A 112,392-nucleotide genomic window follows, 5' to 3' on the forward strand; every position below is an offset into this window, starting at 1 on the left:
TGGGTGGGGCCTAGAGATGTGTTCCCTTTTTTATTCCCCCCCCTCCCCGGGGGGGGGGGGGGAGGGGGGGTTTTTCTCGTTCCCCCCCCCCCCCCCCCCCCCCCCCACGCCGACCAGGTGTTCGCATACTTAGTCCGCCGGGTGATCGGGGCAGTGTTCCTGCTCGTCATCGTCACGGCCGTCACGTTCTCGATCTTCTTCCTGGTGCCCCGGCTCGGTGGCGCGACCGCGGACGACCTGGCGTCGCGCTATGTCGGCAAGAGCGTCGGCGAGGCGCAGATCCACGACACGGCGGTCAAGCTCGGCTTCACCGACCCCATCTACGTACAGTACGGCCGCTTCCTCAAGGGCTTGGTCGCCGGCCAGGACTACAACACCGGTCCCTCCATCGAGCGCTGCCCGGCGCCGTGCTTCGGTTACTCGTTCCTCTCCCAGCAGCCGGTCTGGCCGGACCTTGTCGACCGAATACCGGTCACGATATCGCTGGCGGTCGGTGCTGCCGTGATCTGGCTGATCGCCGGTGTCGGCACCGGTGTCATCTCGGCGCTCAGACGTGGATCGGTGCTGGACCGATCGCTGATGTCGGTGGCGCTGGCCGGTGTCTCGCTACCGATCTTCTTCACCGGTCTGCTCGCGTTGTCGATCTTCAGCTACGGTCTTGGCTGGACTGCGCAGGGCGGGTCCAATCCGATGGACGCGTCCAATCCGCTCGAGTGGGCCTACGACCTGATCCTGCCCTGGACCACACTCGCGTTCCTGTATGCCGCGGCGTATGCACGACTCACCCGGGCGGGCATGCTGGAGACCATGAATGAGGACTACGTCCGGACCGCTCGGGCCAAGGGCCTGACCGAACGGACCGTGGTGACCCGCCACGGCCTGCGGGCGACACTGACCCCGATTCTGACCATCTTCGGCCTGGACGTTGGCCTCTTGCTGGGCGGTGCGATCCTGACCGAGACGACGTTCTCGCTGCCCGGCATCGGTCAGTACGCCGTCATTGCACTGCGGGCGAACGACCTGCCCAAGGTGCTCGGCGTGACTCTGGTCGCCGCGTTCTTCATCGTGCTGGCGAACCTGATCGTCGACCTCATGTACGCCGTCGTCGACCCGAGGGTGCGTATCTCGTGACCGAGCCGAAACAGGACACCGTGCAGCGGATCGAGCGAGGCGAAGCGTTCCTGGACGTCCGCGATCTGAAAGTGCACTTCCCGACCGACGACGGAGTGGTGAAGTCGGTCGACGGGATCTCGTTCAAGCTCGAGCGGGGGAAGACGCTCGGCATCGTGGGCGAGTCCGGCTCGGGCAAGAGTGTGACCAGCCTGTCGATCATGGGCCTGAACCCACGGGGTGCGGCCAAGATCAGCGGCGAGATCTTCCTCGACGGCCAGGACCTGGTCTCGTCGACGCCCGAGGAGGTTCGGCAGCTCCGCGGCAAGCGGATGGCGATGATCTTCCAGGACCCGCTCTCCGCGATGCATCCGTTCTACACCGTCGGGCACCAGATCATCGAGGCGTACCGGGTGCACAACCAGGTCAGCAAGCAGGTCGCGCGCAAGCACGCGATCGAGATGCTCGACCGGGTCGGCATCCCGCAGCCGGACAAGCGCGTGGACGCGTACCCGCACGAGTTCTCCGGCGGTATGCGGCAGCGCGCGATGATCGCGATGGCGCTGTCCTGCGACCCCGACCTGCTGATCGCGGACGAGCCAACCACCGCGCTCGACGTGACCGTGCAGGCGCAGATCCTGGACCTGATCCGGGACCTGCAGCGCGAGTTCAACTCCGCCGTCATCATCATCACCCACGACCTAGGCGTGGTCGCCGAACTGGCCGACGACATCCAGGTGATGTACGCCGGCCGCGCGATCGAGTACAGCACCGCGGAGGACATCTTCGACCGCCCGCAGCACCCGTACACCTGGGGTCTGCTCGGCTCGATGCCCCGCATCGACCGGGAGCGCAGCGAGCGACTGATCCCGATCAAGGGCACGCCGCCGAGCCTGATCAACGTGCCGAGCGGATGCCCCTTCAACCCGCGCTGCGACTACGCGCACCTGACCCGCGGCGCCAGCGAGACCGAGCGTCCCGAGCTGCTGGACATCGGCGACGGTCACATGGTCGCCTGCCATCTCACCCCGGAGCAGCGCAAGCAAGCCTGGGAGACCGACATCAAGCCGAAGCTGTGAACGGGACGACGACTGTGACGACTGCGAATACCGACCCAACCGCCGTCCCGGGCATTGTCGAGCCGAAGATCGGCGAGGAACTGCTGTCGGTCAGCGGCTTGGTGAAGCACTTCCCGATCCGCAAGGGCGTGCTGCAGCGCCAGGTCGGCGCCGTCCAGGCGGTCGACGGTCTGACGTTCAACGTCACCCGCGGCGAGACCCTGTCGCTGGTGGGGGAGTCCGGTTGTGGCAAGACCACCACCGGCCGGCTGCTGACCCGCCTTCTGGAGCCGACGTCGGGCACGATCACCCTCGAAGGCCGGGACATCAGCCACCTCCGCGAGGGCCAGATGCGGCCGCTGCGGCGAGACGTGCAGATGATCTTCCAGGACCCGTACGGCTCGCTGAACCCGCGACACACGGTCGGCAAGATCGTGGGCGCGCCGTTCAAGCTGCAGCACGTGAAGACCGAGCAGGGCGTGAAGAAGTCCGTGCAGGAACTGCTCGAACTGGTCGGTCTGAGCCCGGAGCATTACAACCGCTATCCGCACGAGTTCTCCGGCGGTCAACGTCAGCGGATCGGCATCGCCCGGACGCTCGCGCTCCGTCCGAAGCTGATCGTCGCCGACGAGCCGGTGTCCGCGCTGGACGTGTCGATCCAGGCCCAGGTGGTGAACCTGCTGGAGGACCTGCAGGACGAGTTCGATCTGACCTACGTGATGATCGCGCACGACCTGTCCGTCGTACGGCATGTGTCGGACCGGGTCGCGGTCATGTACCTCGGCAAGATCGTCGAGCTCGCCAACCGCGTCGACCTGTACGAGAAGCCGATGCATCCCTACACGGTCGCGCTGCTCTCGGCGGTCCCGGTGCCCGACACCAAGCGCAAGGCCAAGCAGGACCGGATCCGGCTCCAGGGCGACGTCCCCAGCCCGATCAACCCGCCGCCCGCCTGCCGCTTCCACACTCGCTGCTGGAAGGCCCAGGACATCTGCAAGACCACCGAGCCGCCGCTGCTCCAGCTGGCCCCCGGGCACCAGACCGCGTGCCACTTCCCGGAGAACCAGCCCAGCGACAAGCCGGTCGCGCCGGTCCCGAGCCCGGACACCGACGCCAGCTGACGTCAGTGGAAGGTTGCCCTGGGCAACCCGGTGTTCGCCAGGAGTTGGGCGATCAGGTGATGGCCGGCCGCGTTGGGATGGTCGCCGTCCGGGGCTAGCAGTGCGGTGACGTCCGTACCGGGTCGCTCGAAGGGTGCATAGAGGTCGACGTAGGTTGCACCGGTCGCGGCGGTGACGTTGGCGATGATCGCGTTGACGCGCAGGGTCAGGCCGGTGGTTGCGGCGCGGCCGGTGGCGGGGAAGGTGCGGCGGGCGACCTCGCCGTCCTCGAAGACGTTCCAGTAGCCGGTGACGAGGACGGTGGTCGCGCGGCCGGTGCGGAGGGCGCCGATCCGTTCGAGGATCCGGTGCAGGTTGGTGCTGAGTTGCTCGAGCTCGTCGGCGACGCAGTCGGTGTCGGTGCACCGGCCGGTGGTGATGTCGTCGTGGTGGTCGCCGAAGTCGTTGGCTCCGATGGTGACGAGTACGACGTCGGCCGTGGAGGTCGCTGCTTCGGTGGGGGAGTGGGGCTGGTCGAGCCGGCGGAGAAGGCCGGCGCTGTCGAGGCCACCGGCGCCCAGGTTGTCGACGGAGACTGCGGAGCCGGTGCGGGCGCGGAGCAGAGCGCCGTACATCGCGGGGAAGGCAGCACAGTTGCAGGCGGCGCCGGAAGTGACCGAGTCGCCGAGGGCAACAACCTCGAGCTGACCGGGGTGCGCGGTCGCCGTGCGGACGCCTGCCACCGCGCCGCCGCCGGCCGTCGTGGCGACGAGGGCGAGGAGGAGGAGCGCGGTGGTGAGACGCCGCAGTCTGGGGATCACGCCGGTTTGGTCGACCTCGCCGGTTTCGCAAGGAGCTGGTTCGCGAGCCAAGGGTAGGCAGTGGCGAACGCGGGACCGGCGAACTGCCAGACGTGAGTGCCAGGGGAGACCTGGACCCGGGACCAGATGCCCACCTTGGCGGCCGCCCGGGACAGCTCGGCGGCCTCGTGCTGATGCGTGAGTTCGGCGGTGCTGGTGAGGAACAGGCCGTTCACGCCCTGATAGGGGCCGTGGGCATGCATCACCAGGAGCGGTTCGTTCGCGTGTTCGGCCGCGACGTTTCCGCCGTACAGGTCGGACAGGGTCTGCGCCGGGTCGCCGGTGTACGGGGCCAGGTCGCCGGAGATGTCGACGAAGTGGGTGAAGGTCGACGGGTGCTCGACCACCAGGTCGAGGGCGCAGGTGCCGCCCATCGAGAAGCCGGCGACGGCCCACTGCCGGGGATCCTTCGAGGCGCCGAAGGTGTTCTCGACGAAGTGCGGGATGTCCTGGTCGAGGTGGTCGGCGGAGTTGCCGCGCGGGCCGTTCACGCACTCGGTGTCGTTGTCGAACCTGGCGATCGGATCGGTGAAGACGAGGATCGGCGCGAACCCGTGATGGCGGTGAGCGTACGCGTCCGAGACCTGTACCGCGTGGCCGAGCCGGACCCAGTCACCCGGGCCACCGCGCTCGCCGCCGATCATCTCCACCACGGGCAGCGCCGGCCGATGACGACCGCGGAACCAGATCGGCGGCAGGTAGACGAGCTCCTGCCGATGCCGGAAGCCGCTGTACGCCGGTGGGATGTTCACCGCGACCAACCGTCCGGCCGGCGGGAGCTTCGTCGTACCGGTGCCGTGAACCAGCCCGGACATCGACTCCTGACCGGGCAGCGGGGTGTTGGTCAAGTCGTTCACCGCGGCCGAGATGGTCGGGTAGTAGCCGGTGAACTGGTTGATCTGGTTCGCGAAGACCAGCGTGGCGAGCGCCATCGCGACGACCGCCGTGCCGCGCCGCCACCACCGCGCACTACGCCACCCGGCGGCCAAGACGATCAGCGCCGCCAGACCGAGCCCGAACCAGAGCCACACGCGGAACGGCAGCGGATCGGTGATCCCGAGCAGTCGCGCACCCGGGTACGCCGCAATCAGCGTTCCCAGCGCCGCGCCGCCCGCAACCAGCGGGACGGTCCGGCGGCGCCACTGCCCATCCCTCCAGCCCACCGCCGCCGGCACGGACGCAGCGGCCACGACATCCAGCAGCACCGGAAACCAGCCGCCGAGCAGCGACACACTCATTCCAACCCTCCAAAGCCGACAAGACCCAACTCCCAAGACGCCGAGCCCGGCCAAGCGGTTGGCAGGAGCGATCAGTTCGACGGGAAAGTGAGGTCCTGCGGGTTCGTAGCGATGGCGGACTTCGCGATGCCACAGCTCATGGTGAGGCCTGCGGGCACCCAGCATGTGAGCAAGTTGACGGGTTGGTCGCGTCCCGGCGCATCGGCGGCGGTGAAGGTGGTGTCGTTCAGCCATTGCCCGAACATCTTCGGCTGCGCGCCGGTGACGGTCACATATTGTCGGCCGTGGCCGTCGTACACCCGCAAGGTTCCGCCGGTCGCGATCACGTACTTTCCGGTACCCTCCGGAGGCTTGTCCAGGTAGGCGTACGTGCTGGAGTCCGCCGTGACGGACTTGACCACCACCGGGTACGACGGCCGGATCAGCTGTCCGAGGTGCGTGCGGACGTCCAGCCGGAACAGTCCGCCGGTCGTCGTGAAGTACGCCGAGTTGCCGTCGAGGGCGACCAGGCCGCCGGTGGGCCGGGCCGGTGGGGAACTGTGCGCCTCGCTCGGGCGGTTGATCTGGTACACCACGTCGTCGGTGCGGAGGTCCCGGATGATCGTGCGGGTGCCGCTGGTGGTCGGCTCCTCCCAACCGGCCAGCGCGCCGGATGCGACCACCGGGCTGTCGCTCGTGGCGTCGGCCAGCGTCCGGGTGGTCCGGCCGTCGGCCAGCTTGATCTGGTCGCGGTCGGCGAATACGAAGCCGACGTCGGTCTGGACGTAGCGCGCCAGGCGGGTGGTGCCGGTCGAGATCTCCGCGTCGCCGAAGTGGATCACGCCGTTCAGCGCGTACGTCGGACGCCGTTCGGTGAACGGGAGGGGTGGCTTGGCCGCCGGCTCCGCGTCGTCCCGGATGATCCGGACCGCGGTCAGCCCGGCCGCGACCACGACGAGCGCGACGAACGCCGTACCGAGAAGGGTGCCGGCCCGCCGACGGCGGATGCGGCGCTTGCCCTGCGTGATGACGGCGTCGAGGTCGAGCTCCGGCGGCTCGGCGCCGGCGGCCTGGGCGGTGAGAGTGTCCTTGAGCAGTTCGGTCATCGGGTGGCTCCCAGGGCGTCCAGAAGTACGACGTCGTCGCCGAGGCGGGCGCGCAGCTTCTTGAGCGCGGCGGAGACCTGGCTCTTCACGGTGCCGACGGAGCAGTTGAGGACTTCGGCGGTCTGCGGTTCGGTCAGGTCCTCGTAGTACCTGAGCACGATCGCGGCCCGCTGCCGCGGCGGGAGTTGCCGCAGCTCGTGCCAGAGCCAGACCCGTGCGGTGGTGTCCTCGTACGGCGCCAGTTGCTCCGGCAGATCGTCGTTCGGCCGCTCGGCATTCCACGATTTCCGCCGCCACCACGTGATCGCGGTTGTGGTGATCACGCGCCGCGTATAGGCCTCGGCGTTTGCGGTATCCCGCAGCCGACGCCAGGCGACGTACGTCTTCACCAGACCCTCCTGCACCAGGTCCTCGGCCAGCCCTCGCTCACCGGCCAGGAGATACGCATAGCGGTACAACGCGCCGTGCCGCCCCCGGGCAAACTCCGCGAACTCCCCGGCGTCGCCCATCCAGTCCCCTCCGTCGGACACATCCTCACCCGCCCTGACGTCCTGAGAGTCTCAAATGGTTGGTCCATCGGAAGTCGTACTGTCGGGGCATGCTGGATCACCTCGCGTTCGCCACCCCGGATCTCGCCGCGACCATCGCCTGGTTCGCCGAGGCGACCGGGGTCCAACCGGCCGAAGGTGGTCGCCACGACGGCCGTGGCACCCGGAACTACCTCGTCGGGCTCGGTCCCACGGCGTACCTCGAGATCATCGGGCCGGACCTGGAACGCCCGGCGACCGAGCCCGTGCCGTTCGGCATCGACACGCTCGAGGGCGAGCGGCTGGTCACCTGGGCGATCCACCCGGACGACATCGAGTCGGCAGCGGAGGCCGCGCGGCAGGCGGGCGCGGACCTCGGGTCGATCGTGTCGATGTCCCGGACCACCCCCGCCGGTGAGGTGCTGAGCTGGCGGCTGACCATCGCACAGCCCTCGCCGTACGACGGTGTCGTGCCCTTCCTGATCGACTGGGGCACGAGCCGCCATCCCGCCGCGTCCGGGCTACCGATGGCCGAGCTGGTCGAGTTCAGCGCCACACATCCACGGCCGGCCGAGGTGAGCGCCGTACTCGAGGTGCTCAGGGCGGGGCTGCCTGTCAGTGCCGGCGAGCCGGGGCTGCGGGCCGTGGTCGCCGGGCCGGGAGGTACCTGTTCGCTTCGGTGAGGTCACCGAGTGTCGCAGCGAGCGACCGGGGGGAGAGCGTTCGACAATGTCGAACGACGAGCGTTGTGCCGCCTCGCGAACGCTTCTACATTCCAGCCAGCCGTGGTCGTCACGGCGTGGAAGGGAGGTTCGGCATGGCTACGACCGAAGCGGTCAAGGCAAGAACCCTTCTGGGGGAGTGTTCCGCGGAGTTCGCCGGAACGTTCATCCTGATCCTGTTCGGTGTGGGCGTGGTGGCCCAAGTGGTGGCCGGTGGTATTGGGGATCACGACTCGATTGCATGGGCCTGGGGTATCGGCGTGACGATGGGCGTGTACGTGTCAGCCCGGATCAGCGGCGCCCACATCAATCCCGCGGTGACGATCGCCCTGGCGGCGTTCCGCGGCTTCGCCTGGCGGAAGGTGCTGCCGTACATCGGTGCACAGTTCCTCGGCGCGTTCGCGGCGGCTCTGGTGGTCCGCTGGAACTACGACAAGGTCCTGGAGAAGTTCGACCCCGGCCTGACGATCAAGAGTCAGGGTGTGTTCTCCACCCTGCCGGGCAACGGAAGCACGGAGCTCGGGGTCGGCATGTGGGGCGGCTTCCTCGACCAGATCATCGGTACCGGGATCCTGATGATGGTCATCCTGGCCATCGTCGACCTGCGCAACACCGCCCCCGCGGCGAATCTCGGTCCGTTCATCATCGGCCTGCTGGTCGTCGGCATCGGAATGGCCTGGGGCACGCTGGCGGGCTACGCGATCAACCCGGCACGTGACTTCGGGCCGCGGCTCGCCTCCTACCTGACTGGCTATGGAGGGGCGTTCAAGGACCAGTTCGGGGATCCCTATTTCTGGGTCCCGATCGTGGGACCGATCATCGGCGCGCTCATCGGCGCGCTCCTCTACGACCTGCTGGTCGGCCGGAACCTGCCGGTCGGCGAGGCCGACGAGGAGCCGGGCCGGGTACCCGACGAGGAGACCGCAGCATGACGCATCGCACCACAAAGCAGTGTGAGGAGAGGACTTTCCATGGCTGACTTCGTCGGTGCCGTCGATCAAGGCACCACGAGCACCCGTTTCATGATCTTCGACCACTCCGGCAACGAGAGGGGCATCCACCAGCTGGAGCACGACCAGATCCTGCCGCAGGCCGGCTGGGTCGAGCACAATCCGGTGGAGATCTGGGAGCGGACCAGCTCGGTCATCCGGACCGCGATGAACGCGCAGGGTCTGCAGGCCAGCGACCTGGCGGCGCTGGGCATCACCAACCAGCGCGAGACCGCGGTGGTCTGGAACCGCAAGACCGGGCGCCCCTACTACAACGCGATCGTCTGGCAGGACACCCGGACCGACCGGATCGCCTCCGCGCTGGAGCGCGAGGGCAAGGGCGACGTGATCCGGCAGAAGGCCGGCCTGCCGCCGGCGACGTACTTCTCAGCCGGCAAGGTGCAATGGATCCTCGAGAATGTCGACGGGGTCCGCGCGGCCGCGGAGGCCGGTGACGCCGTCTTCGGCAACACCGACACCTGGGTGCTGTGGAACCTCACCGGCGGCACCGAAGGCGGCGTCCACATCACCGATGTCACGAACGCCAGCCGCACGATGCTGATGAACCTGGAGACGCTCGACTGGGACGACGAGCTGATCTCGTTCTTCAACATCCCGCGCCAGATGCTGCCGGAGATCCGGCCGTCGTCGGACCCGAACAAGTACGGCGAGACCCTCGGAGGAGGCCCGCTGGGAGGCGTGGTTCCGCTGACCGGCGACCTCGGCGACCAGCAGGCGGCGACCGTGGGCCAGGTCTGCTTCAACCCGGGCGAGGCGAAGAACACCTACGGCACCGGCAACTTCATGCTGCTGAACACCGGCACCGAGCTGGTCCGGTCGAAGGCGGGCCTGCTCACCACGATGTGCTACAAGTTCGGCGACGAGGCGCCGGTCTACGCGCTGGAGGGCTCGATCGCGGTGACCGGGTCGGCCGTCCAGTGGCTGCGCGACCAGCTCGGCATCATCTCCGGCGCGGCGGAGACCGAGACGCTGGCCCGGCAGGTCGCGGACAACGGGGGCGTGTACTTCGTGCCCGCGTTCTCCGGCCTGTTCGCGCCGTACTGGCGGTCCGACGCCCGTGGTGCGATCGTCGGACTGTCGCGGTTCAACACCAACGCCCACCTGGCCCGAGCAACACTGGAAGCGATCTGCTACCAGAGCAAGGACGTCTCGGACGCGATGGAGAAGGACTCCGGCGTCAAGCTGGACGTGCTCAAGGTGGACGGTGGCATCACCGCCAACGAGCTCTGCATGCAGATGCAGGCCGACATCCTCGGCGTTGCGGTGAGCAAGCCGGTCGTCGCGGAGACCACGGCACTCGGGGCGGCGTACGCGGCCGGCTTGGCGGTCGGCTTCTGGAAGAACAAGGAAGAGCTGGTCCAGAACTGGAACGAGGACAAGCGGTGGGAGCCGCAGTGGAACGACGAGCAGCGCGCAGCCGGGTACGCCGGCTGGCAGAAGGCGGTCCAGCGGACCCTCGACTGGGTCGACGTCGACTGACCTGGCTGTCTCGGTAACAAGCAACGGAATCGGAAGGAACAGCACAGTGGGCGTAGTGGCTCTGTCACCGCAAGCGAGGGCCGAAGCGATCGACGCGATGGCCGACGGACGGGAACTGGACGTCCTGGTGATCGGTGGCGGGGTGGTCGGCACCGGGTCGGCCCTGGACGCCGCGACCCGGGGCCTGACCACCGGACTGCTGGAGGCGCGTGACTTCGCCAGCGGCACCTCCAGCCGGTCCAGCAAGCTGATGCACGGCGGTCTGCGCTACCTGGAGATGCTCGACTTCCGGCTGGTGCACGAGGCGTTGCAGGAGCGTGGGCTGCTGCTGCAACGCCTGGCACCGCACCTGGTCAAGCCGGTGCCGTTCCTGTACCCACTCCAGCACCGCTGGTGGGAGCGGTTCTATGCCGGTGCCGGCGTCGCCTTGTACGACGGGATGGCCGTCAGTTCGGGTCACGGCGCCGGCCTGCCGCTGCACCGGCACCTGACCCGAAGCGGTGCGATGCGGCTGGTGCCGAGCCTGAAGAAGTCGGCCCTGGTCGGCGCCATCCAGTACTACGACGCCCAGGTCGACGACGCCCGGCACACGATGGAACTCGCCCGGACGGCGGCGTCGTACGGCGCTCTTGTCGCGAACCGGGTCAAGGTCACCGGCTTCCTGCGCCAGGGCGAGCGGGTCACCGGGGTGCAGGCGAAGGACCTGGAGAGCGGCCGTGAGTTCGAGGTCCGGGCCAAGCAGGTCGTGAATGCGACCGGCGTGTGGACCGACGACACCCAGGCGATGGTGGGGGAGCGCGGTCAGTACCACGTGCGTGCCTCGAAGGGCATTCACCTCGTGGTCCCGAAGGACCGGATCCAGTCCAGCACCGGGATGATCCTGCGGACCGAGAAGTCCGTGCTGTTCATCATCCCGTGGGGCCGGCACTGGCTGATCGGCACCACCGACACGGACTGGCACCTGGACAAGGCCCACCCGGCCGCGACCAGCAAGGACATCGAGTACCTGCTCGACCACGTGAACGCCGTACTCACGACGCCGTTGACCCGCGAGGACGTCGAGGGCGTGTACGCCGGGCTGCGTCCGCTGCTCGCCGGCGAGTCGGAGAGTACGTCGAAGCTGTCTCGCGAACACGTGGTCGCGCACGCCGCGCCGGGTCTGGTAGTCGTTGCCGGTGGCAAGTACACGACGTACCGGGTGATGGCCAAGGACGCGATCGACGCGGCCGCGGCGGCACTCGACGGCCGGGTACCCCAGTCGGTCACCAAGACCACCCCGCTGGTCGGCGCCGACGGCTACCACGCGAAGTGGAACCAGCGGCACCTGATCGCGCAGCGATCCGGCCTCCACGTGGCCCGGATCGAGCACCTGCTCAACCGGTACGGCGCCCTGGTCGACGAAGTCCTCGCCCTTGTCGAGGAGGACCCGTCGCTCGGCGAGCAGCTGCCCGGCACCCAGGACTACCTGAAGGCCGAGATCGTGTACGGCGCCAAGGCCGAAGGCGCCCGGCACCTCGACGACATCCTGGCCCGCCGGACCCGGATCTCGATCGAGGCCTGGGACCGCGGTGTCGGCGCCGCCGAGGCCGCCGCCCGCCTGGTCGCCCCGATCCTCGGCTGGGACGAGGCGACGATCGAGCGCGAGGTGTCGGTCTACCTCCGCCGGGTCCAGTCCGAACGCGACTCCCAGGAGCAGCCCGACGACGAGTCGGCCGACAAGGTCCGCCTCGAAGCCCCCGACATCGTCTCGCCGGCCTGATCAGACCAATGGGGAGGGCTGCCTGAGACAGCCCTCCCGCTGCGGTCGAGCAACATCACGGCTGATGCTCTTCGAGGCTCGCCGAAAGGCTAGCTAAAGGTTCTGGTCCTCGGGGCGGATCCAGTTGAACGTGCGTTGCACGGCGGCCTTCCAGTTCGCGTACTCCGCCTCCCGGCGAGCCGGATCCATGTGCGGAATCCACTGACCGGCGCGATGCCAGTTGCTCCGCAGCCCTTCGAGATCGGGCCAGTAGCCGACGGCCAAACCGGCCGCGTACGCCGCCCCGAGCGAAACGGTCTCGGTCACCATCGGGCGCACCACCGGGACGTCGAGCAGATCGGCGAGGAACTGCATCAGCAGATTGTTCGCCGTCATCCCGCCGTCGACCTTCAGCGCCGTCAGCGCGATCCCGGAGTCGGCGTTCATCGCGTCGACCACTTCGAGGGTCTGGAACCCGGTCGCCTCCAGCACCGCACGGGCCAGGTGTCCCTTGGTGATGTAGCCGGTCAGCCCGGCGATCACCCCCCGCGCCTCGCTGCGCCAGTGCGGCGCGAACAGGCCGGAGAACGCCGGCACGATGTACGCGCCGCCGTTGTCCTCGACGGTCCGGGCCAGTGTCTCGATCTCGGCCGCGGTGTGGATCATCCCGAGCCCGTCCCGGAACCACTGCACCAGCGAGCCGGTCACCGCCATCGAGCCCTCCAGCGCGTACGACGCCGGCTGGTCACCGATCTGGTAGGCGACCGTGGTCAGCATGCCGTGCTTCGACCGGACGATCTCCTGCCCGGTGTGCAGCAGCAGGAACGAGCCCGTGCCGTACGTGCACTTCGCCTCGCCCGCGCTGAAGCAGGTCTGCCCGAACAGCGCGGCCTGCTGGTCGCCCAGCGCCGCTCCGATCCGGACACCGGGCAGCACCTCGGTCGCGGTCGCGAAGACCCCGGACGACGGCCGGATCTCCGGCAGGATCGCCCGCGGTACGTCGAACGCCTCCAGCAGCCTGTCGTCCCACTCCAGCGTCTCGATGTTCATCAGCATGGTCCGGCTGGCATTCGTCACATCGGTGACGTGCAGTCCGCCGGACGCGCCGCCGGTGAAGTTCCAGATCAGCCAGCTCTCCATGGTGCCGAAGTAGATCTCGCCGCGCTCGGCCCGCTGCCGCAGACCGGGCGTGTGGTCGAGCATCCACCGGATCCGCGGCGCGGAGAAGTACGTCGTCAACGGCAGGCCGCACAGGTCGGCGTACCGGTCCGGTCCCTCGTCCTCGGCCAGCTCGGTGACGAGCCGATCCGTCCGGGTGTCCTGCCAGACCACCGCGTGCCCGATCGGCTGACCGGTGAACCGGTCCCAGAGCAGGCTGGTCTCCCGCTGGTTGGCGATGCCGATGGCAACGATCTGGGACGGCACGGCGCCGATCTGCCGGATCGCCGCCGGGACCACCCGGGTCACGTTGTTCCAGATCTCCCCGGCGTCGTGCTCGACCCACCCCGGTCGCGGAAACAGCTGCGGGTGCTCGCGCTGCGCCACCGACACCAGTCGCCCGCGCCGATCGAAAAGGATGCATCGTGTCGAGTTCGTCCCCTGGTCGACGGCCGCCACGTACTGCTCAGCCATCGAGCCACCCCCGTCGAACCATCAGGTGTCCTCCCGCAGGTCTCGGCCGATCGCCTCGGCGGTGGCACGAACCATGGTGACCAGGTCGCCGCGGTGCCGCAGCCGGCTGTCGCAGATCCGTTCGATCCGGCCGACCAGTCCCACCCCGCCGACAACGAGACCGCCGAGTCCGCGGATCGGCGCGGCGATGCCGGCCACCTCGACCGTAAGCTCCTCGAACTCACTGGCCCAGCCGCGGGCGCGCACCGCGGCCAGCTCATCGGCCAGCCGGACCGGGTCGGTGATCGTCCGGGTGGTGAACGCCTCCAGCTTGCGCGGGCGGGCGGCGCCGCTGGTGTCGAACGCGAGTACGGCCTTGCCGAGAGCGGTCGCGTGCGGCGGGAGCGTCGTACCGACGTCGAGGTCCTGGTCGCTGTCGTCCGGGCGGAAGACGTGGTGGACGACCACGACCTTGCCTTCGAGCAGGCGGCCGACGCGGACCACTTCGCCGCTGCGGGAGGCGAGGGAGTCGGCCCAGTTGATCGCCCGGCTGCGCAGCTCGTTCGGATCGAGGTAGCTCTCGCCGAGCCGGCCGAAGGCGTCACTCAGGTGGTAATGCGCGCCACTGTGGTCCTGCTCGACGAAGCCGACCTGATGCAGCGTGCGCAGAATGCCGTGCACGGTCGTCTTGGCCAGCCCCAGTGCATTGCCGAGATCCGCGACCCCAAGTCCGTCGGGCGCGGCGGCTAGCAGTCGGAGCACAGCCGCAGCCCGCTCGATCGACTGCACAGTGCCCGGCACAACCGCAGGCTACCCGTGAAAACAGTGCCTGGCTTTACTTCGCGGTCACTCTGAGGCGATCGCGCGCAGGACGTCCAGGCGGGCTGCGCGCCGTGACGGCCAGACCGCAGCGAGTACGCCGACGATGCCGGCGGCCAGTACTGCGATCACCAGCTGAAGCACGGGGATGTCGCGGACGTTGAGCCCGTTGTCGACCATCGCGGCCTGGATCGACGCGCCGAACGCCACCCCGATCGCCAGCCCGAGCAGGGCTCCGAGCAGGGAGATCGCGATCGACTCGACCCGCAGCATCCGGTTCAGTTGCGGGCGGTCCATCCCGATGGCCCGCAGCAGGCCGATCTCGCGGGTCCGCTCGACCACGCCGAGTGCGAGCGTGTTCACGATGCCGAGGATCGCGATCAGGATCGCCAGCGCGAGCAGCATGCCGAGCGCCGCGAGGATGCCGTTGACCGGCCCGCGCGCGCCGGCCGCGTACCCCTGCTGATCGCGGACCTGGATCGACGGATAGTCCTTCAGTTGCCCGAGGATCGTGGCCCCGACCGGCCCCACTTCGGTGCCTTGGGCAACTTCGACGTACAGGACCGTGTCGCTCGGAGCGCCGCCGACCGCCTCGTACGCCGGGAGCGAGAGGACGACCGTGTTCAGCTGGCGGTTCGGGGCCAGGATGCCGCCGACGGTGAGGCGGTGCTTGCCCGTCGTCATGGCGAGATCGAACGTTCTACCCACGCTCAGGCCGAGGGTCTTCGCCAGGTTCCGGGGCAGGACGGCCTGGCCGTCACGCAGTACGGCCGCCGAGCCGGCGTCGAACTTCGTCACGATCGGCCCGTTGAGGGTGCCCTCGCTGACGCCGCTGACCTGCACCGCGGTGTCGCCGACCTGGCCCGCCTGCTGCCGGACCTGGTGGACCGAGCTGACGCCGGAAACCTTCCCGACCCGGTCGGCGACCTGCGTGCTGAAGCTGTCCGGACCATCGGAGGTGATGACCAGTTCGGAGCTGCCGAGGGCGTCCGCGATGTTCTGGACGATCGATGCCTTGGCCGACGCGGCGATGACGAGCAGCCCACTGACCAGCGCGACCGAGATCATCAGCGCGGAGGCCGTGGCCGACGTCCGCCGCGGATTGCGCTCGGCGTTGCGTCGGCCGAGCGTCACCGCGGCCTTGCGACCGAGCGGCCACATCAGCGCGCGAACGACGTACCTGCTGATCAGCGGGCTGATCATCACGACGGCGAGCACCGTCAGCCCGGCGCCGAGCCCGATCAGGACGGCGCCGGGGAGGTCGCCGGCGTTCAGGCCGATCAGGGCCGGCATCAAGGCCATCAGCAGCAGGAACCCGCCGATCAGGACACGGACGAGCAGCGAGCGTTCCGGCAGCGCCACGTCGTCGCGCATCGCCGCGACCGGCGGAAGCTTTCCTGCCCGGCGAGCCGCCGGGTACGCCGCCGCGATCGTCACGCCGACGCCGATCACGTAGCACGCGATCACGGTGGCGGGGCTGATCTGCAGCGCCGCGGTCGGGATCTGGAGGTCGAGGTGCTGGTAGAAGAACTGGATGCCCGCGGCCACACCGATGCCGATCAGCAGGCCGAGGGTCGAGCCGACGACACCGATGACGAGCGCCTCGGCGAGGACCGCGCCGGTGACCTGGCCGCGGGAGGCGCCGATCGCCCGGAGCATCGCCAGTTCGCGCGATCGCTGCGCGACGACCATCGCGAACGTGTTGACGATCAGGAACGTGCCGACGAACAGGGCCAGGCCGGCGAACATCACCAGCACGGTGCTGAAGCCGCCGAAGGTGTTGTCGAGGTCGTGCTCGCCGTCCGCCGCGACCTGCGGGGCGGTGCGAACCTTGACCGAGTCTCCGATGGTCTGGGCGATCGCGTTGCGCACGGTGCCGGGGTTGGATCCGGGGGCGACGGCCACGCTGATCGAGGTCCAGCCCGGTTTGCCGAGCAGGAGGAGTTGGGCGGTCGTGGCGTCGAAGGTGACCAGCGGGGCACCGGCCGAGACCCCGGACAGACCGGGCGTGGTGATCGCTGTGAGCTTGGCGGTGACGGATCTGGTCGGCGTGACGATCCGGACCTGGTCGCCGAGGTCGTAGCCCACCCGGGTCGCGGTGGACTGGTCGAGGCCGAGCTCTGCCACACCTGAGGGCGGTTCGCCGTCGACCACTTTGAACGGCGCGTTCCGGGAATCCCGGGTCCACGCGGCGCCGAAGCTGGTCAGGCCATAGGTCTCGATCGGCTTCCCGTCCGGGCTGAGGATCTGTACGTCGCTGACCAGGAGCTGCGGGTTCGCACTCGCGACACCGGGTACCGCGGCGACCCGCTCGACCACCTCGGACTGGAAGGTCGCGGGCCGGTTCGCGCCGGCCTCGATCGGGCTGGCCGGCGTCACGGTGATGTCCGCCGTACTGGTGCTGAAGTTCTTCTTCAGCGCGGTGGACAGCGTGTCGGTGAAGACCATCGCGCCGCCGGCGAACGCGACACCGAGCAGGACCGCGACCGTACACAGGACGAAGCGGAGCCGGTGCGCGAGGACCGAGCGGAGACCGAGCTTGAGCATCAGCCGGCCACGGCCGGGTCGAGCTGCTTCATGGTGTCGAGCACGGTCTCGGCCGTCGGGTCGAGCAGTTCGGACTGGAGCCTTCCGTCGGCCAGGAACAGGACCCGGTCGGCGTACGACGCCGCGGTCGGATCGTGGGTGACCATCACGACCGTCTGGCCGAAGTCACGGACCGAGCGGTGCAGGAACCCGAGTACGTCGGCCGACGAGCGCGAGTCGAGGTTGCCGGTCGGCTCGTCGGCGAACACCACGTCCGGCCGGGAGATCAGCGCGCGGGCACACGCAACCCGCTGCTGCTGGCCGCCGGACAGCTCCGACGGCTTGTGGCCGAGGCGGTCGGACAGGCCGATCGTGTCGATCACAGTGGTGAGCCAGTTCTGGTCGGGCTTGCGGCCGGCCAGGTCGACGGGAAGGGTGATGTTCTCCAGCGCGGTCAGCGTCGGGACCAGGTTGAACGCCTGGAACACGAATCCGATCCGGTCCCGGCGCAGGTGCGTGAGCTGCTTGTCGGGCAGCCGGGTGAGGTCGACATCGCCGAGGAAGACCTGCCCGTCGGTCGGCTTGTCCAGCCCGGCCAGGCAGTGCAGCAGGGTCGACTTGCCGGACCCCGACGGGCCCATGATCGCGGTGAACCGGCCCTTGCCGACGTCGGCAGTCACATCGGCGAGTGCGTCGACCTGTGTCTGGCCGCCGCCGTACCGCTTCCACACTCCAACAGCCCGCACCGCAGCCGTGTCGCCCACGCTCATGCGACGAACGCTATCCACCCAGGGTTCCTCCGCGGCCGGGTGGCTGCCCTCAGCCGTCGACGCCGACCAGATCCACCCCGGCGGATTCGGCCGCGACCTCCTCGACCGAGCGGGTGGGAAGTGGCGGGGGTGTGCCGCCCCAGGCCGGGCACAGAGGTTTGTGGTCGCACCAGTCGCAGAGTGGGCCGGGGCTGGGCCGCCAGTCGCCGGACTCGAGCGCCCGGGTGATTGCCGTCCACAACGCGGTGACCTTGCGTTCGCAGGCACGGAGATCGGCCTCGTCGGGCACGTACCGGACGATCTCGCCGTTGCCGAGGTAGACGAGCTGCAGCATCGCGGGCACCACGCCGCGCAGCCGCCAGAGCACGAGCGCGTAGAACTTCATCTGGAACAGTGCCTTGGCCTCGAAGAACTCCGACGGCGACCGTCCGGTCTTGTAGTCGACCACGCGGATCTCACCGGTCGGCGCGACATCCAGGCGGTCGACGTACCCCCGCAGGACCAGGCCCGACTCCAGTGCGGTCTCGACGTACAGCTCCCGCTCGGCCGGCTCGAGCGCGTTCGGGTCCTCGAGGGTGAAGTACTTCCCGAGCAGTTGGTGCGCCTCGGCCAGCCACTTCGCCAGCTCCTCGCCGCTCGCGTCCTCGGCGAACAGCTCGGCGACCTCCGGCTCCTCCTCCAGCACGTGCTGCCACTGCGGCTCGAGCATCTCGGCCGCGTGCTCCAGCGTCCGCTGACCACGCGGCAGGTCGAACAAACGCTCCAGCACGCCGTGCACCACCGTGCCGCGAACCGCGGCGGACGAGGGCTTCTCCGGCAGTCGATCGATGACACGGAAGCGATACTTCAGCGGGCAGCTCATGAAGTCCGCGGCCCGGGACGGCGACAACGCCCCACGCGGATGCCCATGCACATCGACTTCAGCTGCAACGCTCATACCCGAAACCCTAGGCCGTTGCGCCGACACTTCGCGCGCGCGCCACCCGAACCTGTGGAAAACCCTTCACAGCGAACTTCCAGCGGACTTTCGGCAGACCATCGGCTCCGGTTGTCACGCTGGTTGCATGAAGCCTCCACCGAAGCCACCTCGTGAACACGACCTGGGCCTGGAGTACGACCTGGGCACGCTGCACCGCCGCCGTTTCCTCGGCCTCTTCGCCGGCGCCGGCCTGGCCGCAGTGGCCGGTTGCTCGGCCGACGACACCGACTCGGTCACCGCCGATCCCACCACGACGTCGAGCTCGCCGACGGCGTCGGCCACCTCCAGCACGCCGACCACCTCCACGACCGCTGGTACGACGGACGTCGACGAGATCCCGCAGGAGACCGGCGGTCCCTATCCGGGTGACGGCTCGAACGGGCCGAACGTCCTGACCGAGTCCGGCATCGTCCGCAGCGACATCACCAAGTCCTTCGGATCCGCCTCCGGCGTGGCGACCGGCGTACCGCTGACCGTCGAGCTCACCGTCCTGGACGCCGGCAAGGACACGCCGCTGGCCGGCGCGGCCGTCTATCTGTGGCACTGCGACGCCGAGGGCCGGTACTCGCTGTATTCGGACGGCGCGACCGACGAGAACTATCTCCGCGGCGTCCAGGCGGCGGATGGGTCCGGAAAGGTCACGTTCACCACGATCTTCCCGGCCGCGTACATGGGCCGCTGGCCGCACATCCACTTCGAGGTCTACGCGAGCCTGGACGAGGCGACCGCGGCCGGGAAGATCACCCGCACCTCGCAACTCGCCCTGCCCAAGGACGCCTGCGACACCGTCTACGCGACCGATGGGTACGACGGCAGCGCACAAAATCTGGCCCAGACATCCCTGGAGAACGACAACGTGTTCGGCGACGACGACGGCGTACATCAGCTCGCGACGGTCACCGGAGACACGAGCAAGGGGTACGTCGCCACGCTGAACGTGGGCGTTTGAGGCGGGTATGTAGCACGGTGTTACCTCCGGGGAAGTAGCGTTGGGTCGATGCCAGAACCGCGTGATCCTCAGAGCCCCGCCCAGCCCGCCGGCCCACCGCCGGGGACCTGGGTTCTTGGTCGTATCCGCGGGATCCGGCTCACGATGCGGTTCACCTGGCTGCCGGTGGCGATGCTGCTGGCGATCGGGTTCGCCGCGATCATCGGCCAGCAGTTCCCGGACCTCGGTGGCTGGCGCTACCTGGCGGCGTTCGCGTTCGTGGTGGCGTTCACGCTGTCGATCCTGGTCCACGAGCTGGCCCACGCGCTGATGGCGATGCGGTTCGGCATCCCGGTCTCCGAGATCAACCTCGGGTTCTTCGCGGCCGGCACGCACATCGAGGGCGAGCGGAAGTCACCGCTCGAGGAATTCGCTGTCTCGGTGGTCGGCCCGCTCGCCTCGCTGGCCGTCGGCGGGCTCGCCTACCTCGGCTCCCGCGCGGTCGACGAGGGCGTCGGGTACGTCGCGCTCTGGGAGCTCGGGATCGCGAACCTGATCGTCGGCGTCACCAACCTGCTCCCGGGCCTGCCGCTGGACGGTGGCTGGGTGCTGCGGGCGGTGGTCTGGAAGATCACCGGCAACATGCACAAGGGCACCATCGTCGCCGCCTGGGCCGGCCGGGTGCTCGCGATGCTGGTGCTGGCGGCTCCCGTCCTGATCGAAGAGATCTGGAACCGGCAACCGAGCATCATCGACTTCGTCATCGCGGTGCTGGTCGGCTGGTTCCTCTGGATGGGTTCCACCGCGTCGCTGATGCAGGCCCGGCTGCGCCGCAAACTCCCCGCGCTACAGGTCCGCACCATGGCCCGCCGCGCGATCGCGGTCCACTCCGGTACGCCGATCTCCGAAGCGGTCCGGCTCGCCGGCGAGGCGCAGGCCGGCGCGGTCGTCGTCATCGACGGTGACGGCAAGCCGCACGCGCTGGTCTCCGAGTCGGCTGTCGCGGCCGTCGCGCCGAACCAGCGCCCGTGGACCACCGTGAGCGAGGTCGCGACCCGCATCGGCGCGGGCCACATCATCGGCATCAACGACACCGGCGAGGAGATCCTCGCCACCGTCCGCGAACACCCCGCCTCCGAGTACCTGGTCCTGGACGCCGCCGGCACGGTCTACGGCGTACTAGCCACCGCCGACATAGAACAAGCCTTCCGCAACCGCTAACCCTTCGACGCCGCCCCGGCCCGCCGTACCTCCGTCGCTCGGCCGTACATGGCAACCCTCCGTTTCAGGGGATGACCCCTCAACTGGAGGGTTGCCCGCTGAGATTCTGAGTGGGCAACCCTCCAACTCAGGGGTTATCCCCCCAGGTGGAGGGTTGTGCCGAAGGGAGGGGGCGGTGTGCCGGAGGGACGTGCGGATGGGGGTACGGCGGGGGCCTGGGGCGGCCGGGGATTCGGGGATCGGGTTTTGGGAAAGTTAAGGTGAGCGCCTTATGGCTGACTTGCGTGACTTTCCTGACCAGGCGTTCTCCGGGGTCCACCACGGCCCGTTGCAGGCGGGGGAGTGGATCACCCTGCAGGACTCCAAGGGCCGCCGGCACTCGGTGCTGCTCGAGCGCGGGAAGACTTTCCACACGACCAAGGGCGGCATCGCGCACGACGACCTGATCGACGGGCCGGACGCGGTGGTGATCAAGTCCAAGGGCGGCGTCGAGTACCTCGCCCTGCGACCCCTGATGGCTGACTACTCGGTTTCCATGCCCCGGGGCGCGGCGGTGATCTATCCGAAGGACACCGCGCAGATCGTCACGATGGCCGACATCTTCCCGGGCGCGAAGGTGGTCGAGGCCGGCGCCGGTTCCGGTGCGCTGACCACCGCGCTGCTGCGGGCGGTCGGGGTGCACGGGCAGGTCGTCTCGTTCGAGCGCCGGGAAGATTTCGCCGAAGTCGCGCGGAAGAACGTGACTGGTTTCTTCGGCGGCGAGCACCCGGCCTGGCGGCTCGAGGTGGGCGACCTGGTCGAGAAGCTGAACGAGCAGGACGTGGACCGCGTCGTCCTCGACATGCTCGCGCCCTGGGAGTGCGTTGACGCCGTCGCTGAGGCACTTTCGCCCGGTGGGGTGTTCTGTGCCTATGTCGCCACCACGACGCAGCTGAGCCGCTTTGTGGAGACGCTGAGGGCACACGGCGAGTTCACCGAGCCGCGCGCCTGGGAGTCGCTCGTGCGAGACTGGCATGTAGAGGGCCTGGCAGTGCGGCCGGGCCATCGGATGCAGGGTCATACCGCGTTTCTGGTCACGGCGCGCCGGATGGCGCACGGGGTGCAGGCACCCCGCAAGAAGCGCCGGCCCGCGCCAGGTGCGTACGGCGACGATTACCTGGGGCCTCGTCGTGCCGAAAAGTCCGAAGACATGCCGGGAGCAACGGATTCATCCGCAACCGACACGTGATGGGATTCAGCTTGCTCGGTGAGGTTTTCTGGGTAAGGTCCATAGGGTCGAGCCCCACATGGTGAGGTGATGATCGTGGCTGGAGACGAGAGTCCTACCGCGGCAGAGCTGCGTAACCAGGTCCGGTACCTGGAAGCCGAAGTCGCGGCGTTGCGACGTCGGCTGCTCGAGCACCCGGCTGACAGCCGGTCGCTCGAGAGCAGACTGTCCGAAACCCAGGCCTCCTTGGCGAGTGTCACCGCTCAGAACGAGCGGCTGGCCGACACGCTGCGGGAGGCGCGAGAGAAGATCATCGCCCTGAAGGAGGAAGTCGACCGGCTGGCCCAACCGCCGTCCGGATTCGGCACCTTCCTCGGACGGAACGAAGACGACACGCTGGACGTGTTCACCGGGGGCCGCAAGCTCCGGGTGGCGGCCAGTCCCTCGGTCGACCTGGACGCGCTCAAGCTCGGCCAGGAGCTGATGCTGAACGAGGCGCTCAACGTGGTCGAGGCCTGCGATTTCGAGGTCGTCGGCGACGTGGTGATGCTGAAGGAGCTGCTCGCCGACGGCGAGCGGGCGCTGGTGATCGCGCAGGCCGACGAGGAACGGGTCGTCCGGCTCGCCTCGCCGCTGCTCGACATCCCTCTGCGGGCCGGTGACTCGCTGTTGCTGGAGGCGCGCTCCGGATACGTCTACGAGAAGATCCCGAAGTCCGAGGTCGAGGAGCTGATCCTCGAAGAGGTGCCGGACATCGACTACACCCAGATCGGTGGCCTGTCCGGCCAGATCGAGCAGATCCGGGACGCGGTCGAGCTGCCGTACCTGCACAAGGACCTCTTCCTCGAGCACGAGCTCAAGCCGCCGAAGGGCGTCCTGCTGTACGGCCCGCCGGGCTGTGGCAAGACGCTGATCGCGAAGGCGGTGGCCAACTCGCTGGCCAAGAAGGTCGCCGAGCGGACCGGGGTCGACGGACAGAAGTCGTTCTTCCTGAACATCAAGGGTCCCGAACTGCTGAACAAGTACGTCGGCGAGACCGAGCGGCATATCCGCCTGGTCTTCCAGCGCGCTCGCGAGAAGGCATCCGAGGGCATGCCGGTGATCGTGTTCTTCGACGAGATGGACTCGCTGTTCCGTACGCGCGGAAGCGGCGTCTCCTCCGATGTCGAGAACACCATCGTCCCGCAGCTGCTGAGCGAGATCGACGGTGTCGAGGGACTCGAGAACGTCCTGGTCATCGGTGCCTCGAACCGTGAGGACATGATCGACCCGGCGATCCTGCGGCCCGGCCGGCTGGACGTGAAGATCAAGATCGAGCGGCCCGACGCCGAGGCGGCCCGGGACATCTTCTCGAAGTACCTGACCACCACCCTGCCGCTGCACACCGACGACCTGAGTGAGTTCGGTGGCGACAAGGCCGAGTGCGTGAACGGGATGATCCAGCGCACGGTCGAGCGGATGTACACCGAGGCCGACGAGAACCGGTTCCTCGAGGTCACCTACGCCAACGGCGACAAGGAAGTCCTGTACTTCAAGGACTTCAACTCGGGCGCGATGATCCAGAACATCGTCGACCGGGCCAAGAAGATGGCGATCAAGGCCTACCTGGACGAGAACCAGAAGGGTCTGCGGGTGCAGCACCTGCTGCAGGCGTGCGTGGACGAGTTCAAGGAGAACGAAGACCTCCCGAACACCACCAACCCGGACGACTGGGCCCGCATCTCCGGAAAGAAGGGCGAACGGATCGTCTACATCCGTACCCTCATCTCCGGCAAGCAAGGCACCGAGCCCGGCCGCTCCATCGACACGGCCACGAACACGGGTCAGTACCTGTAACGAAGTCCGGCCAACGGCCGCCGTGTCAGCTTCGGGCTGACCGGCGGCCGTTCGGCATTCCACGAGTTATCCGGCGACCCGGCGGCTCAGCTCGGCCAGTTCACGGTTGAAGTGGCCGGGTTGCTCGAGATGCACGGTGTGGCCGACTCCGTCGTACCAGGCGGCCTCGGCGGTCGGGCAGATCGCCAGCACATGTTCGGCCATCGCCGGGAGCACCACCGTGTCGGCCCGGCCGTGGGTGACGAGCAGCGGCACCGTGAGGGTCCGCAGTACGTCGTCCTCGTCGATCTCACGAGCCCCCAGGTTGGCCCGGATCCGTGCCGGGACGGTCATGCTCGCGGCCAGCAGCAACTCCAGGTCGTCGGCCGCGAACGGGGTGGCCGGGAAGGCCTTGATCAGACCGCGCGCGCCGCGGATGTTGGCCGGCAGATCGTCGGCGATCAGATCGGGGAAGTTGTCCAGGAAGCCAGGTCCGATCAGTGTGCCGAATGCGGCCGGACCGAGCCGGACCGTGCCGCCGACGAAGTCGATCCCGCCGAGCCGGTCATCGCCGTACGCCCGCACGTAGTCGCAGATGACGAATGCGCCGTACGACCAACCGACCACTACCGGCCGGTCGAGGTGCAACTGTTTGATGACCGCGGCGAGGTCGTCGGCCCACAGACCGGCGTCGGTGTAGTGCTCCGGTTCCAGCGGCGCCTCCGACATGCCATGGCCACGCAGGTCGAACGCGACGAGCCGGAACTCTGCGGCCAGCGAGCTCTCGTACTGCTTCCACCAGCACAGATGGGTCTGTGACAGGCCGTGGATCAACACGATCGGTGGCCCGTCCATCCGGCCCCATTCGCGCACGTGCAGGCGCAGACCGCCACCGCCCCGCACGGTGTGGATCGTCGGCTGCTCGATGACTGCTGTCATGGCCCCTCCTCGGCTCGGTCGGTCGACTCGATCGTCACCGCGGGGCGCCACGGCCGGCATCGGGAACGGGCTACGTATCCCGAAGGGGCGAGATACGTAGCCGGAGGCGAGCGGGGTGCGTACGGACACGTTCCGTGCCGGAGACAGCAGCGTGATACTGACCAGATGAAGGCTCGCGCGAGCGACGTGTTCGTCGGGCGCGCCCGTGAACTCGAGGCGCTCGAAGGCGTGCTGGGCGCCGCCCGGGCCGGCCGTGGCGGGAGCGTACTGATCGCTGGAGAAGCCGGCATCGGGAAGACCCGGCTGACGTCCGAACTGTCCGCCCGCGCCCGTGAGGCCGGCTTCGAGGTTCTGCTGGGCCGTTCGATCGACCTGGTCGGCACCGAGTTGCCGTACCAGCCGTTCGCGCAGGCTCTGCGCCCGGTCGGCGACCTCCCACGGGCGGACGGCCAGCAGTTCCGGGTCTTCGAGAACACCCTGGCTTTGCTCACGGGCCGGGCGGAGACCGCGCCGGTGCTGCTCGTCCTCGAAGACCTGCACTGGGCGGACCTGTCCACGCTGGATCTCGTCGTGTACCTCGCGCAGTACCTCCACGACCGGCCGGCGCTGCTGGTCGCGACGTACCGGGCGGACGAGCCGTCGTCGGCCGAGCGCATGCTCCGGCTCGCCAACGGAGTACGGCGTTCTGGATCCGCGCTGCTCGTGGACCTCGGGCCGCTCGACCGCGAGGACCTGGTCGCACTGGTCGCGGCGTACGACGCTCGGCCACGGACGGCAGCCGAGGCCGATGCCATCGTGGACCGGTCCGAGGGCAACCCGTTCTTCGCGCAGGAACTGATCGCCGCGGCCGGCGATGACGGTTTGCCGCGCGGGTTGCGTGAACTGTTGCTGCAACGGGTCAATCGGCTCGATCAGCAGGCCCGGACAGTGATCCGGATTGCCTCGGCCGCCGGCCGGGAGGTCGGATACTCGCTACTGCGAGCGGTCGCGGTGATGCCGGAGCAAGACGTCCGCGCAGCACTGCGGCAGGCGGTCGAGTACGGCGTACTGGTCGCCGAGCCGACTACCAGCAGCTTCCGATTCCGGCATGCACTGCTGGCGGAGGCGGTGTACGCGACCCTGCTGCCCGGCGAGCGCGAGGAGATCCACGAACACCTCGCAGCTGAGCTCGCACGCAGTGCAGCAGCAGGGCCTGCCGAGTTGGCGCCGCACTGGGCCGCCGCGGGGCGCAATGCGGAGGCCCTGGCGGCGTCGGTCGCCGCCGCCCGCGAGGCCTTGGCCGTGGCTGGTCTCGCCGAGGCTCTGGCTCAGCTGGAGCGGGCGATCTCGCTGTGGCCCGCGGTTGCGAACGCGTCGGTGCTCGCCGGAGCCGATCTGGGGAGCATCTTCTCCTGGGCCGCCCAGCTCGCCAGCGAGACCGGCGAAGCACCGCGGGCGGTCGAGCTCGCCCGGCGCGCGATCGATCTGGTCGGAGTCCGCGATCGGCGGCGTGCGGCCGTGCTACAGGTGGACCTGGGTGAATACCTCCACCAGATCGGCAGTGACGGGTCCGGACTCGCCGCGCTGGAGCGGGCGGTCGAACTCGTGCCGCCCGAGCCGTTGGCGGATCGGGCGTACGTGCTCGCCTCGCTGGCCGGCGGCCTGATGGTCGCCTGGCGCCATACCGAGTCCGCACCGCTGGCCGAGCAGGCATTGGCGCTCGCCCGTGCTGCCAGTGCCGGCGAGGCCATGGTTCGAGCCCTGACCGTCCGTGGTGCCGACCTCGTCTATCTGGGCAGGGCTGAGGCGGGCCTGGCCGATCTCGGCGAGGCGCTGCGGCTGGCCGAGGAGATCGGCGACCGGATCGGGCTGGAGCGGGTGTACGTCAATCTGACCGATGCCCTGATGATGCTGGGTCGGCTACGGGAGACCGTCCAGGTCGGCCGGCAAGGCCTGGAGGCGATCCACCGGTACGGCGTCGACAGCGCCGTACTGGTCTCGAATCTGATCGAGGCGCTGTTCGCCCTGGGTGAGTGGGACGAGGCTGACGCACTGAGCACCGCCACATTGCGGTCGATGGCGGCGAGCTACCCGTACATGCTGCTGATGCTCCGAGCCGATCTCGAGGTCGGCCGCGGCGAGTTCGACTCCGCCCGGGAGCACCTCGACGCCGCACTCGAGACACTCCGTCCGGACCGCGGGCTGGGCATCTATGACGTCTACTTGGCCGAACTCGCGTTGTGGGAGCGGCGGTGGGCCGACGCCGCGGACCACGTGAGCGCCGCACTGGAAGGGGTGGGCTCGACCGAGGGCCCCCAGCTTCGCGTGTGGTTCTGTGCCAAAGGACTGCGGGCGCAGGCAGAGCTTGCCGCGTTGGCCAGGACCCGACGTGACGCCGACGCCGAGCGGCACGCGCTCGACCGCGCGGACCAACTGATCGCAGTCGCCCGTCGCGCCGCTGAGGACGCCGCATTGGTGACGCCGACCAGCAATGCCTGGCTGGCGCTGGCCGAGGCCGAGTACGAGCGCGCCCGGGGCCTCGCCAGTCCTGAGCTGTGGGCCGACGCCGCAGACCGATGGGGAGAGCTGGACCGTGCACCGCTCGCTGCCTACAGTCTCTGGCGCCGGGCCGAGGCCTTGGTCATGGCCGGGGCGTCCCGGACGGAGGCGAGCACTCCGGCCGGTGCGGCGTACGACGTTGCGGTCCGGATCGGTGCGCAGCCATTGCGGCGAGAGCTCGAGTTGCTCGCCGAAGTCGCCCATCTGCGGCTCGCGACGCCGTCGGCCGAGGCTGAACGCGCCGACGGTCTTGATCTCGGCCTCACTGCACGCGAGGCCGAGGTGTTGACGCTCCTGTCCCGCGGCTGCACCGACCGTGAGATCGCGGCTGCGTTGGTGATCAGCGTCCGGACGGTCGGCGTCCATGTGTCGCACATCCTGCAGAAGCTCGGCGCGGCCAACCGGATCGAGGCCGCCGCGATCGCACACCGCGCAAGTGGACTCAGGTCCATCTGAAGGGTGTGACCGGGGTTTCCCCTGATTACGGGGGAGTGGGGGCGGGCTTAGCTTGCTGATATGGCGACGGATGAGGTGCGGAAGGACCTGCGGGCGGCGGTGGCCGCGCGGCAGGAGCTGGGGCCGGAGTACGAGGCTGAGATCATCGACGGCTTCCTGGAGAAGCTCGACGCGCGGGACGTCCAGCGCCGGGCCGGACTGTTGCCGGAGCCGGCCCGTCCGCGGCATCCGAGCCGTGAACAGGACCCGGGTGGCCTGGCGCTCGCGATCATCTCGGTCGTCGCCGCCATCCCGATCACCGCGATCGCCGCGGGCATGATCGGGCCGTTCGGCGTCGTCATCGGGTGGGCCGGCCTGGTCATGATCAACCTCGCCCGCGCCCTGGGTCGCCGCAACTATCGCTGACGGAGCTCAGAGCCTGGCCGGAATGTCGCTCAGTCCGCGTTCGACGTCGTCGGGGATGTCCAGCAGCAGTCCGCGGTGTGCGCCGTACCAGGGGGCCAGTCTGCACCAGTCGAGGGCGCGTTCGCGCAGCTCAGGGGTCGGTTCGTAGGCCTCCGCCACACCGTTGGCGATGGCGGGCGGAGCGTCGATGAGCGCCCACGCCAGGTCGAGCGCCGGGTCGCCGATCACTGCGTCCGTCCAGTCGATGATCCCGCTGATCCGGCCTGCCGTCACCAGGATGTGGTCGGGACCGAGGTCGCAGTGGATCAGCGCAGTTCGCACGCGCGCGACCCGGTCGAGCAGCTCGTTGGCCTTGCTCCGTACCTCGGCCGGCAGCAGCGGCATCACCTGAGCACGGCACTCCTCGAGAAACGCCGTCTTCTCCTGGTCGGCGGTCGCCGCATCCAGGGCGCCGTGCGCAACCGCGTCAGCCGGGTCCACGGCATGCAGAGTCTTGATGAAAGCGCCGAGCTCGCGGCCCATCGCCGTACCGCCGTCCTGCAGAGGGGAACCAGGCAGCATCAGATGCCGTACGCCGTCCTCTGTCGGCTCGGGGACGGGGACGGGCAGTGGGAGCTGTGGAGCGAGCCAGGGGAGCAGCGTGGCCTCCGCCAGCAGCCGGGGACGGACCTCAGCGCGTCGGGGTGAGCGGTGGATCCAGGGACCGTCGATCCAGGCGTGGCTGTCCCACCCCTCGATGATGGTCACACCAGGCTCCGGACCCAGGCTCCCAGCAGTCCGATCGCGTCGGGCATGAAGGACCAGGACGGGTCGTCCAGTCGCGCGACGAGCTCGGCCGGGGACATCCAGGCGCCCCACTCGACCTCTTCCGGCTGGTGCTTCACCGGGCCGTCCCAGACACACGTATACAGGTACGCGTGGTACGTCGTGTTGTCGTCGGCGTAGTCCCCCTCCGGCAGAGCAGTCAGCTCCACACCGGAGATCCCCAGCTCCTCGGCCAGCTCCCGCACGACGGCGTCGTACGGGTCCTCGCCGGCCGCGACGACCCCGCCGGCCGCGAAGTCGTACCGGCCCGGGTAGACGTCCTTGGTCGGCGTACGGCGGTGCACGTAGATGTCACCGGCCGGATTCCGGACGACCACTCCGGTAGCCGAGTGTCGCAGGTTGTCGCGGCGCATGACCGATCGCGGCCGCGACCCGATAACCACGTTGTCCTCGTCCAGAATCGCCACCATTTCGTCCACGCGGGAAGTTTCACACGTAACCCTGTGGACACAGCAACACCTTTAGTGGGGCGTACCGCGTAGGCTCGTTCGCATGAGTGTTCGGCGGATCATGGGGACCGAGACCGAGTTCGGCATCTCGGTTCCAGGCCAGCCCGGGGCGAACCCGATGCTGACCTCGAGCCAGGTGGTGAACGGCTATGCCCAGACGCAGCCGCTCGCGCGCAAGACCCGGTGGGACTTCGACGAGGAGCACCCGCTGCGGGACGCGCGCGGCTTCGACCTCAGCCGGGAGGTGGCCGATTCCAGCCAGCTCACCGACGAGGAGACCGGCCTGGCGAACGTGATCCTCACCAACGGCGCCCGGCTGTACGTCGACCACGCCCACCCGGAGTATTCCGCGCCCGAGACGACGAATCCGCGCGACGCCGTGGTCTGGGACAAGGCCGGCGAGCTGGTGATCATGGAAGGCGCCCGGCAGGCCCGCCAGATCCCCGGCGCCCCACAGCTGAACCTGTACAAGAACAACACCGACAACAAGGGCGCGTCGTACGGCTCGCACGAGAACTACCTGATGCGCCGCTCGACCCCGTTCGCGTCGATCGTGCGGCACCTGACGCCGTTCTTCGTGAGCCGTCAGGTGGTCACCGGCGCCGGCCGGGTCGGCATCGGCCAGGACGGCACCCAGCACGGCTTCCAGATCAGCCAGCGGGCCGACTACTTCGAGGTCGAGGTCGGGCTGGAGACGACCCTGAAACGCCCGATCATCAACACCCGTGACGAGCCGCACGCGAATCCGGACCGCTACCGCCGCCTGCACGTGATCATCGGCGACGCGAACCTCTCCGAGATCTCGACGTACCTGAAGGTCGGTACGACGTCGCTCGTGCTGGCGATGATCGAGGACGGCTGGCTGACCGACGACCTGGGCGTGGACCGCCCGGTCACCGCGCTGCACGAGGTCAGCCACGACCCGACGTGTACGCACCTGATGACGCTCAAGGACGGTCGCAAGCTGACCGCGGTCCAATTGCAGACGGAGTACCTGGAGCAGGCCCGCAAGTACGTCGAGGACAAGTACGGCGACGACGCGGACCGGCAGACCAAGGACGTGCTGCACCGCTGGGAGCAGGTGCTCGACCAGCTCGCCATCGACCCGATGAAGCTGTCGGACCAGCTCGACTGGGTCGCGAAGTACAAGCTGCTCCAGTCGTACCGTGACCGCGACGGCCTGGACTGGGACGACTCCAAGCTCCACCTGGTCGATCTGCAGTACGCCGACCTGCGCCCGGACAAGGGTCTTTACTACAAATTGGTGAAGGCCGGCCGGATGCTGCGCCTCGTCACCGACGAGGAGATCCGGATGGCGGTCTCGCACCCGCCGACCGACACCCGGGCGTACTTCCGCGGCCGCTGCATGCAGCAGTACGCGCCGCAGGTGGCGGCCGCCTCCTGGGACTCGGTGATCTTCGATCTGCCGGGCAAGGAGTCGTTGCAGCGGATCCCGACCCTGGACCCGCTGCGCGGCACGAAAGCGCATGTCGGGGCACTTCTTGACCAGTGCGACACCGCGAGTGACCTGGTTCGCACCATTACTGGGGGTGCCGCCGGGTAGGGTCGCTAGTACAGCAACGGAAGAGTCGGTTGGGCGTCTCTTCCACTGCGGTTCTAGGAGGTGTGTGCCATGGCGAAGGACGGCGGTCAGCAACACAAGCAGCCGAAGCGTTCGTCGACCGAGGAAGAGGTCGAGCAGGTCGAGGCGTCGGAAGACGTCCAGGAGCGCAAGGAGCGGCTCGACGACGACGTCGACTCGATCCTCGACGAGATCGACGAGGTGCTCGAGGAGAACGCCGAGGAGTTCGTCCGCGGATTCGTGCAAAAGGGTGGGGAGTGAACCGCTCGATGACTTTCGATGCCTCCGGCCGGCTGCCGGAAGCCTTCCTGACCCCAGGCGGCTCGTCGTTCATGGACTTCCTGGCCGGGCACGCGCCCGACCTGTTGCCCGGACGGCGCAGCCTGGGGCAGGCCGACTTTTCCTCCGAGGTCCCGCACGGTACGACGATCGTCGCGGCCACCTTCCCCGGTGGCGTCGTGATGGCCGGCGACCGGCGCGCCACGATGGGCAACGTGATCGCCCAGCGTGACATCGAGAAGGTGTTCCCCGCCGACGAGTATTCCGCGGTCGCGTTCGCGGGCACGGCCGGTTTCGGGATCGAGATGGTCCGGCTGTTCCAGGTCGAGCTCGAGCACTACGAGAAGCTCGAGGGCGCGACGCTGAGCCTGGACGGCAAGGCCAACCGGCTGAGCGCGCTGATCCGGGGCAACCTGGCGATGGCGTTGCAGGGCCTGGCCGTGGTGCCGCTGTTCGCGGGCTACGACCCGGACCTCAAGGGTGGCCGGATCTTCTCCTACGACCCGACCGGCGGGCGGTACGAGGAGACCCACTTCCACAGTGTCGGCTCGGGGTCGGTGTTCGCCCGTGGTGCGCTGAAGAAGCTCTACCACGAGGACGCGTCCGTGACGGACTGCGTCACGGCCGTGATCCAGTCCCTGATCGACGCCGCCGACGACGACTCGGCGACCGGCGGTCCGGACATGCTGCGGCGGATCTTCCCGGTGGTCGGTGTGGTCACCTCGGACGGCTACCAGCGGCTGCCGGAGGACGAGGTCGCCGCCATCGTGGACGCGGTCTGGGCCGAGCGGCACCGGCGTCCCGACGGCCCCGCCACGGCGTCATTGACCTGATCCCGATCGACTGACACATAGAGGACGACACCTTCGATGAGCGTTCCGTTCTACGTCTCGCCCGAGCAGCTGATGCGGGACCGGGCCGACTTCGCCCGCAAGGGCATCAGCAAGGGCCGCAGCGCGATCGCGCTGCAGTACGCCGACGGCATCCTGTTCGTCGCGGAGAACCGCTCGCCCGCGTTGCACAAGGTCGCCGAGATCTACGACCGGATGGCGTTCGCCGCCGTCGGCCGGTACAACGAGTTCGAGAACCTGCGGATCGCCGGCGTCCGGCTGGCCGACATGCGGGGGTACTCCTACGACCGGCGCGACGTCACCGGCCGGGCGCTGGCCAACGCGTACGCGCAGACCCTCGGCGCGATCTTCTCCTCCGGCGGTGAGAAGCCGCTCGAGGTGGAGATCCTGGTCGCCGAGATCGGCGCCAGCACGGCCGAGGACCAGATCTACCGGCTCACCTACGACGGCTCGATCGCGGACGTCCGCGGGTACGCCGTGATGGGCGGGCCGGCCGAGACGGTCGCGGACTATGTCGGCGAGCACTTCAAGGAGGGCATCTCGCTGGCCGGGGCGCTGCGGCTGGCCGTGGACGCGCTCGGCCACGACAGCGGCGAGGTCCGGCAGCTGACCTCGGACCAGATCGAGGTCGCCGTCCTGGACCGGACCCGGACGCAGGTGCGCAAGTTCAAGCGGATCTCCGAGGAGACCCTCGAACGCATCCTGTCCGAGTCCCGCCCGGACTCCGAGCCGGCCAAGCCGACCGAGGACGCCCCGGTGGCCGGGGAGACCACGACGGCCACGGCCGACGAGGCACCGGTCGTCCCGCCGGAGAACGACGCACCCGTCGCTCCACCGGAGGAGCCCGGTGGCGACAACCGGCCGCTGTGAGCAAGCAGATCGATGGCGCAGCCGCCGCGGACTCCGCGGCGGCTGCGCTGTCTCGTCCCGGTGACCCGCAGCCGTGGGAGTTGCTGGGAGAAGAGCCGGGGTTTCACCGGTTCCTGACCGTGAACCTGCGGCGCTACCGGATGCCGGACGGGCGCGAGGTCGAATGGGACGTGTTCGGCCCGAAGTCGGCGGACGGGATCACGTCGGGCATCACCGTGCTGCCGCTGACCCCCGACGGCCGCATCGTCACCATCCGGATGTTCCGCGCGGGACCCGACCGGATCGTCACGAACCTGCCCGGCGGTCTGGTCGAGCCGGGGGAGGACCCGGCGCTGGCCGGCGCCCGCGAGCTCGAGGAAGAGACCGGGTACACCTGCGAGTCGCTCGACCTGGTCGGCTGGCAGTGGTCGTCGGCGTCCTCGACCTATCGCAAGTACGTCGCGATCGCCCGCGGCTGCCGTCCGGACGGGAAGCAGGCGCTTGACGAGACCGAGGACTGCGTCCCGGTCGAGCTGACTGTGGATGCTTTCCGCGCTGAACTCCGGACACCGGGCGCGATGACGGGGATCGACGCGGCCTATCTCGCCCTCGATCATGCAGGGCTTCTCCAGGAGCAGTCATGACACCTGAGCCTCAGCAGACCACCCGCCGCGACGACGGGTTCGATCTCGGTGACACCGTCGCGCTTGTGCACGGCTCGGCCACCGATGCCGACGCCGAGCGCGTCGTCCGCGAGACGCTCACGAAGGCCGGCGTACGCACCATCTCCGACGGGCCGGCGGAGGTGACTGTCTGGCTCGGCGGGAGCGCGAGCACGCTCGAGCAGCTCGGTGTCGCGCCGGCCGGTTTGCTGCCGGCCGAGGGGTACGTCGTGGCCGTCGGCGCTCAGCAGGTCGTACTCGACGGGGTCGATGCCCGCGGCATCTATTACGCCGCGCAGACCTTCGCACAGCTTGTCCAGGGCAACCATGTGGACGGCGTCGAGATCCGCGACTGGCCGACAATGCGGTACCGGGGTTCGATCGAAGGCTTCTACGGTACGCCGTGGTCGCACGCGGACCGGCTCGATCACCTGGACTACCTCGGCGCGCACCGGATGAACACCTACGAGTACGCCCCGAAGGACGACCGGTACCACCGCGAGCAGTGGCGCGACCCGTACCCGGCGGACAAACTGGCCGAGCTCGGCGAGCTGATCGATCGCGCCCGGCGGAACAAGGTCGACTTCACCTTCGCGCTCTCGCCGGGCCTGTCGATGCGCTACACCGAGGAGGCCGACTTCCGGGCGTTGATCGCGAAGTTCGAGGCGCTGTACGCGCTGGGTGCGCGGGCGTTCAACGTGGCCCTGGACGACATCGAGTACGAGACATGGCACAGCGCCGACGACGAGGAGAAGTATGGCCCCGGCGGCGGTGGCGCCGGGCTGGCGCAGAGCGAGCTGCTGAACCGGATCCAGCGCGAGTGGGTCGAGACCAAGCCGGACCTCGCGCCGCTGCAGATGGTCCCGACCGAGTACTACAACGTCGACGAGACACCGTACAAGCAGGCGCTGCGGGAGCAGATGGACAGTGCGGTGGTCGTGCACTGGACCGGCATCGGCGTCGTACCGGAGGCGATCACCAGCGCCCAGGCGGCTGAGGCGAAGGCGGTGTTCGGGCACGACATCCTGATCTGGGACAACTACCCGGTCAACGACTACGCGGCCGGGCGGATCCTGCTCGCGGCGTACAGCGGCCGCGAGCCGGGCCTCGCGGACCACGTCGTCGGCGTGATCTCGAACCCGATGAACCAGGCCGGGGCCAGCAAGCTCGCCCTCTACTCGTTCGCGGAGTTCGGCTGGAACCCTGCGACGTACGACGAGCAGGCGTCCTGGCACCGCGCGATCGCGGAAACGGCCGGGGGAGACGCCGAGACGATCGCGGCGCTCGAGATCTTCGCCGACCTCACCACCTACGACGGGAAGCTTCATCTCGCGAACGCCCCGGCGCTGACCGCGAAGACCGCCGCGTTCTGGCGGACCTGGGATGCGGGTGACCTGGCCGGCGCGATCGCGGACCTCGAGCCGTACTTCGAAGCGATCGAGAACGCACCGGGTCAGATTCGCCAGGGCGTGATCGACCCGGCGTTCGCCGACGAGGCGGATGCCTGGCTCGACGCGGCCTTCTACTGGGGTCAGGCGCTGCGCCAGGCCCTTCGCGTCCTCGAAGCCGGCGCCGAAGGTAATAGCTCGGACGTCGCCACCGGCCGGGACCAGATCAACCACCTGGTCACGCAGGCCGAGGAGATCCGTGACATCCGGCTCCCGCACTCCAAGACCCACCCACGCATCGGCGACGGCGTTGCCGACACCTTCATCAGCCGGGTGACCGACTCGGTATCCTGAGCGATGGACCGCGACTGGCGTTGAGGTGGAAGACCACCGGGGAACGGTCTGCCGGAGATCCGGCTGCGCCGCGCGCCTGGGCATCTGACCTGTAGTCGACGCCCGAAGGAGCGCGCCATGACCGCCGAACTGATGATCGGGACCGACATCGCCGCCGAGATGGTGGCGAAGGCGGCCGAGCGAGCCCGCGAACTGCGGGAGCGGACGGGCGTGCAGCCGTGTCTGGCGACCGTACTGGTGGGGGACGACCCCGCGTCGGCGACGTACGTGCGGATGAAGCAGAACCGGTCGAAGAAGGCCGGGATCGCGTCCCGGAGCGTCGTACTGCCCGCGGAGACGACGACCGAGGAGTTGGTCGCCGAGGTGACCAAGCTGTCCCAGGACCCCGAGGTGCACGGGATCCTGCTGCAGCACCCGGTGCCGGCGCAGATCGACGAGCGGGCCGCGTTCGAGGCGATCGACCCGGGCAAGGACGTCGACGGCGTGACGATGCGGTCGTTCGCCGCGATGGCGTTCGGCGATCCCGGGTTCCGGTCCGCGACGCCGGGCGGGATCATGCGCCTGCTCGAGGCGTACGACGTGCCGATCGCCGGAGCACACGCCGTCGTCATCGGCCGCAGCCCGATCCTGGGCAAGCCGGTCGGGATGTTGCTGCTGGCATCGAATGCGACCGTCACCTACACGCACTCGCGGACCACGGACCTGCCGGACATCGTCCGGACCGCGGACATCGTGATCGCCGCGGTCGGCAAGCCGAACTTCGTCCGCGGTGACTGGCTCAAGCCGGGCGCGGTCGTGGTCGACGCGGGGTACAACGAGGGCAACGTCGGTGACGTCCACTTCGAGGAGGCGGCCCAGGTCGCCCGCCTGATCACGCCGGTTCCGGGCGGTGTCGGGCCGATGACGATCGCGCTGCTGCTGGAGCAGGCCGTCGACGCCGCTGAGGCTCAGGCGGGCTGAGTCAGCGGTCGCACCCGCCGTCCTTGTCCCGGCGGGAATGCGGCCGGGCAAGATCGTCGATGCCCTTGTACGCGTACGGATCGCTCCCGGCCACCATCACGATGTCGCGGTAGTCGTGCTTGCCGACATGGACTCCGGATGGCACGGACTGCCAGGGGAGGAGCGACTCCGCGCTCATGTAATGGTTGGCGAGCGCCCGGCGGAGTCCGTGCCGGCCGGTGTTCGGCAATGATCGGTGCAGCAGGTAGCCGTTGAAGATCACCGCCGAACCCGCGGGCACCTCGACCGGGACCGCATCGCCGTCGGTGTACGGGAAGTCGAACGCCTCCACCGTGCAATCGAAGCGGAGATCGTCCTGCTCCCGGTCGGGATAGATGACCCCGCGACGGTGGGAGCCCGGCAGAACCCACAGGCAGCCGTTCTCCACGGTGGCATCGTCGAGCGCGATCCACACCGCGGTCAGCGAGCGATCCCTGGTCGGGATGAAGAACTCGTCCTGGTGCCACGCCTGGCCCGGCTTCCCCTCGGGCTTGATGAACAGCATCGACTGCATGGCCTTGACGTTCGGCCCGATCACCGCGGTCAGCGCCGCGACCACCCGTGGTGCCCGCAACGCCGCGAGCGCCACGTCGGACACCTTGTGCGGCTGGTGGATGCACAGGTACTGGCGCAGGACGTCCTCGGCCGGCTCGGCGGCCGGACCGCCGTCGATGACGCCGAGGTCACCACGGCACAGGGCCTCGGCCGCGGAATGGAGCGCGGTGACCTGGTCGGCCGACAAGGCCTGATCCAGGACGATGAAGCCGTCCCGCCGGAACGACCCGACCAACTCGTCGGTGACCTCGGCGAAGCTGGGTACGGCGGCGACAGGCTGCATCTGATGCTCCATCCGGCTTTAGCGGCGTTGACCGGCTAACGGTCTCAGGGCCCGGCAGGCCCGGCCAATGCCGCTGGCTCGCGCATTACTATCTGTTCGTGACGTCGCGACCGTCGGTGATCAGCGTGAACTCCGTGGTCCAGGTCGCGGACTACGCGCCCGGGGCAACCTATGGGCCCACGCTGCCGGTCAGGGGACACAGCGACCGGTTGGTGGCGACGATGCTGGAGGTCTTCGTCAGCGCTCCAGCCGGCCAGTCGAGCGAGGAGATGCCGGATGCAGTCCGGCGCTTGGTCGAGCATGTCGCGGCGGTGTGGGCCAGGAGTGGCCCGCGGATCATCTCCGTCCCGGAGCTGGCCGCCGCGGCGAACCTGTCGGCGGGACATCTGCACCGGCTCTTCCGGGAGCGGTACGGCCGCGGACCGGCGTACGTCCTGGATCTGATCCGGTTGGCCCGAGCTGCGACCGCACTCCTGCGCAACAACGCGACGATCGCGGAGATCGCATCGGACGGCGGCTACAGCAACCCGTATCACTTCTCCCGCCGCTTCTCCCTCGCGTACGGTCAGCCGCCGGGAACGTCCCGGCGTCGCCGGCAACTGTCGGATCCGCTCGCACCGGTCCGGGAGGCCGGGCTGCTTCCGGTGGCCCGGAGGCTGCTCGAGGCGGCCCGGCGCGGCTGACGCGATGGCACCATCCGAGACGGCTGTCCACGCTCTGACTACCCTGCCCTAGGGTTGGAGACAGACGACTAAGGAGGCGGGCACGTGGCGGTACGGGCGATCCGGGGTGCCACCCAGCTCGACGTGGACGAGCGCGAGCATCTGCTCGAGCGGTCCGCGGAGCTGGTGAAGGCGGTCCTGGAGGCGAACGATCTGGAGAGCGAGGATCTGATCAGCATCCTGTTCACCGTCACGCCGGACCTGCACTCGGAGTTTCCGGCCGTAGCCGGCCGGCAGATCGGGCTGACCGACGTACCGCTGATGTGCATGCAGGAGATCGCCGTGCCGCACGCGCTGCCGCGAGTGGTCCGCCTCATGGTGCACACCGAAACCCCGCGGTCCCGCGAGAAGATCCAGCACGTCTACCTCCACGGCGCGGTAGCTCTCCGTCCCGACCTGACAGGCGCCCAGTGAGTGAGCTCCGTGGCCCGGTGCGGATCGTCGGTACCGGATTGATCGGTACGTCGATCGGCCTGGCGCTGGCGCGGTTGGGAGTCGTGGTCGAACTTGTCGACGCCGACCCGGACAACGCGCTGATGGCCGAGCGGATCGGCGCGGGGTCGCGGCTGGTCCAGATCGAGCCGCAACTCGTCGTGGTCGCCGTACCGCCGGATCATGTCGGCGCGGTGATCGCCGAGCAGCTCGAGCAGACCGACGCGGTCGTCACCGACGCCGCGAGCGTGAAGTCCAAGCCGCTCGCCGACGCGCGCAAGCTCACCGGCGACCTCAGCCGGTACGTCGGCAGTCACCCGATGGCAGGCTCCGAGCGGAACGGCCCACTCGCCGGCCGCGCGGACCTGTTCGACGGCGCGACCTGGGCGATCACCCCGCACGAGACGAGCGCACCCGAGGCGGTCGAGCTGGTCCGGCGGCTGGCCGAGGCCGCCGGGGCGCGGACGGTCGAGCTGTCGGTCGAGGACCACGACCTCGGTGTCGCGCGAGTGTCGCACCTGCCGCACCTGATGTCGGCGCTCGCCGCCGGCACGCTGGCCGACGCGCCGAGCTCCCACCTGCAGCTGTCCGGCCAGGGCGTCCGGGACGTGACCCGGATCGCGGCCGGCGACCCGAAGCTGTGGACCCAGATCGTGTCCGCGAACTCGACCGCCCTGACCGGTCTGCTGGAGCAGATCCGCGGTGAGCTCGATCGGCTACTCGTTGCCTTGGGCAAGGAAGAGGCGGCCGAGGAACTCACCTCGATCCTCGGGCTGGGGGTGTCGGGCGCGGTCCGGGTGCCGGGCAAGCACGGTACGCCGCACATCGATCTGGTCACTGTTCTGGTGACGATCCCCGACCGGCCGGGGCAGCTGGCCCGGTTGTTCGCCGACGCGGCCGAATCCGGGGCGAACGTCGAGGACCTGCGGATCGACCACAGCCCGGGTCGTCCGGTCGGTGAGGTCGAGCTGGCGGTGAAGCCGGGATCGGTCGACCAACTGGTCGACGTACTGACCGAGCGCGGGTGGGTCGTGCACCGCTGAGGTTCGCATACCGTGCCTGAGTTGTCCCCGGGCACAGGTAATCTTCGGGGCATGATCATCGCTGTGGACGGCCCGAGCGGCTCCGGCAAGTCGAGCACCGCCCGAGGCGTCGCCAGCCGGCTGGGGCTGCGCTACCTGGATACCGGAGCGACCTACCGGGCGGTGACCTGGTCGGCGCTCGAGCACGGCCTCGACCTGGACGACACCGCGGCGGTCGCGCAGCGGTCCCGGGAGCTGCGGCTGGAGATCAGCACCGACCCGGAGCGGCAGTTCGTGATCGCCGACGGGACCGACGTGACGGTCGCTATCCGGGAGCCGCGGATCAGCGAGGCGGTCTCCAAGATCGCCACCAACCTGGACGTCCGCGCGGACCTGATCCCGCGGCAGCGCGCGATCATCGACGCCGCCCAGCCGACCGGCGGGATCGTGGTCGAGGGCCGCGACATCGCGACCGTGGTCGCCACCGACTCCGAGCTCAAGGTGCTGCTCACCGCCGACACCGACGCCCGGTTGGCGCGCCGCGGCGCCGAGCTGGCCACCGGGTCGGTGACCGCCGAGCAGCTCCGCGACCAGATCGTCCGCCGGGATGCCGACGACGCGACCGTCTCGGAGTTCCTGGTCGCGTCCGACGGAGCGGTCACCATCGACTCGACACATCTCTCCCTCGAGGAGGTCATCGACGTGATCAGCCGACTCGCGAAGGAGGCCGAGGCGACCAGGATTCATGACAGCTGAACTGACCGGGCACCTGGAGCTGCCTCGCACCGACGATCTGCCCCGGCTGCCCTACCGGCTCGCGGTACCGGCCCGCTGGGTCGCCAAACCGTACTTCCATCGCAAATACCGGCTCACCGTCCACAACCAGGATCTGTTCCCGCGGACCGGTCCGGTGCTGATGACGCCGAACCATCTGAGCCTGCTGGACGGCCCGTTGCTCGGCGCGATCGCGCCCCGGATGCTGCACCAGCTCGGCAAGATCGAGGCGTTCGGCGGTCTCCAGGGCAAGGTCCTGCGGCGGTTCGGCCAGATCCCTGTCGACCGGTCGTCGTACGACGTCCTCGCGATCCGGCAGTCGATCAAGGTGCTCCGCGACGGCCGGGTGCTGAACATCTACCCGGAGGGCACCCGCGGCGCCGGCGACTTCGGCCGGATCCGGGTCGGAGTGGGCTATCTGGCCATGGTCACGGGTGCGCCGATCCTGCCGGTGGCCCTGCTCGGGACCAGGCTGACGCACGGTGACGTGGAGCGCTTTCCGCCCGCGGGGAGCCGGGTGGACGTGGTCTATGGCGAGCCTTTCACGATCGACCGCGTACCCTTTCCCAGGAGGCATTCCGACGTACGCGCGGTTGCCGACCAGATCGGCGACGTGTTGCGGGCCCATGTGAGGGCGGCCGTCGCAGCCACCGGCCACCCCCTCCCGGGCGGACCAGACAAGAAGGACCCTGATGACTGACCTGCCCACCGGCTACGACTTCGCCGAGCCTACGCACGACCGGGAAGACACCGGCCCGCTGCCGGTGCTCGCGATCGTCGGCCGGCCGAACGTGGGCAAGTCCACGCTGGTGAACCGCATCATCGGCCGCCGCGAGGCGGTCGTCGAGGACACGCCGGGCGTCACCCGCGACCGCGTGTCGTACGACGCCAACTGGGCGGGCCGCGGCTTCACGGTCGTCGACACCGGCGGGTGGGACCCGGACGCGGTGGGCATGGCGGCCCTGGTCGCCGCCCAGGCCGAGGTCGCGATCAACGCGGCCGACGCGGTCCTTTTCGTGGTCGACGCCACCGTCGGCATCACGGATGCGGATGAGGCGGTCGTGCGCGTGCTGCGGAAGTCGGGCAAGCCCGTCGTGCTGGCGGCGAACAAGGTCGACGACCAGCGGGTCGAGGCCGAGGCGATGAACCTGTGGAGTCTCGGCATCGGCGAGCCGTTCCCGGTATCCGCGATGCACGGCCGCGGCACCGGCGACATGCTGGACGCCGTCCTGGCGGCGCTGCCCGAGGCGCCGCCCGAGCGTGATCCCGAGTCCGGTGGACCGCGCCGCGTCGCCATCGTCGGCAAGCCGAACGTCGGCAAGTCGTCCCTGTTGAACAAGGTCGCCAAGGAGGACCGCGTCGTGGTCAGCGACGTCGCGGGTACGACGGTGGACCCGGTCGACGAGCTGATCACGCTCGGCGGCAAGGAGTGGCGGTTCATCGACACCGCCGGCATCCGGCGCAAGGTGAAGAACGCGCAGGGACACGAGTACTACGCCTCCCTGCGGACCAACGCCGCGATCGAGCGGGCCGAGGTCGTGGTGGTCGTGATCGACGCCTCGGAGACGATGACCGAGCAGGACCTGCGGATCATGAGCGCGGTCGAGGAGGCCGGCAAGGCGCTCGTGATCGCGTACAACAAGTGGGACCTGGTCGACGAGGACCGGCGGTACTACCTGGAGCGCGAGATCGACCGCGACCTGGTGCAGTTCCGGTGGGCGCCGCGGGTGAACATCAGCGCGCTGACCGGCCGCCACATGGAGAAGCTGGTGCCCGCCGTCGAAGCGGCGCTGGACGGCTGGCAGACCCGTGTCCCGACCGGCCAGCTGAACGCGTTCCTTGGCCGGCTGGTGGCCGCGCATCCGCACCCGGTCCGCTCCGGCAAGCAGCCGAAGATCCTGTTCGGCACCCAGGCGACCACGATGCCGCCGACCTTCGCGATCTTCACCTCCGGCCAGATCGAGGCGTCGTACCAGCGCTTCATCGAACGCCGCCTCCGCGAAGACTTCGGCTTCGTCGGCAGCCCCGTCCACGTCCAGATCAGAGCCCGCCAAAAGAACAAGAAACGCTGACCCGACCCGGTAAGAACCACCTTCTCGGATGAGGTAAGGTTTACCCCGGCTCGCTCCTCGGGGCGGGTTCCGGGCTGTAGCGTAGTTTGGTTAACGCGCCGGTCTGGGGGACCGGAGAGCCCGAGTTCAAATCTCGGCAGCCCGACCGGATGAGGGGCACCGACTTGTCGGTGCCCCTCATTACGTTTGACCCCATGGCAGCAACAAGGGACAAGCGAACCTGGAACGATGCTCAACTGCGACAGGCGGTCGCGGACAGTCAATCCTGGCGTGCCGTTGCCCGCGCGCTGGGATTGAAGGCGACTTCCGCGGGCGTGATCCGGACGGTGAAGCGGCATGCGGACCGACTCGGCCTCGACACATTGCACTTCACCGGCCAACGTCGGTGGTCAGACAGCCAGTTGCGGCAGGTCATGCTCGGGGCGACCTGCTGGGCCGATGTACTCACTGGTCTCGGCGTGATCGACAACGGTGAGAACCGGGTTCGTGTGAAGGGCCATTCTGCACGGTTGGGTTTGGACTGCACGCACCTGAAGACCCCGCAAGCCTCGTTGACAGCTGGTGAGGTGTTCGATCAGCCTTTCCGGCCAGAGATGCTCCGCTATGCGGCTTCGGCAGTAGCGATGGCCTGGTTCAGCTTGCGTGGCTGTGCAGTCGCACTGCCGACCGAGCCGCAGGAGTACGACCTGCTGGTGACGACAGCCAAGGGCATTCAGCGGGTGCAGGTGAAGACATGCGGGTCCCGTAATGGCAAGGGACGTTGGCATGTGGGCGTGGGACGACGGCCCTACGTGCTCGACAAGTCAGCCGGAAAGATGCCATATGACCCTGACTCGCTCGACTTGTTCTTCATCGTGCTCGGTGACGGCAGTATCTACGTCATCCCGAGTGCTGTCCTGGCCGGGCGCGTTGCCATCGATGCGGAGAACTACGTGTCGTACCGGGTGGGTGATGCGTCGAGCCTGCTTCGTGGGGCACCAGCAGGCGCTGAAGCCCCACGCGTCGCGTCAGTGCACGCTCGCGAGTTCCTTGGCCTCCGGCCCCTCGTCGACGCGCAGGTTTTCGCCTTCGATGTCTACCTTGGGGGTTATGCGGTCGAGCCACTTCGGGAACCACCAGGCTCGGTCGCCTAGGAGAGACAACACCGCCGGTACGAGGGTCATGCGGACGACGAAGGCGTCGATCAGGACGCCGATGGTGAGGCCGAAGCCGATCGCCTTGATGATCGGGTCGTGGACCATGATGAAGCCGGCGAACACCGACGCCATGATGAGTGCAGCCGCCGTCACCACGCGGGCGCCGTGGCCGAGACCCTCGATGGTTGCCTCGGTCGCGTGCTTGCCGTGCACGAACTCCTCACGGACCCGGGACACGATGAACACCTCGTAGTCCATCGCCAGCCCGAACAGCACGCCCAGCATGATGATCGGCAGGAAGCTGACCAGCGGACCAGGCGAGTCCACCCCGAGCAGACCCGCACCCCAGCCCAGCTGGAACACGGCGACCGTGATGCCGAACGTCGCGCCAACTGTGAGCACGAACCCGAGCGTCGCCTTCAACGGCACCAGCAGCGACCGGAACGCCAGCAGCAACAGCAGGAACGACAACCCGATGACAACCAGCAGGTACGTCGGTAGCGCGTCGGACAACTTGTTGGACACATCGACGCCGACCGCGGTGTTGCCGGTCACCGAGATGCTCGCGTCGCCGGTGGCGAGCGGCTGCACCTCGGACCGCAGGTTCTTCACCAGCGCCGAGGTCTCCTCCGTCGCCGGTCGGCTCTTGGGGATCACCTGTAGCAGCCGGGTCGTACCGTCCGCGCTGGCCGGCCCGGGTTGGGCCGCTACGACATCCTTGAGGCCTTGCGACTTCGCGAGTACCTGCTTGACCAGCGTGTCGGAGGTCGCCGGGTTGTCGCTCTTCACCACGACGACGAGCGGACCGTTGGCGCCCGGCCCGAAGGCGGCGGCGGTGAGGTCGTAGGCGACCTGCTGGTTCGTGCCGGCCGCGGCCGAGGCGCCGTCGGGCAGCGCGAGCTGCATGTCCTTGACCGGGATCGCCAGCAGCCCGAGCCCGATGATGCCGAGGGCAACGATCGGGACGCGGAACCGCGTGACGAACCGTCCCCAGCGGAATCCGAAGCCTTCCTTGACCGGCGCTGCCGTCGGAGCCTTGCGGATCTTGCGGGGGAGGATCCGGTTCCCGACGAACCCGAGCATGGCCGGCAGCAACGTGAGCGCGACGAGGACTGCTGTGAGTACGGTCGCGGCGGCCGCGAAGCCCATCGCGGTCAGGAACGGTACGCCGACCACGCTCAGCCCGGCCAGCGCGATCACGACAGTCGCGCCGGCGAACAACACGGCAGACCCTGCGGTCGCCGTCGAGCGACCGACCGACTCCCCCGGATCCATGCCCTCGGCAAGCTGACTGCGGTGCCGCGAGCTGATGAACAACGCGTAGTCGATCCCGACCGCGAGACCCAGCATCAACGCCAGGATCGGCGCGGTCGACGACACATCCACGAAGGCGGTGACCAGGAACAGCCCGGCCATGCCCGCGAGTACGCCGAGCAGCGCGGTCAGCAACGTCATCCCGGCCGCGACCAGTGACCCGAACGTGACGACCAGGACGACGGCCGCGACCGCGACCCCGATCACCTCGGTGGCGCCGACCTCGGGTACGCCGCCGACCACCTGGCCGCCGGGGACCACTTGGAGATCACCGGAGCTCAGTCCGCTGAGTGCGTCGTACGCCTTGGTGCTGTCCTTGGCGAGCTCGTCGGCGGGCTTGGCGAACTGGACGCTGATCAGGCCCGTCTTGCCGTCCGGGCTGATCGCTTTGCTGGTGAACGGATCGATCGCAGCGATCACCTCGGGCACCTTCGCGGCCCGGGCCACGGTCGCGCCGACGGCGGCCTTGACGGTCGGATCGGTGAGCGTCTTGCCGTCAGGCGCCTTCACCACAACGGACGCCGAGGCGCCGCTGGCCGCGGGCAGCTCCTGCGTGAGAGCGTCCAGCGCGCGCTGCGACTCGGTGCCGGGGATGGAGAAGGTGTTCGTGGTCTTGCCGCCGAGCGTCAGCGCACCGACGCCCAGCAGCACGAGGAACAACGCCCAGACCGCGGCGACGAGGCGCCGGCGCTGGTAGGAGAACCGGCCGAGCCGGTACAGCAGAGTGGCCATCGGGAAGTGCGTCCGTTTCGAGTCGGTACGGCGTACGGGCAGGGGGTACCGTCCACCGGCGGGGTGCCGGTGGCCGGCGTGATCGGTCAGCCGCGTCTGAGCAGTCGCCGCAGCGCGATGTCGCAGAGTCTCCGCAGTTCTTCGTCGGTGCGTTCGCCGGGATGCCGGCACTCGCCGAGCAGGCCGTTGACGGCGAACTTGGCCAGGTCGTGCTCGAGCGGATCGTCGGAGCCGGCCATGTACTCGGTCAGGCGCATGCCGTCCGTGACCAGTCCGGCGATCTCGGGCACCTGCTCGATCACCGGAATGATGTCCTGGAGTACGTCGATGACGCCGCGGTGCACCACGGCCAGGTCGATGAAGCGCTGGATCGCGAACTCCTGCGCCTCGGGGCGGGCCAGCTTCTCGGCCGCGGCGATGAGCTCGGCGAGGTCGGCGGCAGCCGGTTCGAGGACGGCGGCCAGGACCGCGGGCTTGCCGCTGAAGTGGTAGAGCACCGTCGCCTTCGAGCAGCCGGCGGCGGTCGCGATGTCCTGCAGCGAGGTCGCGTTGTAGCCCTTGGCCTGGAACAGGTCCATCGCCTGCCGGACGATCTCGTGCCTGGTCCGTTCCCGGGCCGGGGTGGTGACTGCCATGTCAGTCATCATCCTGACCGATCGGCCAGTTTTCAACCGATCGGTCAGGATTGTGGGCTGCTTCACTCGATGGCCTGCGCTTGCTTGCGGTGTAATGATGTAATTCAGGAGGCTGGATCATGGCTGACGAGATTGCCGGCGACGACGTACTGGATGCCTACTCCCGAGTGGTCTCGGGTGTGGCCGAACACCTGATCCCGCGGGTCGCGAGCCTGCGGATCAACAGCCGGCGCGGTGACTCGTCCGGGTCGGCGGTGGTGCTCACCGGGGACGGGCACCTGCTGACGAACGCCCATGTGGTCGGTGAGGGCGAGCAGGCGACCGCGGACTTCGCGGACGGTACGTCGGCACAGGCCCGGGTGGTCGGAGTCGACCGGCTGTCCGATCTCGCCGTACTGCGGTCCGACCGGGAGATCCCGGATCCGCCGGAGTTCGGCGACGCCGATCACCTGAAGGTCGGGAACCTGGTCGTTGCCGTCGGCAACCCATTGGGACTGGCCGGGAGTGTGACCGCCGGCGTGGTGAGCGCGCTCGGCCGGTCGCTGCCGGTGCGGAGCGGGTCGGCGCAGCGGATCATCGAGGACGTGATCCAGACCGATGCGGCCCTGAACCCGGGCAACTCCGGCGGAGCGCTTGCTGACGGCAACGGCCGGGTGATCGGCATCAACACCGCGGTGGCCGGCATCGGGCTCGGCCTCGCGGTTCCGGTCAACCCGACCACGCGCCGGATCATCTACTCACTCCTGCATGACGGCCGGGTCCGCCGCGCGTACCTCGGTCTGGTCACGACGCCCGCACCGCTGCGGCCCGCGCTCGCTGAACGGTTCGATCAACGGACGGCGCTCCGCGTCGTCGAGGTCATCACGAACAGCCCGGCCGACCTGGCCGGGTTACGCGCCGGCGACCTGGTCCTGGCCGTCGACGGCGTACCGCTGCGCGACGCTCAGTCTCTCCAACGCCTGCTCTTCGCCGACGCCATCTCCCGGCGCACCGAGATCACCGCCATCCGCAACAACGCTCTGGTCGACGTTATCGCGCACCCCACCGAACTCACCGACCGCTAGTCAGCGGAGCTCGGAGGAGGGCGCAGGTGCCAGGCTCGAGGGGAGCCTTCGGGAACGTGAAGTCGCGGGTCAGCTCTGTGAAGCCGAACCTCTGGTGGAGGTCGAGGATGGCACCATTGGCCACGTTGGCGAAGTAGTAGATGGCGTCGGCGCGCTCGGCGGTCCAGCGCATTCGCTCGATGGTGATGAGGTCGCCGATGCCGTGCCGGCGCCAGTCGGGCGAGACGATCAGGCCGATGAGGTAGTAGCCGGTGGGTGCCGTGTTCGGCGGGTCGGTGGGGGAGAGCTCGTGGTGGATCACGGCGCCGTACCCGATGACCTCCCGGTCGACGCACGCGACCACCGTGTAGCGGTCGGGGTGCTGGAGGTCGGCCTGCAGGCGTTCGAGGCGTTCGGCCGCAGGCCCGCCGGTGCGCGTGACGATCAGCCGCGCGCACGCGTCGAGATCCTCGACCCGCGCCGGCCGAACCTCAACCTGCGTGCCGGGATCTTGCCGGCTGTCGTCCGGCCGGTAGTCGGCGAAGTTGCTCATAGCCACACCCTAGGATCAGGCGGGTGGATGAGCAGATGCGGCTGGTCGGGGAGTTGTACGAGCGAGCGATCTTCAACGGCGAGTACGACGGCCTACCCGAGGCTGACCGTGCACTCGACGCCGTCGAGGCCGAGCTGTTGATCGGTCGCGGCCGGATCATGCACGGCCGGTACCTGGAAACGCAGGTCGAGACGCCCGAGGAGCTGCCGGCGTTCGAGCGAGCAGCCGACCTCTATCGCGCCCTCGGCGACGAGCGCGGCGAAGCCGTAGCCCTCTTCTGGATCGGCTGCTTCCACCAGGTGGTCCGCGAGGACAACGCCGCCGCCGTGCCACCCCTGACCACCGCCGCCGAGCTGGCGCGGAAGACCGGCGACCAACTCACCCTTTCCTACGCCCTCCGCCACCTGGGCGTCGTCGCGCACATGGCCGGCGACCTCGACCAGGCTCGCGCCCTCCTCGAGGAGTCCACCGCGCTCCGCCGCGCCCTCGGCTTCACCGCCGGTGTCGCCGCCAACCTCGTCGGCCTCATCTACGTAGCCATCGCCCAGTCCCGCCCCGCCGACGCCCGCGCCCTGGCCGACGAGGCAACAGAACTGGCTGCCTCAGCCCGAGCCGTCAAGATCAGTGAGCAGATCGAGGCGGCGCAGTCAGGGCTCTGAGGGGCCGCCGCTGAGGGGCTGGCCGTTGGCGGTGCGGCGTTCGTTGTCGCGAACGCGGGGCTCGTAGTGGATCTTCTCGAAGGTCTCCAGACGCTCCCGCATCCACTCACGATTCACCCGAGTGACCCTACCGACGTGGAACGGCGAGGCCGCGCGGCCTGCGAAAGCAGCACGCGGCCTCGCCGGATCATGGGCGGCTCAGTCCGAGTTCGTCATTTGTCTCCGCTTCCAGCACCTGAGGAGTGCCACTCGATGCCGGCCACCGGGCCAGCGCACGACACCGCTTTCCAGCTTGGCCACGTAGGTAGCGTCCACCGCGGCGTCCTCGACCCGGTTATGGCACAGCCACGCGCCAATCGCCTCGGCGAGCTCCGCCCGCGACATGTGCGCGCCCCGCGCTCGGCGCAGTAGTTCGTTACTCGTCATCGAGCCACTCCGCACCGGTGACATCGCGGTGAAAGCCCTGGTGGTACCCGAGCATGCAGGGACGTTCGGTCATCGGGTCGCGACCGTCGCAGAGGTCGGCCTGTCGAAGGTCGGGCCAGTCGCTGCCGCCGCTCTCGTTGTCGACGTCACCGCCGCCCCATTCAACGCCAGCTCTAGGCCCCGTGTTCGTGTTCATGTTTGAAGCATCCCCGTCACAGATCGTGAGATCGATCGGTCCCGCGTATCCCTCGGCATGAGGAGACAGGGATACAAACGATGACGGACAATCGACTCCGTGAGCTTCGGAGAGAGGCTGAGGGAGTACCGCGACCATCGCGGCTGGTCGCTCGCTGACCTGCAGCGCGCGACGCACTACAGCCGTAGCTACCTGTCGAACGTCGAGAACGGCCGTAAGCCGCCGACCGAGGAACTGGCCAGCGCCTGCGACGCTGCGCTACGAGCCAAGGGCGAGCTGATCGCGGCCGCACGTCAGGACGTTGCGTCCAAGCTCAACGAGACGCCCTGGCAGACTGCCGAGTTGGTCTCCAGGCTGCAGGCATCCGATACAACCTCCAACACCATCGAGGCGCTGCACTCGACCGTGGAGGAGCTGTGCTGCCAGTACAACCGTCGGGATGCGCTGGAGCTGCGGCAGGAGGCGCACGAGTGGCTGGCACACGTCGGAGCGCTGCTGAAGCGGCCCGTAGGCCTCAAGGCTCACCAAGACTTGCTCGTTGCCGGCGGATGGCTCGCCCTGCTGGCTGGGTGTGTTGAGTACGACCTCGGCATGGGCACGGCGGCTGAGTCAACGCGCGTGGCGGCAACGCAACTCGGCATCGAGGCAGGCCACCCTGAGATCGTCGGCTGGGGCCACGAGATGACGGCCTGGTTTGCCCTGACGCAGGGCAGGTTCCGGCAGGCTGTCGACGCGTCGAGGCGCGGCCAAGAGGCCGCCCGGCGCTCCTCGGTACATGTGCAGCTCATCGCACAGGAGGCCAAGGCGCGAGCCCGTCTGGGTGAGTCCGGTCTGCACGAGTTGCTGGAGACCGGCCGCGAGCTACTGACCGAGCTGCCGTATCCGGATCGCCCCGACAACCACTTCAGGGTCGACCCGGCGAAATGGGACTACTACGCCGCCGACGTGCACAGGGTGGCCGGTGACAACCAGCAGGCCAGTGAGTACGCCGAGGCCGTCATCCACGACAACATCGCCCCGGACGGTACCGAGCTGAGTCCGATGCGGATTGCAGAGAGCCGACTCATTCTCGGGTTCATCGCCGGACGCGGCGGAGACCTCGAACAAGCCGTGACGCTGGCTACGCAAGGGCTCAAGGACGGTCGTCAGAGCAAGCCACATCTGAGGATGGTGGCCAGCGAGCTGGACCACGAACTACGGCGGAGTTTCCCTGACGAAGGATTCGTGACAGACCTGGAAGACGCGCTCCGAGCCGTCTAGGGGGAGGGGCTGCAGGTGTGTGCCGCTGAATCACAGACGCAGATCTCGTCCGCTCACCCGCGAGCACTCGCATCTCAACCACGGGAGCACGCACCCAACCACCTTCCCCACAACTACGAGGCGGTCGATGAAGCGCGGCAGCGCGCAAACCCGGGCGGGTGGGAGCGCGCGTAGCGGACGCGACGGAGGAGCGGCCGCGGGAGCACGCGTGGGCTACTCCATCACCAGCCGCGTTCGCGCCACTCCTTCAGGTGCGGGCGCTCGGTGCCGAGGGTGGTGTCGGAGCCGTGGCCGGGGTAGACCCAGGTTTCATCGGGGAGGGTGCCGAAGAGCTTGGTCTCGACGTCGTCGAGGAGTGAGGTGAAGCGCTCGGCGTCGCCCTGGGTGTTGCCGACGCCGCCGGGGAACAGCGAGTCGCCGGTGAACAGGTGCGGGGCACCGTCCGGGTCGTCGTACAGGAGCGCGATCGAGCCGGGGGTGTGGCCGACCAGGTGGATGACGCGCAGGCTGCAGTTGCCGACGGAGATGTGGTCGCCCTCGTCGACGAGCTGGTCGGTGGGCACCTCGATGCCCTCGGCGTCGTACCGGCCGGCGACCGTGGTGGCGCTGGTCCGGGCGACGACCTCGGCGAGCGCCTGCCAGTGGTCCCCGTGCCGGTGGGTGGTGACGACCTGGGCGATCCCGCCGTCGCCGATCAGCGTGAGCAGTGTGTCCGCCTCGTTGGCGGCGTCGATCAGGACCTGCTCGTCGGTCTGCCGACAACGCAGCAGGTAGGCGTTGTTGTCCATCGGCCCGACCGCGACCTTGGTGATCATCAGGTTGGCCAGCTCGTGCGTCTGCGCCGGCCCGCCGACCTTGACGTTCCCGTGGTACTCCGGCATGCGCCCTCCCAAGATGTCGGTGATACCGCCGATCCTTGCACTCCCGACTCGTCAGGTCACATCGGGCCGGTTTGCCAGAACCACCCTCGGCGATCGAATATACTTTCGAAAGCGGCCGCGGGATCCGGCTCCGGAAGTTTTTGTCGGTGGGCCTCGTTAGCATGACGGGGCATGTCCCGCATACCCCTCGAGAACGGCTGAGAGTGAGCTTGTGTCTGACCGTCTGATCGTGCGTGGAGCGCGTGAGCACAACCTGAAGGACGTCTCGGTCGACCTGCCGCGGGACGCGATGATCGTCTTCACCGGCCTGTCCGGGTCCGGGAAGTCCAGCCTGGCCTTCGACACGATCTTCGCCGAGGGCCAACGGCGGTACGTCGAGTCGCTCTCGGCGTACGCGCGGCAGTTCCTCGGTCAGATGGACAAGCCCGACGTCGACTTCATCGAGGGTCTGTCGCCCGCGGTCTCGATCGACCAGAAGTCCACCTCGCGGAACCCGCGCTCCACCGTCGGCACGATCACCGAGGTGTACGACTACCTCCGGTTGCTGTTCGCCCGGGCCGGCCGGCCGCACTGTCCGGAGTGTGGCGAGCCGATCGCGCGGCAGACGCCGCAGCAGATCGTCGACCGGGTGCTCGAGCTCGAGGAGGGCACGCGCTTTCAGGTGCTGGCCCCGGTCGTCCGCGGCCGCAAGGGGGAGTACCTCGATCTGTTCCGCCAGCTGACCGGTCAGGGGTTGGCCAGGGCCCGGGTGGACGGCGAGACGATCCAGCTCACCGACCCGCCGAAGCTCGACAAGCAGAAGAAGCACGACATCGACGTGGTCGTCGACCGGCTCGCGGTGAAGAGCTCTGCCAAGCAGCGGCTGACCGACTCGGTCGAGACCGCGCTCGGCCTGGCCAGCGGTCTGCTCGTGCTGGACTTCGTCGACCTCCCGGAGGACGACCCGCATCGCGAGCGCCGGTTCTCCGAGAAGCTCGCCTGCCCGAACGATCACCCGCTCGCCATCGACGAGCTGGAACCACGGTCCTTCTCCTTCAACTCGCCGTACGGCGCCTGCCCGGTGTGCACCGGTCTCGGCACCCGGATGGAGGTCGACCCGGAGCTGCTGATCCCGGACCCGTCGAAGTCACTCGACGAGGGCGCGATCCAGCCGTGGTCCGGCCAGAACGTCTCGCAGTACTTCGAGCGTCTGCTGGCTGCGCTGGCCAAGGACCTGAAGATCAAGACGAGTACGCCGTTCGGCGAGCTGCCGGCGAAGGCGAAGAAGTCGCTGCTCACCGGCCACGACAAGCAGGTCCACGTCTCGTACCAGAACCGCTACGGCCGCGAGCGCTCGTACTACACCACCTTCGAGGGCGTGATCCCGTACGTCGAGCGCCGGCACGCGGAGGCGTCCAGCGACACCGGCCGGGAGCGCTTCGAGGAGTACATGCGCGAGGTGCCGTGCCTGGCCTGCAACGGCGCCCGGTTGAAGCCGATCTCGCTCGCGGTCACTCTCGGCGGCAAGAACATCGCCGAGATCAGCGCGATGTCGATCGACGAGGTGCACGCCTTCCTGGTCCAGATGGAGCTGTCGCCGCGCGAGAAGCAGATCGCGGAGCGGGTGGTCAAGGAGATCGGCGAGCGACTCCGGTTCCTGCTCGACGTCGGCCTGGACTACCTGGCGCTGAGCCGGCCGGCGGGTTCGCTGTCCGGTGGCGAGGCGCAGCGGATCCGGCTGGCGACCCAGATCGGCTCCGGACTGGTCGGCGTTCTGTACGTCCTCGACGAGCCGTCGATCGGCCTGCACCAGCGGGACAACCGACGGCTGATCGAGACGCTGGTCCGGCTGAAGGATCTGGGCAACACACTCATCGTCGTCGAGCACGACGAGGACACCATCGACCACGCCGACTGGGTGGTCGACATCGGCCCGGGTGCCGGTGAGCACGGCGGCCAGGTCGTCGTCTCCGGCACGGTCGAGGACCTGCGCAACCACCCGGACTCGATCACCGGGCAGTACGTGTCCGGTCGCCGGGAGATCCCGATTCCGCCCGTCCGGCGTCCGCTGACCGAGGGCCGCGAGCTGACCGTGTACGGCGCCCGGCAGAACAACCTCAAGGACATCGACGTGACCATCCCGCTCGGGGTGTTCGTCGCGGTGACCGGGGTGTCGGGCTCGGGGAAGTCGACGCTCGTCAACGACATCCTCTACACGTCGCTCGCGCGGCAGATCTACGGCGCCCGCGCGGTGCCGGGGCGGCACACGAAGATCTCCGGCATGGAGCTGGTCGACAAGGTCATCCACGTCGACCAGTCGCCGATCGGACGGACGCCGCGCTCGAACCCGGCGACGTACACGGGTGTCTGGGACCACGTCCGCAAGCTGTTCGCGGAGACGCCGGAGGCCAAGGTCCGCGGCTACCAGCAGGGCCGGTTCTCCTTCAACGTCAAGGGCGGCCGGTGCGAGGCCTGCTCGGGTGACGGCACGCTGAAGATCGAGATGAACTTCCTGCCGGACGTCTACGTGCCGTGCGAGGTGTGCCACGGCGCGCGGTACAACCGCGAGACGCTCGAAGTGCACTACAAGGGCAAGACGGTCGCGGATGTGCTGGACATGCCGATCGAGGAGGCGTCGGAGTTCTTCGCCGCGATCCCGGCGATCTCGCGGCACCTGACGACGCTCGTCGAGGTCGGCCTAGGGTATGTCCGGCTCGGGCAGCCCGCGCCGACGCTGTCCGGTGGTGAGGCACAGCGGGTGAAGCTGGCGTCCGAGCTGCAGCGGCGCTCGACCGGGCGCACGGTCTACGTGCTGGACGAGCCGACGACCGGCCTGCACTTCGAGGACATCCGCAAGCTGCTCGGTGTCCTCGGCGGCCTGGTGGACAAGGGCAACTCGGTGCTGGTGATCGAGCACAACCTCGACGTGATCAAGACCGCGGACTGGATCATCGACCTCGGTCCGGACGGCGGACGCCGAGGCGGGACGCTGGTCGCGGAGGGTACGCCGGAAGAGGTCGCGGCGAACGCGGCGTCGTACACGGGTGAGTTCCTCGCGGAGATCCTCGAGGGTCGCGCCGCCAAGCCGAGCGCGAAGCAGCAGGCTGCCGCGGCGAAGTCGGCACCTGCCAAGAAGACGGCGGCGGCCAAGAAGACCACGGCCGCGAAGACAACGGCTGGGAAGACAACGGCTGCGAAGAAGACGGGGACCGCCAAGAAGACCGTGGCCAAGAAGGCGCCGGCGCGGAAACGCGCCGCCAGCTGACGGCCCGACCGCACGCCGACAGCCTGGCCCACAGATCGGCCGGGCTGTCGTGATGCGGCAGGCAGTGGAGTAGCTCGCCGCGTCAGTAGCTCAGCGGCCGAACACCTGGCCGAACAGTTGGCGCAGCCAGGTCCGGCGCGGATGCGGCTTCAAGGCAGACGGCAGTACGACCGTCGGCGGTGTCGCCAGCGTCACCGGTACCTGAACCATCCGGTCACCCTGCAACCAGAAGAGATCCGGGCAGCACTGGTCCGGCGCGTCGCGGTACGTCTCGGTGACGAACCGCGCCAGCGCGTCGGCCTGATCCTGTCCGGCGTCGGCGGGGCAGTAGGCAACCGTGCTCAACCGCGGCACCCCGACCAGCACGCCCGCTCCCAGAGCGGCCGGCGGCAACAAGTCCTCCCGGTCGACGATCGCCATCGACACCAATGGATCGCCGTCCCGGCTGAGCACGGTGAAGCCGTCGTGTTCGACCGGCTCCAGGTCCGCGATCGCCGCCAGACTCAGCTGCACCGGCGACGGCACGCCCGGATCGCCCAGTCCGAGCATCGCTCGCCGGACGACGGTCAGTCGCCGGAGCTCGGCGCCGGTCTTGATGAACACCACCACCTCGAAGTGTTCGCCGAACGGGATCAACGCGTCCGCGGCCGGTCCGGCCGTCCGTGCCGACCAGCCGCGCTGCACGAGCAGGGCACGCTGCCGCTCGGCGACGTCGCCGTAGCGGTGTTCCTCGGTGGCGAGTTCACCTTCGGCGACGACGGCCCGCAACCAGGCCTCGATCTGTTCCGACCACCGTTGCTGTGGTAGCTGGAGGCAACGGTCGACGATCTCGCCGACGCCCACGACGGCAGACATCTGCAGTGCGCCACGTCCCCAGCCGACCTCGACCGTACGCTCCTCGGTGTCCACGACACAGCCGGGTAACCAGATCGGCGCGAGATCCGCGATCACCTCGACAACAGCGAAACTTTCGCTCGTGCTTGTCATATCTCGACCTCTGCCACCACTGCAGTGTCTCGCGCATCGGTTCCAGAAGAAGGACGAAGGCCCCCCGCGTCCCGCGGACTGGTCACCGGCGCTCAGCTGACTCACAGGAAACTCTCAAACGTCGGTTGAATCCGGCGATCGTTGAACCGATCGGCTGATCCGGTCGTTTGACCCGGTATCCGGCCATTTGGATCGGTCGGCTACAAAGATGCAAAGCGTTCAATTACTTTGACCCGGCAGGCTCTTGGAGGTCCAGATTCATGAGCGATGACACCATGGCAGCACCACCCACCGCGCCGTCGTCCAGCGCAGCCGCGCCCGACGCTCTGCGCGATCGGCGGTCGGTGCTCCGCTGCGCGGCGATGGTCGCGCTTGCGGGTGCCGGCGCCCCGATCCTCGCCGCCTGCGGTGGTAGCGACGACGCGAGCGGGGGCGGCAGCTCCAGCTCCGCACCGACCAGCACGGGCACCAGTTCAGCCCCGACGAGCTCCGCGCCGTCGTCGAGTGCGCCGTCCTCGAGCGCACCGGCCAGTGGCGGCACGGTCCTCGGCCCGACGTCCGACGTACCGGTCGGTGGCGGGATGGTGTTCAAAGACGCCAAGGTCGTGGTGACCCAGCCGACCGCGGGCCAGTACAAGGGCTTCTCCGCGGTCTGCACGCACCAGGGCAACCCGATCGGATCGGTGGAGGGCGGCCAGATCGTCTGCCCGTTCCACAACAGCCACTTCAGCATTGCCGACGGCAGCCCGGTCAGCGGGCCGGCGCAGTCGCCACTCCCTGCGGTGAACGTCGCCGTCGAAGGCGGCAACATCGTTCAGTCCGCCTGAGCGCGAAACGAAGGGCCCGGCCACCCCGCGAGGCCGGGCCTTTCGTGTTCAGGTGACTGTCACTTCTGCGCTGGGTCGACCTTGCCGACGAACAGCAGTTTGTTCGGGGAGCCCGTGCCCGGGTCGCCCACCTTGTCCGGCGTCGACGCGCCGACGAGCGCGGTCGCGACATCCGCCGGCTTCGCGTCCGGGTGGTCGGCCAGGTAGAGCGCGACCCCGCCGGCCACGTGCGGCGTGGCCATCGACGTACCGCTCATCTTCGCGGTCGCGTCCGGGTCGGTGATGCCGACCGAGGTGATGTCGACGCCGGGCGCGAACAGGTCGACGCATTTGCCCCAGTTGGAGAACGTCGCCTTCTGGTCCTGGTCGTCGGTCGCGCCGACGGTGATCGCCGACGGCTCGCGGGCCGGCGAACCCTGGCAGGCGTCCGAGCTTTCGTTGCCGGCAGCAACGGCGTACGTGACGCCGGAGTCGGCCGACGCCTTCACCGCCGCGTCCAGCGCGTCGTCCGCGCCGCCACCCAGGCTCATGTTCGCCACCGCGGGCGTCTTCGCATTCTTGGTCACCCACTCGATCCCGGCCACCACGGTCTCGGTCGAGCCGGAGCCCTTGCAGTCGAGCACCCGGACGCCGAACACCTTGGCACCCTTGGCCAGGCCGTACGTCGTACCCGCGATGGTGCCGGCCACATGGCTGCCGTGTCCCATGCAGTCGACGCCGTTCTGGCCGTCGCCGACGGTGTCTGTGCCGACAGAGGCACGGTCGCCGAAGTCCTTGTGCGCGGCGTAGATCCCGGTGTCGATCACGTAGACGCTGACGTTGTCCGCGGTGGTGGCCGCCTCGTACTTCTTGTCCAGCGGCAGGTCACGCTGGTCGGCCCGATCCAAGCCCCACGGCGGATCGTCCTGCGCGACGGTGATCTTCTGATTCTGCTGGACGTACGCGACCCGTTGGTCCCCGGCCAGCTTCTTGGCCTGGTCCTCACTCATGCTCGCGGAGAAGCCTTTGATCGAGGCGTCGTACTGGTCGCGCACCTTGACGTCGTAGCTGTTCGCCAGGCTGGCGTTGGTGGCCCGGGTCTGGGCCTGGGAGCGCCGGCCGTTCAGGACGACGATGTAGCTGCCGGGGATGGCGTCCGGGGTACCGGCGCCGCGGATGGTGACGGCTGCGGATTCCGATGCGTCACTCCCGGCCGCGATGGCGGCGATCCCGGTGACGGCGAGCGCGGACGCGGCGACCGCGCCCAGCACAGCACGCGGTCTGCGAATGGTGGGGAACATGGGCGGAACTCCCTCGAGTCAGCGCAAGGCCCGATTGCCTCACGCAAAGGTCCTGCGCATCTACCCTGGGTCACACGCTAGAGACCGCGCTCATCCCAACCGGCGATCAAACCGGCCTTATGACATAAGCCGCAACACGACCGCAACGTTCATCGGGTTTGGCGGGCCGCCTGGTTGGCGTACTTGCGGGCGGCGAACTCGTAGGCCTCGGTGAGCAATGGCCGAAGCGGCGCGAGTTCGGTGGGGGAGACGATGCACACCCAGTGCTGTGAGGCGTAGAACGGATGTGGCATCAGTTTGTCCCGCACGGAGTAGTCATGGCCGGAGTCCAGCACCCAGTCGGCGTCGCGTTCGGTCGGCACCGGACCGAACAAGGACGTGTACGTCGCCTTGGTCAGGCCGAGGTTGAGCCGCCAGGCGCCGGGTTCGTCCAGCCGCGAGACATGCTCGTAGTGGTCGCCGGTGACGATGGTGGCGAACGGTTGCTGCCGTTCCGCCGGCAGGTCGGCCGCCGGGTCGTAGAGGTAGAACAGGTCGTCCTGAGCCTCGAGGACCCGGATGCCGTCGTCCGCACGGATCAGCCGATCCATCTCTTCAACAGTCATGCCTTCAAGTCTGTCATTGAAGCGGCGTTAGAGACTTTTGCCGGATTCCGGATTTGTCGGCGACCCGAACTAGGGTGGTCGAGTGGCTGATCCGTCCTCCTACCGTCCCGCTCCCGGGTCGATCCCCGACTCGCCTGGTGTGTATCGCTTCAGCGACTCCGCCGGCCGGGTGATCTACGTCGGCAAGGCGAAGAACCTGCGGGCCCGGTTGTCGTCGTACTTCCAGGACCTGGTGAACCTGCACCCGAGGACCCAGGCGATGGTGACGACGGCCTCGAAGGTCGAGTGGACCGTGGTCGCCAGCGAGGTCGAGTCGCTGCAGCTGGAGTATTCCTGGATCAAGGAGTACGACCCGCGCTTCAACGTGAAGTACCGCGACGACAAGTCGTACCCGTGGCTCGCCATCACCCTCAACGAGGACTACCCGCGGGTGATGGTCGGCCGCGGCCAGAAGAAGAAGGGCGTGCGGTACTTCGGTCCCTACAGCCACGCGTGGGCGATCCGGGAGACCGTGGACCTGCTGCTGCGGGTGTTCCCGATGCGCTCGTGCAGCAAGGGTGTCTTCAACCGGCACCGCCAGATCGGCCGGCCCTGCCTGCTGGGCTACATCGGCAAGTGCGCCGCGCCCTGCACCGGTCAGGTGAGCCAGGAGGAGCACCGCAAGATCGTCGACGATTTCGCCGCCTTCCTGTCCGGCCAGACGGCTACGTACGTGCGCCGGCTGGAGAAGGAGATGAGGGCCGCCGCTGCCGAGCTCGAGTACGAGCGGGCCGCGAAGATCCGGGACGACCTGGCCGCCCTCGAGAAGGCACTGGCCAAGAACGCGGTCGTCCTCGGCGACGGCACCGACACCGACGTGATCGCGCTGAGCGAGGACCCGCTCGAGGTCGCCGTCCAGATCTTCTACGTCCGCGGCGGCCGGATCCGTGGTGAGCGCGGCTGGATCGCCGACAAGGCCGACGGTACGGCGACCACCGGCGACCTGGTGTCCCGGTTCATCCAGCAGACGTACGCCGGTGATTCCGGCGACGCGATCCCGCGCGAGATCCTGGTGCCGACCGAGCCCGACGACATCGAGGCGCTGACCGAGTGGCTGTCCGAGCTGCGCGGTTCGAAGGTGTTCATCCGGGTCCCGCAGCGCGGCGACAAGAAGGCCCTGATGGAGACGGTCGAGCGGAACGCGCTGCAGACCCTGACCATGCACAAGACCAAGCGGGCCAGCGATCTGACGACCCGCAACCAGGCGCTCGAGGAGATCCAGGCCGCGCTCGACCTGCCCGAGGCGCCGCTGCGGCTGGAGTGCTACGACGTCTCGAACCTGCAGGGCACCGAGGTGGTCGCCTCGATGGTCGTCTTCGAGGACGGCCTGCCCCGCAAGAGCGAGTACCGCCGGTTCGTGATCAAGGGTGTCGACGGGCAGAACGACGTCGCGTCCATCGCCGAGGTGCTGACCCGGAGGTTCCGGCGACTGCTCGACGAGCGGGCCACGCTGCAGGAGGACGAGGATCCCTCGGCCGCCCTGATCGACCCGGAGACCGGCCGCGCGCGCAAGTTCTCCTACGCACCCGGACTGGTCGTCGTCGACGGTGGTCCGCCGCAGGTCGCGGCCGCACGCCAGGCGATGGACGAGCTCGGCCTCGGCGATATCCCGGTGGTCGGCCTGGCCAAGCGACTCGAAGAGGTCTGGGTGCCGGACGAGGAAGACCCGGTGATCTTCTCGCGGACGTCGGAAGGGCTGTATCTGCTGCAGCGCCTACGCGACGAGGCGCACCGGTTCGCCATCACCCACCATCGCAACCGGCGCTCGAAGTCGATGGTGGAGAGTGTTCTCGACGAGGTCCCGGGGCTCGGCGAGGTCCGGCGGAAGACGCTGCTGCGGCATTTCGGCTCGCTGAAGAAGTTGCGGGGGGCCACGATCGACGAGGTGGCCGACCTGCCCGGATTCGGCCGGCGGACGGCGGAGTCCGTCGTACTCGCGGTGAACGCTGCGGCAACGAAGGCGGAAACCGGCCGGGCGCCGTCGGTGAACACGGCCACGGGCGAGATACTGGGCGACGACGTCCCGGCGCCGGCCGGGGCGCCTGACGGGGACCCAGGGAGAACTGAGAGCTGATGGACGACACGGGCGGCAACCTCATCATCGTGTCCGGGATGTCCGGCGCAGGACGAAGCTCCGTCGCCGACGTACTGGAGGACCTCGGCTGGTTCGTGGTCGACAACCTGCCACCGATGTTCCTGACCACGCTCGTCGAGCAGGTGGTCGGCACCGGCGCGGCTCCGCGGCTGGCGGTCGTGGTGGACGTCCGGACCGGCTTGTTCTTCGAGGAGCTGAGCTCGGCGATCCATGATCTGCGGCTCAAGGGATACCGGCCGCTGACGCTGTTCCTGGAGGCGTCCGACGACGTGATCGTGCGCCGGCAGGAGAGCGTCCGCCGGCCGCACCCGCTGCAGGGCGAGGGCCGGCTGCTGACCGGCATCCAGCGCGAGCGCGAGCTGCTCGGCGACATCCGGGCCGGCGCGGACCTGGTCATCGACACCTCGAACATGAACATCCACCAGCTCGCCGCGAAGATCGTGAACGCGTTCGGCGACGAGGAGAACGCCGAGCTGCGGGCGACCGTGGTGTCGTTCGGGTTCAAGTACGGCATCCCGGTCGACGCCGACGTGGTCGCCGACATGCGGTTCATCCCGAACCCGTACTGGCAGCCCGACCTGCGCCCGATGACCGGGCAGGACAAGCCTGTGTCAGACTTCGTGCTCGGCCATCCGCTGGCCCAGCAGTTCCTGGACAACTACGTGGACGTGCTGGACACCCTGCGGACCGGCTACCTGAACGAGGGCAAGCGCTTCGTCACCGTCGCGATCGGCTGCACCGGGGGAAAGCACCGCAGCGTCGCGATGGCCGAGGAGATCGCCCGCCGGCTGCGTGAGAAAGGGTCGCCGACGTTGGTCGTACACCGGGATCTGGGGCGGGAGTGACGGCGTAGTGTCACGGGCGCCCCGGGTGGTCGCACTGGGTGGGGGACACGGCTTGGCCGCATCCCTGTCCGCACTTCGTCACGTCACCGACCAGCTGACCGCGGTCGTCACCGTCGCCGACAACGGCGGATCGTCCGGACGTCTCCGCCAGGAGCTCGGCGTCCTGCCACCGGGTGATCTACGGATGGCGCTGGCCGCGCTCTGCCGCGACGACGAGTGGGGCCGGACCTGGGCCGACGTACTGCAACATCGCTTCCGCAGCAACGGTGAGCTGCACGACCACGCGGTCGGCAACCTGCTGATCGTCGCGTTGTGGGAGTTGCTCGGCGAGGCCGTCGACGGGCTGGACTGGGTGGCGCGATTGCTCGGTGCGCAAGGGCGAGTGCTGCCGATGTCCGCCGTGCCGTTGGACATCACGGCGCGGGTGCTCGGGCTGGATCCGGAGCATCCGGAGGTGATCACCGAGATCCGCGGTCAGGCCGAGGTGGCGACGACCGAGGGTCAGGTGGTCGACGTCGCGCTCGACCCGGCCGACCCGCCGGCTTGCCCCGAGGCCCTGGTGGCGATCGCGGAAGCCGACTGGGTCGTGGTGGGTCCGGGCTCGTGGTTCACGTCCGTCATCCCCAACCTGCTGGTGCCCGCGTTGAGTCGTGGGCTCGAGCAGACCAGCGCCCGTCGGCTGCTGACGCTCAACCTGGGGGAGCAGAAGGGCGAGACCGACGGCTTCTCACCCGAGACCCACCTCGAGGTCCTCGCGGCACACGCTCCAGACCTGCGTATCGACGTCGTCCTCGCCGACGCCGGCCACGTCCCGGATCCCGCGTCCCTGCGCCGTACCGCGGAATCCCTCGGCGCGGAGCTGGTGATCGCCGACATCGCCGACGACGACCGCCACCTCCACCACGCCCCGGACAAACTCGCCAAGGTCTACCGCGAGATCTTCGCCTGACCGGTCCGCTCAGTCGAAGTCGGCGTCGACCTGCAGCTGCTTGTCGTACACCTGCTTGCCCTGGGCGTCGAAGCCTCGGACCCGCACCGTCTGGATGTCCGAGTTCCCGCCGGTCAGTCCCCAGATGTAGTAGCCGTTGGAGATCAGCGCGCGGGTCGGGCCCTGCTTCGGCAGGTCGACGACGATCTGCGCGACTCCCTTGGGCACCATCCCGAAATCGACGCCGGATCCGAACGTGCCGTCGGCCTGCACCGCGCCCCGCGTGTAGTCGTACGCGCCCTTGGCCGTCGGCGTCAGCATGTGGCACCACGCGTACACCCGCTTGTCCGGCGAGACCAGGACGGCGGTGAGCTTGTCACCCGTGCCGGTTTTGAGCGCGACCTGCCAGTCCTTCGTGACCGGCCCGGCCGCCTTGATCACCGAGGTACTCGGGTTCGACGCTCCGCCCCTGTCCAGGTCCTTGAAGTAGATGTCGTCGACGCCGCGGCAACGGGTGGTGATCTGCTCGTCGGTCAGCGGACTGACCGGCGGCGGGGGAGCGAGCGGCTTCCCGGTCAGGGGATCCTTGGTGAGCAGGATCTGCGGTGTGATCGGCTCCGCGGTCGTGACGGTCACCGACGGATCGACGGTCGGCTGGGCCGGGGCAGTGACCGGCTTCGGGGTCTGGTCGTACACCATCGTGCCGGCGGCGTCGTAGCCGCGGATCCGGTTCACCGTGATCAACTGGTCGATCCTCCCGGCGTTGCCGAGGGTGACGAATCCGTCGGTTCCGACCAGGGCCTCACGAGAACTGCTTTCACCATCGATGTCCACCAGCACCCGGGTGACACCGGGGACCGGAACCAGGAGGCTGTCCCGCACGGTCAAGGGCTGTCGGTTCTGACTCCTGGCCCGGACCTCAGCCGTGCTGGTGCGCCCGTAGCTCTCCGGCTTCGACGGTCCAGTCATGGTGCACGTCGAGACCATCGACTGGTCCGGTGAGAGGAACAGGGCGTTCAGCACGGACCGGTCGCCGCTCTTCACCACGAGCTTCCACCCGGCGTTGAGCGGCTCGGCCTTGTCGGTGGTCTTCTTCTGCGACTGCTTGACGAGGTGTTCGAACGTGGTGTCGAACCGCGTGCAGCGGCGGAGGATCTCGGCATCCGACAACGGGCTCACCGGAGGTGCCGGCGTGACCGTCTTGCCGGTCTCGTTGTCGATGATGCGGCCGGTCTTCGCGTCGATCGTGATGGTCTGGCCCTCCGGCGTACCGGCTGGTCCCGCGCTCTCGGGGCGGGTCGCGGACCAGGCCGCGATGCCGCCGACGATCGCGGCGGTCGTGACGACCGCGGTGGAGACGGTGGCGATCCGGCCGCGTCGAACCGACCGGCGGGCGCGGACGAGGATGTCGTCGACGTCGGTCTGCAGCGGTCGGTCCGAGTCGTCGGCGGCCGCGGCCAGCATGCGTTCGATGTCCGTGCTCATGAGGCGCTCCTTTCGGTCTGTCCGAGTAGTTCGCGGAGGCGGGCCAGCCCGCGGGAGGTCTGGCTCTTGACGCCGCCGACGCCGATCCCGAGGACATCGGCGGTCTGCTCGAGGCTGAGGTCGGCGTAGTGCCGCAGTACGACGCACGCACGCTGGCTCGGCGGCAGCGCGGCGAGCGCCTGCACGACGAGCAGGCGATCGTCGACCGGTCCGGCGAGATCGGGTACCGCCGGGTGGTTGTCGTCCGGATCGTGCAGGCGTTCGCGGCGCCATGGCTTCCTGGACTGGTCGAAGACCGCGGTCACGACGGCGCGGTGCGCGTAGCCGTTCAGGTTGTCCTTGCGTTCGATCCGGCTCCAGCGCCGGTAGACCTTCACCAGTGCGTCCTGGGCCGCGTCCTCCGCGCGATGCCAGTCGCCGCACATCAAGTACGCCGTACGCCGCAGCCGCCGGACCGTGATCGCGGCGAACTCGGTGAACTCGGCTTCGTCCCGTGCCTTCATGCCCCTCCTGTCACACTGTCGGCGAAGAAACGCGACCAGCCACACGAAAGGTTGCAGACCCCCATGACAGGGCACTGCTCACTGCGTTGGAGTGACGTGGTCCCTCCTCATCCCCTTCCGTTCTTCCGCCGAGCTCCGCTCGGCGGAAGCTCGCATCGAGGGACGAGCACCGAGGGTCTTTGACAGTGGTGGGAGGATGCCTTCTATGGCGATGACAGCACAGGTGAAGTCCGAGCTGACCAGTATTCAGGTCACAAAACCCTGTTGCCGCAAGGCCGAGGTGTCGTCCGTGTTGCGATTCGCGGGCGGTTTGCATCTGGTGTCCGGCCGGATCGTCGTCGAGGCGGAGCTGGACAGCGGTGCCGCGGCCCGGCGGCTGCGCAAGGACATCGCCGAGATCTTCGGGCACCCGTCGGACGTCGTGGTGATCTCCCCGTCCGGAATCCGGAAGCAGACCAAGTACGTCGTCCGCGTCGTCCGCGACGGTGACGCGCTGGCGCGACAGACCGGCCTCGTCGACAACCGCGGCCGGCCCGTCCGTGGCCTTCCGCCGGCGGTCGTGTCCGGTGCGTCCTGTGACGCGGTGGCGGCCTGGCGCGGGGCGTTCCTGGCCCACGGTTCACTGACCGAGCCCGGCCGATCGTCTTCGCTCGAGGTCACCTGCCCAGGTCCGGAGGCGGCGCTCGCTCTCGTCGGTGCGGCCCGTCGGCTCGGCATCGGTTCGAAGGCCCGCGAGGTGCGCAACGTCGACCGCGTGGTGATCCGCGACGGCGACGCGATCGGAGCGCTGCTCACCCGGCTCGGCGCGCACGAGTCCGTGCTGGCCTGGGAGGAGCGGCGGATGCGCCGCGAGGTCCGCGCGACCGCGAACCGGCTGGCCAACTTCGACGACGCGAACCTGCGCCGCTCCGCCCGCGCGGCGGTCGCGGCGGGCGCGCGGGTCGAGCGCGCGCTGGAGATTCTCGGCGACGACGTACCGGATCACCTGCAGGTGGCAGGCAAGCTGCGGCTGGAGCACAAGCAGGCCAGCCTGGAAGAGCTCGGCCAACTGCACGAGCCGGCCCTCACCAAGGACGCCGTCGCCGGCCGCATTCGCCGCCTGCTCGCGATGGCCGACAAGCGCGCCTCCGACCTCAACATCCCCAACACCGAAGCCAACCTCACCCCCGAGATGCTCGACCCGGCCTGACCGGATCGTTATCTCGCAGAGCCCACGGCGCCCCGGCGACGTTGGTTGGATCGTCGTACCCCAGGGAACGACGATCGGAGACCAATGGGCACGGCAGAAGACGAAGCCAGAGCACGCGACGACTTCGAGCGGGTGAAGACCGAGAACCTGCTGAAGGCCGCTGAGCAGGCAAGGGCCCTCGAGGAGTACCGCAAGCAGCAGGAGGCCGCGAAGCAGCAGGGCCAGAGCAAGATGGTCGCCGACACCGGGCCTGCCGCCGGCTGGCCGGACGACGCCGTACCGGCCCCGCCGAGCACCCTGAACAAGGTGGCCGGCACGTTGCGTGTGGGCCAGGCCGGCGACGCGGCCTTCGCCAAGCAACTGCTGGATGCCGAACGCCGCCCGGTTGACGGCGCCACCGCACCCGGGCGTCTGGACGGGGCCAAGGGCCGCATCGCCGGTGCGCTGAACGCGCGCGGGGCCAAGCCGGCTGTGGAGCGCTGACGTCACCAGCTGGTCAACTGGTATACAAACCACTGCCCCGGGAGGTTTCCGGGGCAGTGCTTGCGTCCGGGTGGTCTGCTCGTGGAGCTACCGGCCGGTCATGGTGGTCTGATGTGGACGGTACCAGTTGGCTCAGTGGGCTGTTGGGCTAGTCTTCGGGCTGTAGCGGCAGTGCTCGACAGCTAGTTTTGAGGAGACGCAGTCCCGTGACCGTACGCGTAGGTATCAACGGCTTCGGCCGGATCGGCCGTAACTTCTTCCGCGCCGCGCAGGCGTCCGGTGCCGACATCGAGGTCGTCGCCGTCAATGACTTGACCGACAACCAGACCCTCGCTCACCTGCTGAAGTACGACTCGATTCTGGGCCGCTTCCCGGGCGAGGTCTCCGCCACCGACGACGACATCACCGTCGCCGGCAAGAGCTTCAAGGCGTTCGCCGAGCGCGACCCCGCGAACCTGAAGTGGTCCGACGTCGGCGCCGACGTGGTGATCGAGTCGACCGGCTTCTTCACCGACGCCACCAAGGCCAAGACGCACGCCGACAACGGCGCCAAGAAGGTCATCATCTCCGCCCCGGCGAAGAACGAGGACCTGACCATCGTCATGGGCGTGAACCACGACCTGTACGACGCCGAGAAGCACACCGTGATCTCGAACGCGTCCTGCACCACCAACTGCATCGCCCCGCTGGCCAAGGTTCTGAACGACGCGTTCACGATCGAAAAGGGTCTGATGACCACGATCCACGCGTACACCCAGGACCAGAACCTGCAGGACGGCCCGCACAAGGACCTGCGCCGCGCCCGCGCCGCTGCGCTGAACATCGTGCCGACCTCGACCGGTGCCGCGAAGGCGATCGGCCTCGTGCTGCCGGAGCTCAAGGGCAAGCTGGACGGCTACGCGCTGCGCGTTCCGGTCCCGACCGGCTCGGCCACCGACCTCACCGTCACCGTCGGCCGCGAGGTCACCGTCGACGAGGTGAAGGACGCCTACCGGGCGGCCGCCGCCGAGGGGTCGCTGAAGGGCTACCTGACCTACACCGAGGACGAGATCGTCTCCACCGACATCGTCACCGACCCGGCCTCCTGCATCTTCGACGCGGGCCTCACCAAGGTGATCGGCAACCAGGTCAAGGTCGTCGGCTGGTACGACAACGAGTGGGGCTACTCCAACCGCCTCGTCGACCTGGTCAACCACGTCGGCGCTTCGCTCTGACCCTTCACACATCGCAGCCTGCGTCCGGTAGACCTGGTGTCTTCCCGGGCGCAGGCTCATCGCTGATCTCGAGGAAAGCTGAACCGTGAAGACCATCGAAGACCTTGGCGACCTGGCCGGCCTGCGGGTGCTGGTCCGCTCCGACCTGAACGTGCCGATCAAGGACGAGACGATCGGCGACGACGGCCGCATCAGGGCGTCCCTGCCGACGCTGATCAAGCTGGCCAAGGCCGGCGCGAAGGTGATCGTCACCGCGCACCTCGGCCGCCCGAAGGGCACGCCGAACCCGGAATTCACGCTGGCCCCGGTGGCCAGGCGGCTCGGCGAGCTGCTGCAGCCCGAGGGCATCACGGTGCACTTCGCCGGCGACGTCACGGGTGACTCCGCGCAGTCCGCCGTACAGGATCTGGACGAGGGTGAGGTCCTGCTGCTCGAGAACGTGCGGTACGACCCGCGCGAGGAGAGCAAGGACGAGGCGCAGCGCGAGCAGCTGGCCGACGAGCTCGCGGCGCTGGCCGACGTGTTCGTCAGCGACGGCTTCGGTGTCGTGCACCGCAAGCAGGCCAGCGTGTACGACGTGGCGCGCAAGCTGCCGCACGCCGCCGGTGGCCTGGTGCTCGCCGAGGTCGACGTACTGAAGAAGCTGACCGAGGAGCCGGCCCGCCCGTACGTCGTCGTGCTCGGCGGCGCGAAGGTGTCGGACAAGCTCGCGGTGATCGACAACCTGCTGGCCAAGGCCGACAAGCTGCTGATCGGCGGCGGCATGGTCTTCACGTTCCTGAAGGCGCAGGGCCACGAGGTCGGCAAGAGCCTGCTCGAGGACGACCAGCTGGACGCGGTCAAGGGCTACCTGGAGACCGCGAAGTCCAAGGGCGTCGAGATCGTGCTGCCGACCGACATCGTGGTCGCGCCCGAGTTCAAGGCGGACTCGCCGGCGACGGTGGTCGCCGCGGACGCGATTCCGGCCGACGAGCTCGGCCTCGACATCGGCCCGGAGTCCGGCAAGGCGTTCGCGGCCGAGATCGCCGGCGCGAAGACCGTGTTCTGGAACGGCCCGATGGGTGTCTTCGAGATGGCGGCGTTCGCCGGCGGAACCAAGGCCGTCGCGCAGGCGTTGACCGAGGTGGACGGCCTCAGCGTGGTCGGTGGCGGTGACTCGGCCGCGGCGGTGCGCCAGCTAGGCTTCGCCGACGACCAGTTCGGGCACATCTCCACCGGCGGTGGGGCGTCGCTCGAATACCTGGAGGGCAAGGAGCTCCCGGGTCTCGCCGTACTGGAAGAGGACTGACCCACATGGCTGACACGACAGCTGCCCGTACGCCGTTGATGGCGGGCAACTGGAAGATGAACCTCAACCACGTCGAGGCCGTGCACCTGCTGCAGAAGCTGTCGTGGACGCTGCAGGACAAGAAGCACGACTTCGAGCGGGTCGAGGTGGCGGTGCTGCCGCCGTTCACCGACATCCGCAGCGTGCAGACGCTGGTCGACGGTGACCGGATGAAGATCAAGTACGGCGCGCAGGACGTGTCGACGCACGACGCGGGGGCCTACACCGGCGAGATCTCGGCGGCGATGCTGAGCAAGCTCGGCTGCACCTACGTGCTGACCGGTCACTCCGAGCGCCGGCAGTACCACAACGAGGACGACGCGCTGGTCAACGCCAAGACGGCCAAGGCGCTCGAGGCCGGCCTGGTCCCGATCGTCTGCGTCGGCGAGGGCCTGGAGATCCGCAAGGCCGAGGGTCACGTCGACCACTGCCTGGGGCAGATCGACGGCGCGCTGGCCGGGATCAAGGCCGACGACATCCGCAAGCTCGTCATCGCCTACGAACCGGTCTGGGCGATCGGCACCGGCGAGGTGGCCACTCCGGAGGACGCACAGGAGGTCATCGCGGCGATCCGGGGCCGGATCGAGGAGACGATCTCACCCTCGGTGGCCGACTCGGTACGGATTCTTTACGGTGGATCGGTGAAGATGGCCAGCGCAAGTGGCATTATGGCCCAACCGGACGTCGACGGCTGTCTGGTCGGAGGTGCGAGCCTCCAGGCGGACGAATTCGCCGGAATCTGCCGTTACCTGGACCTTCAGTTAGGCTACTCCTCGTGATTCTCGCTTTCTCGATCGTCGTGATCATCTGCAGCCTCATGCTCACGCTGCTCGTGCTGCTGCACAAAGGCCGCGGTGGCGGTCTGTCGGACCTCTTCGGCGGCGGTGTGTCGTCCAGCCTGGGCGGCTCCTCGGTCGCCGAGCGGAACCTGGACCGGATCACCGTCGGCATCGGCCTGGTCTGGTTCGCCGCCATCGTCGCGCTCGGCCTGCTCTACAAGCTCGGCTGAAGGGGAGTAGGTTCCCGTGGCTGGTGGTGGCAGCGCTATTCGTGGCAGCCGGGTCGGTGCGGGCCCGATGGGCGAGGCGGAGCGCGGCGACACCGCGCCCCGGCAGCGCATCGTGTTCTTCTGTGCCAACGGGCACGAGACCGCGACCGTGTTCGCGGTCGAGGCGTCGATTCCGGAGGCGTGGGACTGTCCGCGGTGCGGTCTGCCGACCAGCACCGATGTGAACAACCCGCCCCCGCCGCCGAAGATCGAGCCCTACAAGACCCACCTGGCCTACGTGAAGGAACGGCGCTCCGAGCAGGAGGCGGCCGACATCCTCGAGGAGGCCTTGGAGAAGCTGCGCGCCCGGCGCGCCCGCGGCGAGGTCATCTTCTAGACACGTTCGACGTTCGCAGCCCGGACCGATCCTGGATCGGTCCGGGCTGTGGCGTCTTGTGGTCATCCGGATGCAGCGCGCTAAGGTCTGCGGCATGAAGTCGTCGATCGCACCCGTTCGCTGGACTCCTCCGCCCGCGCCGCCGGTGCGGCACCCCAACAACGTCGACGTGGAAACGGTCGCGTTGCCCGGGGACGGCCCCGAGGACACGCTGATCGACGACGACGGCAGCGTCCTGACCGGTCTGTACGACGGACGGATCCTGCGGGTCAGCGCCGACGGCAAGACGATCTCCACACTGGCCGACACCGGCGGCCGTCCCCTCGGGCTGGAGTGGCTGCCCGACGGCAAGGTGCTGATCTGCGACGCCAACCGCGGTCTGCTGACCATGGACAAGGACGGCCGGATCGCGACCCTGGTGGCCGAGATCGACGGCCGGCCGATGCGCTTCTGCAACAACGCGGACGTGACCGAGGACGGCACGATCTACTTCACCGACTCGTCGACCCGGTTCGGCATCGACGAGTGGATGGCGGATCTGCTCGAGCACTCCGCGACCGGCAGCGTGTACCGGCTGACCCCGGACGGCGTGGTGACCCGGCTGACGACCGGCCGTGCCTTCCCGAACGGCGTCGCGCTCAGTGCGGATCGCCGTACCCTCTTCTGGGCTGAGACGGCCACCTACGGCCTCTTCAAGCTCGATCTCACGGTCGACAACGCCGAGCCTGAGCAGATCGCCTCGATCCCGGGACTGCCGGACAACATCGCCCGCGGCTCGGACGGACTGATCTGGGTCGCCGTCGGCTCGCCACGCAACGCGCTGCTGGATCTGCTGCTGCCGAAGCATCCTGTCCTGCGGAAGGGCGTCTGGGCCCTACCTGACGCGCTGAAGCCCAAGGCAGCCGACATCATCGAGATCCAGGCGTACGACGAGACCGGCACGGTGGTCCACGACCTTCGCGCCAAGCACCCCAGCTTCCACATGCCCACCGGCGTCCGCGAACGCGACGGAAAGGTGTGGCTAGGGAGCATCGGTACGAGCTCCCTGGCCACCTTCAAGACCCCTAGTCGTCCGGGGGTTTGACGACCAGCGAGAAGTCCTCGCCGTGGTTGCTGACACCCTCGACCACTGCCGCCTCGACCGCCTCCGAGCCGATCGCGTGCCGCAGCATCAAGGGATCCGTCCGCAGGTCCTTGGCCAGCGCTGCCGGGTGGTGGGGGTGGTGCGATCGCGGGATGTGCTGCGTGGCCGGTGGTCTCTGCCGGGCTGTCGATCTCGATCGCCACAGGTGATATCACGCCTCGCTTCGGCGCGCCTCCGTTTCTGTTGGGTCGGGGATACTGCCTGACGACCGTGTCGAAGATCGTGGCAAAACGCAACAATCGTGGTCTCGGCCACATTCGCTCGGCGTGCCGGTCGGCGGCTAGGGTGCGGGCATGCGCTTCGGGATCACGATCCTGCCGGAGTACCGGTGGAAGGACGCCGCGCCGTTGTGGCGGCGGGCGGAGGAGTACGGCTTCGACCACGCGTGGACGTACGACCACCTGACCTGGAGCGGCCTGCAGGACTCGCCGTGGTACGGGACGACGCCGACGCTGACGGCGGCCGCGCTGGCGACGAACACGATCAAGCTCGGCACTTTCGTGACCTCGCCGAACTTCCGGCACCCGCTCGCGCTGACCCGCGACATCCTCGCCATCGACGACGTCTCCGACGGGCGGTTCCTCTGCGGCATCGGTTCGGGCGGCAGCCTCGACGCGACCATCCAGGGCGGCCCGGACCTGAGCCCGCGGCAGAAGGTGGACCGGTTCGCGGAGTTCGTCGAGCTGCTGGACAAGTTGCTGACGACTGACGGCGTCGACTTCAAGGGCGAGTACTTCGAGACCCGCAACGGCCGCACGCTGCCAGGATGCATCCAGCAGCCACGCGTCCCCTTCATCATGGCGGCCAACGGCCCGCGGTCACTCCGCCTGGCCGTGCAGTACGGCGCCGGCTGGGTCACCACCGGCCCGAAGTCGCCGGACTTCGACACCTGGTTCGCCGCCGTCACCGACCTCAGCCACCGGGTGGATGACGTCCTCGAGGGCCGCCCGTTCGACCGCTACCTCGCGCTCGACTCGGCCCGCTACGCCCTGTCCAGCCCCGACGCCTTCGAAGATGTCGTCAGCCGCGCCGCCGCCCTCGGCTTCACCGACGTCATCACCCACTGGCCCCGCCCCGAAGGCGTCTACGCCGGCTCCGAGGACACCCTGGAGACGATCGTCACCGACATCATTCCGCGTCTGCGCTAGCACGCCGGACCCAGGCGGGACGGCGAAGGGGCCGTGCACCGGTGTGGTGCACGGCCCCTTCGATCACTTGCTAGAAGGGTGATCCAAAGATCAGATCGGACGGATGTTCTCCGCCTGCAGGCCCTTCTGGCCCTGGGTGATCTCGAACTCGACGCGCTGGTTCTCGTCCAGCGAGCGGAAGCCCGAGGTCTGGATGGCCGAGTAGTGCGCGAACACGTCCGCGCCACCGTCATCCGGGGTGATGAAGCCGAAGCCCTTGTCAGCGTTGAACCACTTGACAGTACCGACAGCCATTTGTGTCTATCTCCTTGATGGCTTGTAACAAACCGCGACCCACACCTCATGAGCCACGTGTCGCCGAAAGGCCCCAGAAGACAGAACCGGCCATGCAGCACAGCGAAAGTCAGTGGGAGTCCAAAAGTGCAACGCGATAACTGTAGCCGATCTGTGGCCTTGTGGAAGGGGTGACCACGAACACGTGTCGCTGCCAGTCGCCGCCCGCCACGCTCCGTGGCCGCGCGAATTCAGGTCCCGCTCGGCCCGCCCGCGGCGGAAACCCTGCGCCGACCTGCTGATTCGCGGCCGCGCACGCCTGCGCCGGGATGGCAACGAAGGACATTCACCGGTACGCCGGGTGATGGCCGCGTGATTCTGATCGAGTTTTCCGGCGTGTCGCGCGACTCTGGACATTCGTTGCGCAGCACGCAAGGGTGAACCGCAAGGAGGCTGGGTTGATCGTCAAAGTCACACGTAGCGGGGGTTTCGCCGGCCTGATGGCACACGGCGAACTCGACACGAGTGCCGAGCCGGACGCGGATCGGCTCGAGGCCGCCGTACAGGCCCTCGGCGCCGCCGACCTGGGTTCCGGGCGGCCCCAGCCGGATCGGTACGTCTACCGGCTGGAGGTGCGCGACGCCCCGGACGCGGACGCCACGCACCACACCGTCGCCGAACAGGACCTGGACCAGACCACAGCGTGGCTACTGGACCGGATCCTGCAGCGCTAACGCCAGTCGATCTCCGGCGCGCGGTAGAAGTTCACGCCGAGGACCTCCCACCGCGAACCCTGCTCGGCGAGGCGGTCCCTGTACGTGGACCACTCCAGCGCGGACGCGGGTGACCAGCCGAGCTCGGCGACCCCTGGTAGCCGGGGGAACACCATGAACTCGACCGTGGCCATGTTGTCGAGCGTCTCCGTCCAGAGCGGCGCCTCCACGCCGATCACGGCGCTTTCAGGCAGCTCCGGGATCAGGGTGGCCGGATCCCAGCTGTAGGACTTCTCCACGCTGATCAGCCCGGCCCAGTCCAGGCCATAGGGCGTGTCCTGGTCGTACTTCATGTCCAGGTACGCGCGGTTGGCCGGTGACATCACCACCTCGGCCCCCTGCGTCACACCCTTGCGGACCAGCGCCTGTGCCCGGTCGTCGTCGGTTCCCCAGTACTGCACGATGCTCCCGGCCGGAAGGTCGGCATCCGCGATCTCGTGCCAGCCCATCACCCGCTTGCCGTGCTTGACGACCAGTTCGGCCGCTTTCGGCACGAAGGTGAGGTAGTCCGAGTGCGGAGTCGAGTGCGCCTCGTCCCCACCGAGGTGAATGACGTCACCGGGGGTCTGCTCGGCCACCTCCCGGAACACGTCGTCCAGGAACTCGTAGGTGAGGTCCTTGTCCACGGTGAGCGAGCTGAACCCCACCTCGGTGCCGGTGTAGAGCGGCGTTGCCTCGCCGTCGGCGTTGAGCTCCGCGTACGACGCCAGCGCCGCGTTGGTGTGTCCCGGGGTGTCGATCTCCGGGACCACGGTCGTGAAGCGCTCAGCGGCGTACATCACGAGCTCGGCGAAGTCCGCCTTCGTGAAGTGGCCACCCGGCCCACCGCCGACCTCGGAGCCGGCGGCGTACTTCGTCAGCTCCGGCCAGGAGTCCACCTGGATCCGCCAGCCCTGGTCGTCGGACAGGTGCAGGTGGAGCCGGTTGAGCTTGTAGAGCGACGCGAGGTCGATGTACCGCTTGACGTCGGCGACCGAGAAAAAATGCCGGGAGACGTCGAGCATGACGCCGCGGTAGGGGTAGCGCGGTGCGTCGGAGATCGTCGTACCGGCGATCTCCCAGGGGCCAGCTTGCTCCGTGGCGGCTTCGGCCTTGGCAGGCAGGAGCTGTCTGAGCGTGGTGACACCGCGGAACAGGCCCTCTGGCGTGGCTGCCGTGATGGTCACGGTCGAGTCGTCCACGCGGAGCTCGTAACCCTCTGCGCCGAGAGAGCTCGGTCCGTCGGTGGAGAGCGTGATGGTGCCGGCGCCTGGCTGGACAGGCAGTGGGAAGCCGGTGGAGAGGCGCAGCCGGGCGGCGAACTGGTCGGCGACCCTGCTGGCGGCCTCGGACGGGGTGACCACTCCTACGGTCGCAGAGGACTGCAACGTGAAGGTCTGGCCTTGCAGAGCGGTCTGTGTGACGGGCTGGGGGATCAGGGTGGCCTCCGGAGGTCGTGACTCAGCCGTACTTGTGAGCCATCGCAATGGCTTGTGGAACGTAGCTTCCACCGAACATGACTACGTGAGTCAAGAGGGGGTGCAGACGGTGCAGTCCGACCCGGTCGCGCCAGCCGTCCGCGAGCGGGTGCGCCTCGTCGTACGCGCGCAGCACCCGCTCGAGCTGCGGTAGCCCGAAGAGGCCGAGCATGGCGAGATCTGTCTCTCGGTGACCGCCGTGCGCGGCCGGATCGACCAGATGTACGCCGCCCTTCGCCCACACCACGTTCCCCGACCACAGGTCGCCGTGGATCCGGCTCGGCTCGTCGGACGGGTCGTCGTACTCTCCGGCCTCCAATCGGATGCACACCCGCTCGAACACCTGCAGTTGGTGCCCGTCGATCGTGCCCTGCTGGTACGCCGTCCGTACGTACGGCCGCAGCCGCAGATTCGCGTAGAACCCACCCCATGACTTCAGCGGCTCCACCGCATGCGGCAGTCTGATCGTCCCGATGTACCCGTCACCGTCCCAGCCGTCCGGCGGTACGCCGAAGTGCCGAGCGCCGGCGTTGTGCGTGACGGCGAGCCGCCGGCCGAACTCGTCAGCCGCGGCACCGGTCGGCGGAACGATGTCGAGTCGGGCCGTGCTCAGCTGGCCGGGGGAGACGTCGAGCGGCTCCGCGACCAGTGCACCACCGGGTACGGCGAGCCACCGCAGGCCGGCCGCTTCGACCTCGAAGAACCCCGTCGGCGGGTCATGCCGCCTCTTCACAAACCTGTCGCCCAGGTCGCTCATGTTCGCACTCTGCCACCGCCACCCGGCGCCGAGCCAGCACCGGCTCGCAGAGAAGGGTCAGGACCGCCGCAGCGGCCAGCAGGGCGCCGATCAGGGCCACGCTGCGCACACCGGCGCCGTCGATCAGCGCACCACCGACGAAGGCGCCCGCCGCGATGCCGACGTTGAAGGCGGAGCTCGTGCCGGCCGAGGCGAGATCGGTGCTGCCGGGTGCCACCAGCAGCGTTCGGTTCTGCACCGCTACGGCCATCCCGCTGAAGGCAAGACCGGTCACGGCGATCAGAGAAATCGTGGCCACCAGGTGGCCACCGAAGACGTAGAGGCCCGCGAGCGCACAGCTGAGGAGGGCGTACGAGACGACCACCGATCCCCACGGGTACCGGTCGAGGATCCGGCCCACGATCAGCGTTCCGGCCAGGCCGCCCACTCCACTGGCGAGCAGCATCGGGCCAAGGGCATCCCGGGGCAGGCCGGTGATGTCCAGCAGGAACGGCGTGACATAGGTGTTGAACGTCAGGAAGCCCGTCACGCCGATCGCAGAGCTGGCGAGGATCACGACGTAGCGACGCAGGTCCGGCGAGCTGCCGAGACCGGTGGCGCCGTTGCGGCCCCCGGCGGCCGGGAGCAGCCACGCGATCCCCGCGCAGGCGAGTGCGCCGAGCCCGGCCATCACGGCGAGCGGGACCCGCCAGCCGGCCTGTTCGCCGAGCCAGGTGCCGAGCGGGATGCCGAGGACGGGCGCGAGTGCGGTGCCGATCGCGAGGCGGGCCACCACGCGGCCGCGGACCTGCGGTGGGAACAGACTGGTCGCGATCGGCGGCGCGATCGCCCAGAACAGCGACTGCGACAGCGCCGTGACCAGCCGGCTCGCGAAGAGGATCTCGTACGTCGGTGCGAGCGCGGAGAGCGCGGTGGACACGGTCAGGACGCCCAGCGTGCTGCCCAGCACGAGCCGGCGGGGGAGCCGGAGGGTGAGCCGGGCGAGCGGGATCGAGGCGACCACCACGACCGCGGCGTACCCGGTCACCAGGAGGCCGACCTCGGAGCGGGACCGGCCGAGGTCGGCGGCGATGACGGTGAGCAGGCCGATCGGCAGGACTTCGATGGTCACGTAGGAGAAGGTGCTGAGCGCGAGCATGAGCAGGGCCGCGTTGGCCCGGCGGGATGTGATGGGCATGACCTCACCTGTGATTCCAGTGAATGGCTGTATGGTGGTAGCGTCTCATCCATGACCGACAGTTTTCGCGACGAGTTCAGGATTGTCGGTGGGCATCCCGCCCTGGACCTCGTGAACACCGTAACGCCGCGCGTTCCCGGCCGTCTCGACGTTTACGACTATCTGAGACGGCCCGCCGAGCTGCTCGCCTGGAGCCTCCGGATCGAGCTCGTCGATCCGGCCGAGGGCGAGGCGATCGCCGCGGTCTGGCAGAGCGCGCCGGACCTCGCCGCGAAGGCGTTGCGCGCGACCGGCGAGATCCGGGAGGCGGCCTATCGCGTCCTGGCTCCGCGCGCCGCCGACGCCGTACCGGTGCCGGCGGAGACCGGTCAGGAATCAACGTATGAACGGCTGATGCTGCGCTGGGCCGCCGCCGCGGCCCGGTCGATGCTGGTCGCGAAGGCCGCCGGTCCGGGGGTTGCCGACCTGCGTGTCGGCACGGCGCCGGCGTTGATGATCCCGGATCGGCTGGTGTTCGCGACGGTCGACTTGGTGCGGTCGGTCGAGCTGCGGCAACTGCGGACCTGTCCGGTCGGCGAGGGCGGCTGTGGCTGGCTCTTCCTCGACCGCAGCCGGAACCGTTCGCGCCGCTGGTGCGCCATGGAGGACTGTGGCACCCGGGCGAAGATCCGCAAGCTCTCCGAGCGCCGCCGTGCTACCACCGTGAGCGATGTACACCGGTAATCCTGGCGCTCGTTCACTGTCCGCGACCGGCTGACAGGTCAAGAAGGCGTGTCGAAAGATGCGAACTGTCCGTCCGACCTGTCATCGTAGGCGGCCGGGCCTTCCGACCAGATGGGCCCTGGCCGGTCCTGCCCCGACACGGGCAGGCAGTCATGAACAGAAGTTGGAGGACAGATGACGCAGGTGGCAGAGCAGCCGGGCAGTACTGCCGGGCGGCTCGGCTCGGTGGTGCTGGATTGCCTGGACCCACTCGAGCTAGCCCAGTTCTACTCGGCGCTGCTGGGCCTGGACATCGACGAGAGCGGTGACGACGACTGGCGGAGCCTGACCGGCCCCGGCTCGTCGCTCGGGTTCTCGACGCTGGCCTTCCGGCGCTCGGAGGAGTACGTGCCGGCCACGTGGCCCGGCACCGACGCGCAGGATCTCCACCTCGACCTGATCGTCGAGGATCTGTCCAGCGGCCACGCCACCGTGGTCGCGCTCGGGGCCGAGCCGCTCGACCCCCTGGACCCACCACCCGCCGACAACGCCCGCGGCTGGCGTATCTACGCCGATCCCGCGGGACACCCGTTCAGAATCTGCCTCGAGTAGGCATTCGCACAGCCCGCCCCGGCCACCTGGCCGGGGCGGGCTCTTGTCTGCGTCAGCCCCACTCGCTGCTGCCGGTGAAGGAGAAGTGGCGGCCCTCGACGTACGTCGGCCGTGGCTGGTAGCTGTTCACGCCCGGCTCGCCGCGCAGGTGGAAGGCGCTCGGGTACGGCACCTCGGGATCGGTGATCCGCGTCGAGGTTGGGATGTACCGGATCGTCAGGCCGCAGCGCCGGTTCGGTGAGGTGTTCGCGTTGCTCCCGTGCACGATGTTCGGGTGGTGCACCTCGACGTCGCCAGGCGCCAGCACCATGTCGACCGCCGCCGACTCGTCGACCTCGACGGCGATCTCCTTGCCGAGGACGCTCTCGACCTCGGTGTTGTCCCGCATTCCGGAGACGCCGGATCGATGACTCCCGGGGATCACCCGTACGCAGCCGTTCTCCGGCGTCGAGTGGTCGACGGCCAGCCACAGCGTCACCACGTTCATCGGGTCGAGCGGCCAGAACGCGGCGTCCTGGTGCCACAGCACCGGCTGGCCCGAGTACGGCGGCTTGGAGATGTAGTGCGATGCGAACAGCGCCAGGTCCGGCCCGACGAACTGTTCCGCGATGTCGAGCAGTCGCTCGTCACTGATCAGCCGGACCCAGAACGGATCGTCGCGCAGGTAGATGTGCCCGAGCTGCTCGGGCCGTACGTCGGGATGCCGGGCCTGCAACCATTCGACATGGTCGTTCACTTCCTTGATCAGCTGTTCGTCGATGACATTGCGGAAGATGACGTAACCGTCGGTCTCGTACATGGCTTCATGCTGCTGGGTTGCCGCAGTTGCCTGCTAGCAGCGAGCTGACGAGAACTTGTAGCGTGTTGATGTGGAACAGGCACTGCGGTTCGAGTCGCACGCGTTCGGCCGGCCGTATCACGCCGCCCGGGTGCGGATCCCGGCCCGCGCCCGCGATACCGAGTTGCACACGCATGCGGACTTCCACGAGTTCATGGGCGTCGTATCCGGGAGCGGCGAACACCTGCTGCCTACCGGCGTCGAGCGGCTCCGGGCCGGGGACGTGGTCCTGGTCCGGCCGAGCGACCGGCACGCCGTTCGGGGCTCGGCTCCCGACGGGCTGGAGTTCGTCAACGTGGCCTTTCCGAGCTCTGCCTGGCTGGGGTTTCTGGACCTGACCCGGACCAACCCGACCGCGAGCTGGGCGTCGGCGCGGTGGCCTGTCACCTTCCGCGCTACTGAGGCGATCGCCGTCTTCGACCGCGCACTGGAACGCTTCCAAGACCAGCCAGGCCCGTACGACCTGGTCCGCTTCTGGATTGATCTCCTCGAGCTGCTGGCACCCACGGACGAGACAGCCGGTCCGGGCACACCCAGCTGGCTCGCCAAGGCCTGTACGGCGATGCGTGCCGAGGACAACCTCCGCGGCGGAGTCCCACGTCTCCTCGAACTGGCCGGTGTCAGCCCGGCACATCTGTCCCGCTCGATGCGTTCGACGTACGGCGTGACGCCGACAGCCTTCGTCGCCGACCTCCGCCTCGAGCATGCCGCTTCTTTGCTAGCGGCAACGAACGCCCCGGTGGCAACCATCGCCACCCGCTGCGGCTTCAGCAGCCAGTCCTACTTCACTCGCTGCTTCACCACAGCCCACCAACTCTCGCCCCGCGACTTCCGCCACCGCTCCCAACGGGCCTTCGTGCCCTGATCAGAGCGTTTCCAAGTACTCGACGATCTCCGGCTGCTTGAACCATTTCGCCCAGCCGAGTACGTCGGCGCCGAACCGGGGATCGGTCGCCGACAGGTCCGCGCCGCGCTCCACCAGGAACCGCAACGTGTCCAGCGAGCCGGTTCCCGCGGCCAGGTGCGCCGCGGAGACTCCATCCGCGGTCCGCTCGTTGATGCCGAAGCCCAGGCCGGCGAGCTTCGGAACGGCATCCCATCGCTGGGCCGCGGCAGCTTCGGCGAGCAGGGCCGGGCGCTCAGCCGGTGTGACCTCACCGGCCAGGGCGGCGGCGAAGGGGTCCTCGGCTCGCACCCCGCGGTAGAAATCGCGGACGGTGCCCACCTCCGCGCCGTGGTGGATGAGTTCGTCCAGGATGTGCAGGGCGAACGCGGTGCCGTCGTGCTCGGCCCACGGACCGGCGATCTCACCCATCGGCCGGTCGAGATCGTCCTGGCTGAGTGCGGCAACGCGTCGGCGCCAGACGTCGTACGCGTGATCGAGCGCTGCCAGGGCGGCCTCGGCCGATTCCGGCACCGGCGGTTCGCCGTCGCCGGCCGCCGGTTCGTGTCCGAGCCAGGTGGCGGTGCGCTCCTCCTGCAGGATGTCGACGATATGGGTGATCCGCCACGCGAGGGTGGTGAACGGCGCCGGCTCCGGGGGGATCCAGGCCCAGTCCGCGGAGAAGCCCGCCGCGGTCTTCCGGACCGTCCAGCAGCCGTCGAACGGCTCCCAGAAGTACTCCTCGTCGGTCAGGCCCTCCACCCGGCCGCGCAGCCGCTGCCAGGCGAAGTCGGACAGGTCCAGGAGGTTCTGCTTCAGCGTCGTGGCCATGACGTCACCGTAGAACGGCCTGCGGACAGAATCGGTCCGCAGGTCGAGGCAGAATGGCCGGACCATGGATACCGCGGCCCGGTTGCTCCGCCTGCTGTCCTTGCTCCAGTCGCGCCCCCAGTGGGACGGTGCCGAACTGGCGACAAGGCTCGATGTCACGCCCCGCACCGTACGGCGTGACGTCACCCGGCTCCGATCACTCGGCTACCCGGTCGACGCCGAAGCCGGGATCGGTGGTGGCTACCGCCTCGGACCCGGCGGCCGGCTACCACCGCTGCTGCTCGAGGACGAGGAGGCGGTGGCGATCGCCGTCGGCCTGCGCGTCGCGACGACCACGACGGTGTCGGGGGTGGAGCAGGCGGCGATCTCCGCGCTGGCCAAACTCCATCAGGTGCTGCCCGCCCGGTTACGCGCGCAGGTCGCGGCGCTCGGTGCGCACACCACCCAGTTGCCCCAGGGCGAGCTGCCGACCGTCGATGGCGAGGTTCTGGTCACGCTCGCGGCCGGGTGCCGTGATGTCGAAGGGATCCGGTTCCGCTACCACACCCACGACGGCGCCGAGTCCGAGCGCAGCGTTGAGCCGCTGCAGATCGTGCACACCGGCCGGCGCTGGTACCTCGTCGCCCGCGACCGCGATCGGCAGGCCTGGCGGACCTTCCGCGTCGACCGCATCGCCCACCCCGTGCTGACCGGCGCGCGCTACCGGTTCGACGACCCACCCGACCCGGTCAAGCTCGTTGCCGAAGGCACCGGAGTGGCGCCCTGGGACATCGTCGCCCGGATCCGCGTACACGCGGACGCCGAGACGGTGAGCAAGGCGATACCGCCGCACCAGGGAGTGGTCGAGCCAATCGATGCCACCACCTGCGAGCTCCGCGTCGCCGCCGACGAGCTAGGCCCCCTCGTCGCCCAGGTCACCCGCCTCTACTGGCCTTTCAAGATCCTCGACCCACCCGAACTACGCACCGCCGTCCACAACCACGCCCACCGTCTCCTCGACTCCTAGCATCGACCGATCGGTTGATGTGGGGGACCGGCCCGGGCCGGGATTCTCGATCCATGACAGTGATCGAGATCGAGAATCTCCGCAACACGTACAAGTCGAGGACAGCGGTCGATCGCCTCTCGCTGACGGTGGACCGCGGCGAGATCTTCGGCATCGCCGGTACGAACGGACCCACCTCAACCACATCTACGCGAAGCTCGAGGTGAAAGACCGAGTCGCCGCGGTCGCCACCGCGTACAAGGTGGGCCTGTTGCGGCGTTGAACCCGGCGATCCCTTCGGGACGAAGGCACGCGACGCCCATCTGACACCTGTCCGGGCGGTCCCGGACAGGGGCGACGGACCTGTCCGGGCGGGGACGAGGGTCCTGTGAGCGAAGGTGCCCTTCGGCCCTGCCTCGACACGGTCGCGAAGACAACGATCCGTTGAGTAGGGCCAGAAGGAGGAGAGGGCCATGGAGAACTACAGAGGTCTCCTGGAGGAGTACATCGAGTTGTACAACAAAGGCGATCTCGACGGTGTGATGGAGCTGTGCGCCGAGGACGCCGTACAGCTGATGCCGGACGGCACCTTCAGGGGCCGAAACGCGATCCGCGACCGTCTGGCCAAGGAACTGGGCGCGTTCTCGGATCTCGCCCACCGCTATATCAGCTACGTCGAGGAGGGTGACGCGTTCGCGGACGAATTCGTGTTCGTCGGAACGCACACCGGTCCGGTCGTGCTGCCCGACGGCACCGAGTTGCCGCCGACCGGCCGACACGTAGAAGTCCAAGGGATGGAGTTGGTGCGCGTCCGGGACGGCAAGGTCGTGGTCGACAACCTGTACTACGACAACGTGGCCGTCGCGGCCCAACTCGGTCTGATCTCGCACGACGCTCCGAGCACGGTATGACGGGAGGTTCGACCATGCCGACGATGCAGGAAGCAGTGTCCGCGTTCCTTGCGAACAAGCGGATCGCGGTGACAGGTGTATCGCGCAAGCCCAAGGAGCACGGGTCCAACACCGTGTACAAGCGTCTGCGGGAGCGCGGGTACGACGTGTTCGCGGTCAACCCCAACACCGACGAGGTCGAGGGTGGCCGCAGCTACCACGACCTGAAGAGCATCCCCGGAGGGGTCGACGCCGTCGTCATCGGGACCGCGCCCTCGAGGGCCGAGGGCACGATGCGCGAGTGCGCCGAGCTCGGGATCAAGCAGGTGTGGATGCACCGCGGCCCGGGCGCGGGCAGCGTCTCGCGCGCCGCCACCGAGTACGGGCGGCAGCACGGCATCACCGTGATCGACGGCGGATGCCCGCTCATGTTCGAGCCGACGGCCGACTTCGGCCACAAGATCATGCGGGTGATCTACAGCAGTCACGTTCCGAAGAGCGTTTGAGCAGGGGAGGACGTCATGGCGAAGCTGGAAGTCATCGCTCACATCAAGGTTCGCCCAGGTCAGCTCGAGGGGGTGAAGGCCCAAGCGGCCGACATCCTCCGGCTGACCCGGGAGCAGGACACGCACACCCTTCGTTGCGACTGGTTCGTCAACGAAGACGGAACCGAGTGCGAGGCCCACGAGCTGTTCACGGACGAACCGGGACTGATCGAGCACAACATGCACATCATGGAGGCGCGGACGATCCTCTTCCGCGACTTCGCGTACGACCATCGGTCGGCCCTGTACGGCGAGGTTTCGCAGAAGTTCGTCGACTTCGTCGAAGCCCGAACGGGAACGGAACCGGCCGTCTTCTCGTTCCTGCAAGGACTCGAACAGCCGGCACCGGCGGGCGGTGCCCGTCCTTTCGAGGTGCACGCTCATCTGAAGATCCGTGAAGGTCAACTGGAGGGCTTCAAGGCGCAGGCAGCCGAGATCATGCGGCTGACCGAAGAGTTGGACACGCACACCGTTCGCTACGACTGGTTCCTCGACTCCGAAGGCACCGAGTGCCAGGTGCACGAGGCGTACCAGAGCGGTGACGGGCTGATCGAGCACAACACGCATGTGATGGCGGCGCGGGCGGTTCTCTTCGAGAAGTACGCGTACGACCACCGCATGACCGCCTTCGGCGAGGTCTCGGAGGAGCTCAAGCAGCTGAGGAAGAAGCACGCCGGAGGACTCGCGACGTACTCGTTCCTGCAGGGACTCGAAGCGGTCCCGGCCAGGTAGACCAAAAGGAGAGGGCGTGACGTCATGGCCGGCACACGTCTCCTCGACCGAGTGACAGCGTCGGATCTGTTCCTACTCTTGTGGGACGACTACGGCTGGTCCACCGACATCGGCGGGCTGGCGATCCTCGACGGCACCAGCCTGCTCGACGAGCAGGGCCGCGTCCGTATCGACGTGGTCCGCCGGCACCTGGAGCCGCGGCTGCAGCTCGTGCCGCGCTTCCGGCAGTTGCTCTACCGGCCTCGGCTGGGGCTGGGCTGGCCGCTGTGGGTCGACGCCCCCTCTTTCAACCTCGCGGATCACATCAAGGTTCACCCGCTCGCTGGTTCCGCCGACCAAGCCCAACTGCTGCAGGCATGCCAGGAACTGGCCCGGACACGGTTCGATCCAGCCCGGCCGCTGTGGGAGCTGTGGCTGCTCCCCGGCCTGCCGGAGCGACGCATGGGCGCGTTCTTGAAGGTCCATCATGTCCTCGCCGACGGGCCTGCCGCGATGGCTGCCTTCGGCGCGCTGCTCGACCGGACTGTCGATGCGTCCACTCCCGCAGCACCGCTGTGGACGCCGACGCCGATCCCGTCGGTCGGTGAGCTGCTGCGCGACAACCTGCGCCGGCGCGGGCAGGAGCTGGGTCGGGGGGTCTCGGGCATGGTCCATCCGCGGCGGACGCTGCACGAGGCACGACGGACCTTGCCGGCGTGGCGGGAGGTGCTCACCGAGCAGCCTGCCCCGCATACCAGCCTCAACCACCCGGTCGGTACCGAGCGTCGGCTGGCCGTCGTACGCAGCCGGCTCGACGTCGCCCAGCAGGTCGCCCACGTTCACCACGCCAAGGTCAACGACGTGATTCTGTCCGCGGTGGCAGGCGGCCTACGCCGGCTGCTGGCAAGCCGTGGCGAAGAGCTCGACGGGCTCGTGCAGCGTGCGATGGTGACCATCTCCCAGCATCAGGAGCGGCCTGGACAGGCGCGTGGCAACAAGCCCGGCTGGATGATGGTGCCGCTGCCGCTCGGCGAGTCCGATCCGGTACGCCGGCTCCAGTTGATCGCGAGCGAGACGGCCGCGCGCAAGCACGAGACCCGGCCGGAGGCCGGCAGCGGGATCTTCCGGTTCGTCGCAGGTCAACGCGTCTGGTACCGGATGTTTCCGCGGCAGCGGTCGGTGAATCTGGTCGTCAGCAACGTCCCGGGCCCGCCGGTGCCGCTGTATCTCGCCGGCGCACGGGTGCTCGAGACGTTCCCGCTGATGCCGCCGATGGGCAACCTGACCCTCGTCGTCGCCGCGCTGTCGTACGCCGGGCAACTCAACCTCACCGCGGCCGTCGACCGGGACAGCTGTCCGGACGTGGAGGTGTTCACCCAAGGCGTGCACGACGCCCTGGACGAGCTCGGGCGAAATGTCCTGCTACCAGAGGCCGGCGGACGGAGCCAGCAGACCGCGGGCGGAGGAGGACCGTGATGAACACCGTGCGATCGAACGGATGCGACCTCTATTACGAGGACGTGGGAGGGCGCATCGAAGGTGCCGGCCATGTTGCCCCCTTCGATGGAACCGCCAACTTCGTGCAGCTGATCGCCGACAGCATCACCTCTGACGATCTGGTCTAGCTTGCGGCGAGAGCCTTCCGGATCCGCTTCTCCGACACGGGGTACGGCGTACCGATGGTCTGGGCGAACAGGCTGATCCGCAGCTCCTCGAGCATCCAGCGCACCTCAAGGAGTTCGGGGCTGGGGTACTTTCCGGTGGGGACGGCCTGGAGGCGTTTGCGGTACTCGTCGGTGAGGGTCTGGACGATCGCCATGCCAGAACGGTCGCGCATCGCGTTGGCACCGATCTTGTCGAGGCGTTGCTCCATCCCGCGCAGGTAGCGGACCAGATCCGGAAGCCGCCGGGCGCTGGTCTCGGTGATGAAGCCCGGGTGGACCAGACTCTCCAGTTGGCCGCGCACGTCGGACAACGCTGCGATCAGTGCTGGGCTCGAGGCTCGCGAGATCTGTTTGTCCACGGTGCGCGCGTGGGCGAGCACCTGCTCGACCTGGCGCAGGATTGTGAGAACGGTGTCCGCGAGCTCCGAGCGTACGGCGTCGCGCAGTACGGAGAATGCGGTCAGGTTCCACGCCGGGCCGTGGGCAGCGGCCATCAACTGGTCGACGGCCGCGGAGATCGCGTCGTCGAGCAGCTCACCGACGTTGCGGTGCGGACCGGCCATCAGCGTCATCTTCTGCTGGTTGGTCAGGTTCCTTTGTACGACGTCGATCACCGACGGCATCGTCAGTAGCAGGAGCCGGCGGGTGCCGTTCCACATCGCGGCGGCCTGGTCCCGTTCGGTCTCCTGCAGCCGGATCGCAACAGTTTTGCCCTCGTCGACCAGCGCCGGATAGCCGGCCACGGTCAGGCCGTTGCGGTGCTCGGAGAAGCTGCGCGGAAGGTCACCGAACGTCCAGTCGGTCAGGCCGGACCGCTCCAGCCCGCTGACCGCCTTCGACGCGACCTTGGAGATGGCCGCCGTCGTTTTCGGCTTCAGGCGTTCCTTGAGCTTGGCGAGATCCTTGCTCTCGGCCACGGTCTTACCCTTGTCGTCGATCACCCGGAACGTCATCCGCAGGTGCTCCGGAACCCGGGTCCAGTCCCAGTCGCCGGGCTCGATCACCACGTCGCGCAGGTTCCGCAGTTCGCGGGCCAGCGCGTCGGTGAGCGGGCCGGAGGCCGGGTCGAGCTGGGGGAGGACCTGGCGGGCGTGGTCCGGCGCGGGCACGATGTTCCGCCTGATTGCCTTCGGCAAGGACTTGATCAACGTGGTGACCAGTTCCTCGCGGAACCCGGGCACGCTCCACTCGAACCCGTCCGCGGTGACCTGGTTCAGCACCAGCAGCGGGATGTGTACGGTCACGCCGTCCGCGTCGGTTCCGGGCTCGAAGGCGTACGTGAGATCGAAGGTCATCCCGTTCTGGGTCCAGTGCAGCGGGAACTCCTCGGCCCTGACCTCGGCGCCCTCGCGGACCACCAGCGACCGCTCGAAGTCGAGCAGGTCGGCGTCCCGCTGGCGAGCCTTCTTCCACCAGGTGTCGAAGTGGGTCCCGGTGACGACCTCGGAGCCGATACGTTCGTCGTAGAAGGCGAACAGCGTCTCGTCGTCGACCAGCAGGTCGCGGCGGCGGGTGCGTTCCTCGAGCTCCTCGACTTCCTCGATCAGCTTGCGGTTCTCATGGAAGAACTTGTGGTGGGTGTCCCAGTCGCCCTCGACCAGCGCGTGCCGGATGAACAGCTCGCGCGACACCTCCGGGTCCACCTTGCCGTAGTTGACCTTGCGCCGGGCAACGATCGGTACGCCGTACAGCGTGACCTTCTCGTAGGCCATCACAGCACCGGCCTTGCGTTCCCAGTGCGGCTCGGAGTACGAGCGCTTGATCAGGTGCCCGGCGAGATCCTCGGCCCACTCCGGCTCGATCTTCGCGTTCACCCGGGCCCACAGGCGGGACGTCTCGACCAGCTCGGCCGCCATCACGAACTGCGGCGGCTTCTTGAACAGGCCGGAGCCGGGGAAGATGGCGAACTTGGTGCCGCGGGCACCGAGGTACTGGTGCTGGTTGGCCGGGTCCTTCATGCCGAGATGGGAGAGCAGACCGGACATCAGCGCGACGTGGACGCTCTGCGGATCGGCCGGCTCGCCGGTGTTCAGGGTGACGCCGATCTGGGACGCGACCTGGCGGAGCTGGGCGAAGATGTCCTGCCACTCGCGGACGCGCAGGTAGTTCAGGTACTCGCTGCGGCACATCCGGCGGAACTGGTTGCCGGAGAGCTCCTTCTGCTGCTTCTTCAGGTAGTTCCAGAGGTTCAGGAATCCGAGGAAGTCGCTGTTCGGATCGCGGAAGCGGGCGTGCGCCTGCTGGGCCTGAGCCTCGGCGTCGGTCGGGCGTTCGCGCGGGTCCTGGATGGACAGCGCGGCGGCGATCACCATCACCTCGCGGACGCACGCGTGCTTGTCGGCCTCGACGATCATCCGGGCCAGGCGCGGGTCCAGCGGGATCTGGGCCAGCTGGCGACCGATCGGGGTGAGCCGGCGGTGGCGATCGGAGGCCTTGGCGGCTTCGATGGCACCGAGCTCGGTGAGCAGCTGCAGACCGTCGGTGATGCTGCGCTTGTCCGGCTCGTCGATGAACGGGAACGCGGCGATGTCGCCGAGCCCGATCGAGGTCATCTGCAGGATGACGGACGCCAGGTTGGTGCGCAGGATCTCGGGATCGGTGAACTCCGGACGGTTCTCGAAGTCCTCCTCGGAGTACAGCCGGATACAGATGCCGTCGCTGGTCCGGCCGGAGCGGCCCTTGCGCTGGTTGGCGCTGGCCTGCGAGACCGGCTCGATCGGCAGGTGCTGGACCTTGGTGCGATGGCTGTATCTCGAGATGCGCGCCGTACCGGGGTCGATCACGTACTTGATGCCGGGGACGGTCAGCGAGGTCTCGGCGACGTTGGTCGCGAGGACGATGCGGCGATTGGAGTGCGCCTGGAAGACGCGGTGCTGCTCGGCGTTCGACAGGCGTGCGTACAGCGGCAGGATCTCGGTGGTGTTTCGCCGATCACTCTTGAACTTGTCGTTCAACGCGTCGGCCGTGTCGCGGATCTCGCGTTCACCGCTGAGGAAGACCAGTACGTCGCCGTCGGCCTCGTACTCGAGTTCGTCGACGGCATCCAGGATCGCCTGGGTCTGGTCGCGGTCGATCGTGCTCGGGTCGTCCGGGTCGTTGATCTGGCGGTAGCGGACCTCGACCGGGTACGTCCGGCCGGAGACCTCGACGATCGGGGCCGGCGTACCGCTGCTGTCGGCGAAGTGCGCGGCGAACCGCTCGGGGTCGATGGTCGCCGAGGTGATGATCACCTTGAGGTCGGGGCGGCGGGGGAGCAGCCGCTTGAGGTACCCGAGGATGAAGTCGATGTTCAGGCTGCGCTCGTGCGCCTCGTCGATGATGAGGGTGTCGTAGCGGGTCAGGTCGCGATCGCGCTGCAACTCGTTCAGCAGGATGCCGTCGGTCATCACCTTGACCAGCGACCGGTCGCTGACCTTGTCGGTGAACCGGATCGCGAACCCGATCGTCTCGCCGAGCTCGGTGCCGAGCTCCTCCGCGATCCGCTCCGCCACCGTCCGCGCCGCCAGCCGCCGCGGCTGGGTGTGCCCGATCATGCCCTGCACACCACGACCCAGCTCGAGACAGATCTTGGGAATCTGCGTCGTCTTCCCGGACCCCGTCTCACCCGCGATCACCACCACCTGGTGATCCCGGATCGCGGCCGCGATCTCGTCCTTCAGCTGACTGACCGGCAACTCTTCCGGATAAGAGATCTCCGGCACGGCAGCCCGCCGTACCTCCACCCGCCGCTCAGCCTGTTCGACGGCCCCGACCAGGGTCTGCAGCGCCTGCGCCCGCTTCCGCGCATCCTGCGTCCCCCGAACCCGCTCCAACCGCCGCCCAAGCTGCTCCCGATCAGACGTCAGCAACCCATCCAACCGAGCCGCCACCTCACCGACCGACAACCCACCTTCGCCGGGGGAGTTGTCGCTGGTGTCGGTCTGAGTTGAGCCTTGCTTGGCTCCCGGCGCACCGCCCGGCTTCGGTCCACGCCGGCGACGAGGCCGGCGGCGTACGGCGGGGTCCTGGACGGGACCGGTGGCTGGGGAAGGACTCGACGACTCGGTCCGGGCATCAGGCATAACCCGACCAGTTTAAGCGCCCACCCCCAGCCCCTCACCCGGTTTACCAAAGCCGACCAGCCGAACCGGACCCCCAAGCCATCACAACCGGCCGTCCAACCAACTCCAAGGCGGCCCGATGCGACATCAACCGCAGATGTGATGGCCTGCGCGTCCGCAGCCCACCCCACCGGCCTGCCCTTACTCGTGTGCGGACGGAGCCTTGACGGCCAGGACTGGGACGGGGGACTCCAGGAGGACGCGTTGGGCGGTGCTGCCGAGGATCAGTTTGCCGACAGGGCTCCGGCGACGGAGACCGAGGACGATCAGGCCGACATCTTCGGCGGCAGCTGCTTTGAGGAGTTCGCCGGCTACGTCTCCACCGGAGACCGCCTGCTGAACCGACACCTCGACACCGTGCTCGCGCAGCTTGGCCTCAGCGGCGGCCAACTCATCGGCGTCGGCGTACCGAGCGTCGATGTAGGCATCACCACGGCTGGTGTTGAGCAGCAGAACAGACGCCCCACGCAGCCCAGCCTCCGCAGCCGCCGCAGTCAGCGCGGCCTCACCCTCGGGAGTTGGCACATAACCGACCAAGATCTTCACGCCTTCACTCTCCCATCACTCGCCAACCCGACTAACCCTCCACGCCGCACCCGGACCGGCGTCCCACCCTCCGGTACACGCCCGCCTGGCCCCCTCCACCAAGACCGCTGACCACTCCGCCCCGGACCTGCACCACTCACTCCCCAGTACCCGCTGACTACTCGATGGCGGACCTGCACCACTCACCAACCAACCGACGGACAGATAGCTCACGCTCGGCCACCTCGCGGCAGCGGTCAGGCACCCAGGTTGGTGAGTGGCACACGTCCGGCCGGGCGCTCGCCTCACCTGCACGGCGACCCGCTAGGCCCCTCAGAGCGGTTAGGGTCGGGCGCATGGTCGAACTGCAGGTGGTTCTGCCGGACGAGTCGGCGGCTATGGCTCCCGAACGGTTGGTCGAGCTCACCGTCGCGGCCGAGGAACTTGGATACGGTACGGCGTGGTTGCCGGATCATCTGTTGCCGCCGGGTGAGTTCGGCTCGACGTACGGCGGTGTTTACGAGCCGCTGGTGACCATCGGGTTCCTGGCAGCGCGAACGACGCGGATCCGGTTTGGCACCTCCGTGTTGGTGCTGCCGATGCGCAACCCGTACGTCGTCGCCAAGCAGGCCGCGACGTTGCATCGGTTGTCCGGTGAGCGCCTCGTCCTCGGAGTCGGCGCCGGGTGGGAGGCGACCGAGTTCGCCGCGGTGGGTGCGTCCTTCGAGGATCGCGGCCGGCGTACGGACGAGTGCCTCGGGATCATTCGGGGCTTGTTCTCCGGCGCGGATCTGGGCGGTGTGTTCGAGCCGAAGCTGCGTGCGCCGCTTCCGATCATGATCGGCGGTACGACGGTCCCCGCGTTGCGCCGTGCCGCGCGCTTCGGTGACGAGTGGCAAGGCCTCGGCCTGGACGCGGCCGGGTTCGCCGCAGCCGTCACCCGCCTCCGCGCGGAGGCAGCCGAGCCTGGCGGCCCAGGCCAGCCGGACCACACGGGCCGCTCGGACCACACGGGCCGATCGGGGCGCGCGGTGCGGGTTGGGACGCGGCTGGACTGGTCCGGCGGGGATCCTGGGCCGGTCGTGCGGTCGGCCTACGAGCTTGCTGAAGCCGGCGCCGACACCCTGGCGATCTACTTCGGCGACGAGCACGATTCCCTGGCCCGAATGACCCGCTTCCACAGCCTCTTCAAGCCCAACTGAACCCGCCGCACATCCCATTCCCGGGCGGCCGAGCCCCCCTCCGCAGCCGTTTACGGCGGGGTCTGGCACAGTCAGGGGTTGGCGAGGTCTTGAGGCTGGGGCGAAACGGTTCTGTTCTGGAGGGAGCGGTGGCGTCTTCAAAGGGGAGAAGCATGAAGCACCTTGCCATCCTGGGGAGTGCGGTAGTGACAGTCGCGTTGTTCGTCGGCATGGCTGTTCCACTGCGCGGCGGTCAGGACCGGGGTGTTGTTCCGGCACGGGCCGACTTCGGCTCCGGGACGTTGGGTAACTGGCCGACGATGTCGCACGGCATCGTGGGCAACTGGTCGACGGCGGAGGTCGGGCTGATCGGCGATTCCGTCACCACGCGGTGCTACCGATCGCTGGCGACGCTAGTGGCGCGAGCGGGCAGCACGCTCGCGGTCAACTACTGGTCGGGACGTCCCGCGGCTCCGGCCGTCGACTGGCTGTTGGCCCAGCCGAGGACTCCGAGAGTGCTGCTGGTGCAGTCAGGTCCGAGCGACATCTTTGATCCACCTGCGGTCGCCGCGCAGGTCGTCCGCGTGAAGGCCGGCCTCCCGATCGGCACCAGACTGTTCTGGTCGGATGTGCAGGTCGCCCGAACTCGCTACGCCCCAGCCGTCCAGCTGGCGGACGAGCGGAATTCGATGTGGGTCAACAACCAGCTGCGGGAGAACCTCCCGAAGTCCCAGATCATCCCGTGGTCGGCGTGGTTCTCCTCGAGTCCCGAACGCCGCCCGTACTACCTCCAGGACGGAGTGCACCCGTGGGCCACGGCAGGCACGGGTCACGGCGACGGGTGCGCGTTCTGGGCCGCGGCGATGATGTCTGTCGTGGCGAGTGCGATCGGGTGACACGTCACTGGGGACCGAGCCTGCTCCGTAGGACCTTGCCGGTGGCGTTGCGGGGGAAGTCGTCGAGGATGACGATCTGGCGAGGGGTCTTGTAGCGGGCCAGGTTGGCGCGGACGTGGGCGATCAGTTCGTCCTCGGTGACCGGCTCGTGGAGTACGACGTACGCGACGAGGCGTTGACCGAATTCGTCGTCGGGCACCCCGGTGACGACCGCCTCGGCGACCGCGGGGTGGGTGGCGAGGCATTCCTCGACCTCGACCGGGTACACGTTCTCGCCGCCGGAGACGATCATGTCGTCCTCGCGGCCGTCGACGAAGAGGCGGCCGGCTTGGTCCAGGTGGCCGAGGTCGCCGGTGCTCATCCGGCCGTCGACGACGGTCTTGCTGGAGCCGTCGGAGTAGCCGCCGAAGACCAGGCCGCCGCCGGCGAAGATGCGGCCGGTTTCGCCGACGGGCATCGGTCGGTCGGCGTCGTCGAGGATCCGGATCGAGCTGCCGAGGCAGGGGCGGCCGACCGTGCCAGGCGCCGCGATCAGGTCGGCCGAGGTGGCGATCGTGGCGATGCCGACCTCGCTGGATCCGTACGCGTCACACAACACGGGCCCGAAGCGTTCGATGAACCGCTCGGCGAGCGGCGCGCCCAGTGCGGATGCGCCGGAGATGACTGCGCGCAGCGACCGTAGGTCGTGCTCCGCGATCGCCGTCGGCCCGAGGTCCAGCATCCGGCGCAGCATCACCGGTACGGCGACGATCGCGCCGGCGCGGGTTGCTTCGGCGTCGGCGAGCACTGTGGCGGGGTCGAACTTCGGCCGCAGTACGAGCGGTGAACCGAGGAACAGCGCGAGCATCGAGGTCAGCAGGCCGAGGCCGTGGAACAGCGGCGGGCAGATGATCATCGGCTCACCGGACCGCAGACCGAACCGGCTGAGCGCGCTCGCCGTCAGTCCGGCCAGACCGAGCGCGGTCGGCACGCGTGGCGCGGCCTTCGGCGTACCGGTCGTACCGGAGGTGAGGATCGTGATGTGCCCGGGCGATTCCGGCGGCGGCGCCGGAGACGCTGTTGATCCGGCCGGTTCGTTGAGGTCCGAGAGGACGGCCAGGATGTCGGGTGGGGGAGTGAACTCGGGGTCGTGGATGAGGAGGTCGGGGCGGTGTCGGTCGAGGACGGCCTGTAGCTGTGGGGGAGCGAACTCGGTGTTCACGAAGAGGACGTCGGCACCGATCCGGGAGGCGGAGAGTGTTGCCTCCAGGAAGCCGCGGTGGTTTCGGCACAGGACTGCGACCTTGCTGCCGGCAACGATCTGGTAGCGGTCGTGGAGGCCGGCCGCGATGCGCTCGCAGCGGCGGTCGAGCTCGGCGTACGTGATCTCGTCCGACCCCGAGATGACCGCGGCGCGATCGGGATAGCGGATCGCCGCGATCGCGCCGAGTGCGGCCATCGACTGGCCCCAGGTGCGCAGTGCCCGCTCGATGCCGATCAGATGTCCCGGCCGCGCCGACCGCCAAACACCGGACTTGATCAGCGCGAGCGATACCCCGCCGACCTCGGCCGCGCCCTGCACCAGCCACTCCGGCGGCCGCATCGGCCTGATCGGACGCACGGTTCTCATGACTTGCCTCGCTTGGTGCGACCCCCGGTACGGCGGAAGTACTGCTCGAGCAACCGGTCCGTCGGGACGCGCAACAGGTTGCCCAGGGCATCGGCCGGGCGAACCATCGGTGGGGTGATGTTGTGCGGCCGCTCGGCGACCGCCGTACAGACCTGGTCCGCGGCCTGCTCCGGTGTGAGCCCGGGCATCTTGTTCAGCAACGGGGTCGGCTCGCTCATCCGCGTGTGCACCAGCCCCATATAGACGGTCGATGTGGTCACACCGTCGCCCCGGATCTCCTGCGCGATGCAACGCAGCCAAACGTCGAACGCGCCCTTCGACGCCAGGTACGCCGACCACCTCGCCATCGGCGGAGTCCGAACACCAGCCGTCGAGACGTTCACGATGTGGCCGGAGCCGCGGTCGCGCATCGACGGGAGCAGTTCGAGCACGAGCTTGGCCGGGCCGAGATAGTTGACCGCGTTCGTTCGCTCGATGTCGTGGAAGCGCTGGTACGAGTCCGCGATCGACCGCCGGATGGACTTGCCGGCGTTGCTCACCAGTACGTCGACCCGCCCGTGCTCGGCCAGCACCGTGCGAACCAGCTCCTCGACCGCCGCCGGCTCAGCCAGGTTCGCCGGATAGACGTACGCCGTACCGCCCGCCTCCCGGATCTCGCCGGCCACGACCTCCAACTGATCCGCCGTCCGAGCCACGAGCAAGACCGTCGCCCCGGCCCGGGCCAGCCGCCGCGCGGTCGCCTCGCCGATCCCGTACGACGAACCGGTCACCAGGATCACCTGGTCCCGCACGGCCGCGGCCAGCCGTTCGTCGGAGATCCGGGCGCGCCCGTTGGTCAGCGCGACAAGCAATGGCCACCCGATCGGACGCTTCCCAGTCACCATGCGCCAGACATTACCCGCTGGTAGCCGCGGATGGCAGGCGTTGCAGCCATTCGCGGATCAGTGCGCCGAACAACTCGGGCTGCTCGAGCTGCAAGTTGTGCCCGGCAACGTCGAGAGCGGCGAAGGTGGCGCGAGGGTAATGCGGCAGCAGCGCGTACTGATCCGCGTAACCGGTCACCGAGTCTTGTCGGCCACACACGATCAGCGTCGGTCCGGTGTAGACAGGTCCGCTCTCCGGCCCGATCGACAACGTCCAGTTCTGCTGAATGCGGTCGAGCGCCTTCGTATCGGCGACGGCGAGGCCAGGCGCCACGTCGGACCGGTACGCCGCCAGGGCGGCCGCCGTCTGGACCACGGCGAGATCGGTGAAATCCTCGCCCTCGGTGAGTGACTCGAGCACGCCCGGCTCGGTGCGCAGGACGACGTGTTCGGGCAGGGTCCGCTCACTGTGGATCAGTTCGCCGACAGGGCAGATCAGGCCGAGGCCGAGGATCTGCTCCGGTCGCTCCGCGATCAGCCCGCGCGCGAGGTAGCCGCCGTACGACTCGCCGATCACGACGAACGGCTCGGCGCCGATCTGCTCGTCGATGAACTCGCGGACGGCTGCCTGGATGCCGTCCGAGCTGTCGATATCGCCCGCCGGGCTCTGGCCCATGCCGGGGAGGTCGGGGTAGAGCCGCCGGTATCCGGGCAGCTCGGCGAAGATCGGCTCCAGGCAGCCGGTCATCAGGCGGTGGTCGGGGGGCCAGCCGTGCAGCGCGAGCACCGGAACGCCGTCGCCGTAGGACACATGGTGCAGTGTCATCGTGATCACCTTTCGCCAAGCCGGATCCGAGCATGATCCAAGCCGGACCAGTTGTAGCAAGCCCCGCCGACAGTTCGAGTGTCCCGTGAGTGATGTGGCTTGACGCTATCGGCGCCCAGGCACGCACCTGAACACCGCTATCGTTCAACCCACATCACTCACGGGACACTAGAGTCGCCTCATGTCGAGTCGCACACCGCAAGGTCCCGCCCCCGAAGCCGCCGTTCTCAAAGCCCGCCTGGAGCGTGCTCGTGAGGCCGCTGCCGGTACTGGTTTGCTGATCGCGCCGGGTTCCGACCTGCGCTACCTGATCGGCCAGGCGGGTGGCTCGTTCGAGCGGCTCACCGCGTTGGTCATCCCGGCCGATGGTCCGGTGGCCCTCGTCGTACCGAAGCTCGAGGCGCCCGGGTTCGCCGGCTCGCCGCTCGAAGAGCTGGGTGTCGACGTCGTCACCTGGGTCGACGGCGACGACGCGTACAGCGTGGCCGCGGATCGGCTGCGTGGCGCTGAGCGGGTTGCGGTCAGCGACTTCACCCCGGCACTGCACGTGCTCGCGTTGCGGGATGCGTTGCCGAAGGCCGAGCAGGTCTTGGCGGGCCCGATCGTCCGCGAGCTGCGGATGCGGAAGGACGCGGCGGAGATCGAGGCGCTGCGGAAGGCCGGCGCCGCGATCGACCGCGTACACGCGCGCGTCGGCGAGTGGCTGCGGCCCGGCCGGACCGAGGCCGAGGTCGGCGCCGACATCGCCGCCGCGATCGTCGAGGAAGGCCACGTGCTGGCCGACTTCGTCATCGTCGGCAGCGGCCCGAACGGCGCGAGTCCGCACCACGCGGTGTCCGACCGGGTGATCGAGGCGGGCGACGTGGTGGTCGTCGACATCGGCGGACCCGTTGCCGAGGGCTACAACTCGGACTCGACCCGGACGTACGCCGTCGGCGCACCACGGGATGCGGATGTCGCCGCGACGTACGCCGTCCTGCAGCAGGCGCAGCAAGCGGCGGTGGACGCGGTCCGGCCGGGAGTGTCGGCGGAGTCGATCGACGCGGCGGCGCGGGAGGTGATCACGGCGGCCGGGTTCGGCGACCTGTTTATCCACAGGACCGGACATGGGATCGGGCTCGACGTGCACGAAGAGCCGTACATTGTCAGCGGGAACGGGTTGCCGCTCGAGCCGGGGATGGCGTTCAGCGTCGAGCCGGGCATCTATCAGCCGGGGCGCTGGGGTGCGCGGATCGAGGACATCGTGGTGGTCACCGCGGATGGCGTCGAGTCGATGAACAACCGGCCGCACGAGCTGGTCGTGCTCTGACCTCAGCCCGCCACCCGGCAGTGGTCAGCCCGCGCGGAAGGTCTTGCGGTAGGCGAGGGGAGAGACCCCGAGCTCGGAACGGAGGTGATGACGCAGGGAAGCAGCAGTGCCAAGGCCCGCCAACTCGGCGACGCGATCGACGGACAGGTCGGTCGTCTCCAGCAGCTGGCACGCGTGCCGCACGCGTTGCTGCAGCAGCCACGTGCCCGGCGACTGTCCGGTCTCCGCCTTGAAACGGCGGCTGAACGTGCGCACACTCATCTGCGCCTGCGCGGCCAGCGTCGGCAGGCTGAGCTCGTCACCGAGCCGCTCGAGCGCCCACGCTCGCGTCGGCGCCGTACCTTCGCTGCCTTCCTCCGGTACGACGCGCTCGATGAATTGTGACTGCCCACCGTCGCGCCACGGCGCCACGACGCAGTGCCGTGCGGCCCGGTTCGCGACCTCGCTGCCGAAGTCGCGGCGGATCAGGTGCAGGCAGAGGTCCACGCCCGCCGCGAGCCCGGCGGAGGTGAGGATGTCGCCGTCGTCGATGAACAGGCGGTTCTCGTCGAGGTTCACCTGTGGATAGACGCTGCGAAACAGTTCGGCGCGCTCCCAGTGGGTGGTTGCCGGCCGATCGTCGAGCAGTCCGGCCGCGCCGAGGACGAACGCGCCCGTGCAGATCGACGCGATCCGGATGCCGGGCCGGATGGTCGCGAACGCCTCGGCCAGGTCGTCCGGCAGCGTGCCTTCATAGCGGGGCTTGGCGATGTAGGTGCCCGGGATGATCACGGTGTCCGCCTCGGCGAGGACCTCGGGTCCGTAATCCGGGATGAGGTTGAACCCGGCGCCGGCCCGGACCGGCTGCCCGGTCTCGAGCCCGCAGATCCGGACGTCGTACAGCTGGGTACCGTCCGCCTTCGTGGCCGCACCGAGCACGGTCGGCGGAATAGTCAGGTCGAACCCGACCACAGGTTCGAGGGCCAGCACGGCTACGACGTGCGGACCGACCGAGCTCAGGTGACGTTTGGCAGCCATGGCCATATCTTGACACATGATGGCGTTCCGGCCACTGGTTCGACGGTGATCGAACCGGCAATCTTGCCGGGTGACGCAGATTCTGGAGACGAAGAAGGCTGCCCGGGTCCATCTGGCCTGGGCAGTCGCCGCAGTAGGGTTCGTGACGCTGATCGGGGCGGCCGGCTTCCGGTCGGTGCCGGGTGTGCTGCTGGATCCGCTGCACGACGAGTTCGGGTGGTCGCATGCGACGATCTCGTCGGCGGTGTCGATCAACCTGCTGCTCTACGGCTTGATCTCGCCGTTCGCCGCCGCGCTGATGGACCGGCTGGGTCTGCGCCGGGTGGTGAGTGGAGCGCTGGTTCTCATCGCGCTCGGCAGTGGACTGACCGTCTTCATGAACTCGTCGTGGCAACTGCTGCTGTGCTGGGGTCTGCTGGTCGGCATCGGTACCGGATCGATGTCCATGACGTTCGTCGCCACGATCACCGGCCGCTGGTTCGTGCACCGCCGCGGTCTGGTCACGGGAATCCTGACGGCGGCCGGTGCGACTGGGCAGCTCATCTTCCTGCCCCTCATCGCGAGTCTGGCCGGTCACTACGGCTGGCGTATCCCGGCGCTCGTCGCGGCCGGCTCGGCGTTGGCCGTCGTACCGCTGGTGCTGTTTTTCCTGCGGGACTACCCGAGTGATGTCGGACTGCGCGCGTACGGCGCTCCTGAGGGCAGCACGGCTGGGCAGCGGGTCGAGTCGACCGGTAGTAGCGCGCTGCGGGCGCTGAACGCGTTGCGGACAGCTATGCGGCGTCCGCCGTTCTGGCTGTTGGCGGGTGGGTTCGCTATCTGCGGTGCGTCGACGAACGGGCTGATCGGTACGCACTTCGTCACCGCTGCGCACGACCATGGCATGCCCGCCACGACTGCGGCGTCGTTGCTCGCGTTGGTCGGTGTGTTCGATGTCGGCGGGACGATCGTGTCCGGATGGCTGACGGACCGGTGGGATCCGCGCTACTTGCTGATCGCCTACTACACGCTGCGTGGGCTCTCGCTGCTGGTGCTGCCATCGCTACTCGGTCCGACGGCTCAGCCGAGCGTCTGGGTGTTCATCATCTTCTACGGGCTGGACTGGGTTGCGACCGTGCCGCCGACCGTGGCGCTGTGCCGGGAGTGGTTCGGAGTGGACGGGCCGATCGTGTTCGGGTGGGTGTTCGCCTCCCACCAGATCGGTGCGGCTCTGGCTGCGACGGGTGCCGGCTGGATCCGGGACGCGCAGGGCAGCTACAACCTCGCCTGGTACCTGGCCGGCGGACTGTGCGCGGCGGCCGCGCTGATGTCCGCGAGCATCGGGCGCCGACTCGTGACCGCCTGAGCCCGTCCGCTAGCCTCGATCTAGGTTGAGGTTGGAGGGATGAGCGATGGACATCGAGCCGGGTGAGTTGACAGTCGGACAGCTGTCGCAGCGCAGTGGCGTGGCGATCTCGGCTCTGCACTTCTACGAGCGGCAGAACCTGATTCTCAGCCGCCGTACGTCGGGCAACCAGCGCCGGTACAAGCGGGACACGCTCCGTCGGGTCGCGTTGATCCGGATCGCGCAACGGGTCGGGATCCCGCTCGCCGAGGTGGCCGCGATCCTGGCGTTGCTCCCCGAGAACCGGACGCCGACGCGCGCGGACTGGGAACGCATCTCCGAGTGCTGGCAGGCCGAGCTCGACCGGCGAATCCTGCATCTGGAACAGCTGCGCGACGACTTCAAGGACTGCGTCGGCTGCGGCTGTCTGTCCCTCGACCGCTGCGCTCTCGCCAACCCGTACGACGCTCTCGCGGCGAAGGGCCCGGGTCCGCAGCGACTGGTGACCACCGAGGGCGAACCGTGTCATCCGGGGAAGTGCGCCTGACCACCAGCGGCGTGAAGTGCTCCTCGAGCAGCCGACCAGGGGGCGGGGCGGGGTGGTTTTCCACAGGGTGGGGGTTGGCGTCAGCGGACTGGGGGTGCGGGCGTCTAGGGTTTCGGCATGGCTGACACCAGCGGAACGCTCACTCTGACCGAAGCCCGCGCCGGGATCGCGGGCGGCGTGATCCAGGCGATCGCGGGCGAGAGCGCGCGGCTGCGAGCCGATCAAGAGACCGCCGTCGCGGCCCTGTGTGAGGCGGCCGCGCGAGTGCTCGTCGTGCAGGCCACCGGTTGGGGCAAGTCGGCGGTTTACTGGGCGGCGACCGCGATCCGACGAGCCGAGGGAGCCGGTCCGACACTGGTGGTGTCGCCGTTGCTGTCGTTGATGCGTGATCAGGTCGCGGCCGCGAGCCGCGCCGGCCTGCGCGCTGCCACGCTGAACTCGAACAACATCGACGAGTGGTCGAGTATCGAACACGACCTGCGTTCCGGTGCGATCGACGTACTGCTGGTGTCACCGGAGCGGCTCGCGAACCCCGGCTTCGGGCGGCGGGTGCTCGATGGGCTGGCTGGGCAGGTCGGGCTGCTGGTGATCGACGAGGCACACGCGGTGTCGGACTGGGGACATGACTTCCGGCCGGACTACCGGCGGGTGTCCGACGTTCTTCAGCAGCTCAACCCGAAGACTCCGGTCCTCGCCACGACCGCGACAGCGAACTCGCGGGTGACCGAAGACGTCGCGCATCAGCTGGGCGAGTCGACTCTGGTACTGCGCGGGCCGCTGGCGCGATCGAGTCTGCAGTTGGCGGTGGTCGATGCGTTGTCGCCGCTTGATCGGTTCGCGTGGGTGGTCGATCACCTGCCGAAGCTGCCGGGCTCAGGGATCGTCTACACGCTGACCGTGGCCGATGCGCAGCGGCTCGCGGCCGTGATTCAGGAGGTGCACGGTCGCGACGTACCGGTCGCCGCGTACACGGGTGGTTTGGACGCGGGGGAGCGGGAGAGCCTCGAGGACGCGCTGCGGGCCAATCAGTTGAAGGCACTCATCGCTACGTCGGCATTGGGGATGGGGTACGACAAGCCGGACCTCGGATTCGTGGTGCACGTGGGTTCGCCGCCGTCGCCGGTGTCGTACTACCAGCAGGTCGGGCGTGCCGGGCGAGGCATCGATCACGCGGTGGTGGTGTTGCTGCCGTCGGACGCGGATTCCGGGGTGTGGGACTACTTCGCGACCGCGACGATCCCCGTGCCGGAGAACGTCCAGCGTTTGCTGCGCGGGCTCGAGGGCTACGGGCCGGATCAGCCGGCGACCGTTCCGGCGCTGGAGGCCGAGACCGGGCTGCGTCGTACGCGTGTCGAACTGATGCTGAAGCAGTTGGCGGTGGACGGAGTCGTCGACCGGGTCGAACGTGGCTGGGTGCGGACCGGGGCGGAGTGGACCTTCGACGCGGCGCACTACGACGGGATCGTCGCGGTCCGCCGCCGCGAGGCCGACATCATGCGCGCGTACACCCGCGGCGACCGTTGCCTCATGCAACTTCTGCAGGAGTCACTGGACGATCCTTCCGCCGAGCCGTGCGGCCGGTGTTCGGTCTGCCTGGGCGAGTTGCCGGATCCGTTGGCGGCGCGCCCCGATCCGGAGACGGTCGGGACGATCACGCGACTACTGCGTGGCGAGGTGCACGTGCTCGATACGCGCAAGATGTGGCCCGGTGGCGCATTCGGCGCGCGGGGCAAGATCCCTGCCGGGCTCTCGGCCGAGCCCGGCCGGATCATCGTGTACGCCGACGCCCCCGAGTGGCGCGAGGTCCTGGAAGCTGCCTTCGACGGAACGCCTACGGATGACGCTCTCGAAGCCCTGAAGGCCGGTGCCGTCGCGGCCCTCTCCCGCTGGCGCGGATCGTGGTCCGGCCGCCCCGAGGTCGTCGTTCCGCTGCCGGCTGCCGGTCACCGCGAGCTGACGTCCGCGATCGCCGACCACGTCGCCACCGTCGGGCGCCTGGACCGGGCGGAGTTGACAGTCGACCGCAGCGGCTTCACCGACGACCTTTCCTCCGCAGAGGAAGCACGGGTGTGGCGCGACGGCCTGTCGGTAGACGGCACCACCGCCCAGGCCGTCACCGCCCGCACCGTCCTCCTACTCGTCGACGCGAGCTCCTCCCAATGGCCTGTCACGGTAGCTGCCGCCAAACTCCGCGAAGCCGGCGCCGCAGCCGTCCTACCCCTCCTCATACACAAGCGCCCGTAGTCACTTCACCGCGAGTTCGGTTTCGACGAAGGACTTGAGGTCGGAGATCAGCTGGATCCAGCCGTCGCTGATCATGGCGCGGATGGCGCTCCCTGGTTCGAAACCGGTGTGGATGACGGTGAGTTTGACCTGGCCGTCGACCGGCTCGAGCTCGAAGGTCGCCCGCGACAGCGGCTCGCGGCTGGTCTGCTGGTACAGGTCGTCGTCCATCCCGACCGCCTTCGCGAACTCCGGCGTGATGTGGTGCCAGGTGAACGACAGGCGCGTGTACGGCTCGTGCTCGAGCACCACCTGGCCCGGCCCGGCCATCGCGACGTCACCCAGGTGCCAGACCATCTCCGAGCCGGGCTTCCAGTCGGTCTCGTGCTGCACGTGCCAGTACTGCTCGGTGAACTTCGGGTCGGTCAGCGCCTGCCACAGCCGCTCCGGCGTGGTCTTGATGTAGGTCGTGTAGACGAAGTCGTTGTCGCTCATGGTTTCGGCCTCCAAAGCCGTTTTGAGATCGGCGAACAGCTGGACCCGCCGACGGTCGTACTGATGGATCCAGCGGTCCGCGATGGCGTTGATCGGCTCGGCGTTGAGGTGGTGCAGCTTCTCCCGGCCGCGCCACACGGTGGTGACGAGGTTCGCGGCCTCGAGCACGGTGAGGTGTTTGCTCACCGACTGCCGGGCCATGTCCAGACCGGCGCAGAGCTCTCGCAGCGTCTGCCCGTTGCGCGTGTTCAGCATGTCGAGCAGTTGCCGGCGGCTCGGGTCGGCCAGGGCGCGAAACACCTCGTCGTCCATTCCGCTCCGATCGGTTCATGCAGCCGTCTGGCTGCATGACCACATTAGGCAGCCGAAAGGCTGCATGTCAACCGGAATGCGATTGACGGATCCGCGAGGATGGCAGCGTGGAGATCAAGAGCCTCGGCTACCGGACCGACCTGTTGCTGCTGGAGCTCAGCGGGAGCGTGTTCGAAGACCGCGGTGAGCACGTCGTGGTGCGGACGCCGGACAACCCGGGCTTCTGGTGGGGGAACTTCCTGCTCTACCGCACGCCGTTCGCGCCCGGTGACACGAAGGCCCGCACGGAGACCTTCCGCCAGGAGTTCCCGGACGCGGAGCACGTTGCCCTGGGCATCGACAGTGTGGACGCGGAGATCGGGGCCGAGGACGAGCTGATCGCGGCCGGCTTCGACGTCGATCGGAGCGTGGTGATGACCGCGAGCGAGGTCGTCGCACCACGCCGGCCGAACGAGGAAGCGACGTACCGGCTGCTGAGTAGTGACGACGACTGGGAGCAGCTGGTCCAGCAGAGCCTGGCGACCGCGACGATGACGGTCGACGAGGACTACGTGCTGTTCACCCGGCGGAAGCTGGCGGCGAAGCGCGCGCTGGTGGAGGCCGGCCACGGGACGTGGTTCGGGGCGTTCGACGGTGACCGGTTGCAGAGCTCGCTCGGGCTGATGTTCGACGGCAAGGGGCTGGCGCGGTTCCAGAACGTGCAGACCTCGCTGGAGGATCGCGACCGTGGGCTCGCGAGCACGCTCGTCCACCGCGCGTCGACGTACGGGCTGACCGAGGGCGGGGCGCGGACGCTGGTGATGGTCGCGGACCCGGAGTACCTCGCGATCCGGATCTATCGCGCGCTCGGATTCGACGACACCGAGACCCAGCTGGGGTTCGCGCTGCCGCCTGCCTCCTGAGACATGACAGGGTAGGGGCATGACTGAGAGTGGGGTCGTGCTGATCACGGGCGGGAGCCGGGGGATCGGTGCCGCGTCCGCGGTGGCGCTCGCGGCGGACGGATGGGATGTCGCGGTCAACTACCGGACCCGGGCCGATGAGGCTGCGCGCGTGGTGAAGGCGTGTGAGCAGCTCGGGCAGCGGGCGATCGCGGTCCAGGCCGACGTCGTCGAGGCCGACCAGATCGAGCGGCTCTTCGACACCGTCACCGCCGAGCTCGGGCCGATCGGGGCCGTGATCAACAACGCCGGCATCGTGTCGCCGTCCGGCCGGGTCGCGGAGTATGACGCCGAGCGGCTGGACCGCGTGTTCCGGATCAACTCGATCAGCGCCTTCCTGGTCGCCGGTGCCGCGGTACGCCGGATGTCCACGGCGTACGGCGGATCCGGCGGAGTGATCGTCAACGTGTCGTCACGCGCGGCCGTGCTGGGCTCAGCCGGCGAGTACGTCGACTACGCGGCCAGCAAGGCGGCCGTCGACGCCCTCACCATCGGCCTGGCCAACGAGGTCGCCAAGGAGGGCATCCGCGTACTCGGCGTCCGCCCGGGCCTGATCGAGACCGACATCCACGAACCGGGCCGGCTCGACCGCCTGGGTACGACGCCACCGCTCGCCCGCCCTGGCAAGGCCGAAGAGGTTGCCGAGGTGATCGCGTTCCTCGCCTCCGATCGGTCGTCGTACATGACCGGCACCACTGTTGATGTCTCTGGCGGACGCTAGAGCCATGGGACTACGGCCGGTTGATCTGGCGCGGCGGGCAGCCATCTCGACGCAGCTGGTGCGGAACTACGAGGCGGCCGGGATCCTGCCGCCGGCGCCGCGATCCGACACCGGCTACCGGCAGTACGGCCCGGAGCATCTGTCCGCGCTGCTGACCTACCGCGCGTTGGCGCCGGGCTTCGGCGCGGAGACCGCCACGGAGATCATGCGGGCCGTGCACAACGGCGACGAACCGCTGGCCTACCGGCTGGTCGACGCGGCCCATGCCGCCCTGCACGAGCAGCGGCTGGCGACCGATGCCGCGAGTGAGGCGCTCGGCGCGATGGCCGCCGAGTATGTCGACGAGTCGCCGGCGAACGGGCCTTCGCTGCTGGTGGGGGAGTTGGCGCACCGCTTGGGCGTCCGCACGTCGGCGCTGCGCGTCTGGGAAGCCGCGGGGTTGCTGGCGCCGACGCGGGAGCCCGGGACGAAATACCGGCGGTACGGACCGGAGCAGGTGCGGGATGCGCGAGTCATTCACATGCTGCGGCAAGGGCGGTACTACTTCGAGCAGATCAAGCCGGTGCTCGACGGACTTCGCCGTACCGGGAGCACTGAGGCCTTGCGAGACGCGATCGCGGAGCGCCGCGCCGCCCACGACCGCCAGACCAAGGCGATGCTGCACGGAGCAGCACTCCTGTATCAGTTGATCACTGAGGGATAGCGAGATGGGTCGGCGCCGAGCGGCCGCGGACCGTGACCTGATCGCCGGGCTGCCAGCAGTCGGCCTCCGCTGGGGCTGACTCCTCGACGGCCGTCATCGAAGCGATCAGCCGGCCGGGCACGGACTTGGCCAGCTCACTGAGCCTGGCGGCTTCGTTCACCGGGTCGCCGATCACCGTGTACTCGTGCCGCCGTACGTCGCCGACCGTGCCGGCGACCACGATCCCGGCCGTCACGCCGATCCCAGCCGTTGCCTCCGGCAACTCATCGGCCAACCGCCGAGCCAGCTCCCGGCCCGCGCAGAGAGCGCTCCCTGCCGCGTCCGGCAGCTCGGCCGGCGCACCGAAGACGGCCAGCGCCGCGTCGCCGGCGAACTTGTTCACAAAGCCTCCCTGCCGGTCCACCTCGTCGACCACGATCTCGAAGAAGCGGTTGAGCAACTGGACCACCTCGGCCGGCGGTCGTTCCGCCGCGAGCTCGGTCGACCCGACCAGGTCGACGTAGAGGACCGCGACGAACCGCTCCTCACCACCGAGCCGATCGCTGGTGAGCGCTTCCTGGACGACGCCCGGACCGACGTACCGTCCGAAGACGTCCCGGATCCGCTCGCGCTCCCGGAGACCGTCGGCCATCCGGTTGAAGCCCGCCTGCAGTGACCCGAGCTCCGTGCCGTCGAAGACCGGGATGCTCACGTCGAGCTGCCCTTCGCCGATCAGGCTCAAGGCGGTCCGCACCGAGCGGACCGGCGCGACCACGGACTTGGCCGACAGCATCGTCAGCAGCCAGCCGTTGCCCAGTGCCACGAGGCCCAGCGCAAGGATCACGACCGATAGCCGCGTCGAGGAGACGTCCTTCTCGATCAGCGCGAGGACGGCGGCCAGCATCAGCCCGGCCACCGGCACACCGGAGCCCACCGCCCAGAAGAACACCGTTCGCGCCTTCAGGCCGGCCGCGAGCAACCGGCGCGGCGGCGGTGCGTCGACCAGCGCCCGGGCCGCGACCGGGCGGAGCGCGAACTCGGTCAGCAGGTACGACACCGCGCAGGTGATGATCATGCCGTCGAAGACGGTGACCGCGATGCGTAGCGCGTTCTCCGGCTGCAGCACGACGGTCACGATCGTGAAGATCACCCCGGCCCCCAGCCAGAGCAGGACCTCGATCAGCGTGAGCCTCAGCGGAAGCTGGAGGGTGGCGATCTGCTCGTGGCGGGTGGCCGGCCGTTCCTCCTCCACCCACCGCGTCACGCGCCGGGTCAGCCGCGTACTCCAGATGCAGCCGATCGCCACCGCGAGGAAGAAGTACAGCGGGATGACGATCGCCTCGAACAGCTTGAGGTCGTCGAGCAGGGGAGGCCCGGGCAGCACGAACACCGCGAGCACGAACACGACCAGGGCACCGATCAGGTTGGTCCCGATCGAGAACGTCGTCATCAGCACCTGCAGCCGGAAGCGCAGCAGCCGCGTGCTCTGGTCGGCCGGTCCCAGCAGCCATGACCCGAACGGCCGCCGCTTCAGCACCAGTTCGGGACTTCCCTGCGACATCATGGTCACAGTCTGCTAGCAGCCGCCCCGGTTTTCGCAATCGGCGTCAGGATCAAAGCAGGGTTTTGGCACCATGGTGCGGCTGGCTCATTATGGCCGCCCGATCGGGCTGTGGCGTGGGTACTGTTCCCCGGACACCTTCACTCGGGGAGTTATCCGTGACGCACGATCGCCACTCCTACGCCGAACCTGCTCTGGTTCGGACGACCCATCTCGAGCTCGATGTCGAGCTCGACTTCAGCGCGAAGGTGCTGGCCGGGACCGCCACGCACACGCTCGCCTGGACAGGGTCCGGTGACCGGCTCGTCCTGGACACCCGCGACCTGACCGTGCTGGCGGTCGAAGGCGCGACGGCCGACGGCTGGGAGCCCCTGGAGTACAGCCTGGCGGCGGCGGACAAGGAGCTCGGCTCGGCGCTGACCATCAGCACCGCTCTGCATGAGCGTGTGCGCGTCAACTACCGGACCGCTCCGACAGCGACCGGCCTGCAGTGGCTCGAGCCGTCGATGACGGCCGGTGGTGTGCTGCCGTTCATGTTCAGCCAGTCGCAGGCGATCCACGCACGCAGCTGGGTGCCGGTGCAGGACACTCCGGGCGTGCGGTTCAGCTACGCCGCCCACGTGACCGCTCCGCCCGAGCTGATGGTCCTGATGAGTGCCGACAACGGTACGACGTCCCGCCGGACCGGCTCGTACGACGTGGTGATGCCCGAGCCGATCCCGTCGTACCTGCTGGCCATCGCCGCCGGCGACCTGGTCTTCGAGCCGATCGGTGAGCGGTCCGGTGTGTGGGCCGAGCCGGAGATGGCCCGGCGCGCGGCGACCGAGTTCGCCGACACCGAAGAGATGATGCGAGTCACCGAAGAGCTCTTCGGCCCGTACCGCTGGGGCCGCTACGACTTACTCGTGCTGCCGCCGTCCTTCCCGTACGGCGGGATGGAGAACCCCCGGATGACGTTCGCGACGCCGACCGTGGTGATCGGGGACAAGTCCCTGGTCAGCGTCGTCGCGCACGAGCTCGCGCACAGCTGGTCGGGCAACCTGGTCACGCAGGACAGCTGGGACGACATCTGGCTGAACGAAGGCTTCACGTCGTACGTCGAGAACCGGATCGTCGAAGCGGTCTACGGCAGCGAGTTCGCGGTGATGGAGACGGCGATCAAGCAGCACGCGACGGTCGTGAAGCTGGACCCGCTGACGCCGGCCGAGCTGGCGGTCGAGCTGCCGGGGCTGAACCACCGGTCCGAGTACCACGGGAACACGGCGACCGGGCCGCTGAAGGGGTCCTGGTTCCTGTCCTGGCTGGAGGAGCGGTTCTCGCGCGAGGTGTTCGACCCGTTCCTGCGCGGGTATTTCGACCGCTTCGCGTTCCGCAGTATCAAGTCCGACGACTTCGTCGAGCACCTGCGCGAGCACCTGGTCGAGCCGCACCCAGGCGTCGTGACGGACGCGGAGCTGGCCGCGTGGCTGGACGAGCCCGGGATCCCGTCGTTCGCCCGCCGGGCGGTGTCGGAGCGCTTCCAGGTGGTCGACGGCGCCCGGAACCGGTGGCTGACGACTGGTGAGCTTCCGGCTGGCGCGGAGGAGTGGACCACGCAGGAGTGGCTCCGGTTCCTGGACGCGGCCCCCGACGTACTCAGCCCGCTTCTGCTGCAGCAGCTCGACCGGGCCTTCGGCCTGACCGGTACGGCGAACGGCGAGATCGCCCGGCGCTGGTACCAGGTGGTCGCGGCCAGCAGCTACGAGGCGGCGTACGCCGAGCTCGCCGAGTTCCTCACCAACGTCGGCCGGATGAAGCTGGTCCTTCCGGTCTACCGGGCACTCGCCGGCACAGACCGCGCATTCGCCGCCGAGGTCTTCGCCAAGGCCCGCCCCGGCTACCACCCCATCACCACCGCGGCCGTCCAGAAGATCCTCGGCCAGTAGCTCTACTAGAGGTCGAGAGTGCGCCGGTGGACTGACTCGGTGGGTTCGTAGCCGAGTTGGGCGTTCACGCGTCGCATCGGCGTGTTGGTGTCGACGGTGTCGGTGAGGAGACCGGCCAGGTCGGGGAAGTGGAGCCGCGCCTGGCGGATCTGCTCGGCCTTCATCCACAGCGCCAGTCCGTGCCCGCGGTGTTCCGGGAGTACGGCGGTGCCGTAGTGCTGGGCGTCGCCCTTGCCGTCACCGGGTACGACGAGTTCGGTGAAGCCCACGATCGCGCCGGTGGCGTCGTCGACGGCCGCCACCGTGGTCAGGTGCTCACCGCGCTGCTCGATGATCTCCGCGGCGTACCGTGTCCGCGCCACGTCCCACGGGTCGGCGCCGTACGCGATGTCTCCGGACGGCGCGTCGTTCATCCCGGTCCGCGCGTCGGTGAACCTCTGCGCGAGCTCATCCGGTACGACGCCTGGCCACGAGATCAACCGGTAGCCCGGGACGTCCTCCACGCCGGGATCCACGTCGGACAGCCGGAGTCGCGCGTACACGAGGGTGAGGCCGATCGCGAAGTCGTGGTGCTGGAGGAACAGGTCGGCGGGGGAGCCCGCGGTCGCGTCGCCGAGCAGCGTGCGGACCTCGTGGTCGCGGGCCGCGTTGATGACCGCATCCAGCAGTCGAGAGCCCACACCTCGGCGGCGTTCGGCCGGGTGGACGTTCAGCTGGAGCTCGGCCAGATGCGACTGGGTCTCGCGACTGTTGAGTCGCAGGAAGGCGGATCCGACAGGGTTGCCGTCGGCGTCCGCGGCGAGCCAGGCGATCCGGCGGCTGAACGGCCGGACGTCGGGATCCGTCAGGGGAGTCAGTCTGATGCTCAAGCCGTCAACATAGCTCTCGCCGGGATCACGTGCCGAGGCTCGGCCGATCGGCTACCGTGGCGCGAAGCCGAACGGGGAGAGGAGCATGGGGTGGAGCAACCGGGTTTGGGGGACGGCGAAGTGCGTACGATCGGTGCCGACCATGTGGCGTTGCGCGAGCAGGTACTCGCGGAGTTGCGCCGGCGCATCGTGGACGGCGATTACGCGCAAGGTGAGCGGTTGACCGAGACTCGCCTCGCGGACGACTTCGGGGTGTCGCGCAATCCGGTGCGGGAAGCCTTGCGCGTGGTCGAGGCCGAGGGCTTCGTCCAGATCCTGCCGCGCCGGGGTGCGGTGGTGGCGACGCTCGACGAGACCGCGGTACGCGACCTGTTCGCCGTACGGGAGCAGTTGGAGACGCTGGCCGGTGGGCTCGCGGCCGAGCGGGCGACGCCGGCCGACGTGGCCCGGTTGCGTCGGCTGCTCGACGAGGCGAGCGCGGCGACCGATGCGAAGGACTTCGACCAGGTCGCCGAGCTCAACAGCGCCTTCCACCGGGCGGTGATCGAGGTCAGCGGCAACCGCTGGCTGCTGTCGATCTCGGCCGCGATGTACCACCACGTCCACTGGGTCTTCCGCGTCGGCGCCGCCCAGCGCGCACCGCACTCGTGGGAGGAACACATCCGCCTGGTCGAGACCATCGAGGCCGGCGACCCAGCGGCTGCCACGATCGCCGCACGCGATCACGTGGCAGCCGCTGCCAAGGCCGCACTGAGCAGTCGGCCCGAAAGCGCCTAACGGCCGACGGCGTACCCCTGCATGCCGCGCGGGTTGGCCGCCGCGGCCAGCACCCCGTCCGGCTCCTTCCGTACGGCACACAACCGGCCGAGGCTCCACGCATCGCCTTCGGTGACAACGTGCCCGCGGCGTGCCAGGTCATCGCGGACGGCGGCGCCGACCCGGCTCTCGATCACCAGACCACCCGGCTCGGTGGTGCGCGGGTAGAACGACGACGGGAAGCCGGTCGTGTGCCAGGCCGGCGCGTCGATGGCCTCCTGCAGATCCATGCCACTGCCGAGATGCCGCAGCAGGAAGAGCAGCTGCCACTGGTCTTGCTGGTCTCCACCCGGCGACCCACAGGCCATCACCGGCTGGCCGTCGCGCAGCACCAGCGTCGGCGTCAGCGTGGTCCGCGGACGCCTGCCCGGCGCCAGTGAGGCCGGCAGGCCTTCCTCGAGCCAGAACATCTGTGCCCGGCTGCCGAGGCAGAACCCGAGCTCCGGGATCGTCGGCGACGACTGCAACCAGCCACCGCTCGGCGTGGCGGAGATGATGTTGCCCCACCGGTCGATGACGTCGACATGGCAGGTGTCGCCGCGGGTCACGCCACCGGACGAGACGGTCGGCTCACCCGTGGTCGCGTCGCCGAGATCGTTGCCCACAGCAATCGACGGGAGACTGGGCCGGCGACCGTCCGGGTGCCCGGGCCGCAGCTCCAGGCTCGCGTCCGGGCCGACCAGCTTGGCGCGCTCGGCGGCGTACGCGGGGGAGAGCAGCGTCTTCAGCGGTACGTCGGCGCCGTCGCCGTACCAGGCCTCGCGGTCCGCGTACGACAGCTTCATCACCTCGACCGTCGTGTGCACCCCCTCGGCGCTGTCCAGGTCGACGTCACCCAGCTCCGACAGTACGGCGAGCGACTGCAGCAACCCTGGTCCCTGGCCCCACGGCCCCGTCTTGGCGACGGTGTACCCGTTCCAGTCGACCGTCGCCGGCTCCTCCCAGCTCGCCTGGAAGGCGGCCATGTCGTCGCCGGTGATGAGGCCTCCGTGGTCCTCGCCACTGGAGTCCCGGTGGGGTAGCCGCGAGAACTTGTCGACCGCCTCCGCGACGAACCCTTCCCGCCAGGTCTTCCGCGCCTGCTCGATCTGCACTTGCCGGTCCGCGCCGGCCGTCTCGCCCTCGGTCACGAGCTTCTCGAGTGTGGCGGCGTACGCCTCGTTGCGGAACCTGCCAGTCGGCGGACGACCGTCCTGCAACCACAGCGCGGCGGATGTCGGCCAGTGCTGCTCGAACAGCTCCTGCACGGTGCTGACCGTGTCACCGACGCGCGGCACGAGTGGATGACCGTTGCGCGCGTAGTCGATGGCGAGTTCCAGTACGACGCGCAACGACAGAGTGCCGTGGTCACGCAGCAGGAGCAGCCAGGCGTCGACCGCGCCCGGCACGGTGGCCGCGAGCGGCCCGGAGCCGGGGACGAGTGTCAGACCGAGTGAGCGGTAGTGCTCGATCGTCGCACCGGCCGGTGCGACGCCCTGACCGCACAGCACGCGCGGTGTGGGGTCGTCGGCGGTGGCGACGATCGCCGGGACCTCACCACCGGGACCGTTGAGATGCGGTTCCACGACGTGCAGCACGAACCCGGCCGCGACGGCCGCGTCGAACGCGTTGCCGCCCAGCTCGAGAATCCGCATGGCCGACTGTGAGGCCAGCCAGTGCGTGGACGAGACCATCCCGAACGTGCCGCGCAACGTAGGCCGGGTGGTGAATGTCATGGGGCCTCCCGGCCTGGACTGAGGAGTGTAGGGAGCGTAGCGACTGGAACGACGAGGGAAGGGCGGGAGTCAAAGCCCGATGACCCGCCGCGCCGGAGGCGTGGCATATGTGAGGTCATTGGTGAGCTCCTTCTGCAACTATGCGTACGTCGGGTCCGGTGCCGTCGTCGTTGACGAGGTGGCAGGCCACCTGGTGTCCACCTTCTCCGATCACGCGCTGCTCGGGTACGACTGTCCGGCATGTGTCGATCGCGACCGGGCACCTGGTGTGAAAGCGGCACCCGGGCGGCGGGTCGATGGCGGACGGGAGATCGTCGCCGAGCAGTACGGGCTTGCGCGCCCGCTGCTCGGCAGGATCGGGTACGGGCGCCGCCGACAGCAGCGCCTGGGTGTACGGGTGCGCGGGGGCGCCGAAGATGCGGGACCGTGGGCCTTGCTCGACCAACTGGCCCAGGTACATCACTGCGACCTCGTCGGCGAGGTACTCGACGGCTGAGAGGTCGTGGGTGATGAACAGGCAGGCGAAGCCCAGGTCACGTTGGAGGTCCGCGAGCAGATTGAGCACAGCAGCCTGGACCGACACATCCAGTGCGCTGGTCGGCTCATCTGCGACGAGCAGACGTGGCTCTGAGATCAGTGCGCGAGCAATGCTGACTCGCTGACGTTGGCCGCCGGACAACTCATGCGGCGCACGCTGTGCGACCTCAGGCCGGAGTCCGACCCGGCGTAGTGACTCTGCGACCTTGGCGGAGATGTCTTTGCGACGCATGAGCCGGAGCGGTTCGCCGACGATGTCTCCGACCGACAAGCGCGGGTCAAGCGAGCCGGCCGGGTCCTGGAACACGATGGACACGTCTCGGCGGTGCGGCCGGAGCTGACGGCGGTTGAGATGAGTGATGTCGGCATCCGCGACTCTGACGGTCCCACCGCTCGGTTCGAGCAGTCGGACGATGCACCGGCCGACCGTGGACTTGCCGGACCCACTCTCACCGACCAGTGCGACAACCGAGCCTTGCCGGATCCGCAGAGTCACCC

The 112,392-nt window shown here is 68.7% G+C and carries 107 protein-coding genes, 1 tRNA gene, 1 pseudogene and 1 riboswitch (1 of these 110 cut by a window edge); of the genes and pseudogenes, 67 read left to right on the forward strand and 42 right to left on the reverse strand.

Annotation, left to right across the window (positions count from 1 at the left end):
• Positions 1-117: 117 nt before the first annotated feature.
• From ACZ3HV_RS10515 to ACZ3HV_RS10525, 3 genes are read left to right on the forward strand one after another with little or no spacing between them, the layout of a single operon-like run.
• Entirely contained in the window at positions 118-1,131 is a 1,014-nt protein-coding gene (locus ACZ3HV_RS10515) for an ABC transporter permease (protein ID WP_465682953.1), read from the forward strand.
• The gene (locus ACZ3HV_RS10520) at positions 1,128-2,189 is read left to right on the forward strand and encodes an ABC transporter ATP-binding protein (RefSeq protein ID WP_465682955.1); all 1,062 of its coding nucleotides are present in this window, start codon (positions 1,128-1,130) and stop codon (positions 2,187-2,189) included. The genes ACZ3HV_RS10515 and ACZ3HV_RS10520 overlap by 4 nt, the downstream gene beginning before the upstream one ends.
• 14 nt (positions 2,190-2,203) lie before the next feature.
• Positions 2,204-3,289 carry an ABC transporter ATP-binding protein gene (locus ACZ3HV_RS10525; protein WP_465682957.1) on the forward strand — a complete coding sequence of 362 codons (1,086 nt, stop codon included), beginning with the start codon at positions 2,204-2,206 and terminating at the stop codon, positions 3,287-3,289.
• A gap of 2 nt (positions 3,290-3,291) precedes the next feature.
• On the opposite strand, the gene ACZ3HV_RS10530 is transcribed toward ACZ3HV_RS10525, so the two are convergent.
• From ACZ3HV_RS10530 to ACZ3HV_RS10545, 4 genes are all read right to left on the reverse strand, one after another.
• Positions 3,292-4,089: an SGNH/GDSL hydrolase family protein gene (locus tag ACZ3HV_RS10530; RefSeq protein WP_465682959.1), complete on the reverse strand. Its 798-nt coding sequence runs from the start codon at positions 4,087-4,089 to the stop codon at positions 3,292-3,294.
• On the reverse strand, positions 4,086-5,366 hold the full coding sequence (locus tag ACZ3HV_RS10535; RefSeq protein WP_465682961.1) for an alpha/beta hydrolase: 1,281 nt from the start codon (positions 5,364-5,366) through the stop codon (positions 4,086-4,088). The genes ACZ3HV_RS10530 and ACZ3HV_RS10535 overlap by 4 nt, the downstream gene beginning before the upstream one ends.
• Before the next feature lie 71 nt (positions 5,367-5,437).
• Positions 5,438-6,451: a hypothetical protein gene (locus ACZ3HV_RS10540; RefSeq protein ID WP_465682963.1), complete on the reverse strand. Its 1,014-nt coding sequence runs from the start codon at positions 6,449-6,451 to the stop codon at positions 5,438-5,440.
• Positions 6,448-6,981 carry a SigE family RNA polymerase sigma factor gene (locus tag ACZ3HV_RS10545; RefSeq protein ID WP_465682965.1) on the reverse strand — a complete coding sequence of 178 codons (534 nt, stop codon included), beginning with the start codon at positions 6,979-6,981 and terminating at the stop codon, positions 6,448-6,450. Before ACZ3HV_RS10545 ends, ACZ3HV_RS10540 begins: the two co-directional genes overlap by 4 nt.
• Before the next feature lie 68 nt (positions 6,982-7,049).
• Here ACZ3HV_RS10545 and ACZ3HV_RS10550 point away from each other — a divergent pair, with 68 nt between their 5' ends.
• From ACZ3HV_RS10550 to ACZ3HV_RS10565, 4 genes are all read left to right on the forward strand, one after another.
• Positions 7,050-7,661, forward strand: a complete 612-nt coding sequence (locus ACZ3HV_RS10550; RefSeq protein ID WP_465682967.1) for a VOC family protein — start codon at positions 7,050-7,052, stop codon at positions 7,659-7,661.
• Between the two features lie 134 nt (positions 7,662-7,795).
• Complete coding sequence (locus ACZ3HV_RS10555; RefSeq protein WP_465682969.1) at positions 7,796-8,632, forward strand: MIP/aquaporin family protein; 837 nt, start codon at positions 7,796-7,798, stop codon at positions 8,630-8,632.
• Between the two features lie 39 nt (positions 8,633-8,671).
• The gene (gene glpK, locus ACZ3HV_RS10560) at positions 8,672-10,189 is read left to right on the forward strand and encodes a glycerol kinase GlpK (RefSeq protein ID WP_465682971.1); all 1,518 of its coding nucleotides are present in this window, start codon (positions 8,672-8,674) and stop codon (positions 10,187-10,189) included.
• Between the two features lie 46 nt (positions 10,190-10,235).
• Complete coding sequence (locus ACZ3HV_RS10565) at positions 10,236-11,948, forward strand: glycerol-3-phosphate dehydrogenase/oxidase (protein WP_465682973.1); 1,713 nt, start codon at positions 10,236-10,238, stop codon at positions 11,946-11,948.
• Between the two features lie 93 nt (positions 11,949-12,041).
• Here ACZ3HV_RS10565 and glpK (ACZ3HV_RS10570) read toward each other — a convergent pair whose 3' ends face one another.
• The 5 genes from glpK (ACZ3HV_RS10570) to ACZ3HV_RS10590 are packed head-to-tail and all read right to left on the reverse strand — an operon-like array spanning position 12,042 to position 18,590.
• Positions 12,042-13,559 carry a glycerol kinase GlpK gene (glpK, locus tag ACZ3HV_RS10570; protein WP_465682975.1) on the reverse strand — a complete coding sequence of 506 codons (1,518 nt, stop codon included), beginning with the start codon at positions 13,557-13,559 and terminating at the stop codon, positions 12,042-12,044.
• A gap of 21 nt (positions 13,560-13,580) precedes the next feature.
• Positions 13,581-14,339: an IclR family transcriptional regulator gene (locus ACZ3HV_RS10575; RefSeq protein ID WP_465682977.1), complete on the reverse strand. Its 759-nt coding sequence runs from the start codon at positions 14,337-14,339 to the stop codon at positions 13,581-13,583.
• Positions 14,340-14,384: 45 nt separating this feature from the next.
• Positions 14,385-16,904, reverse strand: a complete 2,520-nt coding sequence (locus ACZ3HV_RS10580; RefSeq protein WP_465682979.1) for an ABC transporter permease — start codon at positions 16,902-16,904, stop codon at positions 14,385-14,387.
• The gene (locus ACZ3HV_RS10585) at positions 16,904-17,653 is read right to left on the reverse strand and encodes an ABC transporter ATP-binding protein (RefSeq protein ID WP_465682981.1); all 750 of its coding nucleotides are present in this window, start codon (positions 17,651-17,653) and stop codon (positions 16,904-16,906) included. The genes ACZ3HV_RS10580 and ACZ3HV_RS10585 overlap by 1 nt, the downstream gene beginning before the upstream one ends.
• Positions 17,654-17,702: 49 nt before the next feature.
• On the reverse strand, positions 17,703-18,590 hold the full coding sequence (locus tag ACZ3HV_RS10590; RefSeq protein WP_465682983.1) for a RecB family exonuclease: 888 nt from the start codon (positions 18,588-18,590) through the stop codon (positions 17,703-17,705).
• 127 nt (positions 18,591-18,717) lie between these two features.
• Between ACZ3HV_RS10590 and ACZ3HV_RS10595 the strand changes: the two genes are divergently transcribed.
• From ACZ3HV_RS10595 to arc, 4 genes are all read left to right on the forward strand, one after another.
• Positions 18,718-19,581 carry an intradiol ring-cleavage dioxygenase gene (locus ACZ3HV_RS10595; protein ID WP_465682985.1) on the forward strand — a complete coding sequence of 288 codons (864 nt, stop codon included), beginning with the start codon at positions 18,718-18,720 and terminating at the stop codon, positions 19,579-19,581.
• 48 nt (positions 19,582-19,629) lie between these two features.
• The gene (locus ACZ3HV_RS10600; RefSeq protein WP_465682987.1) at positions 19,630-20,781 is read left to right on the forward strand and encodes a site-2 protease family protein; all 1,152 of its coding nucleotides are present in this window, start codon (positions 19,630-19,632) and stop codon (positions 20,779-20,781) included.
• 271 nt (positions 20,782-21,052) lie between these two features.
• Positions 21,053-22,009 (forward strand): tRNA (adenine-N1)-methyltransferase, encoded by a 957-nt coding sequence (locus tag ACZ3HV_RS10605; RefSeq protein WP_360360419.1) that lies wholly within the window; start codon positions 21,053-21,055, stop codon positions 22,007-22,009.
• A gap of 69 nt (positions 22,010-22,078) precedes the next feature.
• Complete coding sequence (arc, locus tag ACZ3HV_RS10610) at positions 22,079-23,824, forward strand: proteasome ATPase (RefSeq protein ID WP_360360416.1); 1,746 nt, start codon at positions 22,079-22,081, stop codon at positions 23,822-23,824.
• A gap of 66 nt (positions 23,825-23,890) precedes the next feature.
• On the opposite strand, the gene ACZ3HV_RS10615 is transcribed toward arc, so the two are convergent.
• The gene (locus tag ACZ3HV_RS10615) at positions 23,891-24,742 is read right to left on the reverse strand and encodes an alpha/beta fold hydrolase (RefSeq protein ID WP_465682990.1); all 852 of its coding nucleotides are present in this window, start codon (positions 24,740-24,742) and stop codon (positions 23,891-23,893) included.
• 165 nt (positions 24,743-24,907) lie between these two features.
• Between ACZ3HV_RS10615 and ACZ3HV_RS10620 the strand changes: the two genes are divergently transcribed.
• Positions 24,908-27,736, forward strand: coding sequence for an ATP-binding protein (locus tag ACZ3HV_RS10620; RefSeq protein ID WP_465682992.1), 2,829 nt, complete (start codon positions 24,908-24,910; stop codon positions 27,734-27,736).
• Between the two features lie 60 nt (positions 27,737-27,796).
• A complete protein-coding gene (locus ACZ3HV_RS10625; RefSeq protein ID WP_465682994.1) occupies positions 27,797-28,141 on the forward strand; it encodes a hypothetical protein in 345 nt (114 codons plus the stop codon).
• A gap of 6 nt (positions 28,142-28,147) precedes the next feature.
• On the opposite strand, the gene ACZ3HV_RS10630 is transcribed toward ACZ3HV_RS10625, so the two are convergent.
• Complete coding sequence (locus tag ACZ3HV_RS10630; RefSeq protein WP_465682996.1) at positions 28,148-28,888, reverse strand: phosphotransferase; 741 nt, start codon at positions 28,886-28,888, stop codon at positions 28,148-28,150.
• Positions 28,885-29,376, reverse strand: a complete 492-nt coding sequence (locus ACZ3HV_RS10635; protein ID WP_465683853.1) for an NUDIX hydrolase — start codon at positions 29,374-29,376, stop codon at positions 28,885-28,887. Before ACZ3HV_RS10635 ends, ACZ3HV_RS10630 begins: the two co-directional genes overlap by 4 nt.
• Before the next feature lie 82 nt (positions 29,377-29,458).
• Here ACZ3HV_RS10635 and dop point away from each other — a divergent pair, with 82 nt between their 5' ends.
• From dop to ACZ3HV_RS10670, 7 genes are all read left to right on the forward strand, one after another.
• A complete protein-coding gene (dop, locus tag ACZ3HV_RS10640) occupies positions 29,459-30,979 on the forward strand; it encodes a depupylase/deamidase Dop (RefSeq protein ID WP_360360401.1) in 1,521 nt (506 codons plus the stop codon).
• Between the two features lie 69 nt (positions 30,980-31,048).
• The gene (locus ACZ3HV_RS10645; protein ID WP_344236069.1) at positions 31,049-31,258 is read left to right on the forward strand and encodes a ubiquitin-like protein Pup; all 210 of its coding nucleotides are present in this window, start codon (positions 31,049-31,051) and stop codon (positions 31,256-31,258) included.
• Positions 31,259-31,266: 8 nt separating this feature from the next.
• A complete protein-coding gene (gene prcB, locus ACZ3HV_RS10650) occupies positions 31,267-32,109 on the forward strand; it encodes a proteasome subunit beta (protein ID WP_465682999.1) in 843 nt (280 codons plus the stop codon).
• A 36-nt stretch (positions 32,110-32,145) separates the two neighbouring features.
• Positions 32,146-32,997 (forward strand): proteasome subunit alpha, encoded by an 852-nt coding sequence (prcA, locus tag ACZ3HV_RS10655; protein ID WP_465683001.1) that lies wholly within the window; start codon positions 32,146-32,148, stop codon positions 32,995-32,997.
• Positions 32,994-33,620, forward strand: a complete 627-nt coding sequence (locus ACZ3HV_RS10660; RefSeq protein WP_465683003.1) for an NUDIX hydrolase — start codon at positions 32,994-32,996, stop codon at positions 33,618-33,620. Before prcA ends, ACZ3HV_RS10660 begins: the two co-directional genes overlap by 4 nt.
• The gene (locus ACZ3HV_RS10665; RefSeq protein ID WP_465683005.1) at positions 33,617-35,380 is read left to right on the forward strand and encodes a beta-N-acetylhexosaminidase family protein; all 1,764 of its coding nucleotides are present in this window, start codon (positions 33,617-33,619) and stop codon (positions 35,378-35,380) included. Before ACZ3HV_RS10660 ends, ACZ3HV_RS10665 begins: the two co-directional genes overlap by 4 nt.
• Positions 35,381-35,469, forward strand: a riboswitch (ZMP/ZTP riboswitch).
• 28 nt (positions 35,470-35,497) lie between these two features.
• Positions 35,498-36,340 carry a bifunctional 5,10-methylenetetrahydrofolate dehydrogenase/5,10-methenyltetrahydrofolate cyclohydrolase gene (locus ACZ3HV_RS10670; RefSeq protein WP_465683007.1) on the forward strand — a complete coding sequence of 281 codons (843 nt, stop codon included), beginning with the start codon at positions 35,498-35,500 and terminating at the stop codon, positions 36,338-36,340.
• Between the two features lies 1 nt (position 36,341).
• On the opposite strand, the gene ACZ3HV_RS10675 is transcribed toward ACZ3HV_RS10670, so the two are convergent.
• Entirely contained in the window at positions 36,342-37,217 is an 876-nt protein-coding gene (locus ACZ3HV_RS10675; protein ID WP_465683009.1) for a phytanoyl-CoA dioxygenase family protein, read from the reverse strand.
• Positions 37,218-37,315: 98 nt separating this feature from the next.
• Here ACZ3HV_RS10675 and ACZ3HV_RS10680 point away from each other — a divergent pair, with 98 nt between their 5' ends.
• From ACZ3HV_RS10680 to ACZ3HV_RS10715, 8 genes and pseudogenes are all read left to right on the forward strand, one after another.
• A complete protein-coding gene (locus ACZ3HV_RS10680) occupies positions 37,316-37,900 on the forward strand; it encodes a helix-turn-helix transcriptional regulator (RefSeq protein ID WP_465683011.1) in 585 nt (194 codons plus the stop codon).
• A gap of 84 nt (positions 37,901-37,984) precedes the next feature.
• Positions 37,985-38,353 carry a chorismate mutase gene (aroH, locus tag ACZ3HV_RS10685; RefSeq protein WP_360360380.1) on the forward strand — a complete coding sequence of 123 codons (369 nt, stop codon included), beginning with the start codon at positions 37,985-37,987 and terminating at the stop codon, positions 38,351-38,353.
• Positions 38,350-39,414, forward strand: a complete 1,065-nt coding sequence (locus ACZ3HV_RS10690; RefSeq protein ID WP_465683014.1) for a prephenate dehydrogenase — start codon at positions 38,350-38,352, stop codon at positions 39,412-39,414. Before aroH ends, ACZ3HV_RS10690 begins: the two co-directional genes overlap by 4 nt.
• 51 nt (positions 39,415-39,465) lie before the next feature.
• Positions 39,466-40,149, forward strand: a complete 684-nt coding sequence (gene cmk, locus ACZ3HV_RS10695; protein ID WP_465683016.1) for a (d)CMP kinase — start codon at positions 39,466-39,468, stop codon at positions 40,147-40,149.
• Positions 40,139-40,867 (forward strand): lysophospholipid acyltransferase family protein, encoded by a 729-nt coding sequence (locus ACZ3HV_RS10700; RefSeq protein ID WP_465683018.1) that lies wholly within the window; start codon positions 40,139-40,141, stop codon positions 40,865-40,867. The genes cmk and ACZ3HV_RS10700 overlap by 11 nt, the downstream gene beginning before the upstream one ends.
• The gene (gene der / locus ACZ3HV_RS10705) at positions 40,860-42,239 is read left to right on the forward strand and encodes a ribosome biogenesis GTPase Der (RefSeq protein WP_360360368.1); all 1,380 of its coding nucleotides are present in this window, start codon (positions 40,860-40,862) and stop codon (positions 42,237-42,239) included. Before ACZ3HV_RS10700 ends, der begins: the two co-directional genes overlap by 8 nt.
• A 70-nt stretch (positions 42,240-42,309) precedes the next feature.
• A tRNA-Pro gene (locus tag ACZ3HV_RS10710) sits at positions 42,310-42,384 on the forward strand.
• Positions 42,385-42,862: 478 nt separating this feature from the next.
• A pseudogene (locus ACZ3HV_RS10715) lies at positions 42,863-43,123 on the forward strand (group I intron-associated PD-(D/E)XK endonuclease); the annotation flags it as partial.
• Positions 43,124-43,246: 123 nt separating this feature from the next.
• Here ACZ3HV_RS10715 and ACZ3HV_RS10720 read toward each other — a convergent pair.
• Both ACZ3HV_RS10720 and ACZ3HV_RS10725 read right to left on the reverse strand, forming a co-directional pair.
• Entirely contained in the window at positions 43,247-45,421 is a 2,175-nt protein-coding gene (locus ACZ3HV_RS10720; RefSeq protein WP_465683019.1) for an MMPL family transporter, read from the reverse strand.
• 86 nt (positions 45,422-45,507) lie between these two features.
• A complete protein-coding gene (locus ACZ3HV_RS10725) occupies positions 45,508-46,056 on the reverse strand; it encodes a TetR/AcrR family transcriptional regulator (RefSeq protein ID WP_465683021.1) in 549 nt (182 codons plus the stop codon).
• Positions 46,057-46,175: 119 nt separating this feature from the next.
• On the opposite strand from ACZ3HV_RS10725, the gene ACZ3HV_RS10730 reads away from it, so the two are divergent.
• Positions 46,176-47,120 carry a S1C family serine protease gene (locus tag ACZ3HV_RS10730; RefSeq protein WP_360360358.1) on the forward strand — a complete coding sequence of 315 codons (945 nt, stop codon included), beginning with the start codon at positions 46,176-46,178 and terminating at the stop codon, positions 47,118-47,120.
• On the opposite strand, the gene ACZ3HV_RS10735 is transcribed toward ACZ3HV_RS10730, so the two are convergent.
• The gene (locus ACZ3HV_RS10735) at positions 47,107-47,652 is read right to left on the reverse strand and encodes a GNAT family N-acetyltransferase (protein ID WP_465683022.1); all 546 of its coding nucleotides are present in this window, start codon (positions 47,650-47,652) and stop codon (positions 47,107-47,109) included. The two genes, ACZ3HV_RS10730 and ACZ3HV_RS10735, sit on opposite strands and share 14 nt — an antisense overlap.
• Before the next feature lie 23 nt (positions 47,653-47,675).
• Between ACZ3HV_RS10735 and ACZ3HV_RS10740 the strand changes: the two genes are divergently transcribed.
• Positions 47,676-48,311: a tetratricopeptide repeat protein gene (locus ACZ3HV_RS10740; protein WP_465683024.1), complete on the forward strand. Its 636-nt coding sequence runs from the start codon at positions 47,676-47,678 to the stop codon at positions 48,309-48,311.
• Here the strand turns inward: ACZ3HV_RS10740 and ACZ3HV_RS10745 are convergent.
• The 3 genes from ACZ3HV_RS10745 to ACZ3HV_RS10755 all read right to left on the reverse strand — a co-directional run bounded on the left by ACZ3HV_RS10745 (position 48,300) and on the right by ACZ3HV_RS10755 (position 48,933).
• Complete coding sequence (locus ACZ3HV_RS10745) at positions 48,300-48,428, reverse strand: hypothetical protein (protein ID WP_465683026.1); 129 nt, start codon at positions 48,426-48,428, stop codon at positions 48,300-48,302. The genes ACZ3HV_RS10740 and ACZ3HV_RS10745 overlap by 12 nt on opposite strands.
• A gap of 81 nt (positions 48,429-48,509) precedes the next feature.
• Positions 48,510-48,737, reverse strand: a complete 228-nt coding sequence (locus ACZ3HV_RS10750) for a hypothetical protein (RefSeq protein WP_465683028.1) — start codon at positions 48,735-48,737, stop codon at positions 48,510-48,512.
• On the reverse strand, positions 48,727-48,933 hold the full coding sequence (locus tag ACZ3HV_RS10755; protein WP_465683030.1) for a hypothetical protein: 207 nt from the start codon (positions 48,931-48,933) through the stop codon (positions 48,727-48,729). Before ACZ3HV_RS10755 ends, ACZ3HV_RS10750 begins: the two co-directional genes overlap by 11 nt.
• A gap of 99 nt (positions 48,934-49,032) precedes the next feature.
• Between ACZ3HV_RS10755 and ACZ3HV_RS10760 the strand changes: the two genes are divergently transcribed.
• Positions 49,033-50,193, forward strand: a complete 1,161-nt coding sequence (locus ACZ3HV_RS10760; RefSeq protein WP_465683032.1) for a helix-turn-helix domain-containing protein — start codon at positions 49,033-49,035, stop codon at positions 50,191-50,193.
• A gap of 221 nt (positions 50,194-50,414) precedes the next feature.
• Here ACZ3HV_RS10760 and ACZ3HV_RS10765 read toward each other — a convergent pair whose 3' ends face one another.
• Positions 50,415-51,074, reverse strand: coding sequence for an MBL fold metallo-hydrolase (locus ACZ3HV_RS10765; RefSeq protein WP_465683034.1), 660 nt, complete (start codon positions 51,072-51,074; stop codon positions 50,415-50,417).
• Positions 51,075-51,285: 211 nt separating this feature from the next.
• On the opposite strand from ACZ3HV_RS10765, the gene uvrA reads away from it, so the two are divergent.
• Positions 51,286-54,318 (forward strand): excinuclease ABC subunit UvrA, encoded by a 3,033-nt coding sequence (gene uvrA / locus ACZ3HV_RS10770; RefSeq protein ID WP_465683036.1) that lies wholly within the window; start codon positions 51,286-51,288, stop codon positions 54,316-54,318.
• A 90-nt stretch (positions 54,319-54,408) separates the two neighbouring features.
• Here the strand turns inward: uvrA and ACZ3HV_RS10775 are convergent, their stop codons facing one another.
• Positions 54,409-55,305 (reverse strand): hypothetical protein, encoded by an 897-nt coding sequence (locus tag ACZ3HV_RS10775; RefSeq protein ID WP_465683038.1) that lies wholly within the window; start codon positions 55,303-55,305, stop codon positions 54,409-54,411.
• A gap of 260 nt (positions 55,306-55,565) precedes the next feature.
• Between ACZ3HV_RS10775 and ACZ3HV_RS10780 the strand changes: the two genes are divergently transcribed.
• Positions 55,566-56,132 (forward strand): Rieske (2Fe-2S) protein, encoded by a 567-nt coding sequence (locus ACZ3HV_RS10780; RefSeq protein ID WP_465683040.1) that lies wholly within the window; start codon positions 55,566-55,568, stop codon positions 56,130-56,132.
• A 59-nt stretch (positions 56,133-56,191) separates the two neighbouring features.
• On the opposite strand, the gene ACZ3HV_RS10785 is transcribed toward ACZ3HV_RS10780, so the two are convergent.
• Both ACZ3HV_RS10785 and ACZ3HV_RS10790 read right to left on the reverse strand, forming a co-directional pair.
• On the reverse strand, positions 56,192-57,412 hold the full coding sequence (locus ACZ3HV_RS10785) for a S8 family peptidase (RefSeq protein WP_465683042.1): 1,221 nt from the start codon (positions 57,410-57,412) through the stop codon (positions 56,192-56,194).
• A gap of 149 nt (positions 57,413-57,561) precedes the next feature.
• Entirely contained in the window at positions 57,562-58,017 is a 456-nt protein-coding gene (locus tag ACZ3HV_RS10790; protein WP_465683044.1) for a DUF6194 family protein, read from the reverse strand.
• Positions 58,018-58,099: 82 nt separating this feature from the next.
• On the opposite strand from ACZ3HV_RS10790, the gene uvrC reads away from it, so the two are divergent.
• From uvrC to ACZ3HV_RS10805, 3 genes are read left to right on the forward strand one after another with little or no spacing between them, the layout of a single operon-like run.
• Positions 58,100-60,130 carry an excinuclease ABC subunit UvrC gene (uvrC, locus tag ACZ3HV_RS10795; protein WP_465683045.1) on the forward strand — a complete coding sequence of 677 codons (2,031 nt, stop codon included), beginning with the start codon at positions 58,100-58,102 and terminating at the stop codon, positions 60,128-60,130.
• A complete protein-coding gene (rapZ, locus tag ACZ3HV_RS10800) occupies positions 60,130-60,996 on the forward strand; it encodes an RNase adapter RapZ (protein WP_465683047.1) in 867 nt (288 codons plus the stop codon). Before uvrC ends, rapZ begins: the two co-directional genes overlap by 1 nt.
• A 7-nt stretch (positions 60,997-61,003) precedes the next feature.
• The gene (locus tag ACZ3HV_RS10805; protein WP_465683049.1) at positions 61,004-61,945 is read left to right on the forward strand and encodes a gluconeogenesis factor YvcK family protein; all 942 of its coding nucleotides are present in this window, start codon (positions 61,004-61,006) and stop codon (positions 61,943-61,945) included.
• Between the two features lie 9 nt (positions 61,946-61,954).
• Here ACZ3HV_RS10805 and ACZ3HV_RS10810 read toward each other — a convergent pair whose 3' ends face one another.
• Together ACZ3HV_RS10810 and ACZ3HV_RS10815 are read right to left on the reverse strand one after the other, a co-directional pair.
• Complete coding sequence (locus tag ACZ3HV_RS10810) at positions 61,955-63,409, reverse strand: hypothetical protein (protein ID WP_465683051.1); 1,455 nt, start codon at positions 63,407-63,409, stop codon at positions 61,955-61,957.
• The gene (locus ACZ3HV_RS10815) at positions 63,406-63,912 is read right to left on the reverse strand and encodes a SigE family RNA polymerase sigma factor (protein WP_465683053.1); all 507 of its coding nucleotides are present in this window, start codon (positions 63,910-63,912) and stop codon (positions 63,406-63,408) included. The genes ACZ3HV_RS10810 and ACZ3HV_RS10815 overlap by 4 nt, the downstream gene beginning before the upstream one ends.
• 205 nt (positions 63,913-64,117) lie before the next feature.
• Between ACZ3HV_RS10815 and whiA the strand changes: the two genes are divergently transcribed.
• The 9 genes from whiA (at position 64,118) to ACZ3HV_RS10860 (ending at position 71,802) form a co-directional block, all read left to right on the forward strand.
• Positions 64,118-65,101 (forward strand): DNA-binding protein WhiA, encoded by a 984-nt coding sequence (gene whiA, locus ACZ3HV_RS10820; protein WP_132403991.1) that lies wholly within the window; start codon positions 64,118-64,120, stop codon positions 65,099-65,101.
• Between the two features lie 84 nt (positions 65,102-65,185).
• On the forward strand, positions 65,186-65,584 hold the full coding sequence (locus tag ACZ3HV_RS10825) for a hypothetical protein (RefSeq protein ID WP_465683055.1): 399 nt from the start codon (positions 65,186-65,188) through the stop codon (positions 65,582-65,584).
• A 206-nt stretch (positions 65,585-65,790) separates the two neighbouring features.
• Complete coding sequence (gap, locus tag ACZ3HV_RS10830; protein WP_360367807.1) at positions 65,791-66,798, forward strand: type I glyceraldehyde-3-phosphate dehydrogenase; 1,008 nt, start codon at positions 65,791-65,793, stop codon at positions 66,796-66,798.
• A gap of 85 nt (positions 66,799-66,883) precedes the next feature.
• A complete protein-coding gene (locus tag ACZ3HV_RS10835) occupies positions 66,884-68,086 on the forward strand; it encodes a phosphoglycerate kinase (protein WP_465683057.1) in 1,203 nt (400 codons plus the stop codon).
• A gap of 5 nt (positions 68,087-68,091) precedes the next feature.
• Positions 68,092-68,904, forward strand: coding sequence for a triose-phosphate isomerase (gene tpiA / locus ACZ3HV_RS10840; protein WP_465683059.1), 813 nt, complete (start codon positions 68,092-68,094; stop codon positions 68,902-68,904).
• Complete coding sequence (gene secG, locus ACZ3HV_RS10845; RefSeq protein WP_360367798.1) at positions 68,901-69,134, forward strand: preprotein translocase subunit SecG; 234 nt, start codon at positions 68,901-68,903, stop codon at positions 69,132-69,134. Before tpiA ends, secG begins: the two co-directional genes overlap by 4 nt.
• Before the next feature lie 16 nt (positions 69,135-69,150).
• Entirely contained in the window at positions 69,151-69,510 is a 360-nt protein-coding gene (locus tag ACZ3HV_RS10850; protein WP_465683061.1) for an RNA polymerase-binding protein RbpA, read from the forward strand.
• Between the two features lie 94 nt (positions 69,511-69,604).
• Positions 69,605-70,594 carry an SMP-30/gluconolactonase/LRE family protein gene (locus ACZ3HV_RS10855; RefSeq protein ID WP_465683063.1) on the forward strand — a complete coding sequence of 330 codons (990 nt, stop codon included), beginning with the start codon at positions 69,605-69,607 and terminating at the stop codon, positions 70,592-70,594.
• A gap of 353 nt (positions 70,595-70,947) precedes the next feature.
• Positions 70,948-71,802 carry an LLM class flavin-dependent oxidoreductase gene (locus ACZ3HV_RS10860; RefSeq protein ID WP_465683065.1) on the forward strand — a complete coding sequence of 285 codons (855 nt, stop codon included), beginning with the start codon at positions 70,948-70,950 and terminating at the stop codon, positions 71,800-71,802.
• Between the two features lie 90 nt (positions 71,803-71,892).
• On the opposite strand, the gene ACZ3HV_RS10865 is transcribed toward ACZ3HV_RS10860, so the two are convergent.
• Positions 71,893-72,096 (reverse strand): cold-shock protein, encoded by a 204-nt coding sequence (locus ACZ3HV_RS10865; protein WP_012921273.1) that lies wholly within the window; start codon positions 72,094-72,096, stop codon positions 71,893-71,895.
• 437 nt (positions 72,097-72,533) lie between these two features.
• On the opposite strand from ACZ3HV_RS10865, the gene ACZ3HV_RS10870 reads away from it, so the two are divergent.
• Positions 72,534-72,809 carry a protealysin inhibitor emfourin gene (locus ACZ3HV_RS10870; RefSeq protein WP_465683067.1) on the forward strand — a complete coding sequence of 92 codons (276 nt, stop codon included), beginning with the start codon at positions 72,534-72,536 and terminating at the stop codon, positions 72,807-72,809.
• Here ACZ3HV_RS10870 and ACZ3HV_RS10875 read toward each other — a convergent pair.
• Genes ACZ3HV_RS10875 through ACZ3HV_RS10885 form a run of 3 tightly spaced genes read right to left on the reverse strand, consistent with a single transcriptional unit; the run spans position 72,806 to position 76,239 of the window.
• Positions 72,806-74,338, reverse strand: coding sequence for a beta-N-acetylhexosaminidase (locus tag ACZ3HV_RS10875; RefSeq protein WP_465683069.1), 1,533 nt, complete (start codon positions 74,336-74,338; stop codon positions 72,806-72,808). The two genes, ACZ3HV_RS10870 and ACZ3HV_RS10875, sit on opposite strands and share 4 nt — an antisense overlap.
• Positions 74,289-75,062, reverse strand: coding sequence for a fructosamine kinase family protein (locus tag ACZ3HV_RS10880; protein WP_465683071.1), 774 nt, complete (start codon positions 75,060-75,062; stop codon positions 74,289-74,291). The genes ACZ3HV_RS10875 and ACZ3HV_RS10880 overlap by 50 nt, the downstream gene beginning before the upstream one ends.
• A complete protein-coding gene (locus ACZ3HV_RS10885; RefSeq protein WP_465683073.1) occupies positions 75,022-76,239 on the reverse strand; it encodes an MFS transporter in 1,218 nt (405 codons plus the stop codon). The genes ACZ3HV_RS10880 and ACZ3HV_RS10885 overlap by 41 nt, the downstream gene beginning before the upstream one ends.
• A gap of 51 nt (positions 76,240-76,290) precedes the next feature.
• Between ACZ3HV_RS10885 and ACZ3HV_RS10890 the strand changes: the two genes are divergently transcribed.
• Together ACZ3HV_RS10890 and ACZ3HV_RS10895 are read left to right on the forward strand one after the other, a co-directional pair.
• Entirely contained in the window at positions 76,291-76,962 is a 672-nt protein-coding gene (locus ACZ3HV_RS10890; protein WP_465683075.1) for a CGNR zinc finger domain-containing protein, read from the forward strand.
• A gap of 174 nt (positions 76,963-77,136) precedes the next feature.
• Positions 77,137-77,553 carry a VOC family protein gene (locus ACZ3HV_RS10895; protein ID WP_360367766.1) on the forward strand — a complete coding sequence of 139 codons (417 nt, stop codon included), beginning with the start codon at positions 77,137-77,139 and terminating at the stop codon, positions 77,551-77,553.
• A 52-nt stretch (positions 77,554-77,605) separates the two neighbouring features.
• Here ACZ3HV_RS10895 and ACZ3HV_RS10900 read toward each other — a convergent pair whose 3' ends face one another.
• Positions 77,606-78,352, reverse strand: a complete 747-nt coding sequence (locus ACZ3HV_RS10900) for a phytanoyl-CoA dioxygenase family protein (protein ID WP_360367763.1) — start codon at positions 78,350-78,352, stop codon at positions 77,606-77,608.
• A gap of 70 nt (positions 78,353-78,422) precedes the next feature.
• Between ACZ3HV_RS10900 and ACZ3HV_RS10905 the strand changes: the two genes are divergently transcribed.
• Entirely contained in the window at positions 78,423-79,256 is an 834-nt protein-coding gene (locus ACZ3HV_RS10905) for a helix-turn-helix transcriptional regulator (RefSeq protein WP_465683077.1), read from the forward strand.
• Here ACZ3HV_RS10905 and ACZ3HV_RS10910 read toward each other — a convergent pair whose 3' ends face one another.
• Complete coding sequence (locus tag ACZ3HV_RS10910) at positions 79,257-80,105, reverse strand: DinB family protein (RefSeq protein ID WP_465683079.1); 849 nt, start codon at positions 80,103-80,105, stop codon at positions 79,257-79,259.
• A gap of 64 nt (positions 80,106-80,169) precedes the next feature.
• On the opposite strand from ACZ3HV_RS10910, the gene ACZ3HV_RS10915 reads away from it, so the two are divergent.
• From ACZ3HV_RS10915 to ACZ3HV_RS10945, 7 genes are all read left to right on the forward strand, one after another.
• Positions 80,170-81,111: a helix-turn-helix transcriptional regulator gene (locus ACZ3HV_RS10915; RefSeq protein WP_465683081.1), complete on the forward strand. Its 942-nt coding sequence runs from the start codon at positions 80,170-80,172 to the stop codon at positions 81,109-81,111.
• Between the two features lie 53 nt (positions 81,112-81,164).
• Positions 81,165-81,317, forward strand: coding sequence for a hypothetical protein (locus ACZ3HV_RS10920; protein WP_465683083.1), 153 nt, complete (start codon positions 81,165-81,167; stop codon positions 81,315-81,317).
• 246 nt (positions 81,318-81,563) lie between these two features.
• Positions 81,564-82,001 (forward strand): ester cyclase, encoded by a 438-nt coding sequence (locus ACZ3HV_RS10925; RefSeq protein ID WP_465683085.1) that lies wholly within the window; start codon positions 81,564-81,566, stop codon positions 81,999-82,001.
• A gap of 14 nt (positions 82,002-82,015) precedes the next feature.
• Complete coding sequence (locus ACZ3HV_RS10930; RefSeq protein WP_465683087.1) at positions 82,016-82,486, forward strand: CoA-binding protein; 471 nt, start codon at positions 82,016-82,018, stop codon at positions 82,484-82,486.
• A 15-nt stretch (positions 82,487-82,501) separates the two neighbouring features.
• Positions 82,502-83,257: a hypothetical protein gene (locus tag ACZ3HV_RS10935; RefSeq protein ID WP_465683088.1), complete on the forward strand. Its 756-nt coding sequence runs from the start codon at positions 82,502-82,504 to the stop codon at positions 83,255-83,257.
• 24 nt (positions 83,258-83,281) lie between these two features.
• The gene (locus ACZ3HV_RS10940) at positions 83,282-84,712 is read left to right on the forward strand and encodes a wax ester/triacylglycerol synthase family O-acyltransferase (protein ID WP_465683090.1); all 1,431 of its coding nucleotides are present in this window, start codon (positions 83,282-83,284) and stop codon (positions 84,710-84,712) included.
• Positions 84,712-84,861 (forward strand): hypothetical protein, encoded by a 150-nt coding sequence (locus ACZ3HV_RS10945; protein WP_465683092.1) that lies wholly within the window; start codon positions 84,712-84,714, stop codon positions 84,859-84,861. The genes ACZ3HV_RS10940 and ACZ3HV_RS10945 overlap by 1 nt, the downstream gene beginning before the upstream one ends.
• Here the strand turns inward: ACZ3HV_RS10945 and hrpA are convergent.
• Positions 84,858-88,961: an ATP-dependent RNA helicase HrpA gene (gene hrpA / locus ACZ3HV_RS10950; protein WP_465683094.1), complete on the reverse strand. Its 4,104-nt coding sequence runs from the start codon at positions 88,959-88,961 to the stop codon at positions 84,858-84,860. The genes ACZ3HV_RS10945 and hrpA overlap by 4 nt on opposite strands.
• 180 nt (positions 88,962-89,141) lie before the next feature.
• Positions 89,142-89,546 (reverse strand): universal stress protein, encoded by a 405-nt coding sequence (locus tag ACZ3HV_RS10955; RefSeq protein WP_465683096.1) that lies wholly within the window; start codon positions 89,544-89,546, stop codon positions 89,142-89,144.
• A 335-nt stretch (positions 89,547-89,881) separates the two neighbouring features.
• Between ACZ3HV_RS10955 and ACZ3HV_RS10960 the strand changes: the two genes are divergently transcribed.
• Complete coding sequence (locus tag ACZ3HV_RS10960) at positions 89,882-90,727, forward strand: LLM class flavin-dependent oxidoreductase (protein WP_465683098.1); 846 nt, start codon at positions 89,882-89,884, stop codon at positions 90,725-90,727.
• 152 nt (positions 90,728-90,879) lie between these two features.
• Complete coding sequence (locus ACZ3HV_RS10965) at positions 90,880-91,602, forward strand: hypothetical protein (RefSeq protein WP_465683100.1); 723 nt, start codon at positions 90,880-90,882, stop codon at positions 91,600-91,602.
• Positions 91,603-91,606: 4 nt separating this feature from the next.
• Here ACZ3HV_RS10965 and ACZ3HV_RS10970 read toward each other — a convergent pair whose 3' ends face one another.
• From ACZ3HV_RS10970 to ACZ3HV_RS10980, 3 genes are read right to left on the reverse strand one after another with little or no spacing between them, the layout of a single operon-like run.
• Complete coding sequence (locus tag ACZ3HV_RS10970; protein WP_465683102.1) at positions 91,607-93,211, reverse strand: AMP-binding protein; 1,605 nt, start codon at positions 93,209-93,211, stop codon at positions 91,607-91,609.
• Positions 93,208-94,095: an SDR family NAD(P)-dependent oxidoreductase gene (locus tag ACZ3HV_RS10975; RefSeq protein ID WP_465683103.1), complete on the reverse strand. Its 888-nt coding sequence runs from the start codon at positions 94,093-94,095 to the stop codon at positions 93,208-93,210. Before ACZ3HV_RS10975 ends, ACZ3HV_RS10970 begins: the two co-directional genes overlap by 4 nt.
• 10 nt (positions 94,096-94,105) lie before the next feature.
• Positions 94,106-94,900 carry an alpha/beta fold hydrolase gene (locus ACZ3HV_RS10980; RefSeq protein ID WP_465683105.1) on the reverse strand — a complete coding sequence of 265 codons (795 nt, stop codon included), beginning with the start codon at positions 94,898-94,900 and terminating at the stop codon, positions 94,106-94,108.
• Between the two features lie 181 nt (positions 94,901-95,081).
• On the opposite strand from ACZ3HV_RS10980, the gene ACZ3HV_RS10985 reads away from it, so the two are divergent.
• Positions 95,082-96,209 carry a M24 family metallopeptidase gene (locus tag ACZ3HV_RS10985; protein WP_465683107.1) on the forward strand — a complete coding sequence of 376 codons (1,128 nt, stop codon included), beginning with the start codon at positions 95,082-95,084 and terminating at the stop codon, positions 96,207-96,209.
• A gap of 24 nt (positions 96,210-96,233) precedes the next feature.
• On the opposite strand, the gene ACZ3HV_RS10990 is transcribed toward ACZ3HV_RS10985, so the two are convergent.
• Positions 96,234-97,226, reverse strand: coding sequence for a GlxA family transcriptional regulator (locus ACZ3HV_RS10990; protein ID WP_465683109.1), 993 nt, complete (start codon positions 97,224-97,226; stop codon positions 96,234-96,236).
• Between the two features lie 70 nt (positions 97,227-97,296).
• Between ACZ3HV_RS10990 and ACZ3HV_RS10995 the strand changes: the two genes are divergently transcribed.
• The 3 genes from ACZ3HV_RS10995 to ACZ3HV_RS11005 all read left to right on the forward strand — a co-directional run bounded on the left by ACZ3HV_RS10995 (position 97,297) and on the right by ACZ3HV_RS11005 (position 101,341).
• Entirely contained in the window at positions 97,297-98,571 is a 1,275-nt protein-coding gene (locus tag ACZ3HV_RS10995) for an MFS transporter (protein ID WP_465683111.1), read from the forward strand.
• Between the two features lie 46 nt (positions 98,572-98,617).
• Positions 98,618-99,097 carry a redox-sensitive transcriptional activator SoxR gene (gene soxR / locus ACZ3HV_RS11000; RefSeq protein ID WP_465683113.1) on the forward strand — a complete coding sequence of 160 codons (480 nt, stop codon included), beginning with the start codon at positions 98,618-98,620 and terminating at the stop codon, positions 99,095-99,097.
• Between the two features lie 117 nt (positions 99,098-99,214).
• On the forward strand, positions 99,215-101,341 hold the full coding sequence (locus ACZ3HV_RS11005; protein ID WP_465683115.1) for a RecQ family ATP-dependent DNA helicase: 2,127 nt from the start codon (positions 99,215-99,217) through the stop codon (positions 101,339-101,341).
• Here ACZ3HV_RS11005 and ACZ3HV_RS11010 read toward each other — a convergent pair whose 3' ends face one another.
• Positions 101,342-102,127, reverse strand: a complete 786-nt coding sequence (locus ACZ3HV_RS11010) for an ArsR/SmtB family transcription factor (RefSeq protein WP_465683117.1) — start codon at positions 102,125-102,127, stop codon at positions 101,342-101,344.
• Positions 102,128-102,234: 107 nt separating this feature from the next.
• On the opposite strand from ACZ3HV_RS11010, the gene ACZ3HV_RS11015 reads away from it, so the two are divergent.
• Genes ACZ3HV_RS11015 through ACZ3HV_RS11025 form a run of 3 tightly spaced genes read left to right on the forward strand, consistent with a single transcriptional unit; the run spans position 102,235 to position 104,492 of the window.
• On the forward strand, positions 102,235-103,029 hold the full coding sequence (locus ACZ3HV_RS11015) for a GNAT family N-acetyltransferase (protein WP_465683119.1): 795 nt from the start codon (positions 102,235-102,237) through the stop codon (positions 103,027-103,029).
• A gap of 19 nt (positions 103,030-103,048) precedes the next feature.
• Positions 103,049-103,789: an SDR family oxidoreductase gene (locus ACZ3HV_RS11020; RefSeq protein WP_465683121.1), complete on the forward strand. Its 741-nt coding sequence runs from the start codon at positions 103,049-103,051 to the stop codon at positions 103,787-103,789.
• A gap of 4 nt (positions 103,790-103,793) precedes the next feature.
• Positions 103,794-104,492 (forward strand): MerR family transcriptional regulator, encoded by a 699-nt coding sequence (locus ACZ3HV_RS11025; protein ID WP_465683123.1) that lies wholly within the window; start codon positions 103,794-103,796, stop codon positions 104,490-104,492.
• Here the strand turns inward: ACZ3HV_RS11025 and ACZ3HV_RS11030 are convergent.
• Positions 104,479-106,035 (reverse strand): adenylate/guanylate cyclase domain-containing protein, encoded by a 1,557-nt coding sequence (locus ACZ3HV_RS11030; protein ID WP_465683125.1) that lies wholly within the window; start codon positions 106,033-106,035, stop codon positions 104,479-104,481. The genes ACZ3HV_RS11025 and ACZ3HV_RS11030 overlap by 14 nt on opposite strands.
• Positions 106,036-106,190: 155 nt before the next feature.
• On the opposite strand from ACZ3HV_RS11030, the gene ACZ3HV_RS11035 reads away from it, so the two are divergent.
• Positions 106,191-107,957, forward strand: a complete 1,767-nt coding sequence (locus tag ACZ3HV_RS11035; protein WP_465683127.1) for a M1 family metallopeptidase — start codon at positions 106,191-106,193, stop codon at positions 107,955-107,957.
• Positions 107,958-107,962: 5 nt separating this feature from the next.
• Here the strand turns inward: ACZ3HV_RS11035 and ACZ3HV_RS11040 are convergent, their stop codons facing one another.
• Complete coding sequence (locus ACZ3HV_RS11040) at positions 107,963-108,826, reverse strand: GNAT family N-acetyltransferase (protein ID WP_465683129.1); 864 nt, start codon at positions 108,824-108,826, stop codon at positions 107,963-107,965.
• A 120-nt stretch (positions 108,827-108,946) separates the two neighbouring features.
• On the opposite strand from ACZ3HV_RS11040, the gene ACZ3HV_RS11045 reads away from it, so the two are divergent.
• Positions 108,947-109,603: a GntR family transcriptional regulator gene (locus ACZ3HV_RS11045; protein ID WP_465683131.1), complete on the forward strand. Its 657-nt coding sequence runs from the start codon at positions 108,947-108,949 to the stop codon at positions 109,601-109,603.
• Here ACZ3HV_RS11045 and ACZ3HV_RS11050 read toward each other — a convergent pair.
• Together ACZ3HV_RS11050 and ACZ3HV_RS11055 are read right to left on the reverse strand one after the other, a co-directional pair.
• A complete protein-coding gene (locus tag ACZ3HV_RS11050) occupies positions 109,600-111,357 on the reverse strand; it encodes a gamma-glutamyltransferase family protein (RefSeq protein ID WP_465683133.1) in 1,758 nt (585 codons plus the stop codon). The genes ACZ3HV_RS11045 and ACZ3HV_RS11050 overlap by 4 nt on opposite strands.
• A gap of 115 nt (positions 111,358-111,472) precedes the next feature.
• Positions 111,473-112,392, reverse strand: partial view of an ABC transporter ATP-binding protein gene (locus ACZ3HV_RS11055; protein WP_465683135.1) — the 3' portion only. It continues 67 nt past the right edge of the window; 920 of the gene's 987 nt are visible here — the last part of the coding sequence; the start codon falls outside the window, past its right edge; the stop codon is at positions 111,473-111,475.

It is taken from the genome of Kribbella sp. NPDC020701, from assembly GCF_055562215.1.

Excerpts from the sequence above, each read along its gene's own strand:
- soxR (WP_465683113.1), top strand. The coding sequence starts at position 98,618 with ATGGACATCGAGCCGGGTGAGTTGACAGTCGGACAGCTGTCGCAGCGC.
- prcB (WP_465682999.1), top strand. The coding sequence starts at position 31,267 with ATGACTTTCGATGCCTCCGGCCGGCTGCCGGAAGCCTTCCTGACCCCA.
- ACZ3HV_RS10860 (WP_465683065.1), top strand. The coding sequence starts at position 70,948 with ATGCGCTTCGGGATCACGATCCTGCCGGAGTACCGGTGGAAGGACGCC.
- rapZ (WP_465683047.1), top strand. The coding sequence starts at position 60,130 with ATGGACGACACGGGCGGCAACCTCATCATCGTGTCCGGGATGTCCGGC.
- ACZ3HV_RS10895 (WP_360367766.1), top strand. The coding sequence starts at position 77,137 with ATGACGCAGGTGGCAGAGCAGCCGGGCAGTACTGCCGGGCGGCTCGGC.
- ACZ3HV_RS10720 (WP_465683019.1), bottom strand. The coding sequence starts at position 45,421 with ATGGCCACTCTGCTGTACCGGCTCGGCCGGTTCTCCTACCAGCGCCGG.
- ACZ3HV_RS11020 (WP_465683121.1), top strand. The coding sequence starts at position 103,049 with ATGACTGAGAGTGGGGTCGTGCTGATCACGGGCGGGAGCCGGGGGATC.
- ACZ3HV_RS10645 (WP_344236069.1), top strand. The coding sequence starts at position 31,049 with ATGGCGAAGGACGGCGGTCAGCAACACAAGCAGCCGAAGCGTTCGTCG.
- ACZ3HV_RS10550 (WP_465682967.1), top strand. The coding sequence starts at position 7,050 with ATGCTGGATCACCTCGCGTTCGCCACCCCGGATCTCGCCGCGACCATC.
- ACZ3HV_RS10920 (WP_465683083.1), top strand. The coding sequence starts at position 81,165 with ATGACAGTGATCGAGATCGAGAATCTCCGCAACACGTACAAGTCGAGG.
- prcA (WP_465683001.1), top strand. The coding sequence starts at position 32,146 with ATGAGCGTTCCGTTCTACGTCTCGCCCGAGCAGCTGATGCGGGACCGG.
- ACZ3HV_RS10555 (WP_465682969.1), top strand. The coding sequence starts at position 7,796 with ATGGCTACGACCGAAGCGGTCAAGGCAAGAACCCTTCTGGGGGAGTGT.
- ACZ3HV_RS10700 (WP_465683018.1), top strand. The coding sequence starts at position 40,139 with ATGACAGCTGAACTGACCGGGCACCTGGAGCTGCCTCGCACCGACGAT.
- ACZ3HV_RS10910 (WP_465683079.1), bottom strand. The coding sequence starts at position 80,105 with ATGGCCACGACGCTGAAGCAGAACCTCCTGGACCTGTCCGACTTCGCC.
- ACZ3HV_RS10600 (WP_465682987.1), top strand. The coding sequence starts at position 19,630 with ATGCCAGAACCGCGTGATCCTCAGAGCCCCGCCCAGCCCGCCGGCCCA.
- ACZ3HV_RS11050 (WP_465683133.1), bottom strand. The coding sequence starts at position 111,357 with ATGACATTCACCACCCGGCCTACGTTGCGCGGCACGTTCGGGATGGTC.
- ACZ3HV_RS10965 (WP_465683100.1), top strand. The coding sequence starts at position 90,880 with ATGAAGCACCTTGCCATCCTGGGGAGTGCGGTAGTGACAGTCGCGTTG.
- whiA (WP_132403991.1), top strand. The coding sequence starts at position 64,118 with ATGGCGATGACAGCACAGGTGAAGTCCGAGCTGACCAGTATTCAGGTC.
- ACZ3HV_RS10900 (WP_360367763.1), bottom strand. The coding sequence starts at position 78,352 with ATGTACGAGACCGACGGTTACGTCATCTTCCGCAATGTCATCGACGAA.
- ACZ3HV_RS10675 (WP_465683009.1), bottom strand. The coding sequence starts at position 37,217 with ATGCAGCCTGTCGCCGCCGTACCCAGCTTCGCCGAGGTCACCGACGAG.
- ACZ3HV_RS10940 (WP_465683090.1), top strand. The coding sequence starts at position 83,282 with ATGGCCGGCACACGTCTCCTCGACCGAGTGACAGCGTCGGATCTGTTC.
- ACZ3HV_RS10635 (WP_465683853.1), bottom strand. The coding sequence starts at position 29,376 with ATGGTGGCGATTCTGGACGAGGACAACGTGGTTATCGGGTCGCGGCCG.
- ACZ3HV_RS10925 (WP_465683085.1), top strand. The coding sequence starts at position 81,564 with ATGGAGAACTACAGAGGTCTCCTGGAGGAGTACATCGAGTTGTACAAC.
- ACZ3HV_RS10615 (WP_465682990.1), bottom strand. The coding sequence starts at position 24,742 with ATGACAGCAGTCATCGAGCAGCCGACGATCCACACCGTGCGGGGCGGT.
- ACZ3HV_RS10815 (WP_465683053.1), bottom strand. The coding sequence starts at position 63,912 with ATGAAGGCACGGGACGAAGCCGAGTTCACCGAGTTCGCCGCGATCACG.
- ACZ3HV_RS11030 (WP_465683125.1), bottom strand. The coding sequence starts at position 106,035 with ATGATGTCGCAGGGAAGTCCCGAACTGGTGCTGAAGCGGCGGCCGTTC.
- ACZ3HV_RS10755 (WP_465683030.1), bottom strand. The coding sequence starts at position 48,933 with ATGAACACGAACACGGGGCCTAGAGCTGGCGTTGAATGGGGCGGCGGT.
- ACZ3HV_RS10980 (WP_465683105.1), bottom strand. The coding sequence starts at position 94,900 with ATGACACTGCACCATGTGTCCTACGGCGACGGCGTTCCGGTGCTCGCG.
- ACZ3HV_RS10855 (WP_465683063.1), top strand. The coding sequence starts at position 69,605 with ATGAAGTCGTCGATCGCACCCGTTCGCTGGACTCCTCCGCCCGCGCCG.
- tpiA (WP_465683059.1), top strand. The coding sequence starts at position 68,092 with ATGGCTGACACGACAGCTGCCCGTACGCCGTTGATGGCGGGCAACTGG.
- ACZ3HV_RS11005 (WP_465683115.1), top strand. The coding sequence starts at position 99,215 with ATGGCTGACACCAGCGGAACGCTCACTCTGACCGAAGCCCGCGCCGGG.
- ACZ3HV_RS10605 (WP_360360419.1), top strand. The coding sequence starts at position 21,053 with ATGGCTGACTTGCGTGACTTTCCTGACCAGGCGTTCTCCGGGGTCCAC.
- cmk (WP_465683016.1), top strand. The coding sequence starts at position 39,466 with ATGATCATCGCTGTGGACGGCCCGAGCGGCTCCGGCAAGTCGAGCACC.
- arc (WP_360360416.1), top strand. The coding sequence starts at position 22,079 with ATGATCGTGGCTGGAGACGAGAGTCCTACCGCGGCAGAGCTGCGTAAC.
- ACZ3HV_RS10735 (WP_465683022.1), bottom strand. The coding sequence starts at position 47,652 with ATGAGCAACTTCGCCGACTACCGGCCGGACGACAGCCGGCAAGATCCC.
- ACZ3HV_RS10825 (WP_465683055.1), top strand. The coding sequence starts at position 65,186 with ATGGGCACGGCAGAAGACGAAGCCAGAGCACGCGACGACTTCGAGCGG.
- ACZ3HV_RS10885 (WP_465683073.1), bottom strand. The coding sequence starts at position 76,239 with ATGCCCATCACATCCCGCCGGGCCAACGCGGCCCTGCTCATGCTCGCG.
- ACZ3HV_RS10970 (WP_465683102.1), bottom strand. The coding sequence starts at position 93,211 with ATGAGAACCGTGCGTCCGATCAGGCCGATGCGGCCGCCGGAGTGGCTG.
- ACZ3HV_RS10580 (WP_465682979.1), bottom strand. The coding sequence starts at position 16,904 with ATGCTCAAGCTCGGTCTCCGCTCGGTCCTCGCGCACCGGCTCCGCTTC.
- glpK (WP_465682971.1), top strand. The coding sequence starts at position 8,672 with ATGGCTGACTTCGTCGGTGCCGTCGATCAAGGCACCACGAGCACCCGT.
- ACZ3HV_RS10990 (WP_465683109.1), bottom strand. The coding sequence starts at position 97,226 with ATGGCTGCCAAACGTCACCTGAGCTCGGTCGGTCCGCACGTCGTAGCC.
- ACZ3HV_RS10585 (WP_465682981.1), bottom strand. The coding sequence starts at position 17,653 with ATGAGCGTGGGCGACACGGCTGCGGTGCGGGCTGTTGGAGTGTGGAAG.
- ACZ3HV_RS10930 (WP_465683087.1), top strand. The coding sequence starts at position 82,016 with ATGCCGACGATGCAGGAAGCAGTGTCCGCGTTCCTTGCGAACAAGCGG.
- der (WP_360360368.1), top strand. The coding sequence starts at position 40,860 with ATGACTGACCTGCCCACCGGCTACGACTTCGCCGAGCCTACGCACGAC.
- dop (WP_360360401.1), top strand. The coding sequence starts at position 29,459 with ATGAGTGTTCGGCGGATCATGGGGACCGAGACCGAGTTCGGCATCTCG.
- ACZ3HV_RS10750 (WP_465683028.1), bottom strand. The coding sequence starts at position 48,737 with ATGACGAGTAACGAACTACTGCGCCGAGCGCGGGGCGCGCACATGTCG.
- ACZ3HV_RS10625 (WP_465682994.1), top strand. The coding sequence starts at position 27,797 with ATGGCGACGGATGAGGTGCGGAAGGACCTGCGGGCGGCGGTGGCCGCG.
- ACZ3HV_RS10915 (WP_465683081.1), top strand. The coding sequence starts at position 80,170 with ATGGATACCGCGGCCCGGTTGCTCCGCCTGCTGTCCTTGCTCCAGTCG.
- ACZ3HV_RS10935 (WP_465683088.1), top strand. The coding sequence starts at position 82,502 with ATGGCGAAGCTGGAAGTCATCGCTCACATCAAGGTTCGCCCAGGTCAG.
- ACZ3HV_RS10535 (WP_465682961.1), bottom strand. The coding sequence starts at position 5,366 with ATGAGTGTGTCGCTGCTCGGCGGCTGGTTTCCGGTGCTGCTGGATGTC.
- glpK (WP_465682975.1), bottom strand. The coding sequence starts at position 13,559 with ATGGCTGAGCAGTACGTGGCGGCCGTCGACCAGGGGACGAACTCGACA.
- ACZ3HV_RS10945 (WP_465683092.1), top strand. The coding sequence starts at position 84,712 with ATGAACACCGTGCGATCGAACGGATGCGACCTCTATTACGAGGACGTG.
- ACZ3HV_RS10975 (WP_465683103.1), bottom strand. The coding sequence starts at position 94,095 with ATGGTGACTGGGAAGCGTCCGATCGGGTGGCCATTGCTTGTCGCGCTG.
- ACZ3HV_RS10960 (WP_465683098.1), top strand. The coding sequence starts at position 89,882 with ATGGTCGAACTGCAGGTGGTTCTGCCGGACGAGTCGGCGGCTATGGCT.
- ACZ3HV_RS10985 (WP_465683107.1), top strand. The coding sequence starts at position 95,082 with ATGTCGAGTCGCACACCGCAAGGTCCCGCCCCCGAAGCCGCCGTTCTC.
- ACZ3HV_RS10810 (WP_465683051.1), bottom strand. The coding sequence starts at position 63,409 with ATGAGCACGGACATCGAACGCATGCTGGCCGCGGCCGCCGACGACTCG.
- ACZ3HV_RS10890 (WP_465683075.1), top strand. The coding sequence starts at position 76,291 with ATGACCGACAGTTTTCGCGACGAGTTCAGGATTGTCGGTGGGCATCCC.
- ACZ3HV_RS11025 (WP_465683123.1), top strand. The coding sequence starts at position 103,794 with ATGGGACTACGGCCGGTTGATCTGGCGCGGCGGGCAGCCATCTCGACG.
- ACZ3HV_RS10765 (WP_465683034.1), bottom strand. The coding sequence starts at position 51,074 with ATGCCGGAGTACCACGGGAACGTCAAGGTCGGCGGGCCGGCGCAGACG.
- ACZ3HV_RS10785 (WP_465683042.1), bottom strand. The coding sequence starts at position 57,412 with ATGTTCCCCACCATTCGCAGACCGCGTGCTGTGCTGGGCGCGGTCGCC.
- ACZ3HV_RS10865 (WP_012921273.1), bottom strand. The coding sequence starts at position 72,096 with ATGGCTGTCGGTACTGTCAAGTGGTTCAACGCTGACAAGGGCTTCGGC.
- ACZ3HV_RS10670 (WP_465683007.1), top strand. The coding sequence starts at position 35,498 with ATGACCGCCGAACTGATGATCGGGACCGACATCGCCGCCGAGATGGTG.
- hrpA (WP_465683094.1), bottom strand. The coding sequence starts at position 88,961 with ATGCCTGATGCCCGGACCGAGTCGTCGAGTCCTTCCCCAGCCACCGGT.
- ACZ3HV_RS10590 (WP_465682983.1), bottom strand. The coding sequence starts at position 18,590 with ATGAGCGTTGCAGCTGAAGTCGATGTGCATGGGCATCCGCGTGGGGCG.
- ACZ3HV_RS10595 (WP_465682985.1), top strand. The coding sequence starts at position 18,718 with ATGAAGCCTCCACCGAAGCCACCTCGTGAACACGACCTGGGCCTGGAG.
- ACZ3HV_RS10730 (WP_360360358.1), top strand. The coding sequence starts at position 46,176 with ATGGCTGACGAGATTGCCGGCGACGACGTACTGGATGCCTACTCCCGA.
- ACZ3HV_RS10780 (WP_465683040.1), top strand. The coding sequence starts at position 55,566 with ATGAGCGATGACACCATGGCAGCACCACCCACCGCGCCGTCGTCCAGC.
- ACZ3HV_RS10540 (WP_465682963.1), bottom strand. The coding sequence starts at position 6,451 with ATGACCGAACTGCTCAAGGACACTCTCACCGCCCAGGCCGCCGGCGCC.
- ACZ3HV_RS10620 (WP_465682992.1), top strand. The coding sequence starts at position 24,908 with ATGAAGGCTCGCGCGAGCGACGTGTTCGTCGGGCGCGCCCGTGAACTC.
- ACZ3HV_RS10790 (WP_465683044.1), bottom strand. The coding sequence starts at position 58,017 with ATGACTGTTGAAGAGATGGATCGGCTGATCCGTGCGGACGACGGCATC.
- ACZ3HV_RS10775 (WP_465683038.1), bottom strand. The coding sequence starts at position 55,305 with ATGACAAGCACGAGCGAAAGTTTCGCTGTTGTCGAGGTGATCGCGGAT.
- ACZ3HV_RS10725 (WP_465683021.1), bottom strand. The coding sequence starts at position 46,056 with ATGGCAGTCACCACCCCGGCCCGGGAACGGACCAGGCACGAGATCGTC.
- ACZ3HV_RS11010 (WP_465683117.1), bottom strand. The coding sequence starts at position 102,127 with ATGGACGACGAGGTGTTTCGCGCCCTGGCCGACCCGAGCCGCCGGCAA.
- ACZ3HV_RS10665 (WP_465683005.1), top strand. The coding sequence starts at position 33,617 with ATGACACCTGAGCCTCAGCAGACCACCCGCCGCGACGACGGGTTCGAT.
- ACZ3HV_RS10880 (WP_465683071.1), bottom strand. The coding sequence starts at position 75,062 with ATGAGCGACCTGGGCGACAGGTTTGTGAAGAGGCGGCATGACCCGCCG.